This is a genomic window from Allobosea sp. Tri-44 (genome assembly GCF_004123845.1).
GTDB lineage: Bacteria > Pseudomonadota > Alphaproteobacteria > Rhizobiales > Beijerinckiaceae > Allobosea.
Genome location: NZ_NBDP01000018.1, coordinates 1 through 107,853 on the forward strand (window position 1 = coordinate 1; position 107,853 = coordinate 107,853).

The following is a 107,853-nucleotide window of genomic DNA, read 5'->3' on the forward strand; positions in this document are numbered from 1 at the left end:
AAAGCCAAAGCTCGTCGCCATCATCGCGACGGCCCGAAAACTCGTCACGATCCTCAATGCCGTCATCCGGGACCAACAACCATGGCGCGAACAAGACGCTTGACCACCAAGACAGTCGCTCACCCCTACCCCTCTCCTTCCAGGAGAGGGGATCCCGCGCCTGCTTTTACAGCGGCAAACACGCCTGCTCCAACCAGGCTTTAGCCTCGCCCTCGACCAGCGGCGCGAGATTGCTCCAGACCTGCGCGTGATAGGCGTTGATCCAGGCGAGTTCGCCCTCATCGAGCAATGAGAGATCGATCAGCGCCTGCTCATAGGGGCACCAGGTCACCGTCTCGAAGCCGTACATGGTGCGCTCGGCGCCGGGGATCTGGCGCTCCTCGACGATGATCAGGTTCTCGATGCGGATGCCGTAGGCGCCCTCCTTGTAGTAGCCGGGCTCGTTCGAGAGGATCATGCCGGGCTCCAGCGGCGTGGTGCCGAGCTTGGAGAGGCGCTGCGGCCCCTCGTGCACCGAGAGATAGCTGCCGACGCCATGGCCGGTGCCATGGTCGAAATCGAGCCCGGCCTGCCAGAGCGGGGCACGGGCGAAGGCGTCGAGCTGGGCGCCGGACGTCCCTTTTGGAAAGACGGCACGCGAGATCGCGAGATGGCCCTTGAGCACGCGGGTGTAGCGGTCGCGCATCTCGGCCGTCGGCTCGCCGACCGCCATGGTCCGGGTGATGTCGGTGGTGCCGTCCTCGTATTGCCCGCCGGAATCGACCAGGAAGATGCCGGGCTCGATCCGGCGATTGCTCGCTTCGGTGACGCGGTAATGCGGCAGCGCCGCATTCGGGCCGGCGCCGGCGATGGTGATGAAGGAGACGTCGCGCAATTCGCCGGTCTTCAGCCGTTCGGCTTCGAGCGCGGCGACGGCATCGATTTCGGTCAGCCCGCCCTTGGGCGCCTCGCGCGCCAGCCAGGACAGGAAGCGGACGATGGCGGCGCCGTCGCGCAAATGCGCCTGCCGGCTGCCGTTCAGTTCGGCCTCGTTCTTCCTGGCCTTCATCAGGGCGATCGGGTCGACGCCAGCGTCCGGCGTGCCGCCGGCATCCTGGATCAGCATCGCGAGCGCCGAGGCTGCCGTGCTGGAATCGAGCCGGACCTTGGCCTTGGCCGCGCCGAGCGCCTTGAGCTGCTGTTCGAGCGCCTGCGGCGGGGCGATCTCGCCGAGCGCGCCGATGGCGTCGCCGGCCTCGTTGGTGATCTTCTCCGGCGCGAGGAAGACTGTCGGCCGGCCTTCGCGCGGCACGATGGCATAGCCGAGCGGCAGCGGCGTGTGCTCGACATCGCCGCCGCGGATGTTGAAGGTCCAGGCCAGCGCATGCGGGTCGGAGAGGACGAGCGCGTCGACCTTGGCCTTGGCGAGTTCCTTCTGGATGCGGGCGAGTTTGTCGGCGCTGCTCTCGCCGGCATAGGCGGCCGGATGCGCCTTGACCGCGGCGGTCGGCGGGGCAGGGCGGTCGCTCCAGAGCGCATCGATCGGGTTTGGCGTCACCGGTACGAGCATGCCGCCGGCTGCGGCGACGGCCTTCTCCAGCTTGGCGACGCCGTCGACGGTGTGGAGCCAGGGATCGTAGCCGAGCTTGCCGCCGGCCGGCAGGTTGGCCTCGACCCATTTGTCGAGCGGCGTCTCTTCCATCTTGGTCGGCGTCACCACCGCCGTATCGGTCTGCGCCGCCGACTGGATGGTGTAGCGGCCGTCGACGATCAGGGCCGCCTTATCTGCGAGCACGATGGCGTTGCCGGCCGAGCCGGTGAAGCCGGTGAGCCAGGCGAGGCGGGCCATATGGGCGGGGACATATTCGCCCTGGTGCTCATCGGCGCGCGGGATGATGAAGCCGTCGAGCCCCTGCCTGGCCAGGGCAGCGCGCAAGGCTGCGACGCGGGGCGCGACCTGCGACGGGTCGCTTGGCTCTAAGAAGGACTGGAAGCGGCAGGCGGTTTTCGATCGCGATTCGGTCATGTCGGGCTCTGAGGCTGGATTTCGGCCATGCTCGCCTCGGCGCCCCTGAAAGGCCAGTGCAAAACTGCCGTTTCGCCCCTGCTTTCGAAGCAGGCGCACATTGGCTCGCATTTGAGCGGGTTGCCTCTTGGCTATGCGAATTGCGCAGTCGTTAACAGTTTTTTGTTTCCGTTATGCGTTTCATGCATGTTGTGCATATGCGAACGTATCTTCTCGCAAGTGCGAAGAGGGCCCATTTTAGTCGCATAAGAGAACGAGGAAGCGACCGGGACTGTCCTTCGTGATCTGAGGAGAGACCCTATGACTTATGTGCTGAATTCCACCGATGTCCTTCCGGCCGCGACCCGCGCCGAGGCGACGGAAACCAAGACCGCCGGCCAGGGCTTCTGGCAGCGCCTCTATGCCGCGATGATCGAGAGCCGCCGCCGTTCCGCCCTGCGTGAGCTGCGCGCCCATAGCTATCTGGTGCGCGAGAGCGAGCTGGTGCTCGGCGGCTTCCCGGCGACGACGCTGAAAAGCGACGCCGAGCTGCCTTTCAACCGCTGAACGTCAAGCGCCGCAGGCCGCCAAAAGCGCCGCGCGCATCGAAAAAGGAACCAAAATCATGATCGCCATCATCAAGCACGCCTATGACGCCGTCGTCGACGCCGCCAAGTTCGCCGCCGCCGTCTGGCACGATGCCCGCGCCATGCAGGCGCAGGCCGAAGAGAAGTACGGCCACCTCGGCTTCTAAGCGGACATGGTGGCGAGACCCGCCGCCGTTCGCGAGAAGCAGTAGGCCTAGTAGAGGCGGCGCGGCCTGACGGCTGCGCCGCCTCTTTTCATGACCAAAGTCGCCCAGCCCTCCCGCGAGGTGCGCTGCGCCAGCGCCAACCCCTGATGGCGATAGGCCGAGACCACGCCGGCGACGTCCATCTCCAGCAATCCCGAGAGGATCACCGTGCCGTCATCCGACAAAGCGCGGGCGATCGCGGGCGCGAGCTTGCGCAGTGGGCCGGCGAGGATATTGGCGAAGATCAGGTCGAAATGACGCGGCCGGTTCGCCTTGGCGTGGCACAGGCCCGGCGCGACATAGAGGTCGAGCGCCTGCGGCGCGTGGTTGATCCTTGCATTGTGGGCGGAAACCTCAATCGCGATCGCGTCGATATCGCCGGCGACGACCTTGCGCTTGACCTGCTTGGCGAGCGCCAGCGCGAGGATGCCGGTACCGGTGCCGACATCGATGGCGTTGCGCGGCCGGCGCTTCTTCAATTCGGCGTCGAGCGCGAGCAGGCAGCCGGCGGTGGTGCCATGATGGCCGGTGCCGAAGGCGAGCGCCGCCGCGATCTCGATGGCGACATCGTTGATGCGCACCGCTTCGCGATCATGCGAACCGTGGACGAGGACGCGCCCGGCCCGCACCGGCTGCAGGCCTTCGAGGCTGGCTGCGACCCAGTCCTTCTGGTTGACCGTGGTGAAGGGCGTGGAATCGATGCTGTCGCCGACGATCGGGCGCAGCATGTCGCGAACCGCGTCCTCGTCCGGGTGCGTCGCGAAGTAGATCTCGACTTTCCATGGGGCGTTGAGCGAGAGCGTGGTGACGCCGGTCTCGACCTCGAAGGCCGAGACGGCGGTCTCGGTCGGGTCGAAGACCTCGCCGAGCAGCTCGGTCAAGGCTCGCGCCTTGTCGCCGCTGGTTTCGAGTTCGAGGACGGTCGCGACCGTCGATGGCAAGAGGCCTTCGCGCATGGCGGGGAATTAGCAGGGTGACGGCGGCTTGTCATTCGGTTGCCGCCGCCGTCATTGCGAGGAGCGCAGCGACGAAGCAATCCAGGCGTGGCAGAGCTCTACGCTTCCTGGATTGCTTCGCTGCGCTCGCAATGACGGCAGGTGTCAGCCGTGCTGCGCGTTCAGCTGGGCGAAGACCGCGGCGATCTGGCCGTTCTCGGCGGCGAAGCGCAGCGGCTTGCAGCGCTCGACGATGATCTCGCCGGATTCCGGCTGGCTTTCGAGCAGCGACATCACCTCGGCGGTGAATTCCGCCAGCGGCATCGCCATGGGATCGACCGCCTGTTGCGGGCCGAGCAGTTCGGTCTGGACGTAAGGCGGTGCGATCTCGATGACCTCGACCGATGTAGTCTTGAGCTGTTCGCGCAGCGCCATCGACCAGGAATGGATTGCCGCCTTGCTGGCGCTGTAGGTCGGCGTCGTCGCCAGCGGTACGAAGGCGAGGCCGGATGAGACGGTCAGGATCGCCGCGCGCTTCTGCTTGAGCAGATGCGGCAGCAACGCCGAAGTGAGCCGGATCGGCCCGAGCAGGTTGGTCGCGATCGTTTCCTCGGCGGTGGCGAGGACATCGCCAGCCGCGACGGCCTCGCTGCGCATGATGCCGGCATTGTGGATGACGACGTTCAGCGCCGGGAAGCTCTCGACCGCCTGCCTGGCGAAGGCCGCGACATCGTCCTTGTCCTGGATGTCGAGCAGGAGCGCTTCCATGCCCGGATTGGCTGATGTCACCTCGTTGAGCAGCGTCTCGCGCCGGCCGGCGATGACGACCTGGTTGCCGGCCTTGTGCAGGGCCTCGGCCAGCGCCCGGCCGATGCCGGAGCCGCCGCCGGTGATGAGGATGGTGTTGCCGGTGATGTTCATCGCAAATCCCTTTCCTGGTTGCGGAACATCAGCTGGCGTCGATACTCTTCAACGGAAAGAAGGCGCCCGAAAGTTCGATACGCACCAAAAGGAGAGTGTCGCAATGCATGCGATCCGCGAGGCGATGGCGACCATGCACAAGCGCAGCGAGGAGATCCCGCCGGTCTCGAAGGCGGTCGAATCGCTGGTGCGCCAGGTGATCGCGCAGGTCGCCGACAAGTGGACGATGCTGGTACTGGAGGCGCTGGAGGAGCACGGCACGCTGCGCTTCACCGAATGCGGGCGGATCGTAGGCGGCATCAGCCAGAAGATGCTGACCAAGACGCTGCGCGAGATGGAGCGCGATGGGCTGGTGGTCCGGACCGTCCATCCGGTGATCCCACCGCATGTCGACTACACGCTGACCGAGCTCGGCCGCGAGCTCAGCGCTGCGTTCTGCGGCGTCTGGACCTGGGCTGAGACCTATTACGGTGAGGTCTCGGCGGCGCGGCGGGCGTTCCGGGAGCGGGAGGAGGGGGCGTAAACCACCCTCTACTCATGTGAGCCCTCATCCTGAGGAGCGCCGTAGGCGCGTCTCGAAGGATGCTCCAGCTGGTTCCGGAGCCCTCTGAAGCATCCTTCGAGACGCGACCCTTGCGGGATCGCTCCTCAGGATGAGGGCTGAGTGGGCTATTCCGCAGCGGGCTGAAAAGCGAGCTGCGGCGCCGGAATGAGCGCGATCGCATGGGTGATCATATCGGCTGCAACTTCGGGATCGGTCTTCAACTCGCTCGGCGTGCGGGCGCGCGGGATCGCCTTGCCGTCCTCGACCATCGACTCGATCCAGAGTGCCAGAGCTTCCGGCGCATTCGCCATCGCTTGGTCCAGCGTGTCGCCGGCTGAGAAGCAGCCGGGTAGGTCCGGGAACCAGACACCGACGGCATGGTCGGGGCCGGCATCCTCGATGATGGCAACGTAATGGGTCATCTCAATCGCGCGGCCAGCCTGCCTGCTTATAGATCTTCAGCACGAGACCGGGTCCGAGGGCCTTCTTCGGATGCGGCACTGAGATATTGTCACGTACGCCGGACTTTTTGAAGACATGGTGTGAGCCGGCAACGCGCACGCATTCCCAGCCCTCGCGTTCGAGGCGACGAATGATGTCGGCGCTGTTGTTGAGCATCGGAACCTGCTGATTCGCATCGGACCCGATCCATATATCTTCAAACTCGGCTGAACTTAACAATGTTCCTGTTTTGTTCAAGGGAATAACGGGGTTGTCCCCGATCTCCGCTGCTTCCGTGAGTTTTATCCCGCCTTCTGCACGAAACTATCCAGCACCATCTTCCGACCAGCCTTGTCGAAATCGACGGTCAGCTTGTTGCCGTCGACACTCGCCACCGAGCCGGGGCCGAACTTGACGTGGAAGACACGGGCGCCGAGGTCGAAGGCGGAGGTGCCGGTCGATTTCGCCGTTAGCTCGCCCTCGATCAGCATGGGGCCGCGCTGGCGGCTGCCAAAGCCGGTTCCCTGGCCGAAGCCGCGCTGTCCGGCGTCGGAGAAACCCGAGCCGCCGCCAGAGTTGAACTTGGCCTTGTTCTCCTGCGCGCGCTGCCAGCCCGGTGTCTGGTATGACGAGCCGAAGCTTTCCATGCGTTCGAAGCGCGAGGCGCCGTAGCCGCCCTGGCTGTAGGCGGTGGGCGCCTGGACGACCTCGACATGCTCCTCCGGTAATTCGTCGATGAAGCGCGAGGGCAGGCTCGACTGCCAGAGGCCATGGATGCGGCGGTTCGAGGCGAAGAACAGTTTCAGCCGCTTGCGGGCTCGGGTCAGGCCGACATGGGCGAGGCGGCGCTCCTCTTCCAAGCCAGCGCGGCCATTCTCGTCGAGAGCGCGCTGGCTCGGGAAGAGCCCTTCCTCCCAGCCGGGCAGGAAGACGGTGTCGAATTCCAGCCCCTTGGCGGCGTGCAGCGTCATGATCGAGACGCGGGCACCGCCATCGCCGCTATCGGCGTCCATCACCAGCGAGACGTGTTCGAGGAAGGCTGGCAGATCGGGGAACTCGTCGAGCGAGCGCACCAGTTCCTTCAGGTTCTCCAGCCGACCGGCGGCGTCGGCCGAGCGGTCCTTCTGCCACATCTCGGTGTAGCCGCTTTCCTCCAGCACCAGCTCGGCGAGCTCGCCCTGCGGCATGGCTTCGGCACGTCCAGACCAGCGGGCGAAGGCCTCGACCAACTCGCGCAGGGAGGTGCGGGCCTTGGGCTTCAGTTCGTCGCTCTCGACCACGGCCCTGGCCGACTGCAGCAGCGAGAGACCGGTCGCCCGCGCATGGTTGTGCAGGATCTGGATCGTGGCGTCGCCCAGCCCGCGCTTGGGCACGTTGACGATGCGCTCGAAAGCGAGGTCGTCGGTCGGCGAGACCACACAGCGCAGATAGGCCATGGCGTCGCGGATCTCGGCGCGCTCGTAGAAGCGCGGGCCGCCGATGACGCGATACGGGACACCGACATGGACGAATCGCTCCTCGATCTCGCGCATCTGCGCGGAGATGCGCACGAGGATGGCGACCTCGGCGAGGTTCTCGCCCTTGGACTGCATCGCCTCGACCTCGTCGGAGATCAGGCGGGCTTCCTCCTGGCTGTCCCAGGCGCCGGTGATGGTGACCTTCTCGCCAGGCTCGTCCTCGGTGCGCAGCGTCTTGCCGAGGCGGCCCTCATTGCGGGCGATCAGCTTCGAGGCGGTCGCGAGAATATGGCCGGTCGAGCGGTAATTGCGTTCGAGCCGGACCACGGTCGCGCCGGGAAAATCGTGCTCGAAGCGCAGGATGTTGTCGACCTCGGCGCCGCGCCAGCCATAGATCGACTGGTCGTCGTCGCCGACGCAGGCGATGTTGCGGCGTCCCTGGGCGAGCAGGCGCAGCCAGAGATATTGGGCGACGTTGGTGTCCTGGTACTCGTCAACGAGGATGTAGCGGAAGCGCTCGTGATAGCTCGCGAGCACGTCGGGATGCTCGCGGAACAGCGTCAGGCAGTGCAGCAGGAGATCGCCGAAATCGACGGCGTTCAGGGTTTTCAGCCGGTCCTGATAGGCGGCGTAAAGCTTGCCGCCCTTGCCGGCCGCGAAGACGCCAGCCTCGCCCGGCGGCACGTCCTTGGGCGCAAGGCCGCGGTTCTTCCATGAGTCGATGAAGCCGGCCAGCATCCGGCCCGGCCAGCGCTTTTCGTCGATGCCTTCGGCCTGGATCACCTGCTTCATCAGACGGATCTGGTCGTCGGTGTCGAGGATGGTGAAGTCGGAGCGCAGGTCGAGCAATTCGGCATGGCGGCGCAGCAGCTTGGCCGAGATCGAGTGGAAGGTGCCGAGCCAGGGCATGCCCTCGGCGACCGGGCCGACCAGATGGGCGACGCGCTCCTTCATCTCGCGCGCCGCCTTGTTGGTGAAGGTCACCGACAGGATCTGCGAGGGGAAGGCGCGGTTCGTCGCGATCAGATGGGCGATGCGGGTGGTCAGCACGCGGGTCTTGCCGGTGCCGGCGCCGGCCAAGACCAGCACGGGGCCGTCGGTGGCCTCGACCGCCAGGCGCTGCTCCGGATTGAGCCCTTGCAGATAGCCGGCCGCCGGCTGCGCCGCCGCGCGCGATGCGAGGCCGCCGGGGCGGGGCAGGGGGGCGGAGGTGGTGTGGTCTGACACTGGTTTGGTTTGGGCCCGGCTTGCGTGATCGTGATTCGTTCACGGTCAATATAGGGAAGGCTCCGGCCGATTGCTCCCTCGCCGATCGGCGTATCGCTCCGCATGCGAGCGGGCCTCACCGACTTCGACAAGCGATAGCGTCCGGCTGCTTTTCCCGTTGCGTCCATTCGGGCAGGCATGCAATCGATGGTTGATGCCGTAAGGGGAGGTAACGATGATATTCAGAACGAATTTGATCGAGCGTCTCAATCGGGAATGGAATTTCTTCGGGAAAGACGAAGGAAAGAACGATAAATTCGTCGACGGCAAGCGGAAGGAGACCGTTGTCCCATACAGGGACCGCGTGGGTGACTATTGGCTAAGCATACCGACTGCGCAGTACAATTCTCTAGTGGCCAAATACGCGAAAAGCTACGGCAAGCTCGACGGTTCGATCGACATTGCGTGGTCGGCCGCCTTCATTTCCTACTGCATGCAGGCTGCCGGAGCCGGCAAGCAATTCCCCTATGACAGCGGCCATCAGAACTGGATGAAGCTATCGATCAAAAACCGCCTTGCCGACAAGCTGTCGGCGCCGTTGGTCGGGTATCGCGTCGACGAGTTCCCGCTCGAAGTCGGCGACCTGATCGGCGCGCCGCGCGAAGAGTTCAAGAACCTGACCTATGACCAGATACCGACCGCCGGCTGGTTCAAGAGTCATTCGGACGTGATCGTCGAAATCAACAAGCCCAAGAAGCGCGCCTATGTCATCGGCGGCAATGTCGGGCAGAGCGTTTCGAAGGTCGAGATCAAGATCGACGCCGATGGTCGTCTCGCCGACACGCAGCGGAATTGGGTCGTCCACATCCGCAACAATATCAAGACCAGCGACGTGCCCGTGGCTCTGACGGCAGAGGCCAAGGCTGGCGCCATGGTCGGCTGATCCGTCCGAGTTTGCCGGATTGTCGCGTCGGGTCTTCCGAGACGGTTGCGGGACCGTTCTGCCACCATCATTCAACATCGCCATCGACGGTATGCCCGGGCGGCCGTCATCGGTGGCGGGTTCGCAATTGCGGCGCGCCGGCTTAGTCTGGGGCAGATGGGAAGGGCGGTTCGCGGATCGGAAGGAAGGCCATGGCCCAGGCATCGCACGCTCATCAGGTCACCAACCAGGTGCCGCCGCTGGCCGATTACGACGCCTATGCCGCCGATCCGGTGCTGAAGGCGGTGATCGCCGCCTTCGACGCCGGCTGGGCCGATGAGCGGCTGCACGAGGCGGGGCGGACGGTCGGGGCGGCCGAGACGATCGAGATGGCGCGGCTCGCCAACCGGCATGGGCCGGAATTGCGCAGCCATGACCGCTTCGGCAACCGGCTCGATGAGATCGAGTTCCACCCGGCCTGGCACGCGCTGATGACCCGCGCCATCGGCCAGGAGACGCATGCGCTCGCCTGGAACCGGCCGGGACCGGGGGCGCAGGTGGCGCGGGCCGCCCTGCAATATCTCTGGTATGGCTGCGAGAGCGGCATCTGCTGCCCGATCTCGATGACCTATTCGGCGATCCCGGTGCTGAAGCAGGACCGAGCGCGCTGGGCCGAATGGGGCGCGCTGATCTCCTCGAAGACTTACGACAAGCGCCAAGGGCCTGCCGCGGGCAAGCTAGGGGCGACCGTCGGCATGGCGATGACCGAGACGCAGGGCGGCTCGGACCTCAGGCAGACCCAGACCATCGCCTATGACAATCGCGACGGCACCTATTCGCTGCATGGGCATAAATGGTTCTTCTCGGTGCCGCATTCCGACCTCTTCCTGACGCTGGCGCGCAATGAGGAGGGCATTTCCTGCTTCGTCGTGCCGGGCTGGCGGCCGGATGGTGAGCGCAATGGCATCGCGATCCAGCGCCTCAAGGACAAATGCGGCAACCGCTCGAACGCCTCCTCCGAGGTCGAGTTCAGGGGCGCGATCGGCCACATGCTCGGCGATCCCGGCAGGGGCCTGCGCACCGGCCTGTCGATGAACCACAATACGCGGCTCGATATCGCTGCGGCCTCGGCCGGGCTGATGCGGCAGGCGGTGATGCTCGCCGGCCATCATGCACAGCATCGCACCGCTTTCCAGCGCCAGCTGATCGATCAGCCGATCATGCAGAACGTCCTCGCGGATCTTGCCATCGAGGCGGAAGCCGCGGCCTGGCTCGCCTTCCGGCTCTTCGCCGCCGTCGACCGACAAGAGCAGTCGGAGAGCGAGAAGCTTCTGGCCCGGATCGGCGCGCCGCTGGCGAAATACTGGGTGGCCAAGCGCACGCCCGCCGTCGTGGTCGAGGCGCTGGAATGCCATGGCGGCAACGGCTTCATCGAGGAGAATCCGATGGCGCGGCACTATCGCGAGGCGCCGCTCAACTCGGTCTGGGAAGGTTCGGGCAACGTCATCTGCCTCGACGTGTTGCGCTCGCTCGAACGCGAGCCGGGTTCGCTGCAGGCGCTGCGCGCCGAGTTCCATGCGGTTTCAGGGCAGGACCGGCGCTATGACGCGGCGGTGCAGGCGCTGGACAACGACCTGCACGAGCTCATCCGTCATGAAGGCCAGGCACGCCTGCTGACCGAGCGGCTGGCGCTGATGCTGCAGGGCGCACTGCTGATCCGCCACGCGCCGCATGCGGTTGCCGACGCCTTTGTCGCGACGCGGCTCGGCGGGCATTGGTCGGGCCACTTCGGCGACCTGCCGCTGGCGGTCGATGCCGCGACGCTGGCGAGAAGGGCCGTGCCTGAGGTTTGAGGCTCGGACAGCGCGGGGGAACCCTCTCCTGGAAGGAGAGGGCAGGGTGAGGTGTAGGCCCTGTGACCAGTTCCGCGAGCGCCGACTGCGCGGTCGGGTTCAGGCCAACATTTCCAGTCCGAACACCTCACCCCTGCCCCTCTCCTTCCAGGAGAGGGGTTCCACGCGCTTCACTTCCTCTGAACGAGCGCGCTCAACCCGCTTCCGCCTCGAAATCCATCGCGACGCCGTTGATGCAGTACCGCAGGCCGGAGGGCGGTGGGCCGTCGGGGAAGACGTGGCCGAGATGGCCGCCGCAATTGGCGCAGTGGACCTCGACCCGGCGCATGCCGAAGCTGCCGTCCTCGCTCTCCTCGACTGCGCCCTCGAGCGGCTGGTCGAAGCTCGGCCAGCCGGTGCCGCTCTCGAATTTCTTGTGCGACCTGAACAGCTTCTGGCCGCAGCCGGCGCAGGAGAAGGTGCCAGCGCGCTTCTCGAAATTCAGCGCGCAGGAGCCGGCCCGCTCGGTGCCGTGGCCGCGCAGGACGCGGTACTGCTCCGCCGTCAGCTTCTCGCGCCACTCGGCATCGCTGAGCTGGAAGGGGAAGTCGCGCTCCGGCTTTTCGGTTTTGGCAAACAGATCCATCAGGCCCATGCGAGGCTCCTTTGCGCTGTCTTGTCGGGATTGTCGCGCAGGATATGGGGATTTGTCTTCCTGATTTCATCCTCACGCAACGCGGCCTGTTTCACGTTTGCGTTCGGCAGCGACCAGTCTCTTCTCGGCCCGCCTGCCGCGTCACCCAACCGTCACGCGACTCCTCTAGTCGGCTCGCCATCGCAACGGGCGCAGACGAGGGGCCTCGTGACGCAGACGATCCGCGCGGTAAAGCGCACGACCAATCTCGGCCTGACCACCGCTGTTCATCGCAGCAAGCCTCTTTCGCGTGCCGGCCTGCTCGAACGGATGTTCACGCTCGCCTTCTCCGGCCTGGTCTATCCGCAGATCTGGGAAGACCCGGTCGTGGACATGGAGGCGCTGGCGCTGCAGCCCGACGACCATCTCGTCGCGATCGCTTCCGGCTCCTGCAACATCCTCTCCTATCTCACCGCCGATCCGGCGAAGATCAGTGCGATCGACCTCAACGGCGCCCATATCGCGCTCGGGCATCTCAAGCTCGCAGCGCTGGCCGAGATCGACGATCACGCGATTTTCCGCCGCTTCTTCGGGCAGGCGCAATCGAAGGCCAATGTCGAGACCTATGACCAACTGATCGCGCCGCGGCTCGACGCGGTCAGCCGGGCTTATTGGGAGGGGCGCAACCTCGTCGGCCGACGCCGGATCGAACTTTTCGCCCGCAATTTCTATCGCTATGGCCTGCTCGGCCGCTTCATCGGCACAGGGCATTTCCTCGCCCGACGGCTCGGCTGCGATCCCAAGGTGATGCTGCAGGCAAAGACGATGGAGGAGCAGCGGGCACTGTTCGAGCGGCATCTGGCGCCGGTCTTCGACAAGAAGCTGGTGCGCTGGCTGGTGCGCCAGCCGGCCTCGCTCTACGGGCTCGGCATCCCGCCGGCGCAGTACAAGGCGCTCGCCGCTGATGGCGATGCCGGCATCCGCGGGGTCCTGCGCCACCGGCTGGAGCGGCTCGCCTGCGGCTTCGACCTCAAGACCAATTATTTCGCCTGGCAGGCCTTCGGGCGCAGCTACGGGCCGGAGCCGGATGCGGCGGTACCGCCCTATCTGGAGAGTGCCAATTTCGAGACGGTGAAGGCCCGCGCCGGTCGCGTTGCCTATCATCAGAGCGCGATCACCGCCTTCCTCGAACAGCAGCCGGCCGAGAGCTGCAACGGCTTCGTGCTGCTCGATGCGCAGGATTGGATGAACGATTCCGAGCTTACGGCTTTGTGGACGCAGATCACCCGCAGCGCTGCGCCGGGCGCACGGGTGATCTTCCGCACCGCCGCCGATGAGCGGCTACTGCCCGGCCGGGTGCCGGAGGCGATCCTGTCGCAATGGCACTATGACGAGGCGCGCAGCCGCGAACTCGGTGCCCGCGACCGCTCCTCTATCTACGGCGCCTTCCATCTCTATCTCCGCAGGACGGCCGCGTGAGCGCGGTCGAGGGCAGGCAGGATGCCGCCGGTCTGATGGACCGGATGTACCGCTTCCAGCGGCACATCTACGACGCGACCCGGAAGTTCTATTTGCTCGGCCGCGACGGGCTGATCGCCGGGTTGAAGCCGCCGCTGGGCGGGGCCGTGCTGGAGATCGGCTGTGGCACCGGGCGCAACCTGATCAAGATCGCCCAGCGCTACCCCCATACGCTCTGTTACGGGCTCGACGTCTCTGAGGAGATGTTGCGCACGGCGCGTGAGCAGGTGGCGAAGGCCGGGCTGTCCGAGCGCATCGTACTGGCACAGGCCGACGCGACGAGTTTCGACCCGCAGGCGCTGTTCGGCCGCGCCGGCTTCGAACGGGTGGTGATCTCCTATGCGCTCTCGATGATCCCGCCCTGGCGCGAGGCGCTCGCCGAGGCGCTGCGCGTCGTCGCGCCGGGCGGCTCGCTGCACATCGTCGATTTCGGCGATCAGGCGCATCTGCCCGGCCCGTTCAAGGCGGTGCTCAACCGCTGGCTGGCGCTGTTCCACGTCACACCGCGCAAGGATTTCGATGCGGTCTTGACCGAGCTCTGCGCCGAGGCCGGCGTCATCGGCGGCACCACGCGGTTGTTTGGCGGATATAGCGTGCAGGCCGTGGCGATCAGGCCGGCTTGAGCGCCGGGGCTGGACGCCGGCGCTGCCGCGCTGCTACGCCAGCAGGATGAGCGAGACCGCCGACCGTGACGAGAGCAGCGACGGACCTCCTTCGTTGCGCGATCGGCTTCGGCAGCTCTATCACGGGTGGACCCCGGCGGCGCTGCGCTTCCAGGTCGCGACGCTGATCGTCGACCTCCTGATCATCGGCTTCTTCATCGCAACGCCGCTGCTGCGCGATCGGCCGGAATTCCTCTGGCTCGACTATGCGGTCGCTGCAATCGTCGCCGCCGAGATCGCCGCGCGCTTCCTCGCTTCTTCGAACATGCTGCGGCTGCTGCGGCAGCCCACCATGCTGCTCGACCTCTTCATCCTGGCGACGCTGCTGGCGCCGCAATGGCTGGAGAATTTCGGCTTCCTGCGAATCCTGAGGCTCTGGTCGCTGTCGCAGCGCGGGTTGATCTGGGCGCAGCTGCGGCAGACGCGTTTCCGCGACTGGGAGGACGTCGCCAAGGCTCTGGTCAACCTCGCGACCTTCCTCTTCGTCGTCAGCGGCTTCGTCTACACCTTCTTCTTCATGAGCCGGCCCGGGCTCGAGGGCTATGTCGAGGCCCTCTATTTCACCGTCGCGACGGTGACGACGACCGGTTTCGGCGACATCACCCTGCCTGGGATCGCCGGCAAGCTGACCTCGATCGTGGTGATGATCATCGGCATCTCGCTGTTCGTGCGGCTGGCGCAGGCTGTCTTCCGGCCGCACAAGGTGACCTTCCCCTGTCCGGAATGTGCCCTGCAGCGCCACGAGCCCGATGCCGTGCACTGCAAGGCCTGCGGCCACCTCTTGAAGATACCGGACGACGACGAATAAGCGGCCGGCGTTGGTTCGGCAGCCTCGATGCCCGGCGGAAGAGGGGTGCTGACACGAGCGAACCACCTCGACGCCTAGAGGGATGTTCGGCCTTCCCGTCAGATTGGGAGCTATAGAGCAGCGATGGCGCCGGTTAAGGTCGATCCTGAAAAGGTGCGAGAATTCGAGGATGCCTCAAGTTTCTACGCGTGGCTTGGCGAGCACCATGCCCATGCGGACGAAGTCTGGATCAAGATCCACAAGCTCTCGTCGGGCTTGCCGTCGATCACGCCCAAGGAAGCGATCGACGTCGTGCTCTGCTGGGGCTGGATCGATGGCGTCAAGAAGGGGCTCGACGAGCGGAGCTATCTGCAACGCTACACGCCGAGGACCACCAAGAGCATCTGGAGCCAGATCAATGTCGACAATGTCGCCCGTCTGATCACAGAAGGGCGAATGACCGCTCATGGCCTGGAACAAGCCGATGCAGCCAAGGCCGACGGCCGATGGGCCCGCGCCTATGGCGCCGGCCGGAACATGAAGATCCCTGACGATTTTCAAGCTGCGATCGATGCCGAGCCCTTGGCGAAGGCGATGCTCGCCAGGCTGAGCGAACAGAACCGCTTTGCGCTCGCCTTCCGCGTCCACAATCTCAAGACGGAAGCCGCCAGACAGAGAAAGATCGCGGCCTTCGTCGAGATGCTGAAGCGCGGCGAGACAATCTATCCGCAGCGCCAGGTCCCGGGTGGGACTGCAAATCCGGCCTAGTGCCGCGTCTCGGTCTCGCGTTCGGCCTCCGGCGCGCCGAGCGTGATCGCGCTCTTCTCCGGCATGCCGATCATCCGGCCGACCGTGGCCGGGCGGGGCATCTGCGCATGCGCCGCCTTCATGATCGCGAGATTGGCGAGGATGTCGGCGGGGAAGGGCGTGACCTTGCGGTTGGTCATGTCGACATGCAGGGAGAGGTTCTCGGAGGTCGCGGCGAGCCAGCCTTCGCTGGCATGGCGCATTTCGAGATAGTAGTGCAGGCGCTTGTCATCGAAGGCGATGAGTTGCGCGGTGACGCGAACCATGTCGCCTTCCGTCAATTCGCGCTTGTAGAGCACATGGCATTCGGCGGCGAAGAACGAGGCCTTTCGGGCCTCGATATAGTCCTGGTTGAGGCCGACCAGCGCAAAGACCTCGTCGACCGCACGGTCGAACAGGACATGGTAATAGGCCATGTTGAGATGGCCGTTATAGTCGATCCATTGCGGCTCGACCCGCATCGGGGACGAGACGAAGGGAGCGAAGAACAGGGCGGTCGTGCGAATTTCGTTCGGCATCGGCGCCTCCTTTCGTCCTTTGTCTCGTCGATGCGTGGGCGGCTCTGCGCCGCAGGCTCTTGCCGGCGCGGAAACGGCGCGTGAAAACAACACAAGCCGCTACTCCAGGGCCGAACCATTCCAGACTAGGCGAAGTTCTCCAGCCATGACAATGCCTTCAACCGTTTCAGTGCCTCAGCCCACCTCTGCTCGTACTGCAGAGCTGCCGCCGTCGTCGCAGGCCATCGCTGCATTGACGCAGGAACTCGCGGCGCTGTTCGGCAACCGGCTCGTCACCAGCCTCGCGGTCCGGCAGCAGCATGGCCATACGCTGACCTGGATCCCGAACCAGCCACCGGATGCAGTCGTCTATCCCGAGAGCACCGAAGAGGTGGCCTCGATTGTGAAACTCTGCGCCGGATACGGGGTTCCCGTCATCGCTTTCGGCACGGGAACGTCGCTTGAGGGGCATGTCAACGCGCCCTTCGGCGGCGTGTGCATCGACATGTCGCAGATGAAGCGCGTGCTTGCCGTCCATGCCGAGGACCTCGACTGCACGGTCGAGGCCGGCGTCACCCGCAAGGAGCTGAACGAGCATCTGCGCGACCAGGGCCTGTTCTTCCCGATCGATCCCGGTGCGGATGCCTCGATCGGCGGCATGGCGGCGACGCGCGCCTCTGGCACCAATGCCGTTCGCTACGGCACGATGAAGGACAATGTCATCGCGCTGACCGCGGTGATGGCCGATGGCGCGATCGTCAAGACTGCGAGCCGGGCGCGCAAATCCTCGGCCGGCTACGATCTCACCCGCCTTCTCGTCGGTTCGGAAGGCACGCTCGGCATCATTACCGAGGTGACGCTGAAGCTGCACGGCATTCCCGAGGCGGTCTCGGCCGGCGTCTGCTCCTTCCCCTCGGTGAAGGCGGCCTGCGATACGACGATCATGACGATCCAGTCCGGCCTGCCGATAGCGCGGATCGAGCTGGTCGACGATGTGATGATGCGCGGCGTCAACCTGCACTCCAAGCTCGGCCTGCCGGAGACGACGATGCTGTTCGTCGAGTTCCACGGCTCGGAAGAGGGCGTGAATGAACAGGCCGAGCGCTTCGGCGAGATTGCAGCGGAGTTCGGCGGCGGCGCGTTCGACTGGGCGACCAGGCCGGAGGATCGCTCGAAGCTGTGGCAGGCCCGGCACGACGCCTATTGGGCGGCGCGGGCGCTGCGCCCCGGGGCGGAATCGGTCGCGACCGATGTCTGCGTGCCGATCTCGCGGCTGGCGGAGTGCGTCGACGAGACCAAGCGCGACATCGAGGCGTCGGGGCTGATCGCGCCGATCGTCGGCCATGTCGGCGACGGCAATTTCCATACCCAGCCGCTGGTCGACCTCGCCGATCCCGACGAGATCGCGCGCTGCGAGGCCTTCATCGACCGGCTGGTCAAGCGGGCGCTCGCCATGGGCGGGACCTGCACTGGTGAGCACGGCGTCGGCCAGAAGAAGATGAAGTATCTCGAGATCGAGCATAGCCCGGCGGCGCTCGCGGTGATGCGGCTGATCAAGCGCTCGCTCGACCCGCAGAACATCCTCAATCCCGGCAAGATCATCGCCTTGTGACATCCAGCCGCGCTCTCAGGCGGTATGACCCACAAGAATGTCGTGATCCTGCCGCGACTTGCGTGCATGATTATGCGGTCGACATTTCGAGGATTGATGCAAGAGCGTGCGTGAGGCCCTGACCTTCCTGGCCGGGCTGCTCGTCGCAGCGTTGCTGGCCGCGCTGCTGGGGCCGGGCTTCGTCGACTGGCGCGAGTACAGGCCCCATTTCGAGCAGCGCATCAGCGCCGCGCTCGGCGTGGAGACCCGTGTTGCCGGCGAGATCGGGCTGCGGCTGCTGCCGTCGCCACGGCTGGTGCTGGGCCAGGTGCGTCTTGGTTCCGGCGACAGCGGAGCGAGCAGCGCCAGCGTCGAGACACTGACGGCCGAGCTCGCTCTGGCGCCATTGGCGCGCGGCGAGTTCAGGCTGGTCGAGGCCGAGGCCGATGGGCTGACGCTGAACCTCGTCGCCGATGAGGCCGGCGCCATTACCCTGCCGGCCCGTCAGGGGAATGGCCTGCCGAGCGAAACCGCGATCGACCGTCTCGCGATCAGGCGAGCGGCCGTGATCTGGCGCGAGCCTGGCAAGGCGGCGCAGACGCTGACGCCGATCTCGGTCGATGTCTCGGCCGTGAGCCTTGCAGGACCATGGCGGGTCGAAGGCGAGATCGCCGGGGCCTCGGTCCGCTTCGCGACCGGAGCGGCCGAGAACGACGGCCGACTGCGGACCAAAGGATCGATTACGGGCGAGCAGGTTCAGTTCGGCTTCGACGGCTCGCTGATCCTGCCGGCGGCCGAAAGCAAGGTCCGGCCCGGGCTCGAAGGCGGTTTCACGATCGCGCCTGGCGGTGCCGTCAGCCTGGCGGGACGGGTGAGCGGCGACAGCCGCCGCCTTGATTTCTCCGCGCTTGCCGTGGAGATCGCCGGCGGTGCCGCGCGGCTGGAAGGTGAAGGCTCGTTCAATCCGGGGGGCGGCCATGGCAGCGTCCAGCTCAAGGCGCGCCGGCTCGATGCGGATGCACTGATCGAGGCTCTCTCTCAGCGGCCGGGCTACGAGCGCGCCTTTCAGGCACTGCCGGGCGCGCTCGACCTCTCACTGGAGTTCGACCAGATCGCCTGGCGCGGCGAGGATTTCAGCGGCTTTGCCCTGCGCGGCAAGCTCGATGGTGACGGGCTCGACGCGGCGAACGCCACGGTCAAGATCGCCAATGCCGTTCTTGAAGCGCGCGGCGCGCTCGATGGCCAGGGCTTTCGCGGCACGGTCGAGGCTAAGGCGCCGGATGCGCGCCGGGCAGCTCTGGCCTTGGCGCGGCTCGGCGTCGAGGCCGGACTGGCCGACAGCTTCGCGGCCCTGCGCAGCCTCGACGGCACGGCGGCGTTCGACTGGAGCAACGAGCGTCTCGCGGTCACGCAGCTGACGGCGCGGGCGGGCTCCGGCCCGCGCCTCGAAGGCTCCGGCGCGCTCACGCGCGATCGGCTCGATGCCAGGCTCACGCTGAACGGGCTCGACCTTGCGACCTTGCCGCCGGGCGACAGCCTCAACGCGCTGACCGGACGACGTGACCTGGCGCTCGACCTCACCCTGAATGGCGCGCGCTATCGGGCTTCGCCGCCTGGTTCGGCCCGGCTCGCGCTGACGCGGCAAGGCATGGATTGGCGTCTCAGCCGCCTCGCCGTCGATGGCTTCGGCGGCGTCAAGGTCGAAGGCGAAGGGGCTCTGCTGCCGGGCGGAGGCGAGATTTCCGGCCGGGTGCGTGCACCGCGTTTCGCGGCGCTGACGGCTCTGGCCGGGCCGTTGTTGCCCGAGGGCTTTCGGCGCGTGCTGCCGCGGATCGAGGACGGGCTCGCCGGCATCGATGCCGGCTTCAAGCTCGTGCGCGCGGCGAATGGCGAGACCAGCGTCGTCGCCGAGGGCTCGGCCCAGGCCGGGCGGCTTTCGCTCAATGGCAAGCTCGATGCGGCGGGCCTGTGGAGCGGTGGCAATGTGAAGCTCTCGCTCGACGACCGGCGCCGTGCCTTTGCCGCCTTCGGCCTGCCGCGCCCGGCACGCGGCGGGCCCGGCGAATTCACGCTCGGCTTTGGTGCGACCGGACCGGTCGGCTCGCTCGCCGGCCCCGGTCTGATGCTCGTTCTGGAAGGAGCGGGCGAGGTGGCCCGTCTCAGTCTCCAGGCCGATGGGCCCGGGCAGGTCCTGCCGGAAGGGCTGGCACGATTGGTCCCGGACGGGGTGCTCGATGCGCATGGGCGTGTCTCCTTTGGCGAAGAGGCGAGGCTCGACGATCTCGTCGTCAATGCCGGCGGCAAGGCGGCGCGCGGCGCGCTGAGCTTCTCGGCAGAACGCGGCATCGGCGGGCGGCTCGACCTGCCTTCCCTAGCGCTGCAGCCGGTTCTCGCGACCGTGCTCGGCCAGGCCCAGCCGGTCGCCGGCAGCCAATGGTCGCCGAGCCGCTTTCAGGGCGCGACCGGCCTTGGCGAGATCAGGCTTGCCCTCGGTGCAGAGCGCCTGGAACTGACCGAGGCAACCGCCCTGTCGAAAGCGCGCGTCGATCTGGCGGCAGGGCCGGATGGCCTTGTGCTCGACAATCTCCGCGGTAGCCATGCCGGCGGCGAGATCAGCGGACGGCTCTCGGCGCGCCGCGAGGGCGGTCTGGCGCAGCTTGCAGGCAAGCTTGCCTGGAACGGCCTCGATCTTGCGGTGCTGACCAAGGGGGCGCTGACCGGCAAGCTCTCCGGCAGCTTCGAGGCTGGTGGCTCCGGCGAGAGCCCAGCGCGCCTGATCGCGGCGCTCGGCGGCGCCGGCTCGATCAGCGTCTCGGGAGCCGGCATGGCGCGCTTCGACCCCTCTGCGATCTCCAAGGTGATCGCGGCGACGGGCGACGACGCCTCGGAAAGCGAGACGGATCGCCTGCAGGGCCGGATCAGCGCGGCGCTGGAAAAGGCGAGCTGGCCGCTCGGTGACGTCACCATCCCCTTCACCCAGGCGGCCGGCGTGCTGCGCGTCTCGCCCGTCTCCGTCGAGCGTGCCGGCCTCCGGGCCGAGGCTACCGGGCTGGTCGACTGGCGGGCGATGACGACCGATCTGCGCCTGAATCTCCGCCCGCTCGGCGCGGCGCCCAAAGGCTGGCCGGAGCAGTTGCCGCAGGTCGGCGTCGCCTGGCGCGGGCCGCTCGAGGCGCCCAAGCGCGAGACCGATGTCGGGGCGCTTTCCAACGTGGTCGCGGCGCGGGCTCTCGCGCGCGAGATCGAGCGGGTCGAAGCCTTCGAGGCGGACCAGCGCGAGCGGGCGATGAACGTCCGACGCCTGCGGGCCGAGCGCGAGCTGCGCGAGAACGAGCGCAAGCTCGCCGAATTCCTCAAGGCGGAGGAGGAGCGCCGCCTCGCCGAGGAGAAGCGGGCGGAGGATGCGCGCAAGGCGGAGGAGGCCAGGCTCGCCGAAGAGGCACGCAAGGCAGAGATAGCTCGGCGCACAGAAGAGGCAAGGCAGGCCGAGGAAGCCCGCAGGGCGGAGGCTGCGCGCAAGGCCGAAGAGGCGAGGCTCGCCGAAGAAATCCGCAAGGCCGAGATCGCGCGGCGCGCCGAGGAGGCAAGGCAGGCCGAGGAGGCCCGCAGGGCGGAGGTTGCCCGCAAGCTGGAAGAGGCGCGCCTCGCCGAGGAAGCGCGCAAGCTCGAGATCGCAAAGCGGCAGGAGGAGATCCGGCGGGCCGAGGAGGAGCGGCGCAAGGCCGAGGCCGAGGAGCGGGCGAGGCAGGCGGCGATCCGCGCCGCGATCGAGGGGCGGCCCGGGCCGATGATCCTGCAGGGAGCGCCGCCCTCCTACATCCCGGGTGATCCGTATGTCAGGCCGCGTGCTGAAGCTCCGCCGCTGCCGCCGCCGCTCGATATCCAGTCGGTGCCGCGGCCATTGTCGCGCTCGCCCTTGCAGAACTGATTCAAGCCGCTGGCAAACTGATTCAGGTGGATACGAGTTTGATTCAGCTTTCGCTCACAACTTGTTGGGATGTCAGGATTTTTTATCGCTGCAGGTGAATCAGCTGCCCTGGAGCAGCTTGAAGGCGATCGCCCACATGGTGGCGGCGACGATGCCGTCGAGGATCCGCCAGGATCGCGGATCGGCGAAGAACGGGCGCAGCCAGCGGGCGCCATAGCCGAGCCCGAAGAAGAACAGGAACGAGGCGGTCATCGCGCCTGCGGCGAAGATCAGCTCCTGCCCGGGAAACTGGCTCGCGATGCTGCCGATCAGCAGCACCGTATCGAGATAGACATGCGGGTTGAGCCAGGTCAGCGCGGCGCAGGTGACGAGGCTGGCCGAGAGGCTCGCGCCGCCGGCGGCGCCGATCGCTAACGCCTCGGAGGAGCGCAACGCCGAGAGCAGGCTACGCGCGCCGTACCAGATCAGGAAGGCGGCGCCGCCATAGCGCAGCGCCGGTTCGAGCATGGGCAGCATCGCCGTCGCCTGCCGCAGGCCGACCACGCCGGCGAGGATCAGGACCGCGTCCGACAGCGCGCAGGTGAGGCAGATCGCGAAGACGTGCTCGTTCCGCAGGCCCTGCCGCAGCATGAAGCTGTTCTGGGCGCCGATCGCGACGATCAGGCTGAGGCCCATGGTGAAGCCGGTGACATAGACGGAGAGAGGCATGAGTGGCGGTCCAGTTTCTGCCGCTCTGCCTAGCTGCCCCGTATGCCTTAGTGTAGTTAAACATCGTTATGCTGATTAAGCTGGGCTAATGTCATGCTCGACTATCCGGCCCTGCAGGCTGTGTCCCTCGTTGTCAGGACCGGCAGCTTCGAAAAAGCGGCGCAGGCGCTCAACGTCACGCCTTCGGCGGTCTCGCAGCGCGTCAAGCAGCTCGAGGAACGGCTGGGAACCGTACTGATCATCAGGGGGCAGCCCTGTACGGCAACCGAACGGGGCGAATGGCTTTGCCGCCATATGGAGCAGGTTGGCCTGCTGGAAGGGGAGCTGATGACGCAGCTGCCTGCGCTCGCTGAGCCGGGCTTGCCGCAGCAGCGCGTCACGCTGCGGGTCGCCACCAATGCCGACAGCCTGGGAACCTGGTTCCTCGGCGCCGTGGCGGCTTTCACGAAGCGCAGCCCGCATCTCCTCGACATTGCCGTCGACGATCAGGAGCATACGGCCGAGTGGCTGAGGCGAGGGCGGGTGCTCGCCGCCGTGACGGCGCTGGAGAAGCCGATCCAGGGTTGCCGGGTGATCCCGCTCGGCTCGCTCCGTTACCTTGCGACGGCGAGCCCCGAGTTCATGACGCGCTATTTCGCCGAGGGCGTGACGCTGCCTGCGCTGGCGCAGGCGCCATCATTGGTCTTCAACCAGAAGGACCGTCTGCAGCGCCAGTGGATGGAGGTCGCGTTCGGCGAAAGCACCGGTCATCCGGTGCATTGGGTGCCGTCGACGCAGGGCTTCGTCGAGGCGAGCCTGCTCGGCATCGGCTGGTGCGCCAATCCCGAACTGCTGGTGCGGGGTCATCTCGCCGCCGGGAGCCTGCACGAGCTCATGCCCGGCACGTCACTGGACATACCGCTGTTCTGGCAGGTCAACCGGATTGCTGCCGACCGTCTCGCCGACTTGACGCGCGCGGTGGTCGAGACGGCGCGGAGCCTGCTCGTCAATCCGCGGGGGTGAGCCTCACCGCTTCCGCCCGTGAGCGATAATGCGCCAGCACGCGCAGGCGTAGCGCCGAAGACAGGTTGAGCTCGCCGCGACCGGAATCGACCTCCATCACCAGGCTGGCGATGGGGCGCTTCTCAGCGGCGGCGATCTCCTTCAGCGCCTCCCAGAATGGCTCCTCGAGCGAGACGCTGGTGCGGTGGCCGGCGATGGCGAGGGAGCGCTTGCGCAGGCCGCTCATGTGTTACCGCTCACGCCTTATCCTTGCCGTCAGGATCGTCGGTCAGGCGATGGCCTTCGAGGCGGCGCTTCGCGAGCGTCTTCTCCGCCTCGGTCAACGTCCGCTCGGCCTTGGTCCGGCCGAAATCGATCCGGTTCTGCGCAGCCTGCGCTTCGGCCGTTGCCCGATCGCGAGCCTTGCGGGCGCGGCGGAGATTGACGATCTCGGCCATCACTATCTCCCGACCCGTCGACGTTGGCTTGCCATGCCCATCCCCGCGCCGTCATTCCGGCTGGAGCGAAGCGGAACGTCGGAATCCATCGTAGAGCTCAGCGCCCTTCGATGGATTCCGGAGCTGCGCTGCTTCGCAGCTTGTCCGGAATGACGGGAGAGGATGGATGGAAGGTGGTGTGTCGCCATCGGTAGTCTGTCAGCCCGGGCTCAACATGTCTTCGGCGACGACGGTCTTGTCGAACAGCGCTGCATCGACACCGGCCTTCAACGCTTCCTCGCGCAGGGTCGTGCCGTTGTGATGGGCCGCCTTGGCGATACCAGCTGCCTTGTCGTAACCGATTGCGGGGGCCAGCGCCGTCACCAGCATCAGCGAACGCGAGAGCAGCTCGGCGAGGCGCTCGCGATTGGGCTCGATGCCCTCGACGCAATTGGTGCGGAAGCTCTCGGCTGCGTCCGCCAGGAGGCGCGCGGATTGCAGGAACGCCTGCGCGATCACCGGCTTGAAGACGTTGAGCTCGAAATGGCCCTGGCTGGCGGCGAAGGCGACAGTCGCCTGGTTGCCGTGCACCCGCGTCGCGACCATGGTCAGCGCCTCGGCCTGGGTCGGGTTGACCTTGCCCGGCATGATCGAGGATCCCGGCTCGTTCTCGGGCAGGCTGATCTCGCCGAGGCCGGAACGCGGGCCCGAGCCCATCAGGCGAATGTCGTTGGCGATCTTGAACAGGTCCATGGCGAGCGCGGTCAGCGCGCCATGGCTGTAGGAGATCGCGCCATGGCTGGCGAGCGCCTCGAACAGGTTGTCGGCGGTGCGGAAGGGCAGGCCGGTCAGCTTGGCGACCTCGGCCGAGAAGGCCTTGGCGAAATCGGGATGAGCGTTGAGGCCGGTGCCGACCGCGGTGCCGCCCTGGGCGAGCGCCAACAGGCCGGGCAAGGTCTGCTCGATGCGGGCGATGCCGAGCTGAACTTGAGCGACATAGCCGGAGAACTCCTGGCCGAGGGTGACCGGGGTCGCGTCCTGGAGATGGGTGCGGCCGATCTTGACGAGATCGGCATAGGCCTCGGCCTTGGCGGCGAAGGCATCCTTCAGCCGGCCGAGCGCGGGCAGAAGCTCCGTCGAGACGGCGAGGGCGGCGGCGATATGGATCGCGGTCGGGAAGCTGTCGTTGGAGGACTGGCCCTTGTTGACGTGGTCGTTGGCGTGAACCGGGCTCTTCTTGCCGAGGCCGGCGCCGAGGATCTCGTTGGCGCGGTTGGCCAGCACCTCGTTGACGTTCATGTTCGACTGGGTGCCGGAGCCGGTCTGCCAGACGACGAGCGGGAAATGCTCGTCGAACGTGCCGGCGAGCGCCTCGTCGGCAGCCTGGACGATCGCCTTCTCGACGGTCGCATCAAGCAGGCCGAGCTGGGCGTTGACGGTGGCGGCGGCCTTCTTGACCATGACCAGCGCATGCACCAGCGGCAGCGGCATGCGCTCGGCCGGCCCGCCGATCTTGAAGTTCTGCAGCGAGCGCTGCGTCTGCGCCGCCCAATAGCGGTCGGCGGCGACATCGATCGGACCGAAGGAATCGGTCTCGCTGCGGAATCCGGTCATGATGGGAGTCCTTAGGCCTCAGGTCTTCTTGCGGAAGGCATCCAGGCTGACGACCTGGGCGCCGCCTTCCTCCTCCGTCTCCGCCGTCTTCTCGCCGACCGTAGTAGCATCAGGCTTGCCGGCCTCGTCCGCCTCGGCGGCTTTCGACCGGGCAGCCGGCAGCGACTTCACCGGCGCCTTGGCGGGCAGAGCGAGCGGTGCGGCCGGAGCGACACTGGGCTCGGATGCCGCGCCGCGCGGCGCCTTCGCAGGCGCGGACGGCTCGCCCGCTGGGGCCTCGCCGGCTGCGTCCTGCGTCTCGAACTTCAGGCCGAACTGGACCGACGGATCGAAGAAGGTAGTGATCGCGTCATAAGGGATCAGCAGCCGCTCGGGCACACCCGAGAAGGACAGGCCGACCTCGAAGGCGTGGTCGCTGACGTTAAGATCCCAGAACTGATGCTGGAGGACGATCGTCATCTCGTCCGGATGCTTCTCGCGCAGGCGCTGCGAGAGCCGCACGCCCGGCGCGGTCGTCCGGAAAGTGATGTAGAAATGGTGATCGCCCGGGAGCCCGTCGCGGCCCGCCTCGGACAGGATCTTGCGGACGACGCCCTTGAGCGCGTCCTGCACCATCAGGTCGTAGCGGAGAATATCCTTGGTCATCGCGTCCAGGTTCCGTTTCCGCTCCTCTAGATCACGCCGCGACCGGTGGGAAGCTCCCCGAAACGAAAAACGTGACCGATTTCATTAGTTTAGAGTATTTCTCATGCAAGAGAGGCAGGTTGCCTCCGCCGTCTTTTCCGCGCCGGCGCCAAGCCTTGGCAAAAAAGTGGAGGCTTCTGTTGCCAGGCGCCTCCGAGCCCCGCCTTACGCGGCTAAACGCAAGGGCTTTGGTTTGGGAACCAGCACCGCTTACGCGGCGACAGCAACCCGAGCATTGTTGTCGTTGGCAACTATGCTTTTGGCCCGATAACGGCGGAACCATGCCGAGCAAAAGAACGACCTTTACACCCTCGTCGATCCTATTTCGCCCCCGCCGCAGCCCTGCAGCCTGATGGCTGCAAGTCCCTGCCGCTCGCGCCGCAGGGCTGTGGTGGAGGCGCCGGGTACCGCCCCCGGGTCCGAAAGGCTTATTCCGACGTCCGTTTATCGCCATAGCCGACCTTGCGGACGGCAAGCGGAATATAGGGACTGAGCGCGCCGGGGGAAAGAGAGCAGGACGGCCTCCCGGCTAATTTCTGCGAAGGCGGCGCAGAAGCCACAGGGAACACCCCGCAGCCTGCGCCGTTCCCGAGCGAGATGCGATCAGGGCGCTACCGCGCCGCCGATCACCGAACCGTCATAGGCATTGAGATCGAGGGTCACCTCGACGCCGCCCTGGGCGCGCCCGGCGATCTCCCAGCGCCAGTCGGCGAGGGCAATTTCCTCGACATGGACGAGGCCATGCTTGAAGGCAATCGAGCGAGCTTGCGCCTCGCTGATCCTTTGCTTGATGGCTGCCGCTCCTTGATTGTGGGACGTGCTCTCGGCCCAGGCCGAAGCCGAAGCCTGCCCTGCCAGGCCCACTGCCAGGAGCAGTGCGGCCAGCATGGATAGTCTGGTCATGATACGGTCCTCATCAGCCGGGCTTTTGATGGAGCATCGGATCGTTCCGGAAACCGGAAGCCGCCTTCGTCCGATGCTCCAAGCGCAAGCCCGAAGCGCCCCTTCTGTTCATCAGGCATTCAGATTGGGGCGGCCTCGCGGCATTGCAATATCCCGGTCGTTCACGATCCCTGTCATTATCGTGAGAGCTGTGGGAGAAGCTGCGCTGACAGAGCCGGAATCGTGGAGGCGGAAGTGGTCCGCAGGCATCCAGAGCAGCAATATCTCGACCTCGTCGACGAGGTGTTGAGCAGCGGCGACGAGAGGATCGACCGGACCGGCGTCGGCACGCGTTCCATCTTCGGAGCCATGGCGCGCTTCGACCTTTCGGACGGCACGGCGCCGATCCTCACCACCAAGCGCGTCTACTGGAAGATCGCGGTGAAGGAGATGCTGTGGTTCCTGACCGGCCAGACCAATATCCAGCCGCTGGTTCGCGAGAATGTGCGGATCTGGACCGACTGGCCGCTCGCGACCTATCGCCGCGAGACGGGCGAGGACATCTCACAGACGGATTTCGAGCGGCGCATTGCCGAGGATAACGATTTCGCCGCGCGCTGGGGCGATCTCGGTCCGGTCTATGGCAAGCAATGGCGGCGCTGGCTCGGCGCCGACGGACGCGAGCACGATCAGATCGCCGATCTGATCAGGACGCTTCGTACCAACCCGACCAGCAGGCGCATGCTCTTCCACGCCTGGAACGTGCCGGAGCTGAGCTCGATGGCGCTGCCGCCGTGCCACATGGTCTACCAATACCATGTCACGAGCGACGGGCGTCTCAACTCGCTGTGCTACCAGCGTTCGGCCGACCTGCTGCTCGGTGTCCCCTTCAACTGGGTCGGTGCGACCGCGCTGCAACTGATGATCGCGCAGCAGGCCGGTTTGCAGCCGGGCGACCTCGTCTGGTTCGGCGGCGATGTTCACCTCTACCTCAACCATCTCGCGCAGGCGCAGGGACAGCTGGAGCGGGAGCCGCGCCCGTTCCCGACGATGCGGCTGACCCGCCAGGCCGCCAGCATCGACGACTACCGGATCGAGGATTTCGAGGTCGAGGGCTATTCGCCCCACGCCGCCATCAAGGCCGACGTCGCGGTCTGAGCCCGGCTGGGGCGTGCACCTGATTAAGACTAAGCGCGCTGTCGTCCCCATCGCCCGCAAGATCGCCGTTCTTCGATCGCATGTGGTCGACGGCGCCGACTTCCGGCTGGGATCGGAGGCTGCGGCATGACCTGAGCCCCTTCCGCTCAACCGATCCTGGCCGCATCGTCCCAGCCCCCGCCCCGGAGCAGATGGTTCAATGGCCCTCCGGAACGCGGACGCCACGTAAACCGCGACGGCTACAGGCGCCATTCGACCGTCTCGGAGACGTCAGATCCCTTTCGGCGGTTCTGCGCGGCAAACCTTCATCTCTTGCAAGACGTAAGCGGCTTTCAGGCAGAGATCTTCTCGCCAGGGCGGAGCAATCAGCTGGACGCCGATCGGCAGCCCGTCACCAGCGACTGGCACCGCCGCGACCGGCAGGCCGATACACGAAATCGGCTGGGTGAAGATTCCGAGACTTGGGCGCAGCGGCAGGATCTCGCCTCTCATCGCCAGCGTCTTCTGACCGACCAGCGGAGCCGGACAGGGTGTCGCGGGTGCGATGATCAGGTCGACCTCCTCGAACACCTGCATCATCTCGTCATGGAACCAGCGGCGCGCCCGTTGCGCCTGGATGTACCAGGCCGCCGGCAGCATCGCGCCGGCAAGGAAACGGTCACGCGTATCGGGATCGAAATCGTCCGCCCGCTCCCGCAGGCGCCCGAGATGGAGCGCCGAGCTCTCGGCGTTGGTGATCAGGAAGGCCGCCGCCCGCGCGATCGGCGCGCCGTCGAGCGCGATGGTCCGTGTCGCGGCGAGCGCCCGCGCCACGGCGCTGACCGCGACCGCCGCTTCCGGCATGCCCTCGGTCGCGAAATGCCCGCCCGCCACGGCGATCCGCAGGCCTGCCACGCCATTGGCCAACCGCGCCGAGACCGGCTCGACCGGTCGCGCCGTGCAGGCTGGATCTCCCCCATCCGGCCCCTGCAGCAGATCGTAGGCGAGAGCAAGATCAGTGACATCGCGCGCGAACGGGCCGAGATGGTCGAGCGAGTCGCAGAACGGAAAGCTGCGCGTGCGCGGCAAGCGGCCATAGGTCGGTTTCAAGCCGAACACGCCGCATAGCGAGGATGGCACGCGGATCGAGCCGTTGGTGTCCGAGCCCAGCGAGATCGGCGCCATGCCGGCCGCCGTTGCCGCGCCGGAGCCCGAGGACGAGCCACCGGCCATGCGCACGAGGTCGTGCGGATTGCGGCAAGGGCCGTCATGGGCGTTCTCACCCGTGAAGTCATAGGCGTATTCGCCCATGTTGAGCCCGCCGATCAGCACGGCGCCGGCCGCCGTCAGACGCTCGATCAGTACAGCATCGCGCCGGGCGGGAGCCCGCTCGCGGTTGATCTTCGAGCCCGCCCGCGTCGGCAAGCCTTCGATGTCGAACAGGTTCTTGGCGGCAAAGGGCACGCCGGCGAGCGGCCCGAGCGGCTCGCCGGCGGCGCGGGCCCTGTCGATTGCCGCCGCCTGGGCAAGTGCGCGCGCGGCCGTCAGATCGGTGAAGGCGTTGACCTCGCGGTCGACCCTGTCGATGCGTTCGAGGAAGGCGAGGGTCACGGCCTCGGCACCGACCTCGCCCGACCTGACCTGCGCCGCGATCCGATGCGCTGGTGCAAAGACGTCGATGCTCACGCCGTCGCCCCCGGCCCAGCCGCCCCGGGCCGGAAAACCGGCGCGAGTTCGAGGGTATCCTCGGCGACCGGCGCCGCCTGCACGATCTTCGCCATTGCCTCGGCCGCAGCCAGGAACCGGATCACGCCCTGGCGCTGCTCCGGCGTGATCGCAAGACCCAGCGCCGGCGCCATCGTATCGAGATGGGCGGCCGGATCGAACTCCTGCTTCGCCTCGCTCATTCCGCCGGCTCCAGCCGAGCATGCGGCTCGCTCGTCATCGTTTTCGGCGAATCTTCTCCCGCAAGCTGGCGCGCACAGAGCCAGAGGAAGCCCGCGACCATCGCATAGGCCAGGCTGATCGAGGGCGTGACGCCGAGTCCCTTGCCGATCCCGATCGCCTCGCCATGCATCAGGCCGAAATAGGTCAGCACCGCCCCGGCGGCGGCGAAGGCGGCCGCGTTCAGGAATTGCTTCTCGATGACGAAGACCGCAATCGCGCCGAGGACGAGGCCGGAGAGGATGGCACCGCCGCCCATCAGCTCAAGCCCGTGATAGAGCACGCCCATATTGGCCATCTTGTCGATGCCGACGGCCGCCGCATTGGTGCCGGCCGCGCCGAGCGCGCCGTCGATCAGCACCTTGGCCCAGGCGGCGAGATGCGGCGTCAGCGCGAGCACGATGGCGGGGGCGTGGCTGGCGGGCGTGGTCTGGAAGGCCTGCGCCCCGATCAGCATGCCGATATAGAGCAGGATCGGCGAGATCGCGACAATCGGCACCAGTGCCAGCAGCAGCGCGACGACGCCGAACCAGCAAAGCGCGGCGACGATCACCCCGGTCGCGGCCGAGTAGCCGATGCGTCCGCCCATCGCCTTCCAGCCGGGATGGCCGATATAGACCGCGTTGATGAAGGGGTTGCCCATCAGGCAGCCGATCAGCGAGACGACGCCGTCGGCGGTCAGGACCCGCGTCGTCGGATAATGGTCGCCCGCCGCCTCGGCGCTCTCGACATTGTCCATCGCCTCGACGAGATCGTAGATGCCGAAAGGGATGGCCGTCACCAGGATGATGCCGAGATAGCTGAAGCCCGAGAAGACGTGGTCGACCGCCGGCAGCGGCAGCGAGAAGCCGAAATTGGCGAAGGCCGCGCCGAGCCTGGCGAGGCTCATGCCGCCGACATCGAGCCCGAGCAGTGCTGCGCCCCAGGCGATCACCATGCCGAAGGCGATGGCGACGAGCCCGGCCGGAATGCCGCGCGGATAGCGCACGCCGCCGAACCAGCTCACCAGGATGATGGCGAGGCAGGTCAGCCCGATCGCCGGCGTCAGGAAGATCTCCAGCGCCGGCCGCATCGAGATGAAGGCGATCGAGACGCCGGCCAGCGTGCCGAGCAGGGCGGCGCGCGGCGTGATCTTGCGGACGAGCGGCGCGATGAAGCCGCCGATCATCAGGATGAAGCTCTGGAAGAAGACCCAGACCAGGCCGGCCTCCCAGCCCTTGACCGGGTCGCCGGTCATGCTCGCGATCGGCAGCATGATCACGAAGGTGACCACGAACATGTGCGGCACGCTGATGCCCGAGGGCAGCGCGCAGACATCGTCGCGGCCGGTCTCCTTCGCCAGCTTCCAGGCGAGCCAGGCGTAATAGCCGGTCGAGAGCAGCATCATCAGCCCGAGCGCTGGCAGGATTCGCCCGAAGACGATCTGGCTCGGCATCTTGAGCACGAATTGCAGGAGGCCGGTCAGCACCAGAAGGTTGACCAGGATGTTGGTGCCGAAGCCGAACAGAGCGTTCCAGTCGCCGGGCGTCCAGAGCTTCGGTGACGCTGTCGTCGCGGTGGTCGTGGTCGCCATCTTCCCCTCCCGTTCCTAGGCCGCCTGGTCCTGCGCGGCGAGCGCCGCCAGCACGTCGTCCGTCGTCGAAACCCAGCCGAAGATCCCGCCCTGGGCCGCGATCATGCGCAGTCCGACCGCGTGGAACTCCGGGAAATAGGAGGCGCAGGCATCGCCCAGGACGAGGCAGCGATAGCCGCGGTCATTGGCCTCGCGCACGGTGGTGTGGACGCAGACCTCGGTGGTGACGCCGCAGACCAGCAATGTCTCGATGCCGCGATTGCGCAGCATCAGGTCGAGATCGGTCTGGTAGAAGGCGCCCTTGCCGGGCTTGTCGATCACCGGCTCGTCGGCAAGCGGTGCCAGCGCCGGGACGATGTCGTGGCCGGCCTCGCCGCGGATCAGGATGCGGCCCATCGGGCCCGGCGCGCCGATGCGCTTCTCAGGCGCGCCGCGCTCGACCTTGGCGCGCGGCGCATCGGAGAGATCGGGCCGGTGGCCCTCGCGGGTGTGGACGACGAGCATGCCGGCAGCGCGCGCCCGGGCGAGGATGCGCCGGCAGGGTTCGACTGCCGCCATCAGCAGCGAGACGTCGTTGCCGAGCGCCGCGCCGAAGCCGCCGGGTTCGAGAAAATCGCGCTGCATGTCGATGATCACCAGCGCCGCCCGCGCCAGGTCGACGCTGAGCGGGAATGGCTTCGCTGCGATCTCGGAGCGGCTCATGGCGGCCTCCGTCGGGGCTGACGGAACGGGCTTTGCAAGGGCTGTGCCTGCCGGATCGCTTGCCCGGCCCTCGATGCGCGCGACCCTGGGAATGCCCGCCATGGCTTTGAAATGTCGACGAGTCCCGCCTGCGCCTACCGCCGCACCCTTATGGAGGAGGTCGCGAAAGCCTCATTGGCAACCGCAGCGGCCACCCTCTCGTCGGAAGCATGCATAATCTTTGCATGCAATGACCAATAAATTGCCTAACAGATAGGCTGACCCAAGAAATGGACATGATCTCGTGCCGACGCTGACCAGCATCCTTTCCAGCCACCATGACGGCAGCCGCACGATCGCCGAGACGGTCTCTGCCGCCTATGCCCGCCTGCGCGCCCATGCCGACGAGGCCCTGTTCATCAGCTTGAAGCCGGAAGCGGACGCGCTGGCCGAGGCGGAGCACCTTCAGGCGGACGGGCCGCAGGGGCGCCTGCTCTGGGGCGTGCCGGTTGCGGTGAAGGACAATATCGACGTCGCCGGGCTCGCCACCACCGCCGCCTGCCCGGCCTATGCGTATGAGCCACGGCAGGACGCCAGCGCCGTCGCGCGGCTCAAGGCGGCCGGCGCGATCATCCTGGGCAAGACCAATCTCGACCAGTTCGCGACCGGGCTCAACGGCACCCGCTCGCCTTACGGAACACCTCGCAACGCTTTGCGCGCCGATCTCGTCCCCGGCGGCTCGAGCTCGGGGTCGGCGAGCGCGGTCGCGGCCGGCATCGTCCCGGTCGCGCTCGGTACCGACACGGCAGGTTCGGGCCGCATCCCGGCCGGCCTGCAGAATCTCGTCGGCCTCAAGCCGAGCCTCGGCCTCGTCCCGACCGCCGGCGTCGTGCCGGCCTGCCGTACGCTCGATTGCGTCTCCGTCTTCGCGTTGACGGTCGAGGATGCCTGGCTCGTCCTGCAGGCCATGGCCGGCCCGGATGCGAGCGACCCGTTCTCCCGGCCTGTCCCGTTCGGGCGGCTCGGTGCCTGCCCGTCGCAGTTGCGGCTCGGTGTGCCGGGCGAGCGGGATCTCGACTTTGCTGGCGACGATGCGGCGCGCGCGAATTTCGAGCAGGCGCTCGCGCGGGCGCAGGGCCTCGGCGCCGAGATCGTGCCCATCGACATGATGCCGTTCTACGAGACGGCCCGGCTGCTCTATGACGGACCTTGGGTCGCCGAGCGCTGGCTCGCCATCCGCGATCTCCATGAGCGCGCTCCGGAGGCGATCCTGCCGGTGATCCGCGCCGTCATCGCCGGCAAGCCCTTGCCCGACGCCGCGGCGACCTTCCTCGCCCGCTACCGTCTCGCCGAGCTTGCCCTTGCCGCCCGTTCCGCGCTGAAGGGCATCGATGCGCTGATGGTGCCGACGGCGCCGCGTCCGGTGACCTTGGCAGAGATGGAGGCCGACCCGATCGGGGCCAATTCGCTGCTCGGCCGCTACACCAATTTCGTCAACCTGCTCGACATGTGTGCGCTTGCCATCCCAGCCAGCCTCGCTGCGGACGGAACCGCGAGTGGCGTCACCTTCATCGCGCCGGGCGGCCAGGATGCGGCGCTGGCCGGGATCGGCAGCGCCTTCCACGCCGCGTCCGGCCTGCCGCTGGGGGCGACCGGTGAGCCACACCAGATTCCGGTCGCGCGCCCCGTCACGGCCGGACCCGGCGCGGTCGAGATCGCGGTCGTCGGCGCCCATCTCTCCGGCATGCCGCTCAACGGCGAATTGACGGCGCTCGGCGGCAGTTTCCTGCGTGCGACGACGACCACGCCGGACTATCGCCTCTTCGCCTTGCCGGGCGGGCCGCCGGCGCGGCCCGGCCTGCTGCGGGTGCGTCCCGGCGCAGGCGCGCCGATCGCGCTCGAGGTCTGGTCGCTGCCGGTCGCGGGCTTCGGCGGCTTCGTCGCCGGCATACCCGCGCCGCTCGGCATCGGCACGCTCGCGCTCGCCGACGGCACGCAGGTCAAGGGCTTCCTCTGCGAGGCGGTTGCAACGAACGACGCCCGCGACGTCACCGATTTCGGCGGCTGGCGCGCCTTCATCATGGCGCAGGCGAGCGCGGCCTAACCGGTGCCCACTTCCGCATAGCTCCGGAACGCGTCGCGCACGATGCCGATATGGGCGCGCATCGCCGCTGACGCTCCGGCCTGGTCGCCGCGCAGGATCGCCTGCACGATCAGATCGTGCTCGGTATAGGATCCGCCCAGGCGGCCGGCGGCGCGGAACTGGGCGCGGCGGAAAGGCGCAACGCGAGCCCGCGTCATCAGGGCCAACTCGGCCAGATAGCTGTTGTGCGATCCGGCATAGATCGCCGCGTGGAAGGCCTCGTTCTTCTCATGATAGCGCGCCGGATCGCCCTTCTGGACGAGCAGGCGCAACGCCTCATGCAGCGTCTCGAGCCCACGACGCTCGCCGACCGTCATGTTACGGGCGGCAAGCCCGGCGCAGAGCGCCTCGAGCTCGGCCATCGCCTCGAACATGTCGTTGAGTTCGCGCGGCGTCGGCAGGGCGACGACGGCCCCGCGATGCGGGCGGACGCGGACCAGCCCGGAGGCGGAAAGCTGGCGGATCGCTTCCCGGACCGGCGTGCGCGAAACACCGAAACGAGCAGCGAGGTCCTGCTCGTCGAGCGGCGTGCCCGGTTCCAGCACGCCCGAGACGATCTCGTCGGCGAGCCTGGCCCGTAGCGTCTCGGTCCTGGTGCGCGGCTGCGATGCCGGCTTCGGCTGGTCGGAAAGGACGGCTTGGCGCGGCATCGATTGCGTCCGGGGCGGCGGATTCGCCTCGCCGTTCTTAGCAGGCGGGAACCGCAGCGTCATGCACGGGGCGGCGGCAGGCCGGGATCATTCGGCGATCACGCTGACATGGGCGGCGACCACTCGCCAGCCTTCGGGAAACTTCACCCAGGTCTGGCTCTGGCGGCCGACCTTTCCGAGCATCGAGGCGCGGCGGAACAGCGTGTTGGCGGTGGCCATCGCCTCGCCATAGCTGGTGATGACGGTGCGTTCCAATACGCGTTCCAGGCCGGCGGGCGAGCGCGCCGAACGGAAGGCGGCGATCTCGGCATGGCCGTAGAGATTCTCGGCGACGCCATAGCGCAGCGTGGCCGGACTGTTCTTGAACAGCCGGTCGAGCGTGGCCACGTCGTTGGCCGTCAGCGCGCGCTCGTACTCGGCGAAAGCGGCCTCGACTTCGGCCAGCACGGCCGGGTCGTTGATCGTCATCGGTGTTTCCTCATCCAGTCATCGTCTCCTGCGCAACCCACGCTCCCCCTCACAGCGGCGGGTGCGGGATCGCGGTCAGCAGCTCCCTGGTATACTCGGCCTGCGGCGCCCCAAGGACCTCTTCGGCCGTGCCCTGCTCGACGATCTCGCCCGTGCGCATCACGATCACCCTGTCGCAGAGCAGGCGCACGACATTGAGGTCGTGCGAGACGAAGATGTAGCTCATGCGCAGGCGCTGTTTTAGCTCCTCCAGCAGGTTCAGCACCACCGCCTGCACCGAGACGTCGAGCGCCGCCGTCGGCTCGTCGAGGATGACGAGGTCGGGCTCGAGCGCGATGGCGCGCGCGATGCCAACGCGGGCCTTCTGTCCGCCGGAGAGCTGATGCGGGAAGCGGTCGATCAGCTCGATCGGCAGGCCGACCAGCGTGGCGAGTTCCTCGCAGCGGGCGCGGAGGGCATCGCGGCCTTTGAGCGAGCCCATGCGCAGGATCGGGTCGAGGATGGCACGCTCGGCGGTGAAACGCGGGTTCAGGCTGTCGGTCGGATCCTGGAACACCATCTGGATGCGCCGGCGCAGTGGCGTCAGCGCGAATTGCTTCGCGGGGATCGCGCCGATGTCTTGTCCGTCAAAGACGATGCGGCCCGAGGTCGGGTCGAGCAGCCGGTTGACCATCATCGAGGTCGTCGATTTGCCGCAGCCGGATTCGCCGACGAGGCCGAGCGTCTCGCCGCGCCTGACCTCGAAGCTGATGCCATCGACGGCGCGGAAGGCGGGGTTTTCCGGCTCGGCCTTGCCGATCAGCTTCGCGAGGAGAGAACCCGTCGCCGGGCGCGGATACTCCTTGACCAGGTTCTCGACGCGTAGCAGCGGCGCCGCTGCGTTGCCCGCGGCCGCCAGGATCCGGGGAACGGCCGGCGGCTTCGCCGCCGCCTCCGGCAAGAGGTCGCGCAGGGCCATGCCGACCCGCGGCGTCGCTTGCATCAGCCGGCGCGTATAGGGGTGCTGCGGATTGCAGAAGATCTCGGCCGCGGCCGCGGTCTCGACGACGCGGCCCTTTTCCATCACCACGACCTTGTCGGAATAGGCGGCAGCGAGGCCGAGATCATGGGTGATCAGGATCGTCGACATGCCGCGCTCGCGGGTCAGCTCGACGATCAGGTCCATCACCGCCTTCTGCGTGGTGACGTCGAGGCCGGTCGTCGGCTCATCGGCGATCAGCAGTTGCGGCTGGCAGGCGAGGGCGAGCGCGATGACGATGCGCTGGCACATGCCGCCCGAGAGCTCGAAGGGATAGGCGTCGTAACGTTCTTCCGGTCGCGCGATCCGCACCTTCTCCAGCGCCTCGATCGCCTTCGCGCGCGCCGTCGCCCGCGTCGCCTGGACATGCTGGAGCAGCACGTCCTCGATCTGCTTGCCGACCTTGCGGATCGGGTTCAGCGCCGCGCGCGGGTTCTGGAAGATCATCGAGATCTCGCGGCCGCGCAGGTCACGCATCTGCGCCTCGCTCGCGCCGACGAGGTCGATGCCCGAGAAGCCGATCGAGCCTTCGGCGACACGGCCGGCGCGGTCGAGGATGCGCACCACCGCATAGGAGGTGACGGATTTGCCCGAGCCGGACTCGCCGACGATCGCGACGGTCTCGCCCTTGCCGACGCCGATGTCGATCGATTTCACCGCCTGGACCGTGCCGCGGCGGGTCGCGAATTCGACCGTGAGGTTCTTGATGTCGAGGAGCGGCTTGGCGGTCATCGCTCAGTTCCTCCGCTGCGGATCGACGAGATCGCGCACGCCGTCGCCGAGCAGGTTGAAGCAGAACACCGCCGTCATCAGGGCCAAGCCCGGGAAGAAGGCGATCCACCATTCGCCCGAGACGATGAAGCTCGCGCCTTCAGCCACCATGATTCCCCATTCCGGCGTCGGCGGGCGCACGCCGAGGCCGATGAAGGACAGGCCGGCAGCGTTGAGGATGGCATAGCCCATGGTCAGCGACATCTGCACCGCCATGATCGGCATGATGTTCGGCACGATCTGGGTCAGCAGAAGCCGCCATTCCGAATTGCCGGAGAGTCGCGCTGCCTGGACGAAGCCGGCCTCGCGCCGGACATTGGCCTCGGCCCGGGCGACGCGGGCATAGAGCGGAAAATTGATGATCGCGGTGGCGATCACGATGTTGGTCACCGAATTACCGAGCGCCGCGACGATGCCCATGGCGAGCACGAAGAGCGGGAAGGCCATGATCGTGTCGGCGACACGCCCGACGATCGTGTCGACCCAGCCGCCGAAGAAGCCGGCGGCGACGCCGGCGAGCCCGCCGAGCAGGAAGACGAGCGCGACTGAAGCGACGGCGATGGTGAAGTCGAGCCGCGTCGCGGCGACGACGCGGCTGAAGATGTCGCGGCCGAGCTGGTCGGTGCCGAACCAGTGGGCGGCGCTCGGCCCCTGCAGCGCGGAATTGGTGTTGGACGCCAGCGGGTCATAGGGCACGATCGATGGCCCGAAGATCGCAGCGAACAGGATCAGTGCGAACAGGCCGAAGGCCAGGCCCGTCACCGGGTTCTCGGAGACGATGTGCCGGGCATGGGCCAGCAGCGAGGTCGAGGGCGGGGCCTCGAAGCGCAGCGGCGGCGGCTCGACCTTGCTCATGTCGTTCATCGGCTCAGCCCTCCAGCCGGACGCGGGGGTCGATCACGCCGTAGAGAATGTCGATCGCGAGGTTCAGGATCACGTAGAGGATCGCCATGGTGAGCACGAAGCCCTGGATCGGCGCGTAGTCCGAGGCGATCAGCGCCTCGACCGCATAGGAGCCGACTCCCGGCCAAGCGAAGACCTTCTCGACGAGGACGTTGGCGCCGAGCAGGAAGGAGAAGACCATGCCGAGCGTGGTCACGACCGGCAGCATGGCGTTGCGGAAGGCATAGGTGCCGATCACCGTCCGCGAGGACAGGCCGCTGGCCCGCGCGGTCCTGACGAAATCGGCGCCGAGCACCGCGAGCATCGAGGCGCGGGTCATGCGCGTGATCGGCGCGAGCGAGAAGATCGCCAGCGTCAACGCTGGCAGCAGGATCTGCGAGAGCGCGGCGCGGAAGGTTTCGGGATCGCGCGCGATCACGCTGTCGATCAGCAGAAAGCCACTGATGCGCGGCGGTTCGGTGGCGAAGGCGTCGAGCCGGCCGAGCGGCGCCGGCGCCCAGCCGAGGATGAAATAGAACACATAGACCAGCAGCAGGCCGGTGAAGAAGACCGGCAGCGAGACCCCGGCTGTCGCGACGATGCGGCAGAGATGATCGATCCACGAGCCTTGCCTGACCGCCGCGAGAACGCCGAGCGGCAGTGCGATCGCCATCGAGATGAGAAGGCCGAACAGCGTCAGTTCGGCCGAAGCCGGCAGGCGCGCAGCGAGATCTTTGGTCACTGCCTGGCCAGTTGTCAGCGAGGTTCCGAGATCGCCTTTCACCAACGCTCCGACGTAGGCGACGAACTGCACCGGCAGCGGCTGGTCGAGCCCGAGCTTGCTGCGGATTTCGGCGATGGCCTGCGGCGTCGCTGCCGGCCCGGCGAAATAGGCCGCCGTGTCGCCGGGCAGCACGCGTGTGAGCAGGAAGGTGACGACGATCACGCCGATGATCGACGGCAGCGTCGTCTTCAGCCGTGCGACGATCAAGCCGAGCATGGTGGAGCCTCCTCAGTGGAATCTCGCGCTGGAGCCGCGCCGTCATTGCGAGCGAAGCGAAGCAATCCAGAGGGGCTCGCGCTGCCGCCTTGGATTGCTTCGTCGGCTTCGCCTCCTCGCAATGACGCAAGCGGCTCCGCCACAGGTCACGCCTTGGTCAGGTAGCGGAAATCCGGTTCGCGGCAGGGCTGGAACTGGTAGCCACCGATCGATTTCTGCAGTGCGACATCATGGGTCGGCTGGTTGATCGGCACCATCGGCACCTCCGCGTTCACCAGCTTGATGAAGTCGACGACATTGGCGTCGTAGGCGGCCTTGTCGGGGGCGAAGCGGGCGGCATCGACGAGCTTGTCCAGCGCCGGGTTCTGGTAGGCGGCGATGTTGAAGATCGAGTTGTTGCCGTGCATCGTCCAGAACAGGTAGTAGTCGGGATAGTCGAGCCAGCCGGCAAAGCGGTTCAGCACCATCGGGTTGGTCTTCTTGGCGATCTCGGCGCGGAAATTCGCGCCCGGCACCTTGTTGATCTCGACGGTGATGCCGATCGACGCCAGCGCCTCTTTGATCAGCACGGCCATCGGCTCGGCGACCGTGGCGTTGCCGGCGTCGAAATACAGCGTCGTCGCGAACGGGCCGCCGGCGGCATCGACCAGCGCCTTGGCCTTGGCGGCGTCGCTCTTGTAGGGGAAGGGCTGCGGCCAGGCGACCTTGGGCGTCGTGCCGCCCGACATGTCGACACCGCGCCCGAACAGCGAGGCCTGCAGGATCTTTTCATAGGGCATCACCCAGGCGACCGCCTGACGCAGACGCACATCCTTGAACGGGCCGACCTGCGTGTTGAGATAGCAGCCCCAGACGCCGTTGGGGATCGGCACGCCGACGACGTTGACCTTGCCGGCGTCAGCCAAGTCCTTGAAATCCTTCGGCGGCAGCCCGTAGGACACATCGGCGTCGCCGCGCTCCATCAGTGCCCGGCGCGTTGCGGGCGAGGCGATGTCGCGCGCGATGATGCGGCGCAGCTGCGGTAGTTTCCCGCAGGCCCAGGCATCGTTGCGGGCATAGATCGTCTCGACGCCCGGCTTCCAGCTCTCGACCTTGTAGGCGCCGGAGCCGGCGATGTTGTTCTTCAGGTACTCCTTGGCATGCGGGTCGCCGCCGCCGTTCTGCATGGCGAGTTCGGAGTCGAAGACAAAGGGGATCGTCACGGCGAGGTTGGGCAGCGTCATCTTGTCCTTGCGGACGAAGTCGACGCGGAAGGTCTTGTCGTCGACGGCGACGAACTGTTCGGGCTTCTCCAGCGAGCCGGCATTCATCTGGGTCGTCGCGAAGCCGCCGATCGTGCAGGCCCGGTCAAGCGACCATTTCACGTCCTTGGCAGTCACCGGGCGGCCGGAATGGAACTTGGCGTCGCGCAGCTTGAAGGTGCAGCTCATGCCATCGGAGGCGAGCTGCCAGCTCTCGGCCAGCTCGCCTTCGAGTTCGCCCATCGCGACCTGATGACCGCCGCCGCCGGGAATGGGCACCGGCTTGAAGCGCAGCAACCGGTCGTAGCAGTTCAGTGCCACGCCATTCACCGGCTGCGACGAGCCGATGCCCTGCATGTCCAGGCTGTTCGGTCCGTATTCCTGGACCAGCAGAAGCGTCTCGCTGCGGCTCGGCGCCTGCGCGCTCGCGCCCTGCCTCATGACGAACGGAGCAGCCAAACCTCCTGCGATAGCCGCGCGACGCGTGATAGCCATTGTGTGCTCCCCGATTGCCAGCGCCCTTTTTCGGGCTCCAGCGGCTTCATCTCAGGGGAACCAATGCAGTTACCATGCCGGCTCGCAGCCGCGCGATCATGCGGATATAGGGCGTTTCGACGGGAGTTGAGACGTTTAGATATGCATACAATGGGAGAATATTGCTCAATTCGTATGCAAATTCTTGCGGGCCGTATGGACGCCGGCTTGCGGTACCGTCGGCCTGGGCTTCGATGTAGTCGACTCGTCTTTTCAGGACCGTTCCGGCGGCCGCGCTGCAGCCTTAAAAGCAGACTGCCCATAAGCAGACGTCGCCAGCGTCAGCAAGGGGCCAAACTAAGGCCTTCCCAGCCGGCCGGCGGCGTGTCAGCCGTAGCGTGCTTCCGAGCGCCGATCGATCGCCAGCGCTGCCAGCGTGCAGAGCGCGCCGGAGAGCAGGTAGATGCCGACCCAGGCGAGACCGAATGTGCTCGACACGGTCAGCGCCACCAGTGGGGCGAAGCCCGCGCCGAGCAGCCAGGCGAGGTCGGAGGTCAGCGCCGCGCCGGTGTAACGATATTGCGTGCCAAAGCTTGAGGCGACCGCGCCGGCTGTCTGGCCGTAGGCGAGGCCGAGCAGCCCGAAGCCGATGATGACGTAGATCGTCTGCCCGGCCAGGCTGTCGCCGAAGAGCAGCGGCGCGACGATGCTCGACAGACTGAAGAGCGCGATCATTCCGCCGGAGAGCAGCAGCGTGTTGCGGCGCCCGATCTGGTCGGCGACCAGGCCGGAGGTCACGATCGCGCCGGCCCCGACCACGCCGCCGGCCGCCTGCACCAGCAGGAACTCCGAGACCGAGCGATCGGTGAAGAGGTTGATCCAGCTGACCGGGAAGATGGTGACGAGGTGGAAGAGCGCGAAGCTCGCCAGCGGCACGAAGGCGCCGAGGACGATCGTGCGGCCATGGGCGCGGATGAGTTCCGATACCGGCATCGGCACCAGCTCGCGCGTTTCCATCAACTCGGCGAACTCGTGGGTCGCGACCATGCGCAGACGGGCGAACAGCGCGACGACGTTGATCGTCAGCGCGACGAAGAAGGGATAGCGCCAGCCCCAGCCGAGGAAGTCCTCCTTCGAGAGCGCGCCCTCGAAATAGGCAAAGAGCCCGGCGGCAAGGATGAAGCCGAAGGGGGCGCCGAGCTGCGGCAGCATGGTGTACCAGCCGCGTCGGTTGGCGGGGGCGTTCAGCGCCAGCAGCGAGGACAGGCCATCCCAGGCGCCGCCGAGCGCGATGCCCTGCAACAGGCGAAAGGCGGCGAGAATGACGCAGGACCAGATGCCGATCGTCTGGTAGCCCGGCAGGAAGGCGATGGCCGCGGTCGAGCCGCCGAGGAGGAAGAGCGCAACGGTAAGCTTGGTCGCGCGGCCATAGTTGCGGTCGATCGAGAAGAACAGCACGGAGCCGATCGGGCGCGTGACGAAAGCCAGGGCGAAGATGCCGAAGCTGTAGAGCGTACCGGTGAGTCGGTCGACGAAGGGGAAGACCAACTCGGGGAAGACCAGCACGCAGCCGAGGCCGAAGACGAAGAAGTCGAAATATTCCGACGTCCGTCCGATGATGACGCCGAGTGCGATGTCGGCGGGGGAAACATGGTCCCGCCCGTGCTCGTCTAGCACGTGTCCCGGTGAGTGGCTCGCCGCGTCAGCGCTCATGACCGCGAATTCCTAAGCTGGTGGGCGCGCCGGAGAACCGGGCTTGCCCGCACCTCGTGCAAATGGATACGGTGGATAGAAGCGACCCGTCAAACTGCCGCAATGAGACAGATTGTCTTATGTGCGGTGCGAAAGAATGGACATAGACAACGGCTGTTCCCCGATAGGGAGGTCTTCAGTCTCTTGCGGATCTTTCGACTTTTAACGGTTCTACCGATCCTCGCCCTGCTCGGTGGGTGCCAGATGGTGCTGCTTTCGCCATCGGGCGACGTTGCGCTGCAGCAGCGCAACTTGATGCTCGCCTCCGTCGCGCTGATGCTGCTCGTCATCATCCCGGTGATGGCGCTGACGATCTTCTTCGCCTGGCGCTACCGTGCCTCGGCCAAGGCGACCTACGATCCGGACTGGAACCACTCGCTGCCGCTCGAGGTGGTGATCTGGTCGGTGCCGCTGCTGATCATCGTCGTCTTGGGCGCGATGACCTGGATGGGCACGCATCTGCTCGATCCCTATCGCCCGCTCAACCGCATCGCCGCCGGCAAGCCGGTGGTCGAGGCGCGAGCGGGTAGTCCCGGGATCAGGAAGCAGCCGCTGGTGATCCAGGTCGTGGCCCTCGACTGGAAATGGCTCTTCCTCTACCCGGCTCAGGGCATCGCCTCGCTCAACGAGGTGGTGGCGCCGGTCGACCAGCCGATCGAGTTTCGCATCACGTCGTCCTCGGTGATGAACTCGCTCTTCATCCCGGCGCTCGCCGGCCAGATCTACGCCATGCCGGGCATGCAGACGAAGCTCAACGCCGTGATCAACCGCCCCGGCGACTTCGAGGGCTTCTCGGCCAATTACAGCGGCGCCGGCTTCTCCGACATGCGCTTCCGCTTCCGCGGCGTCGACGACAAGGCCTTCGGCGAGTGGGTGCAGGGCGCGATTGGGGGCGGCAGCATGCTCGGGCGCGACGAATATCTCGTGCTGGAGCGGCCGAGCGAACGCGAGCCGGTCCGCTATTTCCGGGACATTCCGTCGGATCTCTTCACCGCCATCCTCAACATGTGCGTCGATCGCACCAAGATGTGCATGCGCGACATGATGGCGATGGACGCCAGGGGTGGCGGCGGCAAGGAGGGCATTCATACGGTGGTCGCGCTCGAATACGACAAGAGCGTGCGCCGCGGCGGGCAACCGCTGCTGCCGCGTCCGTTCGTGACGGCGATCTGCACCCCGACCGATGTCTATGGCGCTGCGGGCATGTCCGCCCGCGCCGTCAACTGAGCCGCATCCGCGAGCCGAGGGACGCATGACCTCCTATCCCGACTGGTGGAAGCTCGTCTTCGGTCGCTTCACCTTAGAGGCGATCCCCTATCACGAGCCGATTCTGATCGCGACCTTCGCGGCCGTTTTGCTCGGCGGGCTCGCGCTTGTCGCGCTGATCAGCCGGTTCAAGCTCTGGGGCTATCTCTGGCACGAGTGGTTCACCAGCGTCGACCATAAGAAGATCGGGATCATGTACATGATCCTTGGCGTCATCATGCTGCTGCGCGGCTTTGCCGATGCGCTGATGATGCGCGGCCAGCAGGCGATCGCCTTCGCCGGCAATGAGGGCTATCTGCCGCCGCACCATTACGATCAGATCTTCACCGCCCATGGTGTGATCATGATCTTCTTCGTGGCGATGCCGTTCGTCACCGGGCTGATGAACTATGTCGTGCCTCTGCAGATCGGCGCGCGCGACGTCGCCTTCCCCTTCCTCAACAATTTCAGCTTCTGGATGACGGTCGGCGGCGCCGTCCTGGTGATGGCCTCGCTCTTCATCGGCGAGTTCGCCAAGGTCGGCTGGCTCGCCTATCCGCCGCTGTCGGGAGTCGCCTACTCGCCCGGGGTGGGCATGGACTACTACCTCTGGGCCCTGCAGATCGCGGGCATCGGCACGACGCTATCGGGCGTCAACCTGATCGCGACCATCGTCAAGATGCGTGCGCCCGGCATGGACCTGATGAAGATGCCGATCTTCACCTGGACGTCGCTGTGCACCAACGTGCTGATCGTCGCGACCTTCCCGATCCTGGCAGCGACGCTCGCGCTGCTGACGCTCGACCGCTATGTCGGCACCAACTTCTTCACGAACGATCTCGGCGGCAACCCGATGATGTACGTGAACCTGATCTGGATCTGGGGCCACCCGGAGGTCTACATCCTGATCCTGCCGCTCTTCGGCGTCTATTCTGAAGTTGCCTCGACCTTCTGCGGCAAGCGCCTCTTCGGCTACGCCTCGATGGTCTATGCGACGGTGGTCATCACCATTCTGTCCTACCTGGTCTGGCTGCACCACTTCTTCACGATGGGCTCCGGCGCCAGCGTGAACTCCTTCTTCGGCATCACGACGATGATCATCTCGATCCCGACGGGCGCGAAGATCTTCAACTGGTTGTTCACGATGTATCGCGGCCGCATCCGCTTCGAATTGCCGATGATGTGGCTCCTCGCCTTCATGATCACCTTCGTCATCGGCGGCATGACCGGCGTCATGCTCGCGGTGCCGCCGGCCGACTTCGTGCTGCACAACAGCCTGTTCCTGATCGCCCATTTCCACAACGTCATCATCGGCGGCGTGGTTTTCGGCGTCTTCGCCGGTATCGCCTACTGGTTTCCCAAGGCCTTCGGCTTCAAGCTCGACCCGTTCTGGGGGCATCTCTCCTTCTGGTTCTGGGTTGTCGGCTTCTACGTCGCCTTCATGCCGCTCTACATCCTCGGCCTGATGGGCGTGACGCGGCGCCTCAGCCGCTTCGAGGATCCCTCGCTGCAGATCTGGTTCGTGATCGCGGCGTTTGGTGCGGTGCTGATCGCGTTCGGCATCCTGTGCTTCCTGATCCAGATCGGCGTCAGCATCCTGCGCCGCGAGCAATTGCGCGACACGACCGGCGACCCCTGGGACGGGCGCACGCTGGAATGGTCGACCTCCTCGCCGCCGCCGGCCTACAACTTCGCCTTCACGCCGATCGCACATGATCTCGACAGCTGGGCCGACATGAAGAAGCGCGGCTACCAGCGCCCGCTCACGGGCTATCGGCCGATCCACATGCCGAAGAACACCGGCGCCGGCCTGATCATCGCCGGGCTGGCGACGATCTGCGGCTTTGCGCTGATCTGGTACATCTGGTGGCTGGCGGCGCTCTCCTTCGTCGCCGCGATCGCGGCCGTGATCATCCATACCTTCAACTACGACCGCGACTTCCACATCCCGGCCGACGAAGTCGTGCGCGCGGAAGAGGCGCGCACCCAGCTTCTGGGCCGGGCCTGAGGGGCGATGATGACGGCGACAGCGCAAGGCTCCGACAAGGCCGACGTCCCGGTCTTTCATTTTGCGGAGGGCGAGCCCGAGCACCATCCCGGTGACTCGACCATGCTCGGCTTCTGGCTCTACCTGATGAGCGACTGCCTGGTCTTCGCAGTCCTCTTCGCGACCTATGGCGTGCTCGGGCGCAATTATGCGGCGGGGCCGTCCGGCGCCGATCTGTTCGACCTGAAGCTCGTGGCGGTCAACACCGCGATGCTGCTGTTCTCCTCGATCACCTATGGCTTTGCCATGCTGGCGATGGACAAGGGCCGGCAGGCGGCGGTGCAGGGCTGGCTCGTGGTCACCGCGCTCTTCGGCCTCGCCTTCCTCGGGATCGAGCTCTACGAGTTCGCCCACCTGATCCACGAGGGCGCGACGCCGATGCGCAGCGCCTTCCTGTCCTCGTTCTTCACCCTGGTCGGCACGCACGGGCTGCACGTCACCTTCGGCCTGATCTGGCTCGCGGTGCTGATGACGCAGGTGTCGAAGCACGGGTTGATCGCGGCCAACCGGCGCCGGCTCATGTGCCTTTCCATGTTCTGGCACTTCCTCGACGTCGTCTGGATCGGCGTCTTCACCTTCGTTTATCTGATGGGCGTGCTGAAATGAGCCAGAACCACGCCGAGGCCCACGACAGCCATCACGCCGGCCATCATGACGGCCACGACTCCCATGGCGCGGCGCATGGCAGCCTGCGCGGCTACGTCACGGGCTTCCTGCTCTCCGTCGTCCTGACCGCGATCCCGTTCTGGCTCGTCATGAACGGCGTGCTGGCGAACTCGACGCTGACGGCGATCGTGATCATGCTCTTCGCCGCCGCGCAGATCGTCGTCCACATGGTCTACTTCCTGCACATGAACGGCCGCTCGGAAGGTGGCTGGACGATGATGGCGCTGATCTTCACGATCGTCATCGTGGCGATCGCGCTCACGGGCTCGCTCTGGGTGATGTTCCACCTCAACGCCAACATGATGCCCGACCTGCACAAGATGTGAGGCTGGCACCGTGTCGCCGGCCGCGGAAAGGCGGCGACACAGGGGTGTCGCACGGGTCATCTTCATCGCCGGGCTCTGCCTGGCCACGCTGGTCTTCGCTGGCCTCGGGGTCTGGCAGCTCCAGCGGCTGAGCTGGAAGCTCGACCTGATCGCCCGCGTCGAGCAGCGCCTCGCTGCCCCTCCGGTCGCTGCGCCCGGGCCGGCGCAATGGGACGGAATCACCGTCGCAGCGGACGAATATCGCCGCGTCGCCCTGCAGGGGCGCTATCTGGAGGCGCCGGAGACGCTGACCATGGCGGTGACGGAGCGCGGCCCCGGTTTCTGGGTGCTGGTGCCGTTCCGGGCGGATGCCGGCTTCACCATCCTCGTCAACCGTGGCTTCGTGCCAGAGGGACAGCGGGCCGTCGCGGAACGTCGCAAGGTTGCCGGCGGAGAGGCGAAGGTGGTCGGGCTGCTGCGGCTCACCGAGCCGGATGGCGGTTTCCTGCGCGCCAACGATGCCACTGCAGGCCGCTGGTATTCGCGCGACGTGGCGGCGATTGCGCAGACGCGCGGGCTCGGCCAGATCGCGCCCTATTTCGTCGACGCCGATGCGGCCACGGAGCCCGGCCCCCTGCCGCAGGGCGGCATGACCCAGGTCGGCTTCCGCAACACGCATCTGGTCTATGCGCTGACCTGGTTCTGCCTGGCGCTGATGAGTGTGGGGGCTGCAGGCTATCTGATCAGGGGCATGCCGGAGGAGCCGCCCGAGGCCTGACGGGATGCGCGAGCCCATGTGCGCGGGTTCCGGTCATGATGTAAGCGTGCTGCGTTGCTCGCGCCGATTCCATCGACCGCGCCGCTAATATTTGGAGATGCCGTATGACGCTGACGATCCGCCCCGTGCGGCCCGATGAGGCCGGGCTCGTGCTCGGCTTCGTGCGCGAGCTTGCGGAATACGAGAAGCTGCTGCACGAGGTCGAGGCCAGTGAAGCCGACATGGCGGCCGCCCTGTTCGGCCCAGAGCCTAAGGTGTTCTGCGACATCGCCGAATGGGACGGCGCCCCGGCAGGCTTTGCGATCTGGTTCTACACCTATTCAACCTTCACCGGCCGGCACGGCATCTGGCTCGAGGACCTCTATGTCCGGCCGGAGCATCGCGGCCGTGGCATCGGCAAGGCGCTGATGGGGCGCCTGGCGAAGCGCTGCGTCGACGAGGGGCTGTCGCGCTTTGCCTGGTGGGTGCTGAACTGGAACGAGCCCTCGCGGGTGTTCTACCGCTCGATCGGCGCGGTGGCGCAGGACGAGTGGACGGTGAAGCGGCTTGATGGCGAGGCGCTGCGCAAGCTCGCGGCCGGGAGCTGAGGCGGTGGCGAACCTCCCCGTCGTCCTGATCGCAGCGATCGCCGAGAACGGCGTGATCGGCCGCGACAACCTGCTGATCTGGCGGCTCAAGACCGACATGCGCCGCTTCCGCGAGCTGACCATGGGGTGCCCGATCATCATGGGGCGCAAGACCTTCCTGTCGATCGGCAAGCCGCTGCCGGGCCGGCAGACCGTGGTCCTGTCGCGCGATCCGGCGTTCGGGCCGGACGGCGTCTATGTCGTGCCCTCGCTCGATCAGGCGCTCGCGACGGCGCAGGGGCTCGGTAAGGCGATGGGCGCGCGCGCCGTCATCGTCGCTGGCGGCGGCGAGGTGTATGCTCAGGCGCTGCCGATCGCTGACCGATTGGAGCTGACCTTCGTCCACGCCCGTCCGGAGGGCGATGCGGTCTTCCCAGATTTCGACCGTGCGGTCTTCCACGAGAGCACCCGTAGCGAGCACCCGGCCGGCGCTGACGACGAGTTTTCCTTCGCATTCGTGACCTTCGAACGGGTATCCTGAACTGCCAACCGGCGAACTGCGACGAACGGTCTACGACCAAAGGGGCTTGCGTCGTTGACGAATCCGTGGCCGATGCCCAATTCAACGCGCATTGCGCCGCTTGGCGCTGACAGCGTTCTGCCGTTCAGCTATGCACGGTCGAAAGCGAAGAGTGAGGAACGGCTGAGGCATGCCTTGGAGTAACCAGAGCGGCGGGAGTGGCGGCAGCGGCGGCGGCGGTGGTGGCCCCTGGGGCCAGCGCGGTGGCGGCGGCAATGGCGGTGGTCCCTGGGGCGGCGGCGGTCCGTCCGGCGGCAACACACCACCGGATCTCGAGGAGATCATCCGGCGGGGTCAGGACCGGCTCAAGAATTTCCTGCCGGGCGGCAATCTCGGCGGGCCCGGCCTGATCATCGGCGTCCTGTTCCTGATCTTCGTCTGGTTCATGACCGGCTGGTACATCGTCCGTCCGAACGAGGTCGGCCTCAATCTCGTCTTCGGGAAATATATCGGCAAGACCGGCGAAGGCCTGAACTACAACTGGCCCTATCCGATCGGCAGCGTGGTCAAGCCGCAGGTGACGAACGTCATCACCACCGAAGTCGGCTTCCGCACCGTCGAGTCGGTGCGCACCTCGCGCCAGACCGACGTCACCGAGGAAAGCCTGATGCTGACCGGTGACGAGAACATCGTCGACATCGACGTGATCGTGCAGTGGAAGATCGATGCGGGCGCGCCCGAGAACTATGTCTTCAACATCCAGGATCCACCGGGCACGGTGAAGGCCGTCGCCGAGAGCGCGATGCGCGAGATCATCGGCCGGCGCAACATCCAGCCGGTGCTGACCACCGATCGCGGCGTGATCGAGACCGAAGTGCGCCAGCTGATGCAGGACACGCTGAACACCTACCGCGCCGGCGTGCAGATCAACCTCGTCCAGCTTCAGAAGGTCGATCCGCCGCAGCAGGTCATCGACGCCTTCCGCGACGTCCAGGCGGCGCGCGCCGACCAGGAGCGCCTGCGCAACGAGGCGGAGACCTACGCCAACCGCGTCGTGCCGGAATCGCGCGGCCGGGCGGCGCAGCTCATCCAGTCGGCCGAAGCCTTCAAGGACCAGACGGTCAACGAAGCGCTCGGCCAGATCAGCCGCTTCAACTCGGTCTATGAGCAGTACAAGAACGCGCCCGCCGTCACACGCGAGCGGCTCTTCCTCGAAACCATGGAACGCGTCTTCGGTGGTATGGACAAGGTGATCCTCGACCAGAACGGCTCCGGCAGCGGTGTCGTGCCCTATCTGCCGCTCGGCGAGCTCGGGCAGCCGCAGCGTCGTCCGGCCGGCCAGACTCAGCAGGGGGGCACGCGATGAGCGGCTTCCTTCGTATTGCTCTGCTGGCGATCATCGCCATCGCCGCGGTCGTTTTCTATGCCTGCACCTTCGTGGTGAGGCAGACCGACTCCGCCATCGTGCTGCGCTTCGGCGCGGTTCGGACCGTCGCGACCGCGCCGGGGCTCTATCTCAAGCTGCCGGCACCGTTCGAACAAGTCGTCTTCCTCGACAACCGCATCCTCGATCTCGACCTGCCGTCGCAGGAGATCATCGCCTCGGACCAGAAGCGGCTCGTGGTCGACGCCTTCACGCGCTACCGGATTTCCGATCCGCTGCGCTTCTACCAGGCGGTCAACAACATCCCGCGCGCCAATTCGCAGCTCGCCTCGATCGTCAATGGTAATGTCCGCTCGGTTCTCGCCGAGGCGACGTTCACGTCGATGGTGCGCAACGATCGCTCGCGGCTGATGAACCGCATCCGCGACGAGGTGAATCGCGAGGCGGGCCGCTTCGGCATGACTGTGGTCGATGTCCGCTTACGCCGTGTCGACCTGCCGGCGGCCAACTCGCAGGCGGTGTTCCAGCGCATGCAGACCGAACGCCAGCGCGAGGCGGCGGAAGCGCGCGCGCTCGGTGGCCAGCAGTCGCAGGAGATCCGGGCAAAGGCCGAGCGCGACGCGATCATCATCGTCGCCGAGGCGCAGCGGAAATCCGACGAAACCCGCGGCCAGGGCGAGGGCGAGCGCAACCGCATTTTCGCCGAGGGCTTCGGCAAGGATCCGGAGTTCTTCGCCTTCTACCGCTCGATGCAGGCCTATGAAGCGAGCCTGAAGTCCGGCGATACGCGGATGCTGCTGACGCCGGATTCGCCGTTCTTCCGCTTCTTCAACGACCCGTCCGGCCGACGGGCCGGTGCGGGAAGCGATGCGGTGCCGGCGACGCCGGCCGCTCCCAAGCCCTGATCCTAGAGCAGGATGCGAAAAAGTGGGAACCGGTTTTCCGCAGAAATCCTGCTCTAAGCCCTTAGAATCGATCATGTTTTATGATTTTGGATCGAATCGATCCAAAATCATCGTGATCTAGGACCGAGCGCTGCGCATGACAGATTTCCTCGCGGCGCTCGGCCTGGTCTTCGCCATCGAGGGACTGCTCTTCGCGTCGATACCCGAGATCGCCAAGGAGGCGCTGCGCAGCGCCTCCGAGACGCCCGCCGAGCGGATGCGCCTGATCGGCATCGTCTCGGCGGTCGTGGGTGTCGGGCTGGTCTGGCTGGCCAGGGGCTGAAGCGGCCTTACTGGAACGATCACGACGTTATGACGCAATCTTGCGTCGCCCTTCCGCCGCATTTTGGCGTTCTTAAGTTGCGTTCGGATTCCGACTGCGCTGCAATGCCGTCAAGGCCGATGACTTGGCGCGACATCTCATGATCATGAGGACATCGATGGCACTCACTCATTCCCATGCCTACCGTCTGGCGCGGGTCGCGACTGTCGCCGGCATGGCCTTCGCGACGGTGCCGGCGTTCAGCCAGGCGACGCCGGCGCCCGGGCCCGTCCAGGCCGTGCCGCAGGCCCATGGCACCACCATCTCGCTGGCGGACCTCGCCGAGCGGGTGATGCCGGCGGTGGTCAACATCGCCGCGGTGACGACCAGCGAGACCCGCGGCCGCAACCTGCCGCAGCTGCCGCAGCTCGGCCCCGACACCCCATTCGGCGACCTGTTCGAAGAATTCTTCAACCGCCGCGGCCGTGGCGGCGAACAGGGTCAGAACCAGCCGCAACAGCCTCCGCAGCAGCGCCGCTCGCAATCGGCCGGCTCGGGCTTCGTGATCGATCCGTCCGGCCTCGTGGTGACCAACAACCACGTCATCGGCGACGCCAACGAGATCACCGTGGTGTTCAGCGATGGCCTGCGCCTCAAGGCCGAGGTCGTCGGCAAGGACACCAAGGTCGACCTCGCCGTGCTGCGGGTGAAGCACGACAAGCCGCTGCCCTTCGTCAAGTTCGGCGACTCCGACAAGGCGCGCATCGGCGACCCCGTCATGGCGATCGGCAACCCGTTCGGCCTCGGCGGCTCGGTTTCGTCGGGTATCGTCTCGGCCCGCAACCGCGACATCAACCAGGGCCCGTACGACACCTATATCCAGACCGACGCGGCCATCAACAAGGGCAATTCGGGCGGTCCGCTGTTCAACATGGCCGGTGAGGTGATCGGCATCAACACCGCGATCCTGTCGCCGACCGGCGGCTCGGTCGGCATCGGCTTTGCCGTACCGTCGTCGCTGGCGACCAACATCGTCGATCAGCTCAAGGAGTTCGGCGAGACCCGCCGCGGCTGGCTTGGCGTACGCATCCAGAACGTCGATGACGCCACAGCGGAAGCGCTCGGCCTCGGCACGGCGCGCGGCGCGCTGATCGCCGGCATCGACGAGAAGGGCCCGGCCAAGCCGGCCGGCCTCGAGATCGGCGACGTGATCGTCAAGTTCGACGGCAAGGACGTGAAGGATTCGCGCGAGTTGCCGCGCATCGTCGCCAGCACGGCCGTCGGCAAGGACGTGCCGATCCAGGTCATGCGCAAGGGCAAGGAGCTTGCCAAGACGGTCAAGCTCGCCCGGCTCGAGGATGGCGAGAAGGTCCAGCAGGCCTCGGCCAACAAGCCTCCGGCCGAGGCTGCCAAGCCGGCGACCGCCTCGGCGCTCGGCCTCGAATTCTCGGCCCAGACCGAAGAGCTGCGCAAGCGCTACTCGATCAAGGACGGGCTGAAGGGCGTCGTCATCACCAAGGTCGACGGCAACTCGAACGCCGCCGACAAGCGCATCCTGGTCGGCGAGCTCGTCGTCGAGGTCGGCCAGGAGGCGGTGAACTCCCCCGAGGAGGTTACCAAGCGGCTCGATGCCCTGAAGAAGGAGGGCAAGAAGTCGGCCCTACTGCTCGTCTCGAACGGCCAGGGCGAAGTCCGCTTCGTCGCGGTGACGATGAGCTGACCGCTCCTCATTGATGGATTAACGAAAAGGCGGCCTCTGGGCCGCCTTTTTTGTTGCCGCTGATCGGCGCCATCAGGTTTTTGCGTTGGAACCGCGGTCACGGCTCCGACAAGGTTCCGGACCCAATCAAAGAGGCGTCCAATGCGGATGAGCGAGATTCCCTTCGGCACGACCGACTGGTCCTCAGTCGAGCCGGAGCATTTTCCCGGCGAAGAAGGCCAGGCGACCTGGCGTACAAGGCGCTTCGGGCCGGCGGACAATCCGATCCGCGTCAGGATGGTCGAATACTCGCCGGGTTATGTCTCGGACCATTGGTGCGAGAAGGGGCACATCCTTTTATGCCTCGACGGCGAGCTCGAGACGACGCTGGCGGATGGCCGGGTCATGCTGTTGCGGGCGGGGATGAGCTATCAGGTCGCCGACAATGCCGAGCCGCACCGCTCGCGCTCGCCGAAGGGCGCGCGGCTCTTCATTGTCGACTGAGGCTCAGCTCCTGACGATCTCGTCGCCGCGATAGCCCTGGGCGTAGAGCAAAGCGGAGAGGTCGGCGTGGTCGAGGCGGGCATCGGCGGCGGCGGCGACCGCCGGCTTGGCGCGATAGGCGACGCCGAGCCCGGCCTCGCCCAGCATGGCGAGATCATTGGCGCCGTCGCCGACGGCCAGCGCCGCCTCGTTCGGCAGACCGAAACGGGTGCGCAATTCGATCAGTGCATCGAGCTTGGCCTGCTTGCCGAGGATCGGCTCGGCGACCAGGCCTGAGAGCAGGGCGCCTTCGCTGAGCAGGATATTGGAGCGGTGCTCGTCGAAGCCGAGCGCCCGGCTGATCGGACCGGTGAAGACGGTGAAGCCGCCCGAGACCAAAGCCGTGTAGCCGCCATTGGCGCGCATGGTGCGCACCAGAGCGCTACCGCCCGGCGTCAACGTGATGCTCTTGGCGATGATCTCGTCGACGACGCCGAGCGCGATCCCCTTCAACAGCGCGACGCGCTCGCGCAAGGCCGGCTCGAATTCGAGTTCGCCGCGCATGGCGCGCTCGGTGATATCAGAGACCTTCTCCTTCAGGCCGACATAGGCCGCGAGCTCGTCGATGCATTCCTGGCCGATCATCGTCGAATCCATGTCGGCGAGGAACAGGCGCTTGCGGCGTGTGGCGGTTGGCTGGACGATGATGTCGACGGGGACGCTATCGAGCGCCTCGCGCAACCTCGCTTCGAGCTTGCGCACGTCGTCCGCTTCCGCGAAGAGGTCGGCCGCGATCTCGCCATCGAGGCGCTCGGTCCGCGCTGCTGTTGGTGCGGCGGCGCGCAGGCGGGCGAGCAGGCCATCGTCGAGCAAGGCCTGCCCATGAGCGGAGACGAAGGTGGCGACGAGCGTCATGAGGGAGCCGGGCAACAGGTGAAATACAGCGCGGTGCTCATCGCAGGTCCGACCGCGAGCGGCAAGTCGGCGCTGGCGGCCGAACTGGCGCGCCGCTTTGGCGGAGTCGTCGTCAATGCCGACTCGATGCAGGTCTACCGCGATCTCTCGGTCATCACTGCCCGGCCGACGCCAGAGGAGATGGGCGAGGTGCCACACCGGCTCTATGGCCATATCGACGGTGCGGTGAACCATTCGGCGGCAGCATATGCATTTGAGGTGTCAGCGCTGCTGCAGGAGCTGGCCGGGCAGGGCGCCCTGCCGGTGCTGGTCGGCGGCACCGGGCTCTACTTCAAGGCGCTGACCGAGGGGCTCTCGGATATTCCGCCCGTGCCTGAGGAGGTTCGTATTGCATTCCGGGCCTGGGCGGCGGAGCGCGAGACCGGCGAACTGCACGCTGCGCTTGCCGGCAAGGATCCGGAAATGGCGGCACGTCTGCGGCAGAGCGATCGGCTGCGGGTGATGCGGGCGCTGGAGGTGTTCGAGGCGACCGGGCGCTCGCTGGCGAGTTTCCAGGGCGCGCGGCGGCCGGGGCCGCTGGCCGGGCAGAGTCTGCTCAAACTCTTCCTCGCGCCGGAGCGGGAACTGGTGCGCACCCGGATCGACCGGCGCTTCGATGCGATGATGGCGCAGGGTGCGCTCGACGAGGTCGCGGCCTTGCGCGAGCGCCGGCTCGATCCGCTGCTGCCGGTGATGCGTGCCCATGGCGTGCCGGGGCTGATCGCCTATCTCGACGGCCGGCTTTCGCTCGATGAGGCCGTGACCCGCGGCAAGGCCGATACGCGCGCCTACGCCAAGCGGCAGATGACCTGGTTCCGCCATCAGATGGAAGGCTGGACGGCGGCTGAGCCGGAGGCCGGGCTCGCCGTTGCTCTCGCTGCCTGCAGCGACGAGCCGGCCGCCTAGCCCTTCGCTTGCCGGCTCTAATCCCGCTTGACCATGCGGCGCTGCTCGGCTAGCGTCCGGCAACTTTCGTTTCGACAGGGCTGCGACATGCGCAAGCTTATTATCGTACAGGTGCGCTGGTAGGGGCCGGTTTAACAACCGGGCGTCCCCGACGCCAGCGCACGCCCAGGCCCCTCCGAGGGCCTTTTTTATTGCCTTTTTCCGACCGAAACAGACCAAGACCTCCGCAGGAGACCGTTATGAGCGAGATGATGACCGGTGCCGAGATGGTCGTTCGCGCCCTCCAGGACCAGGGTGTGGAGCATCTCTTCGGCTATCCCGGCGGCGCCGTGCTGCCGATCTACGATGCGATCTTCCAGCAGGACAAGGTCAAGCACGTCCTCGTCCGCCACGAGCAGGGCGCGGTCCATGCCGCCGAGGGCTATGCCCGTTCGGCGCCGGGCAAGGTCGGCTGTGTCCTCGTCACCTCCGGGCCCGGCGCGACCAATGCCGTCACCGGCCTGACCGATGCGCTGCTGGACTCGATCCCGCTTGTCGTCATCACCGGGCAGGTCCCGACGCATCTGATCGGCTCTGACGCCTTCCAGGAATGCGACACGGTCGGCATCACCCGCTCCTGCACCAAGCACAACTATCTGGTGAAGAGCATCGCCGACCTGCCGCGCGTCCTGCACGAGGCCTTCTATGTCGCGGCAAACGGTCGGCCGGGCCCGGTCGTTGTCGACGTCCCCAAGGACATCCAGTTCGCGACCGGCGCCTATAGCCGCCCGCGCGACAATCAGCACAAGACCTATCGGCCGGTGGTCAAGGGCGACCTGAACAAGATCAAGGCCGCAGTCGAGCTGATCGCCAAGGCGAGGAAGCCGGTGTTCTATACCGGTGGCGGCGTCATCAATGCCGGCCCGCACGCCTCGGCGCTGCTGCGCGAGCTGGCGCGGCTGACCGGCTATCCGGTGACCTCGACCCTGATGGGGCTCGGCGCCTTCCCGGCTGCCGACAAGCAGTGGCTCGGCATGCTCGGCATGCACGGCACCTACGAGGCCAACCTCGCCATGCATGACTGCGACGTCATGATCAACATCGGCGCGCGCTTCGACGACCGGATCACCGGCCGGCTCGACGCCTTCTCGCCGCGCTCGAAGAAGATCCACATCGACATCGACCCGTCCTCGATCAACAAGAACGTCAAGGTCGATATCGGCATCATCGGCGATGCCGCCCATGTGCTCGAGGACATGGTCCGGATCTGGCGCGAGACGAGCCCACAGATCGACAAGACGGCGCTCACCGCCTGGTGGACGCAGATCGATGGCTGGCGGGCGCGGAACAGCCTCGGCTACAAGCAGTCCGGCTCGGTGATCAAGCCGCAATACGCGATCGAGCGGCTCTACGAGCTGACCAAGGATCGCAATACCTACTTCACCACCGAGGTCGGCCAGCACCAGATGTGGGCGGCGCAGTATCTGCGCTTCCAGGAGCCGAACCGCTGGATGACCTCCGGCGGGCTCGGCACCATGGGCTACGGCCTGCCTGCGGCGATCGGCGTGCAGATGAAGCATCCGGGCGCGCTCGTCATCGACGTCGCCGGCGAGGCCTCGATCCTGATGAACATGCAGGAGATGTCGACGGCGGTGCAGTACCGGCTGCCGGTCAAGGTCTTCATCCTCAACAACGAATACATGGGCATGGTGCGCCAATGGCAGGAGCTGCTGCATGGCGGGCGCTATTCGGAGAGCTACTCGGCCTCGCTGCCGGACTTCGTCAAGCTGGCGGAGGCCTATGGCGGGCACGGCATCCGCTGCTCCGATCCGGCCGATCTCGACCGCGCCATCATGCAGATGATCGAGACGCCCGGTCCGGTGATCTTCGACTGCCTGGTGGCGAAGGAAGAAAACTGCTTCCCGATGATCCCGTCGGGCAAGGCGCATAACGAGATGATCCTGCCGGACTTCGAGGGCGATACCGGCGAGATCATCGACGCCAAGGGCAAGCAGCTCGTTTGATCGGGCATCATCATGCTCGGGCCTGACCCGAGCATCTCCAGCCGGATGGGCACCTCATCCTGCACGAGATTCTCGGGTCTGCGCTTCGCGCGGCCCGAGAATGACGGCATCGGCACAGCATGGGGGACCACATGGCGACCATCGGCCTGATCGGCGGAATGAGCTGGGAATCGACGGCGGTTTATTATCGGCTGCTGAACGAGGGCGTGCGGGCGCGCCAGGGCGGGCTGCATTCGGCCGATGTCCTGCTGCACTCGGTCGACTTCTCGCCGATCGCCGAGATGCAGGCGAAGGGCGATTGGGACCGTGCCGGGGCGGCGATGGCGGCGAGCGCCCGCCGGCTCGAGCAGGGCGGGGCGGTCTGCATCGTGCTGGCGACCAACACCATGCACAAGCTCGCCGACCACATCACCCAGGCGACGAACCTGCCCTTCCTGCATCTCGCCGACGTCACCGCCAAGGCGATCCGCAAGAGCGCATCGCGTCGCCCGCTGCTGCTGGCGACGCGCTTCACGATGGAGCAGCGCTTCTATCGCGATCGGCTCGGCGCCTTCGGCGTCGAGGCGCTGGTGCCGGACGAAGCCGAGCGGGCGGATGTCCACCGCATCATCTATGAGGAGCTGTGCCAAGGTCGCGTCGAGTCAGCCTCCAAGGCGCGCTATCGCGAGATCGTCGCAAGGGCGGCGCGGGAGGAGGGCGCCGACGGCGTCATCCTCGGCTGCACCGAGATCGGGCTACTGGTCTCGCAGGCGGATTTCGACTTGCCGGTCTTCGACACCACGGCGCTGCATGTCGAGGCGGCGCTCGACTTCACGCTGGCGATGGAGCAGGCGGCGTGACGACCGGTAGCGAAAGCCGGCGTCGGATGTTATCTTACCATTGTCTTACTTTGTGGGAATGGTGATGGCGACGACACGTCTGTCCACTAAGGGGCAGGTCATCCTGCCCAAGAACATTCGCGAGCAGGGGCGCTGGGAGCCCGGCACCGAGTTCGAGGTAACGGCGCGCGATGGCGGCGTCTTCCTCGCGCCGAAGAAGCCGCGAAAGCGCTATACGATCGACGATCTCATCGGTTGCCTGCCCTATGACGGTCCGCCGAGGACGCTGGAGGATATGCAGAGGGGGATCGACCAGGCGATGGCCGAACGCTGGAAGCGAAAGTCGGGCCTGGATCGGTGATAGCGCTCGATACCAACATCGTCGTGCGCCTGATCACGGAAGACGATCCTGATGCGGCCGAGCGTGCGCGTGCCTTGATCCTGGAGTGGTCGGGTTTCGTGCAATCCACAGTGCTGCTCGAAACGGAATGGGTGTTGCGCGCCGTGTACGGTTTCAAGAGGCCGCAGATTACCAGGGCGTTTCGCATACTCAGCGAAACCGATGCGATCGAATTGGAGGATGGCGCGCGCCTGAGCGCGATCCTCGACGCTTATGAAGGCGGCCTTGATTTCGGAGACGCCATCCATCTCGCCACTTGTCCGGTTGCCTCTTTCGCCACCTTCGATCGTGCTCTGCTGACCAAGGCGAGGCACGCCTTCCCCGATCTGACGATTGTCTCTCCATGAAGCTGATCATCGCCAACAAGACCCATTCCTCCTGGTCGCTGCGGCCCTGGCTCGTCCTCAACCAGTTCGGCATTCCGTTCGAGGAGGTGCTGGTGCCGTTCGGGCCGACCATGGACGACCCCGGCTGGAAGCGTGCCGTCGCCGAGTACACGCCCGCCCGCAAGGTTCCATCGCTGGTCGACGGGGCAATCGCTGTCTGGGATTCGATCGCCATCATCGAATATATCGCCGAGACGCATCCCGAGCTGCCGATCTGGCCGCGGGACAAGGCGGCGCGGGCTCTGGCCCGTTCGATCTCTGCTGAAATGCACTCCAGCTTCGGTGCTCTGCGCAGCGCCTGCCCGATGAACCTCGCCTGGGTGCATCCGGCGCGTGATCGCGGCCCTGCGGTCGCAGCCGACATTGCGCGCGTCACCGAGATCTGGCGCGATGCGAGGCAGCGCTTCGGGGCGGGCGGGCCTTTCCTGTTCGGAGAGTTCAGTGCGGCCGATGCGATGTTCGCGCCGGTGGCCAGCCGCTTCACCACCTATTCGGTCGCGCTCGATCCCGTCAGCACGGCCTATGTCGAGGCCGTACAGGGCACCGCCGGCTTCCAGGCCTGGCGCGAGGCCGCGCTGGCCGAGCCCTGGATCGTATCCGTGGACGAGCTCGACGAACCGATCCTGACCGATTTCCGCCCAAATCTCAGCCGCAGCAAGGCCCAGCGATGAACACGACGCATTATCCCAGCGCCCCGACCGCCCAGCCGATCGCCCGCCACACACTGGCGGTGATCGTCGACAACGAGCCCGGCGTTCTCGCCCGCATCGCCGGGCTTTTCTCCGGCCGCGGCTACAACATCGAGAGCCTCACCGTCTCGGAGACCGAGCACGAGAAGCACCTCTCGCGCATCACCGTCGTCACCTCCGGCACGGCCAATGTCATCGACCAGATCAAGGCGCATCTCGACCGGTTGGTGCCGGTCCATCGCGTCGTCGACCTGACGCTGCAGGGCGAGGCACTGGAGCGCGAGCTCTGCCTGCTCAAGGTCGTCGGCAAGGGCGACCACCGCGTCGAGGCGATGCGGCTCGCCGCCGCCTTCGGCGCGCGCACGCTCGATGCGAGCCTTACATCCTTCGTTTTCGAACTCACCGGCGCGACCGAGGAGATCGAGCGCTTCATCAAGCTGATGACGGTGGTTGGTTTGACGGAAGTCTCGCGCACAGGCATCGCGGCGATGAGCCGCGGCCCGGAGGCGATGTAGGCTGCTAGCTTGACGAAGGCATGAGCTCTTGTCTCGGGGCTGGTGGGCGATCTCCTACGGCGGCTGGGGTTGAAGGAGCCCGCGATTGCTGCTGAAAGCGATCGTCCGGCGCTCGCCGGGGAGGGGGTAGAGCGGTGACGATCGGACTGAATGAAATCTCGCTCGGCCTCGGCCTCCTCGGCTTCTCCTGCTTTGCCTGGCCGATTTATCAACGCCTGTCCGGCAAGGTCGCGGCCGAACCGCTCGGCTCGGGCAAAAGCCTGCGCTCGCCACTGTGGTGGGTTGGCTTCGTGCTGACGGTCGCGGCGATCTTCCTGCAGCGCATCGCTGCGCAGCAAGCGGCGGGCGGCTGAGCCGCGACGGCACGCTTGATCGCTGGCGGCGATTGGCGGCAAATGCGTCGCATGACCCCTTGCTGTGAGCAGGCGATGTCGATCCATCTCGAACTCCGCAGCTATCGCGGCGGCGACCGCCACCGTCACGACTACAGCCAGATCCTGCTGCCGATGCAGGGGGCGATGCGGCTCGATGTCGAGGGGCATCGCAGCGTCGTCTCGAGCAACTGCGTCGCCATCATCCCGCGCGAGTACGAGCATGATTTCGAGCCGAGCCGCGATTGCAGCATGCTCATCCTCGATGTCGAGGCGGAGGCGTTTGCCGGGGAGGCGGCGCCTGCCCTGCTGCGCGACGCCGTACCTTCGCTCACCAGGGTCGAGCCTTGGCTGTGGCGGATGTTCCGCCAGCTCGGCGCCGAGGTCGAAGCCGGCGCCTGCCGCGCCAGTGACGCTGCCCGTATGACGCTGGCGGGGCTGCAGCTGGTGGTGCCACGCACCATGCCCCGGCCACTGTCGCGCGCGGAAAGCCGCGTCATCGACCTTGCCCGCGATGGCGGAGCGGGGAGCGTCGCCGAGATGGCGAGGACGGCCGGCCTCGGCCAGAGCCGGTTCCACGCGCTGTTCCGGGCGACCACGGGGCAGTCGCCGAAGCAAGCGCAGCTGACCCGGCTCTTCGACGAAGCGGCCGACCGGCTGGCCACGACAGCGCTGCCGGTTTCGGAGATCGCCTACGGCCTCGGCTACCAGAACGCCTCATCCTTCAACCGGCAGTTCAGGCGACGCTTCGGCCTGACCCCGTCCGAGTTCCGTGCCGCGAGCCGGAGCCAATAAGCGCAGCTTCGGTCAAGTCGTTCGGAGCTTCGCCTCATCACGGCTGCGCGGACGGTCGCTATGGTCCACGCGACTCAGCATCCATGAGGAACGCCCGCGATGAAACTCATCGATTTCAAGGTTCTGACCTTCGACTGCTACGGCACGCTGATCGACTGGGAGACCGGGATCTGGAACGCGCTGCAGCCGCTCATAAGCGCTGGCCAGCTCAAGCTCTATCGGGAAGAGGCGCTGGCGCATTTCGGTCGTATCGAGACCGAACTGGAAGAGGCGGGGCCGTCGCTACGCTACTCGACGCTCCTCGCTGCCGTGCATGCGCGCCTGGCCAAGGACCTCGGTGTCTCCATTCATGCCGATCTGAACGAGCGTTTCGGCGGCTCGGTGCCGGATTGGCCGGCCTTCCCGGATTCCGCCGAAGCGCTCGCCTATCTGAAAAGGCACTACAGGCTGGTGATCCTCTCCAATGTCGACCGCACGAGCTTCGCGGCCAGCAACCGCAAGCTCGGCGTGACCTTCGATGCGATCTACACCGCCGAGGATGTCGGGTCCTACAAGCCCGCCCCGCGCAACTTCGACTATCTGCTGGCGCATCTTGAGACCGATCTCGGCCTCAAGGCTGGCGACGTCCTGCATACCGCGCAGAGCCTGTTCCACGACCATGTCCCAGCGGAGCGGGCCGGGCTGGCGCGGGCCTGGATCGACCGGCGCTTCGGCATGGCAGGCGGTGGTGCAACGCAGATCCCCGCGAACCAGCCGAAGGTCGACTTCCACTTCAAGAGCATGGCCGAACTGGCCGAGGCTCATCGGAAAGCCATCGGAGGCTGATCAGCCGTTGAAGCCGCCGTCTTCGAGGAAGCGCTGCTCCTCGGTCGAGCTCTGCCGGCCGAGGACGGCGTTGCGATGCGGGAAGCGGCCGAAATCGCGGATGATGTCGCGGTGGATGACGGCGTATTTGGTCGAGTCGTCGTCGCCCGAGGCCTTGGTCAGGTCGACGCAGCGCTCCTGATCGGCGAGAGCCTCGGAATGCATGAACGGCATATAGAGGAAGCGGCGCTCGGGATTGTGGAAGGCCTCATCGAAGCCGCGCGCGATCGCCCGGCCGGCGACTTCGCGCGCGAGTGCGTCGGCTGCGAAAGCGTGAGCCGAGCCGCGATGCAGGTTGCGCGGGAACTGGTCGAGCAGGATCAGCAGCGCATAGACGCCCTCCGGCGTCTCTTCCCAATCGGAGAGCTCGCCGCGTGCGGCTGTGTCGACCAGCGGCCGGAATCGCCGGGCGATCTCGGTGTCGAAGGCATCGTCCTTGGCGAACCATTTGTCCGGACCGGCCTCGCGCCAGAAGGCGAGGACCTCGGCGGCGGCAGGCGGGATAGGCTGTGTCATAACTCGCTCCGGATCAGGCATTCTCTCGGAGGAAGATATAGGTGTGCTGACGGCGTGCGGGCGTTGAATTTTCTCCCGCGTACCCTTGCGCCCCGGCAAGCCGTGCGGTAGATGCCAGAACCGTAACGTACGGTACTCTCCGGATCGATGAGCGAACCCGCAACCCATAGCCAAGGTGAGGCGCTGAGCGAGCGGCAGCAAGCCGTGCTCGACGCCGTGCTGGCGTTGATGGTGGAGCAGGGCGACCAGCTCACCATGACGGCCGTCGCCCGCCGCGCGAGCTGCTCGAAAGAGACGCTGTACAAATGGTTCGGCGATCGCGACGGGCTGCTGACCGCGACCGTGCAATGGCAGGCGTCCAAGGTCCGGGCCGATAACTACGATCGCCAGGCGCTCGATGCAGCGACGCTGCGCAAGTGCCTGCGGGATTTCGCCGAGAACTGGCTCACCGTGATCACGAGCCAGACGTCGATCGCGCTCAATCGCGCTGCCATTGGGCATGCCGCCTCGGGCAAGAGCAATCTAGGCGGCATCGTGCTGGCAAACGGGCGTTTCGCCATAGGCGAGCGGTTGAAGCCGGTTCTGGAAGCTGGTCGCGCCGCAGGACTGCTCACCTTCGACGACGCCGAGACGGCGTTCCGCACCTTCTTCGGTCTGGTCGGACGCGACGTCCAGATCAGGCTGCTGCTGGGCGATGCGCTCGTCTCGGGAAAGGCCGAAATCCAGCGCGACGCCGCGCGCGCCACCGACCAGTTCCTCGCACTTCACGGACGGCATGAGCATGTTGCGCAAAAGTGGGAACCACTTTTGCGATGAGAACATGCTCAGCTTTTTGGTTTGCGCGAATTCTTCTCGTTCGGCGGAGCCGGCCGAACGGAAAGCGCGCTAGCGCCGTACCGAAAGCCTGAAGCCCAGAATCCAACCCAAGGAAGGACGCATCCAATGCGCGTTTATTACGATCGCGACGCCGACATCAACCTGATCAAGGGCAAGAAGGTCTGCATCGTCGGCTACGGCTCGCAGGGCCATGCCCACGCGCTCAACCTGCGCGATTCCGGCGTCAAGGACGTCATCATCGCGTTGAAGGCCGGCTCGGCCACCCGCAAGAAGGCCGAAGAGGCTGGCTTCAAGGTCATGACCCCGTCCGAGGCCGCCAAGGTCTCCGACATCATGATGATGCTGACCCCTGACGAGCTGCAGGGCGACATCTACCGCGACGAGCTGCACGGCAACATGAAGGAAGGCGCTGCCCTTCTGTTCGCGCACGGCCTCAACGTCCACTTCAATCTGATCGAGCCGCGCAAGGACCTCGACGTGCTGATGGTCGCGCCGAAGGGCCCTGGCCACACCGTCCGTTCCGAGTATCAGCGCGGCGGCGGCGTGCCGACCCTGATCGCGATCCACCAGGACGCGACCGGCAACGCCCATGACCTCGGCCTGTCCTATGCCTCGGCCAATGGCGGCGGTCGCGCCGGCATCATCGAGACGACCTTCAAGGAAGAGTGCGAGACCGATCTGTTCGGCGAGCAGGTCGTGCTCTGCGGTGGCCTGGTCGAGCTGATCAAGGCCGGCTACGAGACGCTGACCGAGGCCGGCTACGCCCCGGAGATGGCCTATTTCGAGTGCCTGCACGAAGTGAAGCTGATCGTCGACCTGATCTATGAGGGCGGCATCGCCAACATGAACTACTCGATCTCGAACACCGCCGAGTTCGGCGAGTACGTGACGGGTCCCCGCATCATCACCGCCGAGACCAAGGCCGAGATGAAGCGCGTGCTCACCGACATCCAGTCGGGCAAGTTCACCCGCGACTGGATGCTGGAGAACAAGGTCAACCAGACCTCGTTCAAGGCGACCCGCGCTCGCATGGCCGCCCATCCGATCGAGGAAGTCGGCGCCAAGCTGCGCGACATGATGCCTTGGATCAAGGCCAAGGCGCTGGTCGACAAGACCAAGAACTGAGGCAAGCACCGGACTTCGCACGCGGATTCATCACCCTGCGAAGCTGATTCCGGAACCGCTTCCAATCGCTTGAAAATAAACGGAACGGGCGCCTGCAAGGGCGCCCGTTTCGCATTGTCGGAGGCCGCGACGGGAACCGCTTTCCGCGGCGGGCGTTTATGCTCCAGTCGATATCTGCAGGAGCGTGCGATGACCCATCAGGAAGAGCTGAGACACAGGGCGATCGAGCGGCTGCATCAACGCCACGCCCGTCACGGGCTGGTCGATGTGGCGAAGCCGGCGTCGTGGAACGATCAGCTCCCGGTCCTGCTGCTGAGCGGTTTTTTAGCGGTCACCTTGCTCGCGAGCATCCTGATGCGCGCAGCAGGCGGGTGACAAGGTTCTGAAGCCAGCCAATGGAGGCGGCGATGCAAGACGATGTCAGGGAGCGCGAAGCGCGGATTCCGGAGAAGGATGGCCAGCCGATCCCGCCGATGCGGGCGGATGTCCACTCCGATGCAGATCCGGCGGTCGAGACCCCGGTTGAGGCACGGCAAGGTTTCCTCGACCGGCCCGTGCTGGTCGTTCTGGTGGCCGGACTTGCCCTTGCGATTGTCGGTTGGGGCGTCGCTGGAATGTTGGCCTATTGAGCCCACCGCGACCTAACCACGACGACGGAATTCAACGACGAAGCAGACCAAAGCTGAACAGATGGAGGCGATGATGACACCGATCCGATCGATGCCTGCGTCCCAGGGTTTTCAGTTCAAGTTCGCGCATCTGGCGCTGGGCGCCTCTTTCGCCCTGCTGACAATGGTCGTCCTCGGCCTGCTGTAGCTCGCAGCGGCGCAGGAACCGGCCCGGTCAAACCCTGACCGAGCCGGCTTTCGCTTGAGATCAAGCGCCGCATCGGGCTCGCTCGACCACCCCTGACAGAAGCTGTCACTGAGTCCCGGAGCTTCTGACAGCAGCTGTCAGCCCGAAGGCGTTCTCTGTCGTCATCACAACGACGGAGACAGGTCATGATCAGCTTCATTATCGGATCGGCCAAGCCCGTGCTCGCAATGGTCGACGGGCTCGGCCGGATTCTTGGCGGGATCAGCCGCTGGCTACAGTCGCGCCGCGACTATCGCACCCTTTGCGACATGACCGAGCGCGACCTGCGCGATCTCGGTTTGCGCGACAGCGATCTGCGCGATGCGACCGCCGCCCCATTCTTCGGCGACCCGACCGGGATCATCTCGCTGCGCGTCGAAGAGCGGCGCGGCCTTGCGGGTGGGGAAAGCGTCGACCAGGTCCTGCGCGGCCTGAGCGCGGGAGCACCGGTCCGGCCGGAGCGGATCGCTAAAGAATCCGACAGCGCCGTAAGCAGCCGGGTGGTCTTTCTCAGGGCGGCCGAATGAGCGGCCTCTGAGAAGGAGGAAGGCCATAAGTGGAACTTGCGGCGCCTGCGATTGCGAGCTCGACGAGAACCCGATCAAGGTCACGATCGGCGGGAACGCGGTCGAGGTCTGCTGCGACGACTGCGCCCAGGCACTGCGCGAGGCGGATGCCTCGCAGGCGCAGAGCGACGGAATCTAACCGAGCGGCATGACAGAAGCCGTCATTGCGAGCGTAGCGAAGCAATCCAGCAGTGGCAGTGCTCTACGTTCCCCTGGATTGCTTCGTCGGTGCGCTTCTCGCAATGACGGTTTGAAAACGAAAGAGCCGGCCGCGGGAAGCGGCCGGCTCGTCTATTTTTGATCGGGGTCAGAAGGTGACGTGGTCCTTGATGTCGGCTTCGACATTCGAGGGCAGCACGCTGCGCTTCACCAGATCGTCGAAGTTCTTGAACTTCGCCTTGCCGCGCTCCTCGACGATCTTCTTGGAGCGGGCCTCGCCGATGCCCTTGAGCTGCTCGAGCTCGCTGGCGCTGGCGGTGTTGATGTTGACCTTCTTGGCCTGGGCCTGGGTGGTGGGCGCAGCCGGCTTCGCGGTGGGCGCGGCAGGCGTCGTCACGGGGGCGGCCGGCTTGGCCGGGGTGGTCGGCTGGATTGCGGTCTGCGCGAGGGCCGGGCCGGCGGCGAGAGCGAGCGCGGCGAGGCCGATGGCGAAACGAGACATGGTCATGATCTCGACTCCTGTAAGTCGTGCCCGGTGGAGCTGGAGCGCGGATGCCGGGCCGTCCGCGCCGCCGCGCCGGTGGTGAACCGGAGGATCCGGTCTCGACGCGATGGCCGGACTTTCGGCCGGTGCGGCTGAACGCGATCTGAGGTCAGCGTTCAGCTGGCGTTGTGCTTTCCGCCGGGTTTTCGCCGCGATTGACTAGATCGCCGTGCGTCCGAACGGACGCGGCAAATGGCGATCCATCTTTTTGTTGTCGCATCGGACCGAAAAGTGGAATCCACTTTTCGGTCCGATGCCGGTGCTATTTTCCGGTGAACTGCATCACGTATTCGGAGAAGCGCCCGGCGCCGTAGATCAGGCCGAAGCCCCAGGCGAAGGAGGCGGCGAAGTTCGCCAGCTGGAAGGGCCAGAACGGCATCTTCACGATGCCGGCGACGAGCGCGATCACAGCGCGGATCGGCCCGAAGAAATGGCCGATGGCGACGCCGAGCACGCCCCATTTCTCGAAGAAGTCATGGCCGCGCTGGAGCAAAGCAGGATTGTTGCGCAGCGGCCAGTGATCGCCGACGCGCGGACCGAGAATCAGGCCGATCCAGTAGGAGAGCCAGAAGCCGGAGGCCGCGCCGAGCGCCGCTGCGAGCGAGAGCGGCATGAGATTGAGGCCCGAGGCGCCCGCAACCGCGCCAAATGCGGTGAAGAATACTGTCGCCGGCACGAGCCAGGACAGGATCGCGACGCATTCGGCAAAGCCGATCAGGAAGACGATCGGAGCCGCCCAATACTGGTTGGCACGCATGAACGCGACGAGCTCGTGCATCCATTGCTCAAGCGGGGGCATGGGCCGGCGATTCTCCTGAGAGCGGCGAACGATATCGCGAGCGATAGAGCAGAAGCGTCGACTTTTCGCTACTACAACCAGTTGGCGGGTCCCGGTGTCGCAGGGCGGGTTGCCTTCGCGGATTGATTGCCTAGTGTTCGCGACGAACAGAAATAGGCCGCGCGCGCCGGGACGGCGGCGACGGCAGGGGACGGGATATCCATGGAGTCCAAGGTCAGCCCGCCCGGCGATGCGGGCGCGGCAGCAGAACTGCCGGCGGTCAGCCTCGCCGGCATCGACATCACCTTCCATCTCCAGGGCGGCCAGCGCTACCAGGCGGTGAAGAAGATCGACCTTGCTGTGGCGCCCGGCGAGTTCGTCTCCGTGGTCGGCCCGACCGGCTGCGGCAAGTCGACCCTGCTCAACGCTGCCGCCGGCCTGCTGGCGCCGTCTGCCGGCAGGGTCACGATCTTCGGCCAGCCGCTTTCGGGTCTTAATCGCCGCGCCGGCTATCTCTTCCAGCAGGATGCGCTGATGCCGTGGAAGACGGCGCTCGACAACGTCAAGGTCGCGCTCGAGCCGATGGGCGTCTCGGATGCGCAGGCCGACAAGCATGCCCGCGACTGGCTCGGACGCGTCGGCCTGCGCGCCTTCGTCGAGCGCTATCCGCACATGCTGTCGGGCGGCCAGCGCAAGCGCGTGGCACTGGCGCAGATGCTGATCCGCGATCCCGAGATCCTCTTGATGGACGAGCCCTTCGGGCCGCTCGACGCGCAGACCCGCCAGATCATGGGCAACCTCCTGCTCGATCTCTGGTCGAAGGACCGCAAGGCGCTGATCTTCGTGACGCACGATCTCGAGGAGGCGATCGCGCTCTCCGACCGCGTCGTGGTGATGTCGGCCGGTCCAGCCGCCGGCATTGTCGCCGATTACAAGGTGCCGCTGCCGCGTCCGCGTGACATTGCCGAGATCAGGCTGGAGAAAGCCTTCCACGAAATCCACCGCGACATCTGGACCTCGCTCCGGGTCGAGGTGCAGAAGGCCTATGCGATGGGCGAGGGCAAGGAACTGGTCGAAGGAGCCGCGTCATGAACCGCGTCAAGCTCATCGGCCTGCAGATCCTGGTCATGGTCGTCTTCCTGGCGATCTGGCATATCGTCACCACCACCAGCCTGTTCGGCGACATCAAGACGACGCAGTTCTTCTTCTCGACCCCCGGCGAGGTGCTGGCGCGGACCTGGAAGCAGCTCACCGGCGCCGACATCTACTACCATCTCGGCATCACCCTGACCGAGACGGTACTCGCCTTCGTCATCGGCTCGGCCGCCGGCGTCTTCTTCGGCTTCGCCTTCGCGCGGAATGCGCTGCTGGCGGCGGTGTTCGACCCCTATATCAAGGCGGCGAACGCCCTGCCGCGCGTCGTGCTGGCGCCGATCTTCGCGCTCTGGTTCGGCCTCGGCATCTGGTCGAAGGTGGCGCTCGGCTTCACGCTGGTGTTCTTCATCGTCTTCTTCAACGTCTACCAGGGCGTGAAGGAGGTCTCGCCGACGGTGCTGGCCAACGCCCGCATGCTCGGCATGAACGAGCGCCAGCTCTTCCGCCATGTCTACTGGCCCTCGGCCCTGACCTGGATGTTCTCTTCCCTGCACACCTCGGTCGGCTTCGCGCTGGTCGGCGCCGTGGTCGGCGAATATCTCGGTTCCTCGGCCGGGCTCGGCTACAAGATCCACGAAGCCGAGAGCGTCTTCGACGTCACCGGCGTGTTCTCGGGCATGCTGATCCTGGCGATCTTCGTGATCGTGATCGACTCGATCGTGACGCTGGTCGAGAACCGGCTGCTGGTCTGGCGACCGGGGCAGAGCAGTACGACCACGACCTAACGTAAGCTGCGCTTGATTCCCGGCGCGAACGAGCGCCATCCTTGCGCTTCCATGTTGGGGGGCGCTCATGGAACTCGACGTTCACGATCGCATCACGGCCGATCCGACGCCCGAGGACATCGTCCGCGCCATCGATCAGCGCGGCGACGACCCCGACTGGTTCATCAACCTCTCCGACGATGACGGCTATGTCGAAGCCGAGCTTGAACGAGCCGGCCGGTTCCGGCTGGCCTATCATTCGGGCAAGGCAAGGTTCGATGCCGCGGAGACGGTCGACGCCGCGGCGCTGAAGACGATCTTCCTCGCCTATCTCAACGGCAATGACGGCTGGCGCGCCAACCGGAACTGGCTGCGCAAAGCGTCGCCGGCCAAGGCCGCCGAAGCTGCGGGCGAGCCGCCGGTCTGGGCGATTGCTGCAGTCGTCGCCTCGCTGGCGCTGATCTTCGTGATCGCGGAAGTGCTGCCGGAGAGCTGGCTGGAGCAACTGCCTTTCGCCGGAACGACCTTCGGCGGCATCCTGCTGATCGGGTTGCCGATGGTGGTGATGGTCGGCGCAATGATCATCAATGCCGTGCTCAAGGTGCGGCGTGCCAAGGGCTGGGTGCAGGTGCAGGGCCGTATCACCCTGTCGAAGATGGCAGCGCGCCGCCCGCCGGCCGGCAACGAGATCGGCACTCTCGTGAACGTCCCCGACGTTGCCTACAGCTTCAAGGTCGGCGGGCAGGATTATCGCGGCACGCGCGTCAGCCTCGGTGACATCAGCGGCAAATATGCCGAGGAGGCGGTGGCGCGCTATCCGGTCGGCAAGATGGTGACCGTCTTTTACGATCCGGCCGATCCAGAGACCTGTGTGCTGGAGCGCGAAGCGCCCAAGGGCGCGGTCAAGGGCTGCGGCCTCCTGCTGGTCGTCCTGGCGCTGCTAGCTGGCGGGTTCTACTGGGCGGTGACGCAGGGAGCCGAGGGTCTCAAGGCAAGCATGCCGGATGCGGATGTTCCGGTGATGCTGTTCGCCGCGCTGTTCGGCCTGGCGGCGCTCCTGTTCGTCGTCGCGCACCGGCGCTATCTGGCGCGCGCCAATGCCTGGCCGGTCACGCAAGGCGAGATCGTCTCCAGTGTCGTCGAACAGCGCCGGTCGACGGAGAATGGCAGGACGCGCACGACCTATCTCCCCGTCGTCGAGTTCGCCTATACGGTCGCCGGCAACCGCTTGCACAGCCGGCAGGTGAAGCTCGGCCTGGAGGTATCGGGGTCGGAGAGCTTCGCGCAGAAGATCGTCGATCGCTATCAGGCCGGAACAAAAGTCGACGTGCACTATGACCCGCAGGACCCGTCGAACGCGGCTCTGGAAAACCCGACGGAGACGAAATGGATCCTGCTAGGCGTCGCGCTCGCCTGCTTTGCCATCGCACTCTATGCGAGCCGCATCTTCCGCTAGCTCTCCTGGCCCGGCAGGGCGCGAAGCATGCGCGTCAGCTCGGCGAAACGCGGCATCAGCTCCTCACGCCGTTGCACATGGCGATCGATCTCCGCTCGTCCGCTTGCCTCGTCGCCATTCTCGTCCTGCTGCGCGGTCGCGCCGCCAAAAGTCCTGTCGAGCGCATAGGCTGCGGTCCGGTCGCTGAGCCAGGCGAGTTCCTGCTGAAGCGCCGTATATTCCGTCATGAGCCTGAAGCGCTCTTCGAACCGGATCAGCCCGGCCAGGTCTTCGGCTTGGGCGCGCGGCGCCGGCGCGTCGGTGTTCGCCTCCGACAGAACGGCGCGAGCCTGCTCCGACAGGTCGAGGATGACGGCGTCATTTTGATCAGGCACTGCCGGTACCATTGCGGCAGGCGAGAGGCTTCCATTGTCTTCGGCCGGCAAGCTTGACGATGGCGCGCTTTGCAGGAGCGCAAGCGCGGAAGGCGCAATCCTGGTCGCCACCGCGTCCACCATGACCGTCTCCTGTTTTGTTCGCTCTGGTCGAGAGTCCTTGTCGAGGCGTAGCCGGCAACCAGTATGGGAGGCCATCTTTAACGAGCTTTGAATCTTTCGCGTCGCTTCCGCGCCGAACAGCCCTCGCATTCGTGCTTCACGCAGCCTGTCCCTGCGCTTGCCCAGCCCGCGGCAATGCGCCTATCTTCGTCGCGAAATCGCGCCTTTTACGAAGCGCGTCATCGATCAACCGGAGGAAACCTATGTTTTTCAATCGCCGCGCGGCGCTCGCTGCGCTCGCCTTCACCACGGCGCTCGGCTTCTCGCCGGCCTTCGCCCAGAATGCCGAGAAGCCCAAGCTGACGCTCGGTGTCGGTGGCAAGCAGCTGCTCTATTATCTCCCGCTGACGGTCGCGGAGAAGAAGGGCTTCTTCAAGGAACAGGGGCTCGACGTCGAGATCAACGATTTTGGCGGCGGCGCCAAGTCGCTGCAGGCGCTCGTCGGCGGCTCGGTCGATGTCGTCACCGGTGCCTATGAGCACACCATCCGGATGCAGGCCAAGGGCCAGGATATCCGCGCGGTGATCGAGCTCGGGCGCTTCCCGGCGATCACCATCGCGGTGCGCAAGGATCTCGCCGACAAGGTGAAGTCTGCGGCCGACTTCAAGGGCCTCAAGATCGGCGTGACTGCGCCGGGCTCCTCGACAGCGCTGACGGCGCAATACGCCATGGTCAAGGCCGGCCTCAAGGCGACGGATGCGCCGATCATCGGTGTCGGCGCCGGCGCCAGCGCGGTCGCCGCGATCAAGCAGAAGCAGGTCGACCTGATCTCGCATCTCGACCCCGTCACCTCGAAGCTGGAAGCGGACGGCGATGTCGTCTCGCTGATCGACACCCGGACCGAGGCCGGCACCAAGGCGCTGTTCGGCGGCTCGAACCCGGCGGCGGTGCTCTATCTCAAGAACGACTTTGCCGAGAAGAATCCGGTGACGACGCAAAAACTCGTCAACGCGCTGATGAAATCGCTGAAATGGCTGGAGACGGCCAAGCCCGAGGATGTCGCCGACCTCGTCCCGGCCGAATACCATCTCGGTGACAAGCCGCTTTACCTGACGGCGGTGAAGAACTCGCAGGAGAGCTATTCGCGCACCGGCATCCCGACCGCCGACGCGATGAAGAGCATGTACGACTCGCTCAAGCTGCTCGACCCGGAGCTGACGAACTCGAATGTCGACCTGGGCAAGACCTTCATCGACTCGTTTGCGAAGAAGGCGGCCGCGGGGTCCTGACCCGGTTCAGCCCGCTCGTTGTGCCGATGATGGCGTCGCTTCACAGCGGCGCCATTTTTTCTGGCGTCTCACTCCAAACGCGCGCTGGACTTGCAGTTGTCGAGGCGCGAGATTGCGCCCCTGACGCAAGGAGAGGCGACATGATCGAGCGTGCTGCGATCGAAACCCTCATTCGGGATGCCTATGCCGCCCGTCATCGCGGCGATCTCGATGCGCTGATGGACTATTTCCACCCGCAGTGCAGCTATCGTCTCGCGGGAGGGCCGCAGGCCGCCGAAGTCTTCGTGCAGCCGGACGGTATCGAAGCTGTCCGCGAGCAGATGGCCGGGCTGATCGCGACTTATGTCTTCAGCAATATCGAGGAGCTGGCGATGACGGTCGACGGCGAGACGGCCACCCTGCACTGGCGCGCCGACGTCGCATGCAAGCCGACGGGCCGCAGCGGTTCTTTCGAGATCATGGACGTCTTCACCGTCTCCGATGGCAAGCTGAAGAGCGTCACGCAATTCACCGACACTGCCGGCGTGGCGCGGCTGAGCAGCATCTGAGGCGAGGTTGATCAAGCCCCGACATCGCTCGTGTTGCGGGCGATGGCGGGGCGCGCCAGCCACCGGGCTGCAGGCTTCCCCCTGAACGGGTCCGCCTTTCAGCCGCGCTTGCCGCCGACCGAGATGAACGCCATCAGGCACGGCTCCGGGAGTGGGTTGCGCCAGCGATGCCGTGTGCCGTTCTGCACGATGCAGTCGCCCTGGCGCAGATGGACCAACTGCCCGTCGTCCAGCTCCAGCGTCATCTCGCCGCGAACCACGACGCCGTAGTCGATGGTGTCCGAAGTGTGCATGCCCGGTGCGCTGAGGTCGAAATGGTCGCCCATGCGCGGGACCTTCTCCGACATTTCCTGCAGCGCGCTCTTGAAGGTCACGCCGGCTGGCGGTTTCCAGCCCTCGGGCCGCCGCGGCGGATAGGATATGAGGCGGAACATCGTGCCGCCGGGACCTGGGAAGGCGACCGTACCTTTCAGCATCGGATCGGGTTCCAGGCCGGTCAGCTGCGGCACGCCTTCGGTCATGTAGAGTTCGTAGAAGGTCAGCCCCGGATTGGAGTCGATCTCCACGACCTTGGACGTGACCTCGAAGGATTTGAACACCGACTTGCCGGCTGCATCGCGGCCGGTCAGCGCCCGCTTCGGTGGCGGCAACTCGCTCGAGTCCTTTGCTTCGGCCGGCGGTGATATCGAGGCCAAAGCGCCGCCGCCGACCATGGCGGAGAGCGCCTGGAGCAAGCGACGCCTATCGCTGCCTTCGGCTTGTTTTTTGTCTTCTGAGGATTTGTTCTTGTTTCGTGATTGCCAGAACCAAGAGAGCTTGCCCATTTATCTCCTCCACCAATTCTTTTCTTGCTATTGCTTTATTTTGTTGCTTTCTCGAAAAAAAAGTTGAAAGAATGTCTTGTGATGTTTGTTGTGGTAAGGAATTCAAGCCGGCACAAGTAGACCTTAGACGCAGCGACACCTCCGATGCTCGATCGGATGCTGGCGGGCGCTCACGGAAAGAGCGAGGCAAGCCGTATTGAGGCGGCATGGCAATGTATTCGCCCGGTAGTCGGCTCAATTGAACCCGACTAAAGTTCAATTGTTTTGTATTCGAACGCGGACGGATATTGTAGCGGCTTCTGCTGGCGGCATGGTCCGGCAGCCAACGACAAGAGCGCCCGCATCATGCCGAACCCTGCCGCGCTGTTCGCCGTCGTCATCCTGATCCTGCCAATGGGCTATCTGCTGCTGGCGGCGCCCGGCTTCCTGTTCGTGAAGCTCGACATTCTGCCTGTCGCCCGACTTCTGCGCATGATGTTCGGCGCTTATTTCCAGGTGCTGACCATTACCGCCATCGTCGGAACGCTGGTTTTCGCCGTGACGGGCCGATGGACCTTCGTCATCGGCATTGCCGTGCTGGCGTCCACGCTCATGGCGCGCCGCTGGTTCCTGCAACGGATGGACGGCGAGATCGATGCCTGGCCCGCCGATGTCGGCCGCCGGCTGCGCCGGCTGCACTATGGCGGCATGGTGTGCAACGCGGTCCAGCTTGCCGTCGTTATCGTCAGCGCTCCCTACATCATGGGCACGGCGACCTGAGGCGACCTGCCGAGCGGGGCTACGACAGGTCCCAGCGCGCCGCTGATCGCTCCCATCACCGCTTTCGATTGGCGCAGGCCGCACCAGCCGCTAGGTTCGCCGCGTCGTGTCGTCGAAGGCTGGCCTACCGCTCATGAACATCCTCTCGATCCAGTCCCATGTCGCCTATGGCCATGTCGGCAATGCCTCGGCCGTGTTCCCGATGCAGCGTCTCGGCGTCGAGGTCTGGCCGATCCACACCGTGCAGTTCTCGAACCACACCGGCTATGGCGCCTGGAAGGGACAGGTCTTCGACGGCGCCACCATCGATGAGTTGATGGCGGGCATCGGCGAGCGCGGCGTGCTCGGCAGATGCGACGGCGTGCTCTCCGGCTATATGGGCTCGGCCGATATCGGTCACGCCATCCTCTCGGCGGTGGCCAGGGTGCGCGAAGCCAATCCGAAGACGATGTATTGCTGCGATCCGGTGATCGGCGATGTCGGCCGCGGCGTCTTCGTCCGGCCGGGCATTCCCGAATTCATGCGCGAGCAGGCGGTGCCGGCCGCCGACATCGTCACGCCGAACCAGTTCGAGCTGGAATTGCTCACCGATGTCGAAGTGAAGACGCTGGCCGATGCACACCGCGCCGTCGAGGCGCTGCGCGATGCCGGGCCAAAGGTCGTGCTCGTGACATCGCTGATCACAAATGAGACGCCGGACGATGCGATCGACCTGATGGCGGCGGACGAGCAGGGCACGTTCCGGGTGCGCACGCCGAAGATCGACATCAATATCAACGGCGCCGGGGACGCAATCGCGGCGCTGTTCTTCGTCCACTACCTCCGCGACGGCTCGGCTGCGAGCGCGCTCGGCAAGGCGGCGTCCTCGATCTACGGCCTGCTGAAGCGGACCAAGGAGGCCGGCTCGCGCGAGATCCTGACGGTGGCGGCGCAGGACGAGTTCGTGACGCCCTCGCGACTCTTCGCCCCCGAGGCGGTCTGACGCGCATGAAGCTTCGCCTCGGCACTTTCAACGTCGAGAACCTGCTGACGCGCCACCGCTTCGAGCCGGGCGGCCGGACCGAGACGGCGGCGGCGATGTCGCTGTTCCATTTCCCGCGCGCCGATGAGCGCGACGCGGTCGAGCGCTCGCTCGCGGTCGCGCTCGAGGACGACAAGCGCCAGATGACGGCGCTCGCCATCGCCGAGGCCAATGCCGACATCTGGATGCTGCAGGAGGTCGACTCGCTGGCGAGCCTGCAGGCCTTCTTCGCCAATTACGTCCACCGCATCGCCGACCATCGCTACGGCCATTTCACCCTGCTCGACGGCAATGACCGCCGCAATATCGACATCGGCTTCGCAGCCCGGCGCGACCTGGTGCAGCCGCGGCAGGTCACGGTGCGCTCCTACAAGGGCATGAGCTTCGCCGATGCCGAGGCGTTTTCACCCGAGGTCGCCGCCTTCGGCATTGAGCCGCGCGACAAGGTCTTCGCCCGCGACTGCCTCGCGGTCGAGCTCGACTTTGGCGACCGGCGGCTGACCCTGTTCGGCTGTCATCTCAAGTCGATGAACAATGGCCGCGACGACGGCAGGCAGGCGACCCTGCCGATCCGGCGGGCCGAGGCGCTGGCGGTGAAGAAGATCGTGCAGAATTGGTTCGGGCCCGGCTGGCGCGAGGCGAACTGGGCGATCCTCGGCGATCTCAATGGCTACCGAATCGGGCTCGGGCCGCTGGCGGCGCCGGTCGACGAGGGTGACAGCGGCATCGAGCCGCTGCTCGAGGATTTCGCCATCGACCCGATGGAGGCGTTGCCGCCGCATGAGCGCTGGACGCATTTCCGGCGCTACTGGTCGGAAGAGCGCCAAGCGCTGGTCGACAGCCATATGCCGCTCGACCATATCCTGCTCTCGCCGGCGCTCGCCGCGGCAAATCCGAACCCGCCAATGCAGACGATCCGGCGCGGTCTGCCCTATCGCGTGCCGCTCGATCCGCGTGAGGCCGATCGCTCCATGGCCAAGCTCGCTTTGACCTGCGACCGCTATCCGCGCGTCGGCTGGGACCGGCCCAAGGCCTCCGATCATTGCCCGCTGACGGTCGAATTGACGATCCCCAAGGAGACCGCATGAGCCGCCGCTTCGTCACGCTCGACGTGTTCACGACCAGGCCGCATGCCGGCAATCCGCTCGCCGTGGTGCTCGACAGCGCGGGGCTGGACAGCGCGGCGATGCAGACGATCGCCCGTGAATTCAACCTGTCGGAGACGGTCTTCGTCGCGCCGCCTGCCAACCCCGGCCACCGCGCCGCGATCCGCATCTTCACGCCGGGGCAGGAGCTGCCTTTCGCCGGGCATCCGACGGTCGGAACGGCGGCGCTGCTGGCGCTGCGCGATGCGGCGGAGGGGCGGGCCGCGGACAGGCTCGTCCTGGAGGAGAAGGTCGGCCTGGTGCCTTGCGTCGTCGCGCTCGGCAATGCGCGCAGTGCCCGCGCCACCTTCACCCTGCCGAAGCTGCCGGAGACGATCGCACAACCGGTCGCCGACGCGGCACTGGCGGAGGCTGTTGGGCTGGACGTGGCCGATCTTGGCTTCGAAGGACATCGGCCGAGCGCTTTCTCTGCGGGCGTCGCCTACACGATGGTGCCGGTCGCCAGCCGCGAGGCGGTTGCAAAGGCGCGCGTCGCCGGAACCTTCGAGCATGCAATGGCGCCGGCCGAGAACGGCAACGCCTTCGTCTACTGCCGCGAGACGGACGAAGCGGGGCATCACTACCACGCCCGCATGTTCTGGCCGGAGGCCGGCGTGACCGAGGATCCGGCGACCGGCTCGGCCGTTGCCGCCTTCGCCGGTGCGATCATGGCATTCGACAGGCCCGGCGATGGCGAGCATCGCTTGGTCATCGAGCAGGGCTACGAGATGGGCCGGCCCTCGCAGATCGAGCTGACGTTGACGGTCGAAGGCGGCGCGCTGGCCTCGGCGACGATCGGCGGCGCGGCGGTGGTGATGAGCGAGGGCGTGCTGCTGTGAGCGGCAATGGCGTCGTCGACGGCGAGATCATCGCGCTTGATCGCGTCGAGGCCAGGATCGAAGCGTTCGACTGGGTTTTCGCCCGCGAACGCGCCGATGAGATCGCGGCGCATTGGACTGGGATCAGCGCCGGCAAACCGGCGATGTTCAACGGCCGGGTCATGCTGCAGCACCGTGCCGCGATCGAGGGCGGTGTGTTCCATGCCGGCTATTTCGAGGCCGACTATGCCGCCTTCATGAGCTGGCGCGATTTCGGCCTGCCGCCGCCGGCGATCCGCAACGGCTTCGCCATGGCGGCGTTGCAGGCTGCCGATGGCGCCTTTCTGCTTGGCAAGATGGGCGACCATACAGCCAATCCCGGCAAGGTTTATTTTGCCGCCGGCACGCCAGACAGGGAGGATGCCCGCCCCGACGGCACGCTCGACCTTGCCGGCAGCGTCACCCGCGAGCTCTGCGAGGAGACCGGGCTCACGCTCGACGAGATTTCGGTCGAGGAACGCTGGACGGCGGTGATCGTACCCGGCCGTGTCGCCTTCATGCGGCCGGTCGCGGTTTCCTGGAGCGCCGAGGAGGCCCGCGCGCTCATGCTGGAGCGGATCGAAGCGCAGGCGGAGCCGGAGCTTTCCGACATCGTGATCGTCCGCAATCTCGCCGATTGTGCAGCTTACGACATGCCGCCCTTCATGACGTCCTATCTCGTTCATATCTTCGGACGTAATTGACCCTTTATCGATCGAGGTTGCCGATGGCCGATGCGTCCGAAGTCCTGAACCTGCCTGCCGGCAATCCTTTTGGACGCGCCTGGGAGACGCCGTTCGGCCTGCCGCCCTTCGCCGAGATCACGCCGGAGCACATCAAGCAGGCCTATCCGGCGGCGCTGGAGCAGCACCGAGCCGAGGTCGAGGCGATCAAGGCCGAGGCTGCGGCTCCGAGCTTCGCCAACACGATCGAAGCCCTGGAGCGCTCGGCGCGCGGCATGAGCCGGCTTGGCGGCGTGTTCTACAATCTCGCCGGGGCCGACACGAACGAGGCGCTGCAGGCGATCGAGCGCGAGATGTCGCCGGTGATGTCGCGGCACTGGTCGGCGATCATGATGGATCACGACCTCTTCGCCCGCGTCGATGCCGTTTTCGCGCAGCGCGAGAGCCTGGGACTGAACGAAGAGCAATTGCGTCTGCTGGAGCGGACGCATCGCGGCTTCATCCGCTCGGGCGCCAAGCTCGAAGGCGAGGCCAAGGCACGGCTTGCTGCGATCAACGAGCAGTTGGCCGGGCTGGGCACCAGCTTCGGCCAGAACCTGCTCAAGGACGAGGCGAGCTATGCGCTGATCATCGAGGACGAGGCCGATCTCGATGGCCTGCCGTCCTTCGTCGTCGCGGCGATGGCGCGCGCTGCCGCCGATCGCGGCCAGGACGGCAAGCATGCGGTGACGCTGGCGCGCTCGATCATCGAGCCCTTCCTGACCTTCTCGACGCGGCGGGATTTGCGCGAGGAGGCGTTCACCGCCTGGAGCAAGCGCGGCGAGAATGGCGGGGAGACCGATAACCGCGCCATTGTCGCCGAGATGGTGAGTTTGAGAGCCGAGAAGGCGAAGCTCCTCGGCTTTGCGACCTTCGCCCATTTCAAGCTCGACGATTCGATGGCGAAGACGCCGGAGAACGTCCGCAACCTGCTCGAGCTGGTCTGGAAGCCGGCGCGCGCCCGCGCCGGGCAGGAGGCGGCTGATCTTGCCGCGCTCGCCCAAAGCGAGGGCGAGAACGCGCCGATCCGCCCGTCCGATTGGCGCTTCTATGCCGAGAAGGTCCGGCAGAAGACCTATGCGCTCGATGAGGCCGTGCTGAAGCCCTACCTCCAGCTCGACAAGATCATCGCCGCCGCCTTCGACACCGCCGGCAAGCTCTTCGGGCTCAGCTTCGCCGAGCGGCCGGAGCTTCAGGGCTACCACCCCGATGTGCGCGTGTTCGAGGTGACCGAGACCGCGAGCGGCCGGCATATCGGCCTCTTCCTCGGCGACTATTTCGCCCGCGCCTCGAAGCGCTCCGGCGCCTGGATGAGCGCCTATCGCGGCCAGCGCAATTTCGATGGCGAGGTCCGGCCGATCATCGTCAACGTCTGCAACTTCGCCAAGCCGGCGGAGGGCAAGCCGGCGCTGCTCTCGATCGACGATGCCCGTACGCTCTTCCACGAATTCGGCCATGCGCTGCACGGCCTGCTCTCGGATGTGCATTATGGCTCGCTTGCCGGCACTGCCGTCTCGCGCGATTTCGTCGAACTGCCGTCGCAGCTCTACGAGCACTGGTTCCTGACGAAGGAGGTGATGCAGCGCTTCTGCCTGCATGCCGAGACAGGCGAGCCGATCCCGGACGCACTGATCGAGAAGATCAAGCGGGCGCAGACCTTCAACCAGGGCTTCGCGACGGTGGAATACACCTCCTCGGCGCTGGTCGATCTCGCCTTCCATTCGCTGGAGGCTCCCGCGGAGGTCGACCCGCTCGCCTTCGAGGCGAAAGAGCTCGTCCGGATCGGCATGCCCAGCGAGATCACCATGCGCCACCGCACGCCGCATTTCTCGCATGTGTTCTCGGGCGACGGCTATTCGGCCGGCTATTACAGCTACCTCTGGTCTGAGGTGATGGACGCCGACGCCTTCAACGCCTTCATCGAGGCGGGCGACGTCTTCGCCGCTGAGGTCGCCGGCAAGCTCAAGCGTTACATCTATTCGGCCGGCGACACGCGCGACCCGGCTGAGGCCTATACGCTGTTCCGTGGCCGCCTGCCGACACCGGATGCGCTGCTGGAGAAGCGTGGGCTGGCGGCTTAGCGCGAAGGCGTCATTCTCGGGCGGAGCGAAGCGCAGACCCGAGAATCTTTGCCAGGAAGAGGCTCCATGGAGCCTCCCCTTCAAGAGATGCTCGGGTCAAGCCCGAGCATGACGAGCTGGTTTCACGGATAGCCGAACTTCGTCCGCGTCGCGCGGATCTGGGAGGTCGCTCCGCCGTCATTGCCAGCGGCGCAGCTCTTGCGGGCGGTGTCGATCTCGGCGCTGACGCGGGTGTGGACGCCCTTGGTGGTGTGGCCGGTCTGCAGATCGTTGTCCATCACCGCCTGGAAGCGATCGACCTCGCCGGAGCAGCCGGAGCCAGTCGGCATGCGGAAGGTGTTCGGGGTGACGCCGGTCGGCGCCTGCTCGGGCGAGGGCGCCGGGGGCGGCCCGCCAGACGGCGTCTGGCAAGCAGTGAGCAGCAGCGCGGTGAGAGCCGGCACGAGGATCGATGTGGTGCGCATGGGCAAGGCTCCGGCGGGGTCGGACGCGAACCATGGTCGATTCCGTCTGCGAGGCAAAGCCTCCTCGCAAGCGGAGAGGGCTGTTCAGTCCTGACTGGGCATGACGAGAGCGATGAAGGTGAAGAAGCCCGCCGCCGCGACTGCCAGCCAGATCGAATACAATCCGACCTGGCCATGCGCGAAAGCGCCCAGGAGTGCGCCGCCGAGCAGGCTGAGCCAGAGCACGAAATGGCGCAGGAAGGCGAGCTTCGGCCCGCCGAGCAAGGCACCGGCAATTCGCTGCCCCATCTTGACCAGCGTGCCGGTCATGTAGGTCAGGCCGATCGTGACCTCGCCGTCGCGCTGGAAGACGGCGTTCTCGGCGCCCATCGCCAGAGCGAGGATACCCGCGGCGGCCACGCTCTGCCCGGTGGTATCGAGCCCGGCCGACAGGGTCAGCGCCAGGGTCACGAAGGCGAGCACCGCGGCCTGGCGCTGTTGCCTACCGAAGTGGCCTGCGAGCGAGCCGCAGACCACGCCGAGAACGAAGAGGGTGATGATCATGGCGGCAAGTGCGATGCCGTCGATGCGGCGCTCCACCAGTTCGATGCCGAGGCGGGTGGTGTTGCCGGTCATGAAGGAGACGAAGAAGCCACCGAGATTGAGGAAGCCGAGCGCGTCGACGAAGCCGGCCAGCCCCGAGAGGCCGATGGCGAGCCCGATGGCAGGACGATCGTAGCGCAGCATCGTGACGGCACTCCGGTTATGCGGACTGGCCCCCCAATGCGCCATAGTCGACCGAATCGCGTCATCAGATTAATCCACTCATCTCATCCGTCATTCCCGTGGGCCGGAGCTTTGCGCACTTACTCCCGTCACATTTCGACGGAACGCTGACCGCCATGACTGTGCTGCACACCACCGAGCTCGAAATCTTCGCCGACTATTTCCAGTTCTATCTGCAGGACGAGGCGGTCAACGAGGATTGGGGGGCATTCTGGACGGACGAGACGGTGGAGCGGATGCTCGCTGTCGGCGAATGCTCCGTCGGTATCGCCACGGCTAGGAACATGAACGTCCCGGTCGTGGTCTCGGTGCATGACGCCGCGCCGGCGGCCGATTTCGGCGAATGGGAGCTGGTCAACGAGTGCTCCTTCCGCGTGCGCTCGGGCCAGGTGATGGTGATCGGCTGCACCGAAGGCTCGCCACAGGAGCGGGCGCGCTTCTCGCTCGCTCCTGGACCCTATCGGGTGCGGGTCTCCTATGTCGGGCTCGATACGCTGAGCGAGGACGGGCTGGAGGGCGACGATTTCTATCGTTTGCAGGTCTGGCCGGCGCCGCTCGCCGAGACGAGCACGTTGAAGGAACGGGCAAGCGCTGCCGGGTGAGGCGCCTTCTCCGGACTTCGTTCTGCACGAACGTTCAAGACCTCCGAGGCTTGCCTTCCTAGGCTGCGATCCGGTAGACAGCTTCCGTCGATGAGAGGATCGTTCGTGGCCGCATTCGCCACCCATGCCGAGAGCCTGAACTGCGCGATTGCGCGGGCGGCCGGCATGTGCGCTCCCTCGCTCCTTGGTCAGCTGCTTCTTCTTACCAGCCCCTGAGGGCCGGCCGGGCACATGTGCCTGGGCGCTCAGGGGATGACAGGAACCAAGCCTTAGACCTTTCGCGCCTGCCCGAACAGAAGCGCGGCGCGTCCTGACCCAAGGACAAAGACCATGAGCAATCCCAATAACACTGTGTCCGCCAAGGACCGGGTCCTGATCTTCGACACTACGCTGCGTGACGGCGAGCAATGCCCCGGCGCGACCATGACCTTCGAGGAGAAGCTCGAAGTCGCCGACATGCTGGATGCGATGGGCGTCGATATCATCGAAGCCGGCTTCCCGATCGCCTCGGACGGCGATTTCGAGGCGGTCTCCGCCATCGCCGGCCGGATCAGGCGCGCGACCGTCGCCGGTCTCGCCCGCGCGATCCCCGCCGACATCGCCCGCGCTGGCGAGGCGGTGCGTCATGCGGCCCGGCCGCGCATCCATACCTTCGTTTCGACCTCGCCGATCCATCTGCAGTACCAGATGCGCAAGAGCGAGGACGAGGTGCTGGAGATCATCACCCGGACGGTGACGCAGGCGCGCAACCTGGTCGACGACGTCGAGTGGTCGGGCATGGATGCGACCCGCACGCCGATCGACTATCTCTGCCGTGCGGTCGAGACCGCGATCAAGGCCGGCGCGACCACGATCAACCTGCCCGACACGGTCGGCTACGCCACGCCGGACGAGTACCGGGCAATGTTCAGGGCGGTGCGTGAGCGCGTGCCGAATGCCGACAAGGCGATTTTCTCGGCGCATTGCCATAATGATCTGGGCCTCGCCGTCGCCAATTCGCTGGCCGCCGTCGAGGGCGGTGCGCGTCAGGTCGAGTGCACGATCAACGGCATCGGCGAGCGCGCCGGCAATGCGGCGCTGGAGGAGATCGTGATGGCGCTGCGGGTGCGCGGCGATCGGCTGCCCTATGACACCGGCATCGACGCGACCTATCTGATGCGCGCCTCCAAGGCGGTCTCGAGCGCCTGCTCCTTCCCGGTGCAGTACAACAAGGCGATCGTCGGCCGGAACGCCTTCGCGCATGAGAGCGGCATCCATCAGGACGGCATGCTGAAGCACCAGCAGACCTACGAGATCATGACCCCGGCCTCGGTCGGCGTGACCAAGACCTCGCTGGTGATGGGCAAGCATTCCGGCCGCGCCGCCTTCCGCTCGAAGCTGAAGGAGATGGGCTACGAGCTCGGCGACAACCAGCTGGAGGACGCCTTCACCCGCTTCAAGGCGCTGGCCGACCGCAAGAAGCATGTCTACGACGAGGATATCGAGGCGCTGGTCGACGAGAACCTCGCCACCGCCCATGACCGGGTCAAGCTGGTCTCGCTGACGGTGATCGCCGGCACGCGCGGCCCGCAGCGCGCCATGCTGAAGCTCGACATCGACGGCCGGGTCGCGGCCGAGGAGGCCGAGGGCAACGGCCCGATCGATGCGGTGTTCAATGCAGTGAAGGCGCTGGTCCCGCATGAGGCGGTGCTGGAACTCTACGATGTCCATGCCGTCACCGAGGGCACCGATGCCCAGGCCGAAGTCACCGTGCGCCTCGGCCAGAACGGCGCTGCGGTGACCGGCCGCGGCGCCGATCCCGATACGCTGGTCTCCTCGTGCAAGGCCTATCTGGCGGCGCTCAACAAGCTGGTCGCCCGCGGCAGCCGCATGCACGCCCAGGCGGCCGAGTAGCGTCAGGCTTTATCTCTCGATGAGCCGGTGTGCTGCGTTGTGGCCAGCGCAGCACACCGGCTCATTTTTTGCTTGGGCGAGGGAACAAAGTCTGGATTCGCGAAACAGGTGTCGCTCTCATGTGCGTGGGGATCACCGCGAGACAATCTCGATGAAGTTGCTGCGCCTGCTGCCGCTGGGCGTCCTGGCCGTGCTGAGCGCGCAGCCTGTCGCGGCCTATGGGCCTGCTGCGGTGCCGGGGCAGGCTGAGCGTGCGCAGGAGCGCGTTCGCCTCTGCATGGGCGCGATCGAGGCCGGCAGCGCCGAGCGGCGCGCCGCCTGCGACGAGGCCCTGAACAGTGAGCTCAACCGTGCCGTCCGCGCCGACCTCCTCGCCAGCCGCGGCTGGTCGTCCGAAGCCGGGAACGCCCTCAACGAGGCGCTGCGCGATTTCGACGCCGCGCTGAAGGCGGTACCGAATCACCTCGCTGCCCTGCGTGGCCGGGCACACACTCTGTCCGAACTCGGCCGACACACGGAGGCCGCGGCGCTGATCGAGCGGGCAATGGTCATCGGTGGGCGCGCGACGCTGCTGGCCGACCGGGCCTTGCTGCGCGAGCGCGCCGGCAATATCCCCGGGGCGCGGGCCGATCTCGATGGCGCCATCGCGCTCGATCCGTCCAACAGTTGGGCGCGTGGGACGCGGGGGCGGTTCCTGCAGGACGAGGGCAAGCACCAAGCGGCCCTGGCCGATTTCGATGCTGCGCTGGCGCTCGAACCGGAGGTCACTTCCTACCACTATCGCCGCGGCCTCTCGCTCGCTGCGCTGGCACGGTCGCGCGAGGCGATTGCCGCCTTCGACGGCGCCTTGCGGCTGGAGCCTACGGTCGTGCAGGTCTGGCTCGAGCGCGGACGGGCCTTCGAGGCGCTCGGCCATGACGGTCCGGCGCTCGCCAGTTACGAGCGGGCGCTTCGCCTCGACGCACGCCACGAGGCCTCGCTGTCGCGTCGTGCTTTCCTTCTGCAGCGCACAGGCCGGGCCGAGGAGGCGATAGCCGCCTACGATCGGCTGCTCGCGGTCCAGCCGCGCGCCGCCTTCGGCTTGAACAACCGTGCCGGCCTGCTCGCGGGACTCGGCCGGCGCGAGGAGGCGCTACGCGATCTCGACCTCGCCATCACGCTCGTCCCCGGCGACGGCAATGCGCTGCGCAACCGTGCGCAGCTCCTGCTGCAGCTCGGCCGCAACGACCGGGCGCTCCGCGATCTAGACCGGGCCGGACCCGGTCATGACGCCGGAGCCTGGCATGGCATGCGTGGAGACGCGCTGCTCGCGCTCGGCCGGTCGGTTCCGGCGCTGGAGGCCTACCGCGCCGCGCTCGCGCTAAAGCCGCAGGACCCTGCCACGCTGTTCGGCTTCGGGCTGGCGCAGGAAGTCCGCGGCGACCGGAGTGCGGCCGCCGCCGCCTACGGCGCGCTGCTCGCGGTCTATCCGGAGCATGAAGGCGCGCTCGAACGCCGCGAGGAGTTGCTGCCGGCGCTCGGCCGCTCGATCGAAATCTGGCCGTCACGCTTCGCCGGCTTGCTGCGGACCGCGCGGGACATCTACGCGCAGGAACGCGATGGGCTGCGCGACACCTATAGCGCATTGCGGCCGCAACCGGCCGTGGTCGCGCTCGCTCCACCGAACCCGCTCGCGACGCTGGATGCGGCGCTCGCTCTCGACGTCTTCGACGTGCCGCGCCTGATCCGCCGGGCCCAGTTCAGCATCGGCCAGCCGCAGCGCGAGGCGCAGGCGCGGGCTGATCTTGCGACTGCGCTGATGCTGGAGCCGGAGAATCCGGCGGCATTGGTGCAGCGCGCGCGGCTGAACTTTCGCGATGGTGCCTATGCCGCGGCCCAGGCTGATGCCGAAGCGGCGCTGCGCAGCGAGCCGCGCTCCGTCGAGGCGCTGTTCCAGCGGGCGAGGGCGCTGACAGTGCGCGGCCAGCTGAGCGCTGCGCTGAAGGCCTATGATGATGTCGTTGCAGTCGCGCCTGCCAATGCCGCGGCCCTGCTCAATCGGGCGCTGCTCTTGCAGCATGCCCGCGAATATGAGCGGGCACTGGCCGATCTTGATGCCGCCGTCGCTGCGAACCGGGCCGATCCCGATGGCTGGGTGGCGCGGGCGGCGTTGCGGACCGCACTCGGGCAAACCGAAGCGGCGATCGCCGATTTCGACCGAGCGCTGTCACTCGACGCCCGTCTCGGCCAGGCCTGGTATGGCCGTGCCCTCGCGCATCAGCGCCGCGGCGACGCGGCCGAAGCGGCGGCCGACTTCGCCAAGGCAAAGGCGCTCGATGCGCGGGCGGAGGAGCGCTACCGGGTCTTGGGCGTGGCGCCCTGACGGGCAGGTTTCTCCGCCGATAGCCTATTGGTCGCCGATCTGCGCGGTTGCGCGCTGTTTACGGTGGACGACGCACGCTGCTCGCTTGGCGCAAGCCCGATTCTTGCCACTATTCCGCTCTGGTGCGCACGCGCGCGGTGGCTGGGAGCGGGGACGATGGCTGGCTATTTTCCGAACTGGACGCTGAAGACCTCAGGCGAGGTCATGCCGGACGAGCGGCTGCCGACCGGGCAGACGATCATCGCCGGCCTGCAGCATGTCGTCGCCATGTTCGGCGCGACCGTGCTGGCGCCCATCCTGATGGGCTTTGACCCGAACGTCGCTATCCTCTTCTCCGGTATCGCGACGCTGCTGTTCTTCGTCATCACCGGCGGGCGGCTGCCGAGCTATCTCGGCTCCTCCTTCGCCTTCATCGGCGTCGTCATCGCCGCGACCGGCTATGCCGGTACCGGCCCCAACGCCAACCTGCCGGTCGCGCTCGGCGGCATCATCGCCTGCGGCGCGGTCTATGCCGTGATCGGCCTGATCGTTCAGGGCGTCGGTACGCGCTGGATCGAGACGTTGCTGCCGCCGGTGGTGACCGGCGCCGTCGTCGCCGCGATCGGCCTCAACCTGACCGCGGTCGCGATGAACATGATCTCGGCCAGCCCCTACACCAAGTGGATCGCGCTGTTCACGGTCGTGGCGGTGGCGCTGATCGCGGTCTATGGCCGCGGCCTCGTACAGCGCCTGCCGGTGCTGATCGGCGGGCTTGCGGCCTATATCCTCTATGCCGCGACGGCAACGAGCTTCGGCGCCCCGCCGGTCGATTTCGGCAAGGTTGCGGCGGCTGCCTGGTTCGGTCTGCCGAACTTCGTCTCACCGGTGTTCGACCCCAGGGCGATGGCACTGATCGTGCCGGTCGCGATTATCCTGGTCGCGGAGAATCTCGGACACATCAAGGGCATCTCGGTGATGACCGGGCGCAATCTCGACGGGCTGATCGGGCGCGGCTTCTTCGCCGACGGCGTCGGCACGATGATCGCCGGCTCCGGTGGCGGCACCGGCGTCACCACCTATGCCGAGAACATGGGCGTGATGGCGGTGACGCGGGTCTATTCGACGCTGGTCTTCGTCGCCGCAGGCGTGATCGCCATCCTGCTCGGCTTCTCGCCGAAATTCGGTGCGGTGATCGGCACGATCCCGGTCGCGGTGCTGGGTGGCCTGGCCGTCGTCGTCTTCGGCCTGATCGCAGCGACCGCCGGCCGGATCTGGGTCGAGAACAAGGTCGACTTCGCCCAGCCGAAGAACCTGCTGACGGTGGCGACCGCGCTGATTCTCGGTGCCGGCGATCTCAAGCTGCCGATCTTCGGCTATGAGCTGGGCGGCATCGGCACGGCGACCTTCGCCGCAATCGCGCTCTATCATCTGCTCAACCGCCGCGCTGCGGTCTGAGGGCGGAAAAGGGCCTGCCGCACGCCTTGCGGCAGGTCTTTCCAAGGTCTTGCACACAGCCCGCCTGATGAGCCCGGAACCTGTTTGCATATTTCTGTCGCAAACAGGTGGACAGGGGCAGGGGCGGTTGCTATACGCCCGCCTGCCGACGCGCTCCGTCGCTTCGGCAACGTCTTCGTGGCGTATGGGTGATTAGCTCAGTTGGTAGAGCAGCTGACTCTTAATCAGCGGGTCGTAGGTTCGAGCCCTACATCACCCACCACGGAACCTCTTGAAATTGTTGGATGCCTGGACCTGAGTGCTTGATTGCGCTCGGGGCGGCTTTCGCTCTTCGCCTTGGCACGGTGCCGAGCTCGGGGACGGGCTCCTGTTCGGCGCACGCGGCCGCTTTCACCTAGAGCCGGATGATTTCAGATGGAATCGCAAGGCGCTTCCATCTGAAATCTGAATCCGTCTCTCATCAAAGAGTTAGAGCAGGATTCTTGCGAAAAACCGGTTCCCACTTTTTCGTATCCTGCTCTAGTACACGACGGTGGCGACGATGGTGTCGGTGTAGAGGCCGGGAGACGGCGTCGTCTGCGACGGGACGCGGCCGTGGATGGTGACGGCCTGAGCCAGGCCCGTGCCCGTCCCGGCCAGCGTGTCGACCCCCGCTGTGCTGCCAAAGGGCAGCGTTCGGCTGCCATCGCGGTAGAGGCCGTAGGTGACGAACTCCGCCCCCTTTGCCATCCGCCTCTGCGCCGGGTTCGTTGCGCCGGTAAGGCCGCCGTCCAGCCCGACCTGATAGGCCGTTCCGTTGGTGCAGGTCGGCGTCAGGTTGCTCGCGACATCGCGAGCGCTGCCGAGAATGCCGGCCGAACCGAAGTCGAGCAGGTTCGTCGTCACCCGGCAGGTCGGGGGGACGTTGGCGGTTACGGTGAACGTCGTGGTCTGCGAGCTGGTCAGGAGATTGCAGCCGAGCAGGAATGACAAAAGCCCGTAACGGATGCGGGCTTCGAGGCCGGTGAAGGTGCTCGCATAGGCCAGCGGGGCCACGGTCGGCTGGCCGCCATAGACGCGACCGGTGATGATTTCTGCACGGCTGCCGGTTCCCCCGAGCGAAAGCGTTATGTTGAAGCCCACCGGGTTGGCCGCGCCGCCAGCCCAGGTGCTCGAGCCCCACGGCACCATGCCGGTAGAGTAAAGGCCATAACGCAGCTGCTGGGCGCCATTGACCATGAAGCGGCTCGTCGCATCGGTCGCACCACCAGAGCCCGGGCCGAGGTCGATGCAGACCCCGACGAGCTGCAGCGGCAGCCCGGAACAGTTGACGGTCGCCGTTGCCGTGGCATCGACCTGGGCATTGGCGGTGACGTCGATCGGGTTGAAGATCATCGGTGTGACGCTGAGCGTGCAGGACTGGGCCGCGACATGCCCGGCTGTGGTGAACATGCCGGCCAGGATGAGCGCGGCGCAGGCCATCATGCGACAGAGCAGGGACCTTATCGACATGGGATCGGCCCGATCGTGATCTGAGCTCCCTCCTGGGGTGCGAAGGGGAAACGCGCGCTGCATTCGCCATCGGCGAGGCGGAGGCGGATCTCGTTGTCGGCGCCGAGATGCTCGACGAACGCGCGGCCGTCATATCCCACGATGAAATCGGGGGCCGGGCTGGTGACGCCACGCAGGCCCGGCTGGAGCGCGCCGGGCACGCCAGCCGGCAACGGCCTGCCGTCGCGCCCGTGGAGAATGACGATCGCGGCGGTGACCGCCGAGCGGACTGCGAAATCGACGACGACACCAGCCCGGTCAGGCGGCGCTGCGACCTCCTGGGTCGTCTCCGCCAGCGCGGTGACCGGCAGTCCGCGCGGATCGATCGAGATGCGATTGGACTGGTAGGAGCGCAGATTGGGGATCAGCGCCGTTCCGTTGGCGCCTGTGCGCGCCACGACACGATTCTCATGGAGAACATCGACATCGGTGGCGCCGACCCTGGCGATAGCGAAGGCATCGTCGATGCGGTTGGCGAGGAAGAGGCCGCCACCGGCCGCGACCAGTGCGCCGTCGAGCTGTGCCGTCCCGGAGATGCGCCCCGCGCCCTGCTCGACGCCGCCCTCGACCTGACCGTAATTGCCGCGATAGGCGACGGATGCCGAACGGCGGCGCTGGTAGCTGGCGCCTTCGACGTCGCGCAGGCGCCAACCGATGCTGCCCGGTTCCTGGCCGATCGGCTTGGCGACGTCGGCGGCGAGTGCCCAGGCGCCGCCCGACCGGGTGAAACCGGTTGAGGCGGTGATGTTGCCGCCGAACGGGAAGGACAGGCCGGCGAAGACGCCCGCCGAACCGCGCGTCGCCAGGTCCGCGAAGACCGTGGCGTAGAATGAACCACCTTGGGGTAGGGGGCGCGAATAGCTGGCATTGACGATGCGGCTCGAGCGGCCGCTGGCCTCCTTGAGATGGGCGAAGCCGAGATTGAGTCCGCCGCCGAGCCACGGCGCGGGCAGGCCGATGGAGATGCGCTCGACCGCACGCGGCGGAAGCTGCAGCCAGGACCAGGCGTGCGGATCGGTGGCGGTACGGCTCGGCAGGTCGAAGGCGAGCGTGCCGAGCGCCGTCGGCGAAGCGGTGGCCGAGGCGAGATCGTGATAGCTGCCGAAGCTGCGCTGACTCGAAGCGAAGACGGAGACGTCGCCGAGGCGGGTCTCGAAGGCGAGGTAGGCAAGGCCGCCAGTCGCGCCGCTGCGCCAACTGCCGGCACCTGCGGCGCTGACGATGCCGAGTGATCCGAGCCCGACCACGGCGCCGGCCCCGGCATTGCCGAAGCTGCGCGCGCCTTCGCCATGGGCCATCAGCGTGACGCGGTCGCTCAACCCGTAGCGTACGCTGCCCGAGCCTGCGGGCTGCTCGGCATAGAGGCTCGAACGAAGCCCGTATTGCAGGCGCGGCATGCCGATCTCAGCGGAAAAATCGCTCAGGCCCGGCCGCAACAGCTTGCTCGATACCGCGAAAGGCAGGGTCGTCTCGGTCTGCTGGCCGGCCGCATCACGCACGACGATGCTGGCATTGCCGTTGCCGGAAAGGATCGGAACGTTGTTGATCCGGAACGGCCCGGAGCCGACATCCTGCGAAACGGTGCGGATGCCGTTGACGAAGACATCCACCGTGGAGGGCACGGCGGCGCTGCCGTCGATGCTCGGCAGAGGTAGGGTGACGAGATCGGGCCGCAGCCCGAAATTGCGCTGGATCTGCAGGCCGCCGAGACGGATCGGCCGCGTCCAGGGCAGCCCGCCGGAGATGGTGTCGCCGGCCCGGTAGCTCAGCATTGTGGCCGGGTCGGAATAACTCCAACTGGTGTCGAGCCGCAGGATGTCGGCCTTGTCCGTGGCGAGCGAGCGGTTGGCGACGATCCCGGTCTGCGAGAACACGCCGAAGGGGCTGAAGACACGCCCGTCCAGATTGGCCGAGAGGCTGGGATAGCGCCAGAAATCATAAAATCGCGCCCCGCTCGAACTGCCGAGAAGGGTGTAGTTGAGCACCGCGCCGGTTGCCGCCCGGCCTGCGCCGGGCGCTGCGTCCGGTTGCGGCGTGGCATCGTAGATCTTCGCCATCCGGAGCCCCACGGGCGCCTGCAAATCGATCCGCTGTGCGGCTTCGTCGTAGCGATGGCTCAGGCCGGGGATGGCTGAGAGCGGCACGTCGTCATCGGACCGGAAATGCTGCGGAACCTTGATGCCGAGCTCCTCGAGCTCCTTGCGGCGCGCCGACAGGGCGCCCGTCTCACTCTGACGGAACGCGCCGATGAGGCCGACGGAGTAGCCACCGAGAGAGACGTCGAGCTGAAGCTCCCGTGCACGGCCTTCGGCCGCCGCATTGCCGCGAAACGCCAGAAGCAAGCCGGCATTGATGAGCACGACAACCAGCCAGCAGCTAAGGCGCCGTTTGAACGAGCGCGGTCGCATTGAACGGACCGATTTCGCTGGAGCCGCTGATCGAGACCTTGCTGCCCGGGCGCGGCAAGGCCCCTGAGGCCGGCAGTGGCCAGCTCATCGTGCCCTGTCCGAGCGAATAGCCGACTAGGCCCTTGTTGGCACCGAGGAGGTTACCTGACGCATCGCGGATGCTGACGGCAGAGAGCCGCAAATGGATGTCGCCACGGTTCCTGGCGCTGAGCACGAGGCGCGGGCCTTGTTTGCTGATGCCAAAGGTTACGTCGGGCGGCGAGGTGCCGCGGCTTGCGAAGAAGACCGGGACGACGTGGCGCAGCACAAGTGAGACCGTGCCGGTGCGTTGCTGCGGCTTCGGTAGTTCGTCGATGACGAGGCGATAGGCTTCCTCGCCGGCCACGGCCTGCTTCGCGGTCCGAACCACACGGACCGTGTAGTCCTGGCGCGCGCGCAGATCGACGATCGGTGGGCTGGCGACGATGTCATTGGTCGGTTCGAGCCGCTCCTCGCCGCCGGCCTGAACCCAGCGATACACCCGGATCTGCGCCGTAATGGGCTGAGTGTCCGTATTGCGCAGCGTGATCGTCGTGGCGGCGCCCGGAGCGGGCACGGTCAGCAGGACCGGGGCGACCTGCAGGGAGGCGGCTGACACCATCGTTGCTGCCAGGCAGCAGGCGATGGCCAAGGCGAAGCCATATCTCATCGCGTCCTCCTTCGTTGGCGACGGGCGCAGTTCGCCATTGGCCACGGCGTCGTGGCCTGCCCGAGTTGAATGCTTGAAGAGTTCCTGTCGCCGGCGATGCCGGCAGGGGTCAGTAGGTGACGGTTACGGTGATCGTATCGGTATAGAGAGCCGGGCTCGGTGTCGCTTGTGCCGGCACCCTGCCATAGACCGTATAAGCTTGCGTCGAGCCGGATCCGGTTCCGACCGAGGTATCGGTGCCGATCGTTTCGCCCCAGTTCAGCGTCCGGGCGGGGTCGCGCGACAGGGAGTAGTTGACCGTGCCACCGGCACCGCTCATCTGTCGCGTCGTCACGGCGCCGCCATGGAGGCCGGCATTGAGGCCGATATTATAGGGCGTCGTCGCCGTGCACTGCACGGTTATCGTGCTGGTGCTATCGACGTTTGCGGAGAGGACGCCGACGTTTCCGAAGTTCATGTCGGTGGCGCTGGCGATCGTGCAGGCGGCCTGGATGTTGATCTGAACCTGGAAGGTGCCCGTCGCGGTTGCGGCATTCGCGTCGCCCGCCAGCATGCCGATGAACAGCAAGATCCACGTCGAGCGCATGCTTCCCTCCATTTTCGTCAGCGGCGGTCAGTCGTGGCCGTCTCTCTCATTGCGCGTGATTGAGGTCAGAGAATGGGCAAATGTGGTTAACGAAATGTTACCGGTAGCCAATACGTTTTCCAAGAACCTACGCATACAGTCCATGCTTTTGTTTTGACTGCAATTTGAGCTTTTTGAATGCTTATTCTTGAATTGAATTCGCCTTCATGACGTTAGGTAATATGCGAGCGCGCCGCGAACGCGCGCGAGCCGGCGGTGCGCGCCAGCTCGGTGGTTATGTCGATTTTCAGGAAGCTGATCGCGCCCCGACTGCCTCAGGCGGCGAGGCCGCCCTGTGATCCCTTGTCGCCGCGCAGCATGTTGCGCAGCTGGTAGGCCAGGGCCACCGGCGCCGGGAAGCGCTTGCGGCAGAAGGCGATCTTGCGGACGTAAGAATCGATTCGCCAGGTCGCCCAGGTCTTTCCGGCGAAATAGGCGATGTCGCCCTTGCGCAAGGTCCGCTGCGAGCCATCCTGCGCGGTGACGTGGACCTCGCCTTCCAGGATGATGACGGTCTCGTCCCAGTCGAAGAACCAGCGGAATTCGCCGGCGGTGCAGTCCCAGAGAGCGGTCGAGGCCGCCTCGTCCTTGCTGCGTGAATGCAGGGCAACGCGCGCAACCGGATCTCCGGCGATAATCCAGGATGGCTCGATCGGGGCGGGCGTCATCGGCAATTCGTCCGGCGCGCCCGACACGAGCGGCGCCTGCTCGACCGGTGCGACCAGCGGAAGCTGCCGCAGCATCATCGCGGCGGCGCCGGCGAGCATCATCTTCAAGGCCATCGATCCCTCCCTGATATCGCGCGGATCATAGGGGAGGAGGGGTAAAGCCGGCCCTTCGGAAATCCCTCACATTTGTCGGCATCTGGAAACGGCTCGGGTAACCATCCCGAGCCGGTGTCCACGAACGCTGCTCTCAGGCGCGGTCGACCGCGATGATGGCATCCGCGAAGGCGGCCGGAGCCTCCTGCGGCAGGTTATGGCCGATGCCGCCATCGATCGTCCGGTGCCGGTACCAGCCGGAGAATTTTTTGGCATAGGCGGCAGGATCAGGGTGCGGCGCGCCATTGGCATCGCCCTCGAGGGTGATCGTCGGCACGGTGATGACCGGGAACGCCGCGAGCCTAGTCTCCAGCGCGTCGAATTGCGGCTCGCCCTGCGCCAGGCCGAGGCGCCAGCGGTAATTGTGGATCGAGATCGCGACATGGTCGGGATTGTCGAAGGAAGCTGCCGAGCGCGCGAAGACTGCGTCGTCGAACCTCCACTTCGGCGAGGCAGTCTCCCAGATCAGGCGGGCGAAATCGCGAGTGTTCCTGGCGTAGCCGGCCGCGCCGCGCTCGGTGGCGAAATAGTACTGGTACCACCATTGCTGTTCGGCCTTGGGCGGCAACGGGGCCTCGTTCAGCTTCTGGCTGCCGATCAGGTAGCCGCTGACCGAGACCAGGCCTTTGACACGCTCGGGCCAGAGCGCCGCGACGATGCAGGCCGTGCGCGCCCCCCAGTCACAGCCGCCGAGCAGCACCTTGTCGAGCTTGAGCGCATCCATCAGCGCGATCACGTCGACGGCGAGCGCGCCCTGCTGGCCGTTGCGCGACGTCTGCTGCGAGAGGAAGCGGGTTTCGCCATAGCCGCGCAGGGACGGCACGATCACCCGATAGCCCTTGGCCGCCAGCAGTGGGGCGACATCGACATAGGTGTGGATGTCATAGGGCCAGCCATGCAGCAGAATGACGACCGGGCCGTCGGCGGGACCCTGTTCGGCATAACTGACGCTGAGCACGCCGGCATCGACCTGCTTGAGCGCGCCGAAGGACGACAGCGCCGCCGGCGCCGCCAGAGCTGGCCGATTCAAGCCGAGCCCGGCTGCGGCGATTGCCGTTGTCATGGCGCCGACGAAGAGGCGGCGGCTGGGATCGATGGTTTCAGGGGCCTTGGTCATGGTGGGATGCCTTCTGCGCGGGGCGATGACTGGAGAGGGAAGGCGCCGGCGGAGATCTCCACACGGCGCCATCCGGTGCGGCTCAGACGAGGTTGATCTCGACCTCGATGTTGCCGCGGGTCGCCTTCGAGTAGGGGCAGGTCTGGTGCGCGGCATCGACCAGGGCCCGGGCGGTCTCGCGATCCAGTCCCGGCAGGGCGACATTCAGGCGCGCCTGCAGGAAATAGCCGCGCTCGCCATGGCGCAGGTCGACTTCGGCGTCGACGGCGGTCTCGGCGGGCACCGCGACCTTGCGCTCGCGCGCTGCCAGCCCGATCGCGCCGATGAAGCAGGCTGACCAGCCGGCGGCGAAGAGCTGCTCGGGATTGGTGCCGGCGCCGGGCGCGCCGGGCGAGGTCAGGTTGACCTCGAGACGGCCGTCCGAGCTGCGGGCAGAGCCGTCACGGCCGCCGGTGGTGTGGGTGCGGCCGGTGTAGAGAACCTTGTCGGTGGAGGACATGTCGAGCTTCCTTCTGTTTTTAGATCGGACGCGATCTAATCGGATGCGGTCTTATATGTGAAGCTCGGAAGCGATGTCAACACTTCCGATTTAATCGGATGCGATATATATGGTGACGACGATGACGCGCTCACGACGAGGCCCAGCCATGTCTGCTCTGACCCCGAACGATCCGAATGTGCCTAAGCTGGCGGATTTTCTTTGCTTTGCGATCTATTCGGCCAACCTGGCCTATGGCCGCGCCTACAAGCCGATCCTCGACGAACTCGGGCTGACCTACACCCAGTACATCGCGATCATCGCGCTGTCGGAGGAGGACAATCAGAGCGTCGGCGGCCTCGGCGAGAAGCTGTTCCTGGAATCGAACACGCTGACGCCGATCCTGAAGAAGCTCGAATCGCTCGGCTATATCCGCCGGCAGCGCGACCCGGCCGACGAGCGCCAGGTGCGGGTCAGCCTGACGCCAGCGGGCCGCAAGCTGCGGGAGAAGGCGCTGCCGATGAATCTGGTGGCCGCTGCCGGCCTCGGCGAGGATTTTCCGGTGATGCAGAAGGCGGTGGTCAGGCTGCGCAGCAATCTGCTCAAAGCGGCGCGGGGCCAGCCGGCACTGCCGGCTGGCGCATCTGTTTCGAAGTAAGGTCTGTCTCAGTCTTCAGGCGACGGCCGCGACCTTCGCCTGGTTGCCTGGCTCGCGCCCTTCGAGATCGGCCATGGCTGCTGCGACGCCGCCGCTGCGATGGGGCACGCCCGCTGCGGCAAGGCCCATCTCGACGCCGGAGAGGGCTCCGAGCAGGGCAAGCTCATTGCATTCGCCGAGATGGCCGATGCGGAAGACCTTGCCGGCGACCTTGCCAAGGCCGGAGCCGAGCGAGATGTTGAACTTCTCCAGCGCGATCTTCCGGAAGCGATCGGCGTCATGGCTCGGCGGCATCAGCACGCCGGTCAGGACCGGCGACTGCTCAGCCGGGTTCTCGCAGAGCACCTCCAGCCCCCAGGCCTTGACGGCGGCGCGGCAGGCGCTCCCGAGGCGCTGGTGGCGGGAAAAGACCTGGTCAAGCCCTTCCTCCTGCAGCATGGCGAGCGCCTCCTTTAGTCCGTAGAGGAGGTTGGTCGCCGGCGTATAGGGGAAGAAGCCGCCGGCATTGATCCTGATCATCTCCTCCCAGTCCCAAAAGGAGCGCGGCAGGGTGTTGGTCCTGGACGCTGCGATCGCCTTCTCCGAGACGGCGTTGAAGCCGAGGCCGGGCGGCAGCATCAGCCCCTTCTGCGAGCCCGAGACAGTGACGTCGACCTGCCATTCGTCGTGGCGGTAGTCGACCGAGGCGAGCGAGGAGATGGTGTCGACCATGAACAGGGCCGGGTGGCCGGCGGCATCGATCGCTTTGCGGATCTCGGCGATGCGGCTGGTCGCGCCGGTCGAGGTCTCGTTGTGGACGACCATCACCGCCTTGATCTTGCGGGCCTTGTCCTCCGCGAGCCGGGCCTCGATCGCGGCCGGATCGGCGCCGCGGCGCCAGTCGCCCGGGATGAACTCGACCTCGATGCCGAAGCGCGTCGCGATATTCTTCCACAATGTCGCGAAATGCCCGGTCTCGGCCATCAGCACGGTGTCGCCGGGCGAGAGCGTGTTGACGATCGCCGCCTCCCAGGCGCCGGTGCCGGAGGAGGGGTAGATCACCACCGGCTGCCTGGTCTTGAAGACGGCCTTGCTGCCCTCCAGCACCGTCTTGCCGAGCGCAGCGAACTCGGCGCTGCGATGGTCGATGATCGGCATCGCGATGGCGCGCAGGATCCGATCCGGAATCGGGCTCGGGCCGGGAATGTGCAGGAAGTGACGCCCTTGCATGATGTTCTTTTCCTCCCAGGGGGCCGGGCGCTACTGCGCCGCTGGTTGACATTTTGCATTCATTTTTTGAAAGATCAATCACCTTCTGGTATACTGATTACGTGCAATCGGGCTCGACAGCGGGCTCGAGCCGACTTAGCGATGATGCATGAACGAGCCATTTCTCGATACCATTGATGAGCAGGGCCCGGTGCCAGCCGAGGCTGCGAAGCCGGTTGCGTCCCTGCATGAAGGGCTGCTCGTCGCGCTGCGCGACTTCATCGTCGAGGGCAATCTTGCCGATGGCGCACGCGTCCCGGAGCGGGCGCTGTGCGAGCGTTTCAACATCTCGCGCACGCCATTGCGTGAAGCGCTCAAGGTACTGGCGGCGGAAGGGCTGATCGAGCTCCTACCCAACCGCGGGGCACGGGTGCGCCAGCTCAGCCCCGAGGATATCCGCGAGCTCTTCGATGTGATGGGCGGGCTCGAGGCGTTGGCCGGGCGGCTGGCCTGCGAGCGGATTTCGGAGGCTGAATTCACCGAAATCGAGCAGGTTCACCACGAAATGTACCGTTTTTACCTGCGCCGTGACATGCATGGCTACTTCCATTGCAACCAGGCGATCCACCAGTTGATCGTTGCCGCTGCGGGCAATGCGACGTTGGCTGCGACCTATGCCGGCCTGGCCGGGCGGATCCGGCGGGTGCGCTATTCTGCCAATCTCGCCAAGGATCGCGACCGCTGGGGCGAGGCCATGCGCGAGCATGAGGCGATCCTCGATGCGCTGCGCCGGCGCGCCGGCTCGGAATTGTCTGACATTCTATTCGTGCATCTGCGCAACAAGCAGAAGGCGGCGCAGGCTTCAGCTTGATTGCTACCGGGCCCGCGTTGCCGGCAGTGGATGACGAGGCAGCCCAGTTCTCGCCGACGACCGCACTGCAAAAATCGTGGTCATTTTTTTATTTCTGAAATTTTGGATTGAATGCAAAATTTTTTGATCTAAGGTTCCTCCACGGCGCCGCCAGAGCGCAATCATCGGGAGGAGCGATCATGAAGCAGCACTGGTTGGCCGCGACCGCAATTATGGCTGCCGGCATCGGACCCGCAGCCGCCTGGGAGCCGAACAAGCCGATCGAGATCGTGGTGCCGTTCTCGGCAGGCGGGGCGTCCGACCAGATGGCGCGGACGATCCAGGGCATCATCCAGAAGCAGCAGTTCACCAAGCAGCCGATCATCGTCGTCAACAAGCCGGCCGCCGGCGGTGCCGAGGGCATGCTCGACATCCAGAAATCGGCCGGCGACGCGCACAAGCTGATCACCACCTCGAGCGGCATCTTCATGACGCCGATGGCGACCAAGCTGGCGCTGAACTGGACCGATTACACTCCGGTCGCGATGCTGGCGCAGGATTCCTTCCTGCTCTGGGTCAACGCCAAGGCGCCCTACAAGAACGCCGGCGACCTGATGACGGCGGCCAAGAGCGCCAATCCGGCGATGAAGATCGGCGGCACCTCGTCCAAGCGCGAGGACAACCTGCTCGTCTTCGCCATGGAGAAGCAGAGTGGCACCAAGTTCGCCTATATCCCCTACACCTCCGGCGGCCAGGCCTCGACGCAGTTGTCGGGCGGGCATGTCGAAGCCACCACCAACAACCCGGCCGAGGATCTCGCCAACTGGCGTGGCGGCGCCACGCGCCCGCTTTGCGTCTTCGCCGAGCAGAAGATGGCCTACACCGAGAAGGTCGCGGACGGGCAGTCTTGGGCCGATATCCCGACCTGCGCCTCGCAGGGGCTGAATGTCAGCTACCAGATGCTGCGCGGCATGTTCATGCCCGGCAAGGTCAGCAAGGAGCAGCAGGCCTTCTATGTCGACCTGTTCAAGAAGGTCTCCGAGACGCCGGAATGGAAGGAATACCTCGCCCGCAATGCGCTGGCGGCGGATTATCGCGACGGCGAAGCCTTCGTCTCCTTCCTGAAGGCGGACGAGGCGAAGCACGAGAAGCTGATGACCGAAGCCGGCTTCATGGCGAAGTGAGCCTCTCGACGTGACGTAAGCCTTTGCCGCCTCCAGTCCGGGTCATCCCGGGCGTAGCGAAGCGAAGACCCGGGATCCATGCCGGAACGGTTCAGGCATGGATCCCGGATCGACGCCGCTGACGCGGCTTGTCCGGGATGACATGGGAGGGGACGGATAATGTCGAGCCCTAGCGAAACCGAAACACCCGAACCCGGCATCTCGCGCCGGCCCGTCGAAATCGCCACGGCGCTGCTGCTGATCGGCCTCGCCGGCATCGTCCTCTACGACTCGCATGGCCGCGGCGCCGGCTGGGATGGCGGCCCGCAGAACGGCTTCTTCCCGGCCCGCGTCGGCTGGATCTTCCTCGCCGCCTCGCTCTTCATCCTCTGGCAGTCCTTCCGCCGGCCGGACGGGGTCTTCGTCACCTATGAGCAATTGCGCCAGGTCGTCAGGGTGCTGGGGCCGCTCGTCCTGTTCGTGGCGCTGATCCAGCCGCTCGGGATCTATGTCGCCTCGGCGGTCTTCATTATCGCCTTCATGGCGGTGGTCGGCACTTCGCGCTGGTGGTCGATCGGGCTGACGGCGCTGCTCGTGCCGGTCGTGTGCTTCTGGGTCTTCGAATTGCAGTTCCGCGTGCCCCTGCCGAAGGGTCCGCTGGAAGCCATGCTAGGCTATTGAGGGGTAACCGATGGACGATCTCTCCTCGCTCATCGCCGGCTTCCAGGTCGCGCTCTCCTGGCACAATATCGGCTTCATGGCGGTCGGCGTCATCCTCGGCATCATCGTCGGGGTGCTGCCAGGCCTTGGCGGGCCCAATGGCGTCGCGATTCTCTTGCCGCTGACCTTCGGCATGGATCCGACCTCGGCGATCATCCTCCTGTCGTCGATCTACTGGGGCGCGCTGTTCGGCGGCGCGATCACCTCGATCCTGTTCAACATCCCCGGCGAGGCCTGGTCGGTCGCGACGACCTTCGACGGCTATCCGATGGCGGTGCAGGGTAAGGCGGCGGAGGCGCTGACGGCCGCCTTCACCGCCTCCTTCATCGGAGCGCTCTCCGGCGTGGTGCTGATCACTTTCGTCGCGCCGCTGGTCGCGCAGTTCGCGCTCAAATTCGGCCCGGCCGAGTTCTTCGCAGTCTTCCTCCTGACCTTCTGCTCATTCATCGGCATGGGCCGGGAGAACCGCGCCAAGATCATCGCCTCGCTCTGCATCGGCTTCCTGCTCGCGGCGGTGGGCCTCGATTCGATCTCGGGCGATCTGCGCATGACCTTCGGCTCGACCGAGCTGATGCGAGGCTTCGACTTCCTGATCGTGGTGATCGGCCTGTTCGGCGTGAGCGAGATCCTGCTGACGGTCGAAGAAGGGCTGGTGTTCAAGGGCAAGCAGGCCAAGATCGACTTGAAGGTCGTCCTGCGGACCTGGGCCGGCCTGCCGCGCTACTGGGCGACACTGCTGCGCTCCGCGGTCGTCGGCATGTGGATGGGCGTGACGCCCGGCGGCGCCATCGCCGCATCCTTCATGGGCTATGGCCTCGCCAAGCGCTTCTCGAAGCATGGCAAGAACTTCGGCAAGGGCGAGATCGAAGGCGTTCTGGCGCCTGAGACGGCGGCGCATGCGGCCGGCACCAGCGCGCTCCTGCCGATGCTGGCGCTCGGCATTCCAGGTTCCGCGACGGCGGCGGTGCTGCTCGGCGGCCTGCTGGTGTGGGGGCTGCAGCCTGGGCCGATGCTCTTCGTCGAGCAGAAGGATTTCGTCTGGGGGCTGATCGCCTCGATGTATCTCGGCAATCTCGCCGGCCTGATCATCGTGCTGGCGACGGTGCCGCTCTTCGCCGCGATCATGCGGATCCCGTTCTCCTTCGTCGCGCCGGTGATCCTGATCGTCTGCGCGATCGGCGCCTACACGATCTCGAACTCGGTCTTCGACATCTGGCTGATGCTGATCTTCGGCATCGTCGGCTATGTCTTCAAGAAGCTCGACTACCCGCTCGCCCCGATGATCCTGGCGCTGGTGCTGGGCGACAGGGCCGAGGATGCCTTCCGCCAGGCACTGCTCGGCTCGGGCGGCTCGCTCGGCGTCTTCTGGGCCAATGGGTTGGTGGCGACGCTGGTTGTCCTCGCTTTGCTGCTGCTATGCTGGGGGCCGGCCAGCGATGCGATTGCCGCACTGCGCGGGCGCGAGCGTATGGCGGCGCGGGCCGCAGAACAATGATGGCGGCTTGCCGCCCACACCGTCATTCCGGACAAGCCGCAAAGCGGCGCAGCTCCGGAATCCATCGTAGGGCGATGCGCTCTAGGATGGATTCCGGCGCTCCGCTTCGCTGCGGCCGGAATGACGGCGCGTGTTGGGACTGTCTCGTGAACCCATGAATCAGATGACACTCACCAAGCCCGGCTCCCGCAATCTCGGCTTCGAACGCAAGCTGTCGCAGGCGCTGGAAGGGGAGGTGTGCTTCGATGCCTTCACCCGCGGGCGCTACGCCACCGACGCCTCGATCTATCAGATCGTGCCACAAGGAGTCGCCTTCCCGAAGAGCGAGGCCGACCTCGCCGCGGCGCTGACGATCGCCGCCGAGCATGGCGTGCCGGTGATCGCCCGCGGCGGCGGGACCTCGCAGAACGGCCAGCCGATCGGCGATGCGCTGATCCTCGACATGAGCCGGCATTTCAACGCGATCCGTGACTACGATCCGGCCGCGCGCACCGTCTCGGTCGCGCCCGGCATCGTGCTGGAAGCGCTCAACACGCATGTGAAGGAGGACGGGCTGTTCTTCCCGGTCGAGCCCTCGACGGCGAGCCGCTGCACTATCGGTGGGATGGTCGGCAACAACTCGTCGGGCGCGCGCTCGCTGCGCTACGGCAAGATGGTCGACAATGTCGTCGCCCTGAAAGCGTTGTTCCATGACGGCGAGCCCTTTGCGCTCGGTGAGGGGCCGGTCGGCGACAATGCTTCGCCGCGGGCGCGGGCGCTGATGGAGACGATGCTGGCGCTGGCCGACCGGCATCGCGACGAGATCGAGGCGATCTTCCCGAAGGTGCAGCGTCGCGTCGGCGGCTACAATCTCGACGAACTGATCGTGCCGCGGCCGAATCTGTCGCATCTCCTGGTCGGCTCGGAGGGCACGCTCGCCCTGACCACCCAGGCGACGCTCAAGCTCTCGCCCCTGCCGCAGCACCGCGTCATGGGCGTCTGCCACTTCCCGAATTTCCGCGCCGCGATGGAGACGACGCAGCACCTCGTCGCGCTCGGACCGGCTGCCGTCGAGCTCGTCGACAACAATGTGCTGGTGCTGGGCGCCGACATCCCGCTCTTCGTGCGCACGCTCGCCGACATCACCAAGGGCAAGCCGAACTGCCTGCTGCTGGTCGAGTTCGCCGGCGACGACCTTGCCGCGCTGAAGGGCGACCTCAGGCGGCTCGACCAGTGCATGGCCGATCACGGCTTCCCGGATGCGGTGGTCGAGGTCATCGAGCCGGCCCGGCAGAAGCCGGTCTGGGACGTCCGCGAAGCCTGCCTCAACATCATGATGTCGATGAAGGGCGACGGGAAACCGGTCTCCTTCATCGAGGACTGCGCCGTCCCGCTCGAGCATCTCGCCGATTACACCGACGCGGTCACCGCCCTGTTCGAGCGGCATGGCACGCGCGGCACCTGGTATGCGCATGCCTCGGTCGGCTGTCTGCATGTCCGCCCGATCCTCAACATGAAGACGGAAGCCGGGGTGAAGGCGATGCGCGGCATCGCCGAGGAGGCCTGCGAGCTGGTGCGGCGCTTCAAGGGCTCGTTCTCGGGCGAGCATGGCGACGGCATCTCGCGCTCGGACTTCGTCGAGCCGATGTTCGGGGGGCCGCTGACCCGCGCCTTCGAGGCGGTCAAGGACGGCTTCGATCCGGGCAATCATCTCAACCCAGGCAAGATCGTCCGCGCCTATCATATGGACGACCGCAGCCTGATGCGCTTTTCGCCCGGCTACGCCACGCCGGTTCCGATGGAGACCGCGCTCGACTGGTCCGACTGGGGCGGCCTCGGCGGCGCGGTCGAGATGTGCAACAACAACGGCACCTGCCGGAAGATGGCGGGCGGCACGATGTGCCCGTCATATCGGGCCACACGGAACGAGCAGCACCTCACCCGCGGGCGGGCCAATACGCTGCGGCTCGCCATCTCCGGCCAGCTCGGCGAGGGCGCCTTCACCTCACCGGAGATGAAGGAGACGCTCGACCTCTGCGTCTCCTGCAAGGGCTGCAAGCGCGACTGCCCGACTGGCGTCGACATGGCCCGGATGAAGGTCGAGTTCCTGCATCACTACCATGGCAAGCACGGCCTACCGCTGAAGGAGCGCTTGATCGCCTTCCTGCCGCGCTATGCGCCGATCGCCGCCAAGCTCGCGCCGCTGATGAACCTGCGCGATCGCATTCCGCTCTTGGCCAAGCTCAGCGAACGCTGGCTTGGCTTCTCGGCACGGCGCTCGCTGCCGGTCTGGCGGAAGCCCTGGCGCGAGACGGCTGGCCGGTCGGACCCATCGGCCGTGCAAGGCGACAACCGGGATATCGTGCTCTTCGGCGACACCTTCAACCGCTATTTCGAACGCGAGAATCTGGAGGCGGCCGAGCGCGTGCTGCTGGCCGGCGGCTATCGCTTGCATCGTGTTGCGGCTGCGGGGGGAGGCCGGCCGCTTTGCTGCGGGCGCACCTTCCTCTCGGCTGGATTGGTGGACGAGGCCCGCGCCGAGGCGCGCCGCACGCTCGATGCACTCGCGCCTTTCGTCGCCAGGGGAGCGCGCGTCGTCGGGCTCGAACCCTCCTGCCTGATGAGCTTCCGCGACGAGTTCGCCGCGCTGCTGCCAAAGGCCGAAGTCGAGCCGCTGGCCAAGGTGGCGCTGCTGATCGAGGAATTGCTGGCTGGCGACATGGCCGCGGGCCGGACCAGCCTGCCGCTGCGCGACCAAGGTGGGCGCGTCGCGCATCTACACGGGCACTGCCACCAGAAGGCCTTCGACGCGATGGGGGCGGTCGAAAAGACGCTGCGGGCGGTGCCGGGGCTTGAGGTCAGGCCGATCGAATCGAGCTGTTGCGGCATGTCCGGCGCCTTCGGCTATGGCGCGGCGACGATCGACGTCTCGCTGGCGATGGGCGAGCTCTCGCTGTTGCCGGCGGTGCGCAAGGCTGCGGCGAACGACCTCGTCGTCGCCGACGGCACGAGCTGCCGCCATCAGATCCATGACGGCGCCGGCCGCGAAGCCGTGCACGTCGTCAGGGTGCTGGACGAGGCGCTGAAGGAGATGGGCACACCGACATAGCGAATGACGAACCCGGAGAACGGGACAACCGAGGGAGGACGATCATGCTACGGACGACGCTTCTCGGGACTACGCTGGCGCTCTGCGCAATCGGAGGCGCACAACAAGTCATGGCGAAAGACTATTTCCTCGCGAGCGGGCGCTGGGACAATGTCGTCCTGGTCATCGACCTCGAAAAGGCGATCGACCCGGCCAATGACGGGACGGCGAAGGCGGTGGTCAGCCGTCTGCGGGTGACCCCGGATATCCAGGTCGATGGCAAGACCGTGGTGTCGAGCGGCCAGCCGATCTCGATCGCGATCGCGCCGGACTATCGCCGCGCCTATGTCGTCAATCATTCCGGCCGCACGGCGCCGGAAGCCGCTGCCGCCTTCCAGCATGGCCATGCCGGCACGGTGACGGTGGTCGATCTCAAGAAGGCGCTTGACCCCGCCAGCAACGGCACGCTTGCGGCAGTCGAGGGCTACATCGAAACCGGCGGCTTTGGCCCAACCGGTTTCGCCATCGCGGCCGACGGCAAGCATGCCGTCCTCGCCCATGCCGAGCAGGAGGGCGACGAGGATGGCGGGCGCCATCTCAGCATCGTCGACCTTGCGACCAACAAGGTCATTCGCAAGGTCGAGCAGGCCTTCGGCAAGCCCGGCTTTCCCTGTCCGCCCAATCCGGTGCCGCATCGCGCGCCCGATCCGAAATTCGGCTGCTTTCCTGATACCAACGGCGTCACCATCAGCCCGCTCGGCGGCGGCACGATCTTCGGTGCCAATGGCGGCACCGACGACATCACGGTGATGAGCCTCGCCAAGGCGATCGCCGGCGAGAGCGGCGCGGAGGTCGCGCGCATCCCGGTCCAGGCCGGCGGCTTCGGCATCTCGACCAGTCCCGACGGCAAGCTCGTCGCCCATGCCTCGCGCGAGAACGCCCAGACCGACACGCCCGGCAATACCGTCAGCATCGTCGATGTCGAAAAGGCACTCAGCGATCCCGGCAAGGCGGAGGTGGCGCGGGTCCTGGTCGGCACCGACGACAAGGCGACGCCGACGCGGCCGTTCGTCGCCGCCTTCCTGCCGGACGGCAAGCGCATCCTCTCGACGCAGTTCCGCTCGAACAACATCGACATCATCGATATCGCCAAGGCGCTCGCCGGGCAGCCAGCGACCATCAAGCGCGTCGAATTGAAGACGCCCGGCGGCGAACCGTCGCGGCCGCGTGGCATCGCGATCACGCCGGACGGAAAATATGCGGCGATCACCGGCGCGCCCAAGGGCAAACCCAACTCCAGCGTCGTCTGGATCGTCGATCTGGCGAGCTATGAGGTGAAGGGGCGCGTCACCGAAATCGGCAATGAGAGCTATATGATCGGCGCCTTCCAGGCCGATTGAGAGCGCAGGGCGCAGGCCACGATCCACAGCTATCTCTGGCGCGAGTTCAGGGGCTGTTAACCCTGCGCCGGTACCTCTCGATGCTCAGTCGAGTGAGTGTCGGGCCAGCGTTGATCCATGCGTCGAATCCATCGCAATCTCCAGACGAACAGCGCTTCTCCCGTCGCTCGTATCTCGGATCAACTCGCTGATTTCGCTGATATTCCGGAGCCGGCTCCGGTCGACCGCCACGCGTCCCTAGCACCGGCAGCGCCCGGGCTCGTGCGCTTCGGGCGCACGCCCGACAAGGTCCGCCGGCAGGAGGTCGAGCGCGCCGCCACGCAGACGGTGACCCCACTGCCCGAGCCCGCGCCGGAAGCGCCCGTCGATCCCGGCAGCGTCCGCTATTGGCGCACTCCGCGGCACATGCTGCGGCAGGTCTGGGGAGGCGGGTCGTCCGAGCTTGTGCCGCAGGTCGAGGCCGAGATGGCTGGGGAGGGCGACGATGCCCTGACCGCTTCGGTCGTCGATTCACCGCTGCCGGACGAGCCGATCGAGGCGGTCACGACCCCGTTCGCTTTCCTCTCCGATGCCGCCTTCTGGGAGTTCATCCCCGATGCAGAGCAGGAGGATGAGGTAGGGTTCGAGAACGCGCCGCCGGTCCCCGCAGCGAGGGCGCCGCTGGAGACGGCTCAGCCGAGCCCGCCGGCGGCAGTGGCCGAGCCGGTGCGCTCGGCGCCTGCTCCGGTTCCCGCAGCCGCATCGGCGACGATGTCCTTCGGCTGGACGCAGCCTTATCGCTTCGAGTTGAACCTGACGCCGCCTGCTCTGCAGGTCGTCGCGCCGCCTCCCGTGGCGGCCGCACCGGCTCCCACGCCGAAGGTTCCGGCTCCGCGCCGCCGGATCATGGGACAGCTTGCTCCGGCTGCGGCTCCGGTCGCCGCGCCCATGCCGAAGGTGGTCGAAGCGGAGGCTGTGCCCGCGGCGGTACAGCCGAAGGTCTCGGTCGTGCCTCCGGCCCTGAGGCCGCGCGCGGCTGCCCCGCAGCCCAGGCGGGTCGCGGCGCAGGGTTTCGAGCTGCCGCCGATCGAGTTCCTGGCCGAGCCGCCGCAGATCGCGGCAACGATCCCGATCGAGCTCATCCAGCAGAATTCCGGCCTGCTCGAGGGGATTCTGGAGGACTTCAACGTTCGTGGCGAGGTGGTGCAGGCCTGCCCCGGCCCGGTTGTGACGTTGTACGAGCTTGAGCCTGCGCCTGGGACCAAGAGCTCGCGCGTGATTTCGTTGGCCGACGACATTGCGCGCTCGATGAGCGCGATCTCGGCGCGTGTCGCCGTGATCCCCGGCAAGAACGCGATCGGCATCGAACTGCCCAACGCCAAGCGCGAGACCGTCTTCCTGCGCGAGCTTCTGGCCAGCCAGGATTTCGAGGGCACCAAGCACAAGCTGGCGCTCTGCCTCGGCAAGACCATCGGCGGCGAGCCGGTGATCGCCGATCTCGCCCGCATGCCGCATCTGCTCGTCGCCGGCACCACCGGCTCGGGCAAGTCGGTCGCGATCAACACCATGATCCTGTCGATCCTCTACCGGCTGAAGCCGGAGGAGTGCCGGCTGATCATGGTCGACCCCA

Annotated in this window: 105 protein-coding genes, 1 tRNA gene, 1 other RNA gene and 1 pseudogene; 66 read left to right on the forward strand and 42 right to left on the reverse strand. The window is 66.3% G+C overall.

Going from position 1 to position 107,853, the window contains the following annotated elements:
* Positions 1–103: pseudogene (locus tag B6S44_RS11790) on the forward strand (IS110 family transposase); the annotation flags it as partial.
* Positions 104–166: 63 nt separating this feature from the next.
* On the opposite strand, the gene B6S44_RS11795 reads toward B6S44_RS11790, so the two are convergent.
* Positions 167–2,005 (reverse strand): aminopeptidase P family protein, encoded by a 1,839-nt coding sequence (locus tag B6S44_RS11795; RefSeq protein ID WP_129157093.1) that lies wholly within the window; start codon positions 2,003–2,005, stop codon positions 167–169.
* A gap of 300 nt (positions 2,006–2,305) precedes the next feature.
* Between B6S44_RS11795 and B6S44_RS11800 the strand changes: the two genes are divergently transcribed.
* Both B6S44_RS11800 and B6S44_RS30055 read left to right on the forward strand, forming a co-directional pair.
* Complete coding sequence (locus tag B6S44_RS11800) at positions 2,306–2,551, forward strand: hypothetical protein (RefSeq protein ID WP_129157094.1); 246 nt, start codon at positions 2,306–2,308, stop codon at positions 2,549–2,551.
* A gap of 58 nt (positions 2,552–2,609) precedes the next feature.
* Positions 2,610–2,738 (forward strand): hypothetical protein, encoded by a 129-nt coding sequence (locus tag B6S44_RS30055; protein ID WP_282568180.1) that lies wholly within the window; start codon positions 2,610–2,612, stop codon positions 2,736–2,738.
* Positions 2,739–2,785: 47 nt separating this feature from the next.
* Here B6S44_RS30055 and B6S44_RS11805 read toward each other — a convergent pair whose 3' ends face one another.
* The gene (locus B6S44_RS11805) at positions 2,786–3,733 is read right to left on the reverse strand and encodes a 50S ribosomal protein L11 methyltransferase (RefSeq protein WP_129157095.1); all 948 of its coding nucleotides are present in this window, start codon (positions 3,731–3,733) and stop codon (positions 2,786–2,788) included.
* 144 nt (positions 3,734–3,877) lie between these two features.
* Positions 3,878–4,633 (reverse strand): SDR family oxidoreductase, encoded by a 756-nt coding sequence (locus tag B6S44_RS11810; RefSeq protein ID WP_129157096.1) that lies wholly within the window; start codon positions 4,631–4,633, stop codon positions 3,878–3,880.
* Between the two features lie 124 nt (positions 4,634–4,757).
* Between B6S44_RS11810 and B6S44_RS11815 the strand changes: the two genes are divergently transcribed.
* Positions 4,758–5,156: a winged helix-turn-helix transcriptional regulator gene (locus tag B6S44_RS11815; protein WP_248309570.1), complete on the forward strand. Its 399-nt coding sequence runs from the start codon at positions 4,758–4,760 to the stop codon at positions 5,154–5,156.
* A 146-nt stretch (positions 5,157–5,302) separates the two neighbouring features.
* Here the strand turns inward: B6S44_RS11815 and B6S44_RS11820 are convergent, their stop codons facing one another.
* The 3 genes from B6S44_RS11820 to B6S44_RS11830 form a co-directional block, all read right to left on the reverse strand.
* Positions 5,303–5,599, reverse strand: coding sequence for a type II toxin-antitoxin system HicB family antitoxin (locus tag B6S44_RS11820; protein WP_129157098.1), 297 nt, complete (start codon positions 5,597–5,599; stop codon positions 5,303–5,305).
* A gap of 1 nt (position 5,600) precedes the next feature.
* Positions 5,601–5,795 (reverse strand): type II toxin-antitoxin system HicA family toxin, encoded by a 195-nt coding sequence (locus tag B6S44_RS11825; protein WP_129157099.1) that lies wholly within the window; start codon positions 5,793–5,795, stop codon positions 5,601–5,603.
* A 125-nt stretch (positions 5,796–5,920) separates the two neighbouring features.
* A complete protein-coding gene (locus B6S44_RS11830; RefSeq protein ID WP_129157100.1) occupies positions 5,921–8,302 on the reverse strand; it encodes an ATP-dependent helicase in 2,382 nt (793 codons plus the stop codon).
* 232 nt (positions 8,303–8,534) lie between these two features.
* Here B6S44_RS11830 and B6S44_RS11835 point away from each other — a divergent pair, with 232 nt between their 5' ends.
* Both B6S44_RS11835 and B6S44_RS11840 read left to right on the forward strand, forming a co-directional pair.
* Complete coding sequence (locus B6S44_RS11835; protein WP_164985800.1) at positions 8,535–9,224, forward strand: DUF2272 domain-containing protein; 690 nt, start codon at positions 8,535–8,537, stop codon at positions 9,222–9,224.
* A 191-nt stretch (positions 9,225–9,415) separates the two neighbouring features.
* Positions 9,416–11,056, forward strand: a complete 1,641-nt coding sequence (locus B6S44_RS11840) for an acyl-CoA dehydrogenase family protein (protein ID WP_129157102.1) — start codon at positions 9,416–9,418, stop codon at positions 11,054–11,056.
* A 193-nt stretch (positions 11,057–11,249) separates the two neighbouring features.
* On the opposite strand, the gene msrB is transcribed toward B6S44_RS11840, so the two are convergent.
* The gene (msrB, locus tag B6S44_RS11845; RefSeq protein WP_129157187.1) at positions 11,250–11,681 is read right to left on the reverse strand and encodes a peptide-methionine (R)-S-oxide reductase MsrB; all 432 of its coding nucleotides are present in this window, start codon (positions 11,679–11,681) and stop codon (positions 11,250–11,252) included.
* Positions 11,682–11,897: 216 nt separating this feature from the next.
* On the opposite strand from msrB, the gene B6S44_RS11850 reads away from it, so the two are divergent.
* From B6S44_RS11850 to B6S44_RS11865, 4 genes are all read left to right on the forward strand, one after another.
* Positions 11,898–13,148 (forward strand): BtaA family protein, encoded by a 1,251-nt coding sequence (locus B6S44_RS11850; protein WP_206735138.1) that lies wholly within the window; start codon positions 11,898–11,900, stop codon positions 13,146–13,148.
* Positions 13,145–13,810, forward strand: a complete 666-nt coding sequence (locus B6S44_RS11855; protein ID WP_465246106.1) for a class I SAM-dependent methyltransferase — start codon at positions 13,145–13,147, stop codon at positions 13,808–13,810. Before B6S44_RS11850 ends, B6S44_RS11855 begins: the two co-directional genes overlap by 4 nt.
* Positions 13,811–13,856: 46 nt before the next feature.
* Complete coding sequence (locus B6S44_RS11860; RefSeq protein WP_129157103.1) at positions 13,857–14,657, forward strand: potassium channel family protein; 801 nt, start codon at positions 13,857–13,859, stop codon at positions 14,655–14,657.
* A 123-nt stretch (positions 14,658–14,780) separates the two neighbouring features.
* The gene (locus B6S44_RS11865) at positions 14,781–15,404 is read left to right on the forward strand and encodes a YdeI/OmpD-associated family protein (RefSeq protein ID WP_129157104.1); all 624 of its coding nucleotides are present in this window, start codon (positions 14,781–14,783) and stop codon (positions 15,402–15,404) included.
* Here the strand turns inward: B6S44_RS11865 and B6S44_RS11870 are convergent.
* Positions 15,401–15,961, reverse strand: coding sequence for a thioesterase family protein (locus B6S44_RS11870; protein ID WP_129157105.1), 561 nt, complete (start codon positions 15,959–15,961; stop codon positions 15,401–15,403). The two genes, B6S44_RS11865 and B6S44_RS11870, sit on opposite strands and share 4 nt — an antisense overlap.
* Before the next feature lie 151 nt (positions 15,962–16,112).
* Here B6S44_RS11870 and B6S44_RS11875 point away from each other — a divergent pair, with 151 nt between their 5' ends.
* Together B6S44_RS11875 and B6S44_RS11880 are read left to right on the forward strand one after the other, a co-directional pair.
* Positions 16,113–17,552: an FAD-binding oxidoreductase gene (locus B6S44_RS11875; RefSeq protein WP_129157190.1), complete on the forward strand. Its 1,440-nt coding sequence runs from the start codon at positions 16,113–16,115 to the stop codon at positions 17,550–17,552.
* A gap of 106 nt (positions 17,553–17,658) precedes the next feature.
* Positions 17,659–21,459, forward strand: a complete 3,801-nt coding sequence (locus tag B6S44_RS11880; protein ID WP_129157106.1) for an AsmA family protein — start codon at positions 17,659–17,661, stop codon at positions 21,457–21,459.
* Positions 21,460–21,558: 99 nt separating this feature from the next.
* On the opposite strand, the gene B6S44_RS11885 is transcribed toward B6S44_RS11880, so the two are convergent.
* A complete protein-coding gene (locus tag B6S44_RS11885) occupies positions 21,559–22,167 on the reverse strand; it encodes a LysE/ArgO family amino acid transporter (RefSeq protein ID WP_129157107.1) in 609 nt (202 codons plus the stop codon).
* Between the two features lie 93 nt (positions 22,168–22,260).
* Here B6S44_RS11885 and B6S44_RS11890 point away from each other — a divergent pair, with 93 nt between their 5' ends.
* Complete coding sequence (locus B6S44_RS11890; RefSeq protein ID WP_129157108.1) at positions 22,261–23,169, forward strand: LysR family transcriptional regulator ArgP; 909 nt, start codon at positions 22,261–22,263, stop codon at positions 23,167–23,169.
* Here the strand turns inward: B6S44_RS11890 and B6S44_RS11895 are convergent.
* The 6 genes from B6S44_RS11895 to B6S44_RS11920 form a co-directional block, all read right to left on the reverse strand.
* Positions 23,153–23,395, reverse strand: a complete 243-nt coding sequence (locus B6S44_RS11895; protein ID WP_129157109.1) for a ribbon-helix-helix domain-containing protein — start codon at positions 23,393–23,395, stop codon at positions 23,153–23,155. The genes B6S44_RS11890 and B6S44_RS11895 overlap by 17 nt on opposite strands.
* A 10-nt stretch (positions 23,396–23,405) precedes the next feature.
* A complete protein-coding gene (locus B6S44_RS11900) occupies positions 23,406–23,606 on the reverse strand; it encodes a DUF4169 family protein (protein ID WP_129157110.1) in 201 nt (66 codons plus the stop codon).
* A 198-nt stretch (positions 23,607–23,804) separates the two neighbouring features.
* Positions 23,805–25,199: a class II fumarate hydratase gene (gene fumC / locus B6S44_RS11905; RefSeq protein WP_129157111.1), complete on the reverse strand. Its 1,395-nt coding sequence runs from the start codon at positions 25,197–25,199 to the stop codon at positions 23,805–23,807.
* An 18-nt stretch (positions 25,200–25,217) separates the two neighbouring features.
* Complete coding sequence (locus B6S44_RS11910; protein WP_129157112.1) at positions 25,218–25,844, reverse strand: SspB family protein; 627 nt, start codon at positions 25,842–25,844, stop codon at positions 25,218–25,220.
* Positions 25,845–26,009: 165 nt separating this feature from the next.
* Positions 26,010–26,395, reverse strand: a transfer-messenger RNA (tmRNA) gene (gene ssrA / locus B6S44_RS11915).
* 91 nt (positions 26,396–26,486) lie between these two features.
* Positions 26,487–26,786 carry a PepSY domain-containing protein gene (locus B6S44_RS11920; protein WP_129157113.1) on the reverse strand — a complete coding sequence of 100 codons (300 nt, stop codon included), beginning with the start codon at positions 26,784–26,786 and terminating at the stop codon, positions 26,487–26,489.
* A 234-nt stretch (positions 26,787–27,020) separates the two neighbouring features.
* Here B6S44_RS11920 and thyA point away from each other — a divergent pair, with 234 nt between their 5' ends.
* Entirely contained in the window at positions 27,021–27,923 is a 903-nt protein-coding gene (thyA, locus tag B6S44_RS11925; protein WP_129157114.1) for a thymidylate synthase, read from the forward strand.
* A 270-nt stretch (positions 27,924–28,193) separates the two neighbouring features.
* Here the strand turns inward: thyA and B6S44_RS11930 are convergent, their stop codons facing one another.
* From B6S44_RS11930 to B6S44_RS11945, 4 genes are read right to left on the reverse strand one after another with little or no spacing between them, the layout of a single operon-like run.
* Complete coding sequence (locus tag B6S44_RS11930) at positions 28,194–29,588, reverse strand: AtzE family amidohydrolase (protein ID WP_129157115.1); 1,395 nt, start codon at positions 29,586–29,588, stop codon at positions 28,194–28,196.
* Positions 29,585–29,809 (reverse strand): DUF4089 domain-containing protein, encoded by a 225-nt coding sequence (locus B6S44_RS11935; protein ID WP_129157116.1) that lies wholly within the window; start codon positions 29,807–29,809, stop codon positions 29,585–29,587. Before B6S44_RS11935 ends, B6S44_RS11930 begins: the two co-directional genes overlap by 4 nt.
* Positions 29,806–31,419: a regulator gene (locus tag B6S44_RS11940; protein ID WP_129157117.1), complete on the reverse strand. Its 1,614-nt coding sequence runs from the start codon at positions 31,417–31,419 to the stop codon at positions 29,806–29,808. The genes B6S44_RS11935 and B6S44_RS11940 overlap by 4 nt, the downstream gene beginning before the upstream one ends.
* Positions 31,420–31,434: 15 nt before the next feature.
* Entirely contained in the window at positions 31,435–32,121 is a 687-nt protein-coding gene (locus B6S44_RS11945; RefSeq protein ID WP_129157118.1) for a cysteine hydrolase family protein, read from the reverse strand.
* A gap of 283 nt (positions 32,122–32,404) precedes the next feature.
* Here B6S44_RS11945 and atzF point away from each other — a divergent pair, with 283 nt between their 5' ends.
* Positions 32,405–34,204: an allophanate hydrolase gene (gene atzF, locus B6S44_RS11950; RefSeq protein ID WP_129157119.1), complete on the forward strand. Its 1,800-nt coding sequence runs from the start codon at positions 32,405–32,407 to the stop codon at positions 34,202–34,204.
* Here the strand turns inward: atzF and B6S44_RS11955 are convergent.
* The 7 genes from B6S44_RS11955 to B6S44_RS11985 all read right to left on the reverse strand — a co-directional run bounded on the left by B6S44_RS11955 (position 34,201) and on the right by B6S44_RS11985 (position 42,460).
* Positions 34,201–34,893: a GntR family transcriptional regulator gene (locus B6S44_RS11955; RefSeq protein WP_129157120.1), complete on the reverse strand. Its 693-nt coding sequence runs from the start codon at positions 34,891–34,893 to the stop codon at positions 34,201–34,203. The two genes, atzF and B6S44_RS11955, sit on opposite strands and share 4 nt — an antisense overlap.
* 87 nt (positions 34,894–34,980) lie before the next feature.
* Positions 34,981–35,361 (reverse strand): oxalurate catabolism protein HpxZ, encoded by a 381-nt coding sequence (hpxZ, locus tag B6S44_RS11960; RefSeq protein ID WP_129157121.1) that lies wholly within the window; start codon positions 35,359–35,361, stop codon positions 34,981–34,983.
* Between the two features lie 49 nt (positions 35,362–35,410).
* The gene (locus B6S44_RS11965) at positions 35,411–37,111 is read right to left on the reverse strand and encodes a dipeptide ABC transporter ATP-binding protein (RefSeq protein ID WP_129157122.1); all 1,701 of its coding nucleotides are present in this window, start codon (positions 37,109–37,111) and stop codon (positions 35,411–35,413) included.
* A 3-nt stretch (positions 37,112–37,114) separates the two neighbouring features.
* On the reverse strand, positions 37,115–38,005 hold the full coding sequence (locus B6S44_RS11970; RefSeq protein WP_206735141.1) for an ABC transporter permease: 891 nt from the start codon (positions 38,003–38,005) through the stop codon (positions 37,115–37,117).
* A gap of 13 nt (positions 38,006–38,018) precedes the next feature.
* Complete coding sequence (locus B6S44_RS11975) at positions 38,019–39,032, reverse strand: ABC transporter permease (RefSeq protein WP_129157124.1); 1,014 nt, start codon at positions 39,030–39,032, stop codon at positions 38,019–38,021.
* A 146-nt stretch (positions 39,033–39,178) separates the two neighbouring features.
* Positions 39,179–40,768 (reverse strand): ABC transporter substrate-binding protein, encoded by a 1,590-nt coding sequence (locus B6S44_RS11980; protein WP_129157125.1) that lies wholly within the window; start codon positions 40,766–40,768, stop codon positions 39,179–39,181.
* A 366-nt stretch (positions 40,769–41,134) separates the two neighbouring features.
* A complete protein-coding gene (locus B6S44_RS11985; protein WP_129157126.1) occupies positions 41,135–42,460 on the reverse strand; it encodes an MFS transporter in 1,326 nt (441 codons plus the stop codon).
* Between the two features lie 126 nt (positions 42,461–42,586).
* Between B6S44_RS11985 and cyoA the strand changes: the two genes are divergently transcribed.
* The 12 genes from cyoA to B6S44_RS12045 all read left to right on the forward strand — a co-directional run bounded on the left by cyoA (position 42,587) and on the right by B6S44_RS12045 (position 53,419).
* Positions 42,587–43,726, forward strand: coding sequence for a ubiquinol oxidase subunit II (cyoA, locus tag B6S44_RS11990; RefSeq protein ID WP_465246107.1), 1,140 nt, complete (start codon positions 42,587–42,589; stop codon positions 43,724–43,726).
* 25 nt (positions 43,727–43,751) lie between these two features.
* Positions 43,752–45,752 (forward strand): cytochrome o ubiquinol oxidase subunit I, encoded by a 2,001-nt coding sequence (gene cyoB, locus B6S44_RS11995; protein ID WP_129157128.1) that lies wholly within the window; start codon positions 43,752–43,754, stop codon positions 45,750–45,752.
* Between the two features lie 6 nt (positions 45,753–45,758).
* A complete protein-coding gene (cyoC, locus tag B6S44_RS12000; protein ID WP_465246108.1) occupies positions 45,759–46,397 on the forward strand; it encodes a cytochrome o ubiquinol oxidase subunit III in 639 nt (212 codons plus the stop codon).
* The gene (gene cyoD, locus B6S44_RS12005; RefSeq protein WP_129157129.1) at positions 46,394–46,783 is read left to right on the forward strand and encodes a cytochrome o ubiquinol oxidase subunit IV; all 390 of its coding nucleotides are present in this window, start codon (positions 46,394–46,396) and stop codon (positions 46,781–46,783) included. Before cyoC ends, cyoD begins: the two co-directional genes overlap by 4 nt.
* A gap of 10 nt (positions 46,784–46,793) precedes the next feature.
* Complete coding sequence (locus B6S44_RS12010; protein ID WP_349236368.1) at positions 46,794–47,540, forward strand: SURF1 family protein; 747 nt, start codon at positions 46,794–46,796, stop codon at positions 47,538–47,540.
* 104 nt (positions 47,541–47,644) lie between these two features.
* Complete coding sequence (locus B6S44_RS12015) at positions 47,645–48,127, forward strand: GNAT family N-acetyltransferase (RefSeq protein ID WP_129157130.1); 483 nt, start codon at positions 47,645–47,647, stop codon at positions 48,125–48,127.
* Between the two features lie 4 nt (positions 48,128–48,131).
* Positions 48,132–48,647 carry a dihydrofolate reductase gene (locus tag B6S44_RS12020; protein WP_248309565.1) on the forward strand — a complete coding sequence of 172 codons (516 nt, stop codon included), beginning with the start codon at positions 48,132–48,134 and terminating at the stop codon, positions 48,645–48,647.
* 169 nt (positions 48,648–48,816) lie between these two features.
* Positions 48,817–49,992: an FtsH protease activity modulator HflK gene (hflK, locus tag B6S44_RS12025; RefSeq protein WP_129157132.1), complete on the forward strand. Its 1,176-nt coding sequence runs from the start codon at positions 48,817–48,819 to the stop codon at positions 49,990–49,992.
* A complete protein-coding gene (gene hflC / locus B6S44_RS12030) occupies positions 49,989–50,915 on the forward strand; it encodes a protease modulator HflC (protein WP_129157133.1) in 927 nt (308 codons plus the stop codon). Before hflK ends, hflC begins: the two co-directional genes overlap by 4 nt.
* Before the next feature lie 136 nt (positions 50,916–51,051).
* Positions 51,052–51,237, forward strand: coding sequence for a DUF2065 domain-containing protein (locus B6S44_RS12035; protein WP_129157134.1), 186 nt, complete (start codon positions 51,052–51,054; stop codon positions 51,235–51,237).
* A gap of 157 nt (positions 51,238–51,394) precedes the next feature.
* Positions 51,395–52,936, forward strand: coding sequence for a Do family serine endopeptidase (locus tag B6S44_RS12040; protein ID WP_248309566.1), 1,542 nt, complete (start codon positions 51,395–51,397; stop codon positions 52,934–52,936).
* Between the two features lie 141 nt (positions 52,937–53,077).
* On the forward strand, positions 53,078–53,419 hold the full coding sequence (locus B6S44_RS12045) for a DHCW motif cupin fold protein (protein WP_129157135.1): 342 nt from the start codon (positions 53,078–53,080) through the stop codon (positions 53,417–53,419).
* Between the two features lie 3 nt (positions 53,420–53,422).
* On the opposite strand, the gene serB is transcribed toward B6S44_RS12045, so the two are convergent.
* Positions 53,423–54,313 (reverse strand): phosphoserine phosphatase SerB, encoded by an 891-nt coding sequence (serB, locus tag B6S44_RS12050; RefSeq protein WP_129157136.1) that lies wholly within the window; start codon positions 54,311–54,313, stop codon positions 53,423–53,425.
* Here serB and miaA point away from each other — a divergent pair.
* The 10 genes from miaA to B6S44_RS12100 all read left to right on the forward strand — a co-directional run bounded on the left by miaA (position 54,281) and on the right by B6S44_RS12100 (position 62,060).
* Positions 54,281–55,258: a tRNA (adenosine(37)-N6)-dimethylallyltransferase MiaA gene (gene miaA, locus B6S44_RS12055; RefSeq protein ID WP_129157137.1), complete on the forward strand. Its 978-nt coding sequence runs from the start codon at positions 54,281–54,283 to the stop codon at positions 55,256–55,258. The two genes, serB and miaA, sit on opposite strands and share 33 nt — an antisense overlap.
* Positions 55,259–55,497: 239 nt before the next feature.
* Complete coding sequence (locus B6S44_RS12060; protein WP_129157138.1) at positions 55,498–57,261, forward strand: acetolactate synthase 3 large subunit; 1,764 nt, start codon at positions 55,498–55,500, stop codon at positions 57,259–57,261.
* 131 nt (positions 57,262–57,392) lie between these two features.
* A complete protein-coding gene (locus B6S44_RS12065) occupies positions 57,393–58,100 on the forward strand; it encodes an aspartate/glutamate racemase family protein (RefSeq protein WP_129157139.1) in 708 nt (235 codons plus the stop codon).
* Positions 58,101–58,164: 64 nt separating this feature from the next.
* The gene (locus tag B6S44_RS12070; RefSeq protein WP_164985801.1) at positions 58,165–58,440 is read left to right on the forward strand and encodes an AbrB/MazE/SpoVT family DNA-binding domain-containing protein; all 276 of its coding nucleotides are present in this window, start codon (positions 58,165–58,167) and stop codon (positions 58,438–58,440) included.
* Positions 58,437–58,826, forward strand: coding sequence for a type II toxin-antitoxin system VapC family toxin (locus tag B6S44_RS12075; protein ID WP_164985802.1), 390 nt, complete (start codon positions 58,437–58,439; stop codon positions 58,824–58,826). Before B6S44_RS12070 ends, B6S44_RS12075 begins: the two co-directional genes overlap by 4 nt.
* Positions 58,823–59,536, forward strand: coding sequence for a glutathione S-transferase family protein (locus B6S44_RS12080; protein ID WP_129157142.1), 714 nt, complete (start codon positions 58,823–58,825; stop codon positions 59,534–59,536). Before B6S44_RS12075 ends, B6S44_RS12080 begins: the two co-directional genes overlap by 4 nt.
* A complete protein-coding gene (ilvN, locus tag B6S44_RS12085) occupies positions 59,533–60,069 on the forward strand; it encodes an acetolactate synthase small subunit (protein ID WP_129157143.1) in 537 nt (178 codons plus the stop codon). Before B6S44_RS12080 ends, ilvN begins: the two co-directional genes overlap by 4 nt.
* Positions 60,070–60,203: 134 nt before the next feature.
* Positions 60,204–60,422, forward strand: a complete 219-nt coding sequence (locus B6S44_RS12090) for a hypothetical protein (protein WP_129157144.1) — start codon at positions 60,204–60,206, stop codon at positions 60,420–60,422.
* Between the two features lie 75 nt (positions 60,423–60,497).
* A complete protein-coding gene (locus B6S44_RS12095) occupies positions 60,498–61,235 on the forward strand; it encodes a helix-turn-helix domain-containing protein (RefSeq protein ID WP_129157145.1) in 738 nt (245 codons plus the stop codon).
* A gap of 99 nt (positions 61,236–61,334) precedes the next feature.
* Positions 61,335–62,060 (forward strand): haloacid dehalogenase type II, encoded by a 726-nt coding sequence (locus B6S44_RS12100; protein ID WP_129157146.1) that lies wholly within the window; start codon positions 61,335–61,337, stop codon positions 62,058–62,060.
* On the opposite strand, the gene B6S44_RS12105 is transcribed toward B6S44_RS12100, so the two are convergent.
* The gene (locus B6S44_RS12105) at positions 62,061–62,615 is read right to left on the reverse strand and encodes a DUF924 family protein (protein WP_129157147.1); all 555 of its coding nucleotides are present in this window, start codon (positions 62,613–62,615) and stop codon (positions 62,061–62,063) included.
* A gap of 147 nt (positions 62,616–62,762) precedes the next feature.
* Between B6S44_RS12105 and B6S44_RS12110 the strand changes: the two genes are divergently transcribed.
* The 5 genes from B6S44_RS12110 (at position 62,763) to B6S44_RS12130 (ending at position 65,959) form a co-directional block, all read left to right on the forward strand.
* Complete coding sequence (locus B6S44_RS12110; protein ID WP_129157148.1) at positions 62,763–63,431, forward strand: TetR/AcrR family transcriptional regulator C-terminal domain-containing protein; 669 nt, start codon at positions 62,763–62,765, stop codon at positions 63,429–63,431.
* A gap of 126 nt (positions 63,432–63,557) precedes the next feature.
* The gene (gene ilvC, locus B6S44_RS12115) at positions 63,558–64,577 is read left to right on the forward strand and encodes a ketol-acid reductoisomerase (RefSeq protein ID WP_057190987.1); all 1,020 of its coding nucleotides are present in this window, start codon (positions 63,558–63,560) and stop codon (positions 64,575–64,577) included.
* A gap of 189 nt (positions 64,578–64,766) precedes the next feature.
* A complete protein-coding gene (locus B6S44_RS12120) occupies positions 64,767–64,952 on the forward strand; it encodes a hypothetical protein (RefSeq protein ID WP_129157149.1) in 186 nt (61 codons plus the stop codon).
* 32 nt (positions 64,953–64,984) lie between these two features.
* On the forward strand, positions 64,985–65,206 hold the full coding sequence (locus B6S44_RS12125; protein ID WP_129157150.1) for a hypothetical protein: 222 nt from the start codon (positions 64,985–64,987) through the stop codon (positions 65,204–65,206).
* Between the two features lie 372 nt (positions 65,207–65,578).
* Positions 65,579–65,959 (forward strand): DUF1127 domain-containing protein, encoded by a 381-nt coding sequence (locus B6S44_RS12130; RefSeq protein WP_129157151.1) that lies wholly within the window; start codon positions 65,579–65,581, stop codon positions 65,957–65,959.
* Between the two features lie 346 nt (positions 65,960–66,305).
* On the opposite strand, the gene B6S44_RS12135 is transcribed toward B6S44_RS12130, so the two are convergent.
* A complete protein-coding gene (locus tag B6S44_RS12135; protein ID WP_129157152.1) occupies positions 66,306–66,665 on the reverse strand; it encodes a ComEA family DNA-binding protein in 360 nt (119 codons plus the stop codon).
* Positions 66,666–66,963: 298 nt separating this feature from the next.
* Positions 66,964–67,479 (reverse strand): DedA family protein, encoded by a 516-nt coding sequence (locus B6S44_RS12140; protein WP_206735139.1) that lies wholly within the window; start codon positions 67,477–67,479, stop codon positions 66,964–66,966.
* Between the two features lie 222 nt (positions 67,480–67,701).
* Here B6S44_RS12140 and B6S44_RS12145 point away from each other — a divergent pair, with 222 nt between their 5' ends.
* The 3 genes from B6S44_RS12145 to B6S44_RS12155 all read left to right on the forward strand — a co-directional run bounded on the left by B6S44_RS12145 (position 67,702) and on the right by B6S44_RS12155 (position 70,794).
* A complete protein-coding gene (locus B6S44_RS12145) occupies positions 67,702–68,571 on the forward strand; it encodes an ABC transporter ATP-binding protein (RefSeq protein ID WP_129157154.1) in 870 nt (289 codons plus the stop codon).
* Positions 68,568–69,359, forward strand: a complete 792-nt coding sequence (locus B6S44_RS12150) for an ABC transporter permease (RefSeq protein WP_129157155.1) — start codon at positions 68,568–68,570, stop codon at positions 69,357–69,359. Before B6S44_RS12145 ends, B6S44_RS12150 begins: the two co-directional genes overlap by 4 nt.
* Before the next feature lie 67 nt (positions 69,360–69,426).
* Positions 69,427–70,794, forward strand: coding sequence for a DUF3592 domain-containing protein (locus B6S44_RS12155; protein ID WP_129157156.1), 1,368 nt, complete (start codon positions 69,427–69,429; stop codon positions 70,792–70,794).
* Here the strand turns inward: B6S44_RS12155 and B6S44_RS12160 are convergent.
* On the reverse strand, positions 70,791–71,420 hold the full coding sequence (locus B6S44_RS12160; protein ID WP_129157157.1) for a hypothetical protein: 630 nt from the start codon (positions 71,418–71,420) through the stop codon (positions 70,791–70,793). The two genes, B6S44_RS12155 and B6S44_RS12160, sit on opposite strands and share 4 nt — an antisense overlap.
* Positions 71,421–71,533: 113 nt before the next feature.
* On the opposite strand from B6S44_RS12160, the gene B6S44_RS12165 reads away from it, so the two are divergent.
* Together B6S44_RS12165 and B6S44_RS12170 are read left to right on the forward strand one after the other, a co-directional pair.
* Positions 71,534–72,559, forward strand: a complete 1,026-nt coding sequence (locus B6S44_RS12165; protein WP_129157158.1) for an ABC transporter substrate-binding protein — start codon at positions 71,534–71,536, stop codon at positions 72,557–72,559.
* A 140-nt stretch (positions 72,560–72,699) separates the two neighbouring features.
* Positions 72,700–73,107 carry a nuclear transport factor 2 family protein gene (locus B6S44_RS12170; protein ID WP_164985803.1) on the forward strand — a complete coding sequence of 136 codons (408 nt, stop codon included), beginning with the start codon at positions 72,700–72,702 and terminating at the stop codon, positions 73,105–73,107.
* Positions 73,108–73,205: 98 nt separating this feature from the next.
* On the opposite strand, the gene B6S44_RS12175 is transcribed toward B6S44_RS12170, so the two are convergent.
* Positions 73,206–73,931 (reverse strand): cupin domain-containing protein, encoded by a 726-nt coding sequence (locus tag B6S44_RS12175; protein ID WP_248309567.1) that lies wholly within the window; start codon positions 73,929–73,931, stop codon positions 73,206–73,208.
* A 345-nt stretch (positions 73,932–74,276) separates the two neighbouring features.
* Between B6S44_RS12175 and B6S44_RS12180 the strand changes: the two genes are divergently transcribed.
* The 6 genes from B6S44_RS12180 (at position 74,277) to B6S44_RS12205 (ending at position 80,516) form a co-directional block, all read left to right on the forward strand.
* Positions 74,277–74,690, forward strand: a complete 414-nt coding sequence (locus B6S44_RS12180) for a hypothetical protein (RefSeq protein WP_129157161.1) — start codon at positions 74,277–74,279, stop codon at positions 74,688–74,690.
* Positions 74,691–74,823: 133 nt separating this feature from the next.
* Positions 74,824–75,672, forward strand: coding sequence for a pyridoxal kinase PdxY (gene pdxY, locus B6S44_RS12185; protein WP_129157162.1), 849 nt, complete (start codon positions 74,824–74,826; stop codon positions 75,670–75,672).
* Between the two features lie 5 nt (positions 75,673–75,677).
* Positions 75,678–76,799, forward strand: coding sequence for an endonuclease/exonuclease/phosphatase family protein (locus B6S44_RS12190; RefSeq protein ID WP_129157163.1), 1,122 nt, complete (start codon positions 75,678–75,680; stop codon positions 76,797–76,799).
* Positions 76,796–77,695 carry a PhzF family phenazine biosynthesis protein gene (locus B6S44_RS12195; protein ID WP_129157164.1) on the forward strand — a complete coding sequence of 300 codons (900 nt, stop codon included), beginning with the start codon at positions 76,796–76,798 and terminating at the stop codon, positions 77,693–77,695. The genes B6S44_RS12190 and B6S44_RS12195 overlap by 4 nt, the downstream gene beginning before the upstream one ends.
* Entirely contained in the window at positions 77,692–78,417 is a 726-nt protein-coding gene (locus B6S44_RS12200; protein WP_129157165.1) for an NUDIX hydrolase, read from the forward strand. Before B6S44_RS12195 ends, B6S44_RS12200 begins: the two co-directional genes overlap by 4 nt.
* A gap of 23 nt (positions 78,418–78,440) precedes the next feature.
* Positions 78,441–80,516, forward strand: a complete 2,076-nt coding sequence (locus B6S44_RS12205; protein ID WP_129157166.1) for a M3 family metallopeptidase — start codon at positions 78,441–78,443, stop codon at positions 80,514–80,516.
* Between the two features lie 122 nt (positions 80,517–80,638).
* Here the strand turns inward: B6S44_RS12205 and B6S44_RS12210 are convergent, their stop codons facing one another.
* Together B6S44_RS12210 and B6S44_RS12215 are read right to left on the reverse strand one after the other, a co-directional pair.
* Complete coding sequence (locus B6S44_RS12210) at positions 80,639–80,980, reverse strand: hypothetical protein (protein ID WP_129157167.1); 342 nt, start codon at positions 80,978–80,980, stop codon at positions 80,639–80,641.
* A gap of 84 nt (positions 80,981–81,064) precedes the next feature.
* Positions 81,065–81,706 carry a YoaK family protein gene (locus B6S44_RS12215; protein ID WP_129157168.1) on the reverse strand — a complete coding sequence of 214 codons (642 nt, stop codon included), beginning with the start codon at positions 81,704–81,706 and terminating at the stop codon, positions 81,065–81,067.
* A 155-nt stretch (positions 81,707–81,861) separates the two neighbouring features.
* Between B6S44_RS12215 and B6S44_RS12220 the strand changes: the two genes are divergently transcribed.
* The 5 genes from B6S44_RS12220 (at position 81,862) to B6S44_RS12240 (ending at position 88,298) form a co-directional block, all read left to right on the forward strand.
* On the forward strand, positions 81,862–82,347 hold the full coding sequence (locus B6S44_RS12220; protein ID WP_129157169.1) for a hypothetical protein: 486 nt from the start codon (positions 81,862–81,864) through the stop codon (positions 82,345–82,347).
* Positions 82,348–82,677: 330 nt separating this feature from the next.
* A complete protein-coding gene (locus B6S44_RS12225; protein ID WP_129157170.1) occupies positions 82,678–84,240 on the forward strand; it encodes a 2-isopropylmalate synthase in 1,563 nt (520 codons plus the stop codon).
* Positions 84,241–84,391: 151 nt separating this feature from the next.
* A complete protein-coding gene (locus tag B6S44_RS12230) occupies positions 84,392–86,602 on the forward strand; it encodes a tetratricopeptide repeat protein (RefSeq protein ID WP_164985804.1) in 2,211 nt (736 codons plus the stop codon).
* 156 nt (positions 86,603–86,758) lie between these two features.
* Positions 86,759–88,036, forward strand: a complete 1,278-nt coding sequence (locus B6S44_RS12235) for a solute carrier family 23 protein (protein ID WP_129157172.1) — start codon at positions 86,759–86,761, stop codon at positions 88,034–88,036.
* Between the two features lie 186 nt (positions 88,037–88,222).
* Positions 88,223–88,298: transfer RNA gene (locus B6S44_RS12240), tRNA-Lys, on the forward strand.
* Between the two features lie 257 nt (positions 88,299–88,555).
* Here the strand turns inward: B6S44_RS12240 and B6S44_RS12245 are convergent.
* From B6S44_RS12245 to B6S44_RS12275, 7 genes are all read right to left on the reverse strand, one after another.
* On the reverse strand, positions 88,556–89,527 hold the full coding sequence (locus B6S44_RS12245; protein WP_164985805.1) for a Csu type fimbrial protein: 972 nt from the start codon (positions 89,525–89,527) through the stop codon (positions 88,556–88,558).
* Positions 89,518–91,926: a fimbria/pilus outer membrane usher protein gene (locus tag B6S44_RS12250; RefSeq protein ID WP_164985806.1), complete on the reverse strand. Its 2,409-nt coding sequence runs from the start codon at positions 91,924–91,926 to the stop codon at positions 89,518–89,520. Before B6S44_RS12250 ends, B6S44_RS12245 begins: the two co-directional genes overlap by 10 nt.
* Before the next feature lie 16 nt (positions 91,927–91,942).
* Entirely contained in the window at positions 91,943–92,707 is a 765-nt protein-coding gene (locus tag B6S44_RS12255; RefSeq protein WP_206735140.1) for a fimbrial biogenesis chaperone, read from the reverse strand.
* A gap of 64 nt (positions 92,708–92,771) precedes the next feature.
* Positions 92,772–93,248: a Csu type fimbrial protein gene (locus B6S44_RS12260; RefSeq protein WP_248309568.1), complete on the reverse strand. Its 477-nt coding sequence runs from the start codon at positions 93,246–93,248 to the stop codon at positions 92,772–92,774.
* A gap of 314 nt (positions 93,249–93,562) precedes the next feature.
* Positions 93,563–94,069, reverse strand: coding sequence for a cupin domain-containing protein (locus tag B6S44_RS12265; RefSeq protein WP_129157177.1), 507 nt, complete (start codon positions 94,067–94,069; stop codon positions 93,563–93,565).
* Between the two features lie 133 nt (positions 94,070–94,202).
* The gene (locus B6S44_RS12270; RefSeq protein ID WP_129157178.1) at positions 94,203–95,225 is read right to left on the reverse strand and encodes an alpha/beta fold hydrolase; all 1,023 of its coding nucleotides are present in this window, start codon (positions 95,223–95,225) and stop codon (positions 94,203–94,205) included.
* 82 nt (positions 95,226–95,307) lie between these two features.
* A complete protein-coding gene (locus B6S44_RS12275; RefSeq protein WP_129157179.1) occupies positions 95,308–95,724 on the reverse strand; it encodes an organic hydroperoxide resistance protein in 417 nt (138 codons plus the stop codon).
* Positions 95,725–95,872: 148 nt separating this feature from the next.
* Here B6S44_RS12275 and B6S44_RS12280 point away from each other — a divergent pair, with 148 nt between their 5' ends.
* Complete coding sequence (locus B6S44_RS12280) at positions 95,873–96,361, forward strand: MarR family winged helix-turn-helix transcriptional regulator (RefSeq protein WP_129157180.1); 489 nt, start codon at positions 95,873–95,875, stop codon at positions 96,359–96,361.
* A 15-nt stretch (positions 96,362–96,376) separates the two neighbouring features.
* Here B6S44_RS12280 and B6S44_RS12285 read toward each other — a convergent pair whose 3' ends face one another.
* Positions 96,377–97,570 carry a pyridoxal-phosphate-dependent aminotransferase family protein gene (locus B6S44_RS12285; protein WP_129157181.1) on the reverse strand — a complete coding sequence of 398 codons (1,194 nt, stop codon included), beginning with the start codon at positions 97,568–97,570 and terminating at the stop codon, positions 96,377–96,379.
* Positions 97,571–97,718: 148 nt separating this feature from the next.
* Here B6S44_RS12285 and B6S44_RS12290 point away from each other — a divergent pair, with 148 nt between their 5' ends.
* The 7 genes from B6S44_RS12290 to B6S44_RS12320 all read left to right on the forward strand — a co-directional run.
* On the forward strand, positions 97,719–98,420 hold the full coding sequence (locus tag B6S44_RS12290) for a GntR family transcriptional regulator (RefSeq protein ID WP_126109900.1): 702 nt from the start codon (positions 97,719–97,721) through the stop codon (positions 98,418–98,420).
* Positions 98,421–98,599: 179 nt separating this feature from the next.
* On the forward strand, positions 98,600–99,583 hold the full coding sequence (locus tag B6S44_RS12295; protein WP_129157182.1) for a Bug family tripartite tricarboxylate transporter substrate binding protein: 984 nt from the start codon (positions 98,600–98,602) through the stop codon (positions 99,581–99,583).
* A 159-nt stretch (positions 99,584–99,742) separates the two neighbouring features.
* A complete protein-coding gene (locus B6S44_RS12300) occupies positions 99,743–100,243 on the forward strand; it encodes a tripartite tricarboxylate transporter TctB family protein (protein WP_129157183.1) in 501 nt (166 codons plus the stop codon).
* A 10-nt stretch (positions 100,244–100,253) separates the two neighbouring features.
* Positions 100,254–101,777 carry a tripartite tricarboxylate transporter permease gene (locus tag B6S44_RS12305; protein ID WP_129157184.1) on the forward strand — a complete coding sequence of 508 codons (1,524 nt, stop codon included), beginning with the start codon at positions 100,254–100,256 and terminating at the stop codon, positions 101,775–101,777.
* 163 nt (positions 101,778–101,940) lie between these two features.
* On the forward strand, positions 101,941–104,865 hold the full coding sequence (locus B6S44_RS12310) for an FAD-binding and (Fe-S)-binding domain-containing protein (protein WP_248309574.1): 2,925 nt from the start codon (positions 101,941–101,943) through the stop codon (positions 104,863–104,865).
* A gap of 110 nt (positions 104,866–104,975) precedes the next feature.
* Positions 104,976–106,244 carry a YncE family protein gene (locus B6S44_RS12315; RefSeq protein WP_129157186.1) on the forward strand — a complete coding sequence of 423 codons (1,269 nt, stop codon included), beginning with the start codon at positions 104,976–104,978 and terminating at the stop codon, positions 106,242–106,244.
* 117 nt (positions 106,245–106,361) lie between these two features.
* A partial coding sequence (locus tag B6S44_RS12320; protein ID WP_248309569.1) for a DNA translocase FtsK occupies positions 106,362–107,853 on the forward strand: 1,492 nt, incomplete at its 3' end.

Coding starts and splice junctions, on each gene's coding strand:
- B6S44_RS11795 (WP_129157093.1), bottom strand. CDS start 2,005: ATGACCGAATCGCGATCGAAAACCGCCTGCCGCTTCCAGTCCTTCTTA.
- B6S44_RS11800 (WP_129157094.1), top strand. CDS start 2,306: ATGACTTATGTGCTGAATTCCACCGATGTCCTTCCGGCCGCGACCCGC.
- B6S44_RS30055 (WP_282568180.1), top strand. CDS start 2,610: ATGATCGCCATCATCAAGCACGCCTATGACGCCGTCGTCGACGCCGCC.
- B6S44_RS11805 (WP_129157095.1), bottom strand. CDS start 3,733: ATGCGCGAAGGCCTCTTGCCATCGACGGTCGCGACCGTCCTCGAACTC.
- B6S44_RS11810 (WP_129157096.1), bottom strand. CDS start 4,633: ATGAACATCACCGGCAACACCATCCTCATCACCGGCGGCGGCTCCGGC.
- B6S44_RS11815 (WP_248309570.1), top strand. CDS start 4,758: ATGGCGACCATGCACAAGCGCAGCGAGGAGATCCCGCCGGTCTCGAAG.
- B6S44_RS11820 (WP_129157098.1), bottom strand. CDS start 5,599: ATGACCCATTACGTTGCCATCATCGAGGATGCCGGCCCCGACCATGCC.
- B6S44_RS11825 (WP_129157099.1), bottom strand. CDS start 5,795: ATGCTCAACAACAGCGCCGACATCATTCGTCGCCTCGAACGCGAGGGC.
- B6S44_RS11840 (WP_129157102.1), top strand. CDS start 9,416: ATGGCCCAGGCATCGCACGCTCATCAGGTCACCAACCAGGTGCCGCCG.
- msrB (WP_129157187.1), bottom strand. CDS start 11,681: ATGGATCTGTTTGCCAAAACCGAAAAGCCGGAGCGCGACTTCCCCTTC.
- B6S44_RS11860 (WP_129157103.1), top strand. CDS start 13,857: ATGAGCGAGACCGCCGACCGTGACGAGAGCAGCGACGGACCTCCTTCG.
- B6S44_RS11865 (WP_129157104.1), top strand. CDS start 14,781: ATGGCGCCGGTTAAGGTCGATCCTGAAAAGGTGCGAGAATTCGAGGAT.
- B6S44_RS11870 (WP_129157105.1), bottom strand. CDS start 15,961: ATGCCGAACGAAATTCGCACGACCGCCCTGTTCTTCGCTCCCTTCGTC.
- B6S44_RS11875 (WP_129157190.1), top strand. CDS start 16,113: ATGCCTTCAACCGTTTCAGTGCCTCAGCCCACCTCTGCTCGTACTGCA.
- B6S44_RS11885 (WP_129157107.1), bottom strand. CDS start 22,167: ATGCCTCTCTCCGTCTATGTCACCGGCTTCACCATGGGCCTCAGCCTG.
- B6S44_RS11890 (WP_129157108.1), top strand. CDS start 22,261: ATGCTCGACTATCCGGCCCTGCAGGCTGTGTCCCTCGTTGTCAGGACC.
- B6S44_RS11895 (WP_129157109.1), bottom strand. CDS start 23,395: ATGAGCGGCCTGCGCAAGCGCTCCCTCGCCATCGCCGGCCACCGCACC.
- B6S44_RS11900 (WP_129157110.1), bottom strand. CDS start 23,606: ATGGCCGAGATCGTCAATCTCCGCCGCGCCCGCAAGGCTCGCGATCGG.
- fumC (WP_129157111.1), bottom strand. CDS start 25,199: ATGACCGGATTCCGCAGCGAGACCGATTCCTTCGGTCCGATCGATGTC.
- B6S44_RS11910 (WP_129157112.1), bottom strand. CDS start 25,844: ATGACCAAGGATATTCTCCGCTACGACCTGATGGTGCAGGACGCGCTC.
- B6S44_RS11920 (WP_129157113.1), bottom strand. CDS start 26,786: ATGACCAGACTATCCATGCTGGCCGCACTGCTCCTGGCAGTGGGCCTG.
- B6S44_RS11935 (WP_129157116.1), bottom strand. CDS start 29,809: ATGAGCGAGGCGAAGCAGGAGTTCGATCCGGCCGCCCATCTCGATACG.
- B6S44_RS11940 (WP_129157117.1), bottom strand. CDS start 31,419: ATGGCGACCACGACCACCGCGACGACAGCGTCACCGAAGCTCTGGACG.
- B6S44_RS11945 (WP_129157118.1), bottom strand. CDS start 32,121: ATGAGCCGCTCCGAGATCGCAGCGAAGCCATTCCCGCTCAGCGTCGAC.
- B6S44_RS11955 (WP_129157120.1), bottom strand. CDS start 34,893: ATGCCGCGCCAAGCCGTCCTTTCCGACCAGCCGAAGCCGGCATCGCAG.
- hpxZ (WP_129157121.1), bottom strand. CDS start 35,361: ATGACGATCAACGACCCGGCCGTGCTGGCCGAAGTCGAGGCCGCTTTC.
- B6S44_RS11965 (WP_129157122.1), bottom strand. CDS start 37,111: ATGACCGCCAAGCCGCTCCTCGACATCAAGAACCTCACGGTCGAATTC.
- B6S44_RS11970 (WP_206735141.1), bottom strand. CDS start 38,005: ATGAGCAAGGTCGAGCCGCCGCCGCTGCGCTTCGAGGCCCCGCCCTCG.
- B6S44_RS11975 (WP_129157124.1), bottom strand. CDS start 39,032: ATGCTCGGCTTGATCGTCGCACGGCTGAAGACGACGCTGCCGTCGATC.
- B6S44_RS11980 (WP_129157125.1), bottom strand. CDS start 40,768: ATGGCTATCACGCGTCGCGCGGCTATCGCAGGAGGTTTGGCTGCTCCG.
- B6S44_RS11985 (WP_129157126.1), bottom strand. CDS start 42,460: ATGAGCGCTGACGCGGCGAGCCACTCACCGGGACACGTGCTAGACGAG.
- cyoB (WP_129157128.1), top strand. CDS start 43,752: ATGACCTCCTATCCCGACTGGTGGAAGCTCGTCTTCGGTCGCTTCACC.
- cyoC (WP_465246108.1), top strand. CDS start 45,759: ATGATGACGGCGACAGCGCAAGGCTCCGACAAGGCCGACGTCCCGGTC.
- cyoD (WP_129157129.1), top strand. CDS start 46,394: ATGAGCCAGAACCACGCCGAGGCCCACGACAGCCATCACGCCGGCCAT.
- B6S44_RS12015 (WP_129157130.1), top strand. CDS start 47,645: ATGACGCTGACGATCCGCCCCGTGCGGCCCGATGAGGCCGGGCTCGTG.
- hflK (WP_129157132.1), top strand. CDS start 48,817: ATGCCTTGGAGTAACCAGAGCGGCGGGAGTGGCGGCAGCGGCGGCGGC.
- hflC (WP_129157133.1), top strand. CDS start 49,989: ATGAGCGGCTTCCTTCGTATTGCTCTGCTGGCGATCATCGCCATCGCC.
- B6S44_RS12035 (WP_129157134.1), top strand. CDS start 51,052: ATGACAGATTTCCTCGCGGCGCTCGGCCTGGTCTTCGCCATCGAGGGA.
- B6S44_RS12040 (WP_248309566.1), top strand. CDS start 51,395: ATGGCACTCACTCATTCCCATGCCTACCGTCTGGCGCGGGTCGCGACT.
- B6S44_RS12045 (WP_129157135.1), top strand. CDS start 53,078: ATGCGGATGAGCGAGATTCCCTTCGGCACGACCGACTGGTCCTCAGTC.
- miaA (WP_129157137.1), top strand. CDS start 54,281: ATGAGCGGAGACGAAGGTGGCGACGAGCGTCATGAGGGAGCCGGGCAA.
- serB (WP_129157136.1), bottom strand. CDS start 54,313: ATGACGCTCGTCGCCACCTTCGTCTCCGCTCATGGGCAGGCCTTGCTC.
- B6S44_RS12060 (WP_129157138.1), top strand. CDS start 55,498: ATGAGCGAGATGATGACCGGTGCCGAGATGGTCGTTCGCGCCCTCCAG.
- B6S44_RS12065 (WP_129157139.1), top strand. CDS start 57,393: ATGGCGACCATCGGCCTGATCGGCGGAATGAGCTGGGAATCGACGGCG.
- B6S44_RS12070 (WP_164985801.1), top strand. CDS start 58,165: ATGGCGACGACACGTCTGTCCACTAAGGGGCAGGTCATCCTGCCCAAG.
- B6S44_RS12080 (WP_129157142.1), top strand. CDS start 58,823: ATGAAGCTGATCATCGCCAACAAGACCCATTCCTCCTGGTCGCTGCGG.
- ilvN (WP_129157143.1), top strand. CDS start 59,533: ATGAACACGACGCATTATCCCAGCGCCCCGACCGCCCAGCCGATCGCC.
- B6S44_RS12095 (WP_129157145.1), top strand. CDS start 60,498: ATGTCGATCCATCTCGAACTCCGCAGCTATCGCGGCGGCGACCGCCAC.
- B6S44_RS12100 (WP_129157146.1), top strand. CDS start 61,335: ATGAAACTCATCGATTTCAAGGTTCTGACCTTCGACTGCTACGGCACG.
- B6S44_RS12105 (WP_129157147.1), bottom strand. CDS start 62,615: ATGACACAGCCTATCCCGCCTGCCGCCGCCGAGGTCCTCGCCTTCTGG.
- B6S44_RS12110 (WP_129157148.1), top strand. CDS start 62,763: ATGAGCGAACCCGCAACCCATAGCCAAGGTGAGGCGCTGAGCGAGCGG.
- ilvC (WP_057190987.1), top strand. CDS start 63,558: ATGCGCGTTTATTACGATCGCGACGCCGACATCAACCTGATCAAGGGC.
- B6S44_RS12120 (WP_129157149.1), top strand. CDS start 64,767: ATGACCCATCAGGAAGAGCTGAGACACAGGGCGATCGAGCGGCTGCAT.
- B6S44_RS12125 (WP_129157150.1), top strand. CDS start 64,985: ATGCAAGACGATGTCAGGGAGCGCGAAGCGCGGATTCCGGAGAAGGAT.
- B6S44_RS12130 (WP_129157151.1), top strand. CDS start 65,579: ATGATCAGCTTCATTATCGGATCGGCCAAGCCCGTGCTCGCAATGGTC.
- B6S44_RS12135 (WP_129157152.1), bottom strand. CDS start 66,665: ATGACCATGTCTCGTTTCGCCATCGGCCTCGCCGCGCTCGCTCTCGCC.
- B6S44_RS12140 (WP_206735139.1), bottom strand. CDS start 67,479: ATGCACGAGCTCGTCGCGTTCATGCGTGCCAACCAGTATTGGGCGGCT.
- B6S44_RS12145 (WP_129157154.1), top strand. CDS start 67,702: ATGGAGTCCAAGGTCAGCCCGCCCGGCGATGCGGGCGCGGCAGCAGAA.
- B6S44_RS12150 (WP_129157155.1), top strand. CDS start 68,568: ATGAACCGCGTCAAGCTCATCGGCCTGCAGATCCTGGTCATGGTCGTC.
- B6S44_RS12155 (WP_129157156.1), top strand. CDS start 69,427: ATGGAACTCGACGTTCACGATCGCATCACGGCCGATCCGACGCCCGAG.
- B6S44_RS12160 (WP_129157157.1), bottom strand. CDS start 71,420: ATGCGAGGGCTGTTCGGCGCGGAAGCGACGCGAAAGATTCAAAGCTCG.
- B6S44_RS12165 (WP_129157158.1), top strand. CDS start 71,534: ATGTTTTTCAATCGCCGCGCGGCGCTCGCTGCGCTCGCCTTCACCACG.
- B6S44_RS12170 (WP_164985803.1), top strand. CDS start 72,700: ATGATCGAGCGTGCTGCGATCGAAACCCTCATTCGGGATGCCTATGCC.
- B6S44_RS12175 (WP_248309567.1), bottom strand. CDS start 73,931: ATGGGCAAGCTCTCTTGGTTCTGGCAATCACGAAACAAGAACAAATCC.
- B6S44_RS12180 (WP_129157161.1), top strand. CDS start 74,277: ATGCCGAACCCTGCCGCGCTGTTCGCCGTCGTCATCCTGATCCTGCCA.
- pdxY (WP_129157162.1), top strand. CDS start 74,824: ATGAACATCCTCTCGATCCAGTCCCATGTCGCCTATGGCCATGTCGGC.
- B6S44_RS12190 (WP_129157163.1), top strand. CDS start 75,678: ATGAAGCTTCGCCTCGGCACTTTCAACGTCGAGAACCTGCTGACGCGC.
- B6S44_RS12195 (WP_129157164.1), top strand. CDS start 76,796: ATGAGCCGCCGCTTCGTCACGCTCGACGTGTTCACGACCAGGCCGCAT.
- B6S44_RS12205 (WP_129157166.1), top strand. CDS start 78,441: ATGGCCGATGCGTCCGAAGTCCTGAACCTGCCTGCCGGCAATCCTTTT.
- B6S44_RS12210 (WP_129157167.1), bottom strand. CDS start 80,980: ATGCGCACCACATCGATCCTCGTGCCGGCTCTCACCGCGCTGCTGCTC.
- B6S44_RS12215 (WP_129157168.1), bottom strand. CDS start 81,706: ATGCTGCGCTACGATCGTCCTGCCATCGGGCTCGCCATCGGCCTCTCG.
- B6S44_RS12220 (WP_129157169.1), top strand. CDS start 81,862: ATGACTGTGCTGCACACCACCGAGCTCGAAATCTTCGCCGACTATTTC.
- B6S44_RS12225 (WP_129157170.1), top strand. CDS start 82,678: ATGAGCAATCCCAATAACACTGTGTCCGCCAAGGACCGGGTCCTGATC.
- B6S44_RS12230 (WP_164985804.1), top strand. CDS start 84,392: ATGAAGTTGCTGCGCCTGCTGCCGCTGGGCGTCCTGGCCGTGCTGAGC.
- B6S44_RS12235 (WP_129157172.1), top strand. CDS start 86,759: ATGGCTGGCTATTTTCCGAACTGGACGCTGAAGACCTCAGGCGAGGTC.
- B6S44_RS12245 (WP_164985805.1), bottom strand. CDS start 89,527: ATGTCGATAAGGTCCCTGCTCTGTCGCATGATGGCCTGCGCCGCGCTC.
- B6S44_RS12260 (WP_248309568.1), bottom strand. CDS start 93,248: ATGCGCTCGACGTGGATCTTGCTGTTCATCGGCATGCTGGCGGGCGAC.
- B6S44_RS12265 (WP_129157177.1), bottom strand. CDS start 94,069: ATGGCCTTGAAGATGATGCTCGCCGGCGCCGCCGCGATGATGCTGCGG.
- B6S44_RS12270 (WP_129157178.1), bottom strand. CDS start 95,225: ATGACCAAGGCCCCTGAAACCATCGATCCCAGCCGCCGCCTCTTCGTC.
- B6S44_RS12275 (WP_129157179.1), bottom strand. CDS start 95,724: ATGTCCTCCACCGACAAGGTTCTCTACACCGGCCGCACCCACACCACC.
- B6S44_RS12280 (WP_129157180.1), top strand. CDS start 95,873: ATGTCTGCTCTGACCCCGAACGATCCGAATGTGCCTAAGCTGGCGGAT.
- B6S44_RS12285 (WP_129157181.1), bottom strand. CDS start 97,570: ATGCAAGGGCGTCACTTCCTGCACATTCCCGGCCCGAGCCCGATTCCG.
- B6S44_RS12290 (WP_126109900.1), top strand. CDS start 97,719: ATGAACGAGCCATTTCTCGATACCATTGATGAGCAGGGCCCGGTGCCA.
- B6S44_RS12295 (WP_129157182.1), top strand. CDS start 98,600: ATGAAGCAGCACTGGTTGGCCGCGACCGCAATTATGGCTGCCGGCATC.
- B6S44_RS12300 (WP_129157183.1), top strand. CDS start 99,743: ATGTCGAGCCCTAGCGAAACCGAAACACCCGAACCCGGCATCTCGCGC.
- B6S44_RS12305 (WP_129157184.1), top strand. CDS start 100,254: ATGGACGATCTCTCCTCGCTCATCGCCGGCTTCCAGGTCGCGCTCTCC.
- B6S44_RS12310 (WP_248309574.1), top strand. CDS start 101,941: ATGACACTCACCAAGCCCGGCTCCCGCAATCTCGGCTTCGAACGCAAG.
- B6S44_RS12315 (WP_129157186.1), top strand. CDS start 104,976: ATGGCGAAAGACTATTTCCTCGCGAGCGGGCGCTGGGACAATGTCGTC.